Source organism: Leptospira sanjuanensis, from assembly GCF_022267375.1.
GTDB classification, from domain to species: Bacteria; Spirochaetota; Leptospiria; order Leptospirales; family Leptospiraceae; genus Leptospira; species Leptospira sanjuanensis.
On the sequence record NZ_JAIZBH010000001.1, the window covers coordinates 1,332,248 to 1,447,590 of the forward strand.

The 115,343-nt window shown below is 46.4% G+C and carries 101 protein-coding genes and 3 pseudogenes (1 of these 104 cut by a window edge); 75 read left to right on the forward strand and 29 right to left on the reverse strand.

The features are described 5' to 3' along the window. The first annotated feature begins 35 nt into the window (after positions 1–35). From LFX17_RS05960 to mdoH, 8 genes are all read left to right on the forward strand, one after another. Positions 36–272: a hypothetical protein gene (locus LFX17_RS05960; protein ID WP_238731517.1), complete on the forward strand. Its 237-nt coding sequence runs from the start codon at positions 36–38 to the stop codon at positions 270–272. Between the two features lie 348 nt (positions 273–620). After that, positions 621–1,157: a hypothetical protein gene (locus LFX17_RS05965; RefSeq protein WP_238745636.1), complete on the forward strand. Its 537-nt coding sequence runs from the start codon at positions 621–623 to the stop codon at positions 1,155–1,157. Positions 1,158–1,184: 27 nt separating this feature from the next. Then, the gene (locus LFX17_RS05970; RefSeq protein ID WP_238745638.1) at positions 1,185–1,658 is read left to right on the forward strand and encodes a hypothetical protein; all 474 of its coding nucleotides are present in this window, start codon (positions 1,185–1,187) and stop codon (positions 1,656–1,658) included. Positions 1,659–1,939: 281 nt separating this feature from the next. Further along, positions 1,940–3,247, forward strand: a complete 1,308-nt coding sequence (locus LFX17_RS05975) for a hypothetical protein (RefSeq protein ID WP_238745641.1) — start codon at positions 1,940–1,942, stop codon at positions 3,245–3,247. 388 nt (positions 3,248–3,635) lie between these two features. After that, complete coding sequence (gene gltB, locus LFX17_RS05980; protein ID WP_238747688.1) at positions 3,636–8,132, forward strand: glutamate synthase large subunit; 4,497 nt, start codon at positions 3,636–3,638, stop codon at positions 8,130–8,132. A 174-nt stretch (positions 8,133–8,306) separates the two neighbouring features. Continuing rightward, positions 8,307–9,911 carry a glucan biosynthesis protein gene (locus tag LFX17_RS05985; protein ID WP_238729442.1) on the forward strand — a complete coding sequence of 535 codons (1,605 nt, stop codon included), beginning with the start codon at positions 8,307–8,309 and terminating at the stop codon, positions 9,909–9,911. Next, complete coding sequence (locus tag LFX17_RS05990; protein ID WP_238745643.1) at positions 9,895–10,326, forward strand: hypothetical protein; 432 nt, start codon at positions 9,895–9,897, stop codon at positions 10,324–10,326. Before LFX17_RS05985 ends, LFX17_RS05990 begins: the two co-directional genes overlap by 17 nt. Further along, entirely contained in the window at positions 10,323–12,494 is a 2,172-nt protein-coding gene (mdoH, locus tag LFX17_RS05995; protein WP_238745645.1) for a glucans biosynthesis glucosyltransferase MdoH, read from the forward strand. Before LFX17_RS05990 ends, mdoH begins: the two co-directional genes overlap by 4 nt. Here mdoH and LFX17_RS06000 read toward each other — a convergent pair. The 8 genes and pseudogenes from LFX17_RS06000 to LFX17_RS06030 form a co-directional block, all read right to left on the reverse strand. Next, on the reverse strand, positions 12,491–13,030 hold the full coding sequence (locus tag LFX17_RS06000) for a DUF1564 domain-containing protein (RefSeq protein WP_238729445.1): 540 nt from the start codon (positions 13,028–13,030) through the stop codon (positions 12,491–12,493). The genes mdoH and LFX17_RS06000 overlap by 4 nt on opposite strands. Before the next feature lie 282 nt (positions 13,031–13,312). Next, on the reverse strand, positions 13,313–14,440 hold the full coding sequence (locus tag LFX17_RS06005; RefSeq protein ID WP_238729446.1) for a glycosyltransferase family protein: 1,128 nt from the start codon (positions 14,438–14,440) through the stop codon (positions 13,313–13,315). Next, positions 14,437–15,300: a TrmH family RNA methyltransferase gene (locus LFX17_RS06010; protein WP_238729447.1), complete on the reverse strand. Its 864-nt coding sequence runs from the start codon at positions 15,298–15,300 to the stop codon at positions 14,437–14,439. Before LFX17_RS06010 ends, LFX17_RS06005 begins: the two co-directional genes overlap by 4 nt. Then, positions 15,267–16,145, reverse strand: a complete 879-nt coding sequence (locus LFX17_RS06015) for a class I SAM-dependent methyltransferase (protein ID WP_238729448.1) — start codon at positions 16,143–16,145, stop codon at positions 15,267–15,269. Before LFX17_RS06015 ends, LFX17_RS06010 begins: the two co-directional genes overlap by 34 nt. Beyond that, positions 16,123–16,794, reverse strand: a pseudogene (locus LFX17_RS20970) (class I SAM-dependent methyltransferase); the annotation flags it as partial. The gene LFX17_RS06015 and the pseudogene LFX17_RS20970, both read right to left, overlap by 23 nt. Positions 16,795–17,018: 224 nt before the next feature. Continuing rightward, a pseudogene (locus LFX17_RS20975) lies at positions 17,019–17,505 on the reverse strand (SAM-dependent methyltransferase); the annotation flags it as partial. Positions 17,506–17,543: 38 nt separating this feature from the next. Further along, positions 17,544–18,833: a citrate synthase gene (locus LFX17_RS06025; protein WP_238729449.1), complete on the reverse strand. Its 1,290-nt coding sequence runs from the start codon at positions 18,831–18,833 to the stop codon at positions 17,544–17,546. A 137-nt stretch (positions 18,834–18,970) separates the two neighbouring features. Further along, the gene (locus LFX17_RS06030; RefSeq protein ID WP_238745647.1) at positions 18,971–21,220 is read right to left on the reverse strand and encodes a lytic transglycosylase domain-containing protein; all 2,250 of its coding nucleotides are present in this window, start codon (positions 21,218–21,220) and stop codon (positions 18,971–18,973) included. Between the two features lie 57 nt (positions 21,221–21,277). Here LFX17_RS06030 and LFX17_RS06035 point away from each other — a divergent pair, with 57 nt between their 5' ends. Continuing rightward, entirely contained in the window at positions 21,278–22,621 is a 1,344-nt protein-coding gene (locus tag LFX17_RS06035; RefSeq protein ID WP_238745649.1) for a tetratricopeptide repeat protein, read from the forward strand. A 72-nt stretch (positions 22,622–22,693) separates the two neighbouring features. Here LFX17_RS06035 and LFX17_RS06040 read toward each other — a convergent pair whose 3' ends face one another. Continuing rightward, entirely contained in the window at positions 22,694–23,092 is a 399-nt protein-coding gene (locus LFX17_RS06040; RefSeq protein WP_238729452.1) for a type II toxin-antitoxin system VapC family toxin, read from the reverse strand. Continuing rightward, the gene (locus LFX17_RS06045; RefSeq protein ID WP_238729453.1) at positions 23,076–23,354 is read right to left on the reverse strand and encodes a FitA-like ribbon-helix-helix domain-containing protein; all 279 of its coding nucleotides are present in this window, start codon (positions 23,352–23,354) and stop codon (positions 23,076–23,078) included. Before LFX17_RS06045 ends, LFX17_RS06040 begins: the two co-directional genes overlap by 17 nt. Positions 23,355–23,597: 243 nt before the next feature. Between LFX17_RS06045 and LFX17_RS06050 the strand changes: the two genes are divergently transcribed. The 5 genes from LFX17_RS06050 (at position 23,598) to LFX17_RS06070 (ending at position 27,069) form a co-directional block, all read left to right on the forward strand. Beyond that, positions 23,598–24,365: a hypothetical protein gene (locus LFX17_RS06050; RefSeq protein WP_135781095.1), complete on the forward strand. Its 768-nt coding sequence runs from the start codon at positions 23,598–23,600 to the stop codon at positions 24,363–24,365. Positions 24,366–24,484: 119 nt separating this feature from the next. After that, positions 24,485–24,928, forward strand: coding sequence for a bactofilin family protein (locus LFX17_RS06055; RefSeq protein ID WP_010575404.1), 444 nt, complete (start codon positions 24,485–24,487; stop codon positions 24,926–24,928). Between the two features lie 71 nt (positions 24,929–24,999). After that, positions 25,000–26,061 carry a PdxA family dehydrogenase gene (locus LFX17_RS06060; protein ID WP_238745651.1) on the forward strand — a complete coding sequence of 354 codons (1,062 nt, stop codon included), beginning with the start codon at positions 25,000–25,002 and terminating at the stop codon, positions 26,059–26,061. Between the two features lie 44 nt (positions 26,062–26,105). Further along, the gene (locus tag LFX17_RS06065; protein WP_238729455.1) at positions 26,106–26,549 is read left to right on the forward strand and encodes a hypothetical protein; all 444 of its coding nucleotides are present in this window, start codon (positions 26,106–26,108) and stop codon (positions 26,547–26,549) included. Positions 26,550–26,568: 19 nt separating this feature from the next. Further along, positions 26,569–27,069, forward strand: a complete 501-nt coding sequence (locus LFX17_RS06070) for a tetratricopeptide repeat protein (RefSeq protein WP_238729456.1) — start codon at positions 26,569–26,571, stop codon at positions 27,067–27,069. Positions 27,070–28,369: 1,300 nt separating this feature from the next. Here the strand turns inward: LFX17_RS06070 and LFX17_RS06075 are convergent. Together LFX17_RS06075 and LFX17_RS06080 are read right to left on the reverse strand one after the other, a co-directional pair. Next, positions 28,370–28,666 carry a helix-turn-helix transcriptional regulator gene (locus LFX17_RS06075; protein ID WP_238729457.1) on the reverse strand — a complete coding sequence of 99 codons (297 nt, stop codon included), beginning with the start codon at positions 28,664–28,666 and terminating at the stop codon, positions 28,370–28,372. A 411-nt stretch (positions 28,667–29,077) separates the two neighbouring features. After that, positions 29,078–30,112, reverse strand: coding sequence for an MraY family glycosyltransferase (locus tag LFX17_RS06080; RefSeq protein WP_238745652.1), 1,035 nt, complete (start codon positions 30,110–30,112; stop codon positions 29,078–29,080). 95 nt (positions 30,113–30,207) lie between these two features. On the opposite strand from LFX17_RS06080, the gene dapA reads away from it, so the two are divergent. From dapA to LFX17_RS06190, 22 genes are all read left to right on the forward strand, one after another. Next, positions 30,208–31,092, forward strand: a complete 885-nt coding sequence (dapA, locus tag LFX17_RS06085; RefSeq protein WP_238745654.1) for a 4-hydroxy-tetrahydrodipicolinate synthase — start codon at positions 30,208–30,210, stop codon at positions 31,090–31,092. A 3-nt stretch (positions 31,093–31,095) separates the two neighbouring features. Next, positions 31,096–31,905 (forward strand): 4-hydroxy-tetrahydrodipicolinate reductase, encoded by an 810-nt coding sequence (gene dapB, locus LFX17_RS06090; protein ID WP_238729460.1) that lies wholly within the window; start codon positions 31,096–31,098, stop codon positions 31,903–31,905. Between the two features lie 17 nt (positions 31,906–31,922). Then, the gene (gene cdaA, locus LFX17_RS06095; RefSeq protein WP_238731520.1) at positions 31,923–32,759 is read left to right on the forward strand and encodes a diadenylate cyclase CdaA; all 837 of its coding nucleotides are present in this window, start codon (positions 31,923–31,925) and stop codon (positions 32,757–32,759) included. A 2-nt stretch (positions 32,760–32,761) separates the two neighbouring features. After that, positions 32,762–33,814, forward strand: coding sequence for a CdaR family protein (locus LFX17_RS06100; protein WP_238747692.1), 1,053 nt, complete (start codon positions 32,762–32,764; stop codon positions 33,812–33,814). Next, positions 33,811–34,191: a holo-ACP synthase gene (gene acpS, locus LFX17_RS06105; RefSeq protein ID WP_100761604.1), complete on the forward strand. Its 381-nt coding sequence runs from the start codon at positions 33,811–33,813 to the stop codon at positions 34,189–34,191. Before LFX17_RS06100 ends, acpS begins: the two co-directional genes overlap by 4 nt. A 3-nt stretch (positions 34,192–34,194) precedes the next feature. Beyond that, complete coding sequence (locus LFX17_RS06110; protein WP_135781099.1) at positions 34,195–34,416, forward strand: tetratricopeptide repeat protein; 222 nt, start codon at positions 34,195–34,197, stop codon at positions 34,414–34,416. Between the two features lie 8 nt (positions 34,417–34,424). Next, entirely contained in the window at positions 34,425–34,802 is a 378-nt protein-coding gene (locus tag LFX17_RS06115; RefSeq protein WP_118969894.1) for a bactofilin family protein, read from the forward strand. A 22-nt stretch (positions 34,803–34,824) separates the two neighbouring features. Further along, positions 34,825–35,085: a hypothetical protein gene (locus LFX17_RS06120; RefSeq protein WP_118955297.1), complete on the forward strand. Its 261-nt coding sequence runs from the start codon at positions 34,825–34,827 to the stop codon at positions 35,083–35,085. Positions 35,086–35,088: 3 nt separating this feature from the next. Beyond that, positions 35,089–35,958, forward strand: coding sequence for a 30S ribosomal protein S2 (gene rpsB, locus LFX17_RS06125; protein WP_118955296.1), 870 nt, complete (start codon positions 35,089–35,091; stop codon positions 35,956–35,958). A 13-nt stretch (positions 35,959–35,971) separates the two neighbouring features. Then, positions 35,972–36,568 carry a translation elongation factor Ts gene (tsf, locus tag LFX17_RS06130; protein WP_118955295.1) on the forward strand — a complete coding sequence of 199 codons (597 nt, stop codon included), beginning with the start codon at positions 35,972–35,974 and terminating at the stop codon, positions 36,566–36,568. Positions 36,569–36,571: 3 nt separating this feature from the next. After that, complete coding sequence (gene pyrH, locus LFX17_RS06135) at positions 36,572–37,318, forward strand: UMP kinase (RefSeq protein WP_238745656.1); 747 nt, start codon at positions 36,572–36,574, stop codon at positions 37,316–37,318. After that, positions 37,308–37,862: a ribosome recycling factor gene (gene frr, locus LFX17_RS06140; RefSeq protein ID WP_238745658.1), complete on the forward strand. Its 555-nt coding sequence runs from the start codon at positions 37,308–37,310 to the stop codon at positions 37,860–37,862. The genes pyrH and frr overlap by 11 nt, the downstream gene beginning before the upstream one ends. A gap of 46 nt (positions 37,863–37,908) precedes the next feature. Next, a complete protein-coding gene (locus LFX17_RS06145) occupies positions 37,909–38,589 on the forward strand; it encodes an isoprenyl transferase (RefSeq protein WP_238747694.1) in 681 nt (226 codons plus the stop codon). Beyond that, a complete protein-coding gene (locus LFX17_RS06150) occupies positions 38,582–39,496 on the forward strand; it encodes a phosphatidate cytidylyltransferase (RefSeq protein ID WP_238729463.1) in 915 nt (304 codons plus the stop codon). The genes LFX17_RS06145 and LFX17_RS06150 overlap by 8 nt, the downstream gene beginning before the upstream one ends. 5 nt (positions 39,497–39,501) lie before the next feature. Next, entirely contained in the window at positions 39,502–40,671 is a 1,170-nt protein-coding gene (dxr, locus tag LFX17_RS06155; RefSeq protein WP_238729464.1) for a 1-deoxy-D-xylulose-5-phosphate reductoisomerase, read from the forward strand. After that, positions 40,665–42,392 (forward strand): site-2 protease family protein, encoded by a 1,728-nt coding sequence (locus LFX17_RS06160; protein ID WP_238745660.1) that lies wholly within the window; start codon positions 40,665–40,667, stop codon positions 42,390–42,392. Before dxr ends, LFX17_RS06160 begins: the two co-directional genes overlap by 7 nt. A gap of 5 nt (positions 42,393–42,397) precedes the next feature. Beyond that, positions 42,398–44,131, forward strand: coding sequence for a proline--tRNA ligase (locus tag LFX17_RS06165; protein WP_238745661.1), 1,734 nt, complete (start codon positions 42,398–42,400; stop codon positions 44,129–44,131). Between the two features lie 2 nt (positions 44,132–44,133). Beyond that, positions 44,134–45,336 carry a tryptophan synthase subunit beta gene (gene trpB, locus LFX17_RS06170; RefSeq protein WP_238745663.1) on the forward strand — a complete coding sequence of 401 codons (1,203 nt, stop codon included), beginning with the start codon at positions 44,134–44,136 and terminating at the stop codon, positions 45,334–45,336. Then, a complete protein-coding gene (gene trpA / locus LFX17_RS06175; protein ID WP_238745666.1) occupies positions 45,333–46,127 on the forward strand; it encodes a tryptophan synthase subunit alpha in 795 nt (264 codons plus the stop codon). The genes trpB and trpA overlap by 4 nt, the downstream gene beginning before the upstream one ends. A 78-nt stretch (positions 46,128–46,205) precedes the next feature. After that, a complete protein-coding gene (locus LFX17_RS06180) occupies positions 46,206–48,518 on the forward strand; it encodes a CHASE2 domain-containing protein (RefSeq protein WP_238729469.1) in 2,313 nt (770 codons plus the stop codon). A gap of 30 nt (positions 48,519–48,548) precedes the next feature. Beyond that, positions 48,549–50,453, forward strand: a complete 1,905-nt coding sequence (gene dxs, locus LFX17_RS06185) for a 1-deoxy-D-xylulose-5-phosphate synthase (protein ID WP_238729470.1) — start codon at positions 48,549–48,551, stop codon at positions 50,451–50,453. 35 nt (positions 50,454–50,488) lie between these two features. Continuing rightward, positions 50,489–50,965 (forward strand): tetratricopeptide repeat protein, encoded by a 477-nt coding sequence (locus tag LFX17_RS06190; RefSeq protein ID WP_238729471.1) that lies wholly within the window; start codon positions 50,489–50,491, stop codon positions 50,963–50,965. 572 nt (positions 50,966–51,537) lie between these two features. Here LFX17_RS06190 and LFX17_RS06195 read toward each other — a convergent pair. Together LFX17_RS06195 and LFX17_RS06200 are read right to left on the reverse strand one after the other, a co-directional pair. Continuing rightward, a complete protein-coding gene (locus LFX17_RS06195) occupies positions 51,538–52,077 on the reverse strand; it encodes a hypothetical protein (protein ID WP_238729472.1) in 540 nt (179 codons plus the stop codon). A gap of 8 nt (positions 52,078–52,085) precedes the next feature. After that, entirely contained in the window at positions 52,086–52,553 is a 468-nt protein-coding gene (locus LFX17_RS06200) for a hypothetical protein (protein ID WP_240009037.1), read from the reverse strand. Positions 52,554–52,718: 165 nt separating this feature from the next. On the opposite strand from LFX17_RS06200, the gene LFX17_RS06205 reads away from it, so the two are divergent. Continuing rightward, on the forward strand, positions 52,719–53,405 hold the full coding sequence (locus LFX17_RS06205) for a hypothetical protein (RefSeq protein ID WP_118955279.1): 687 nt from the start codon (positions 52,719–52,721) through the stop codon (positions 53,403–53,405). A gap of 312 nt (positions 53,406–53,717) precedes the next feature. Here the strand turns inward: LFX17_RS06205 and LFX17_RS06210 are convergent, their stop codons facing one another. Continuing rightward, positions 53,718–56,243: a cyclic nucleotide-binding domain-containing protein gene (locus LFX17_RS06210; protein ID WP_238745673.1), complete on the reverse strand. Its 2,526-nt coding sequence runs from the start codon at positions 56,241–56,243 to the stop codon at positions 53,718–53,720. Positions 56,244–56,417: 174 nt separating this feature from the next. Between LFX17_RS06210 and LFX17_RS06215 the strand changes: the two genes are divergently transcribed. Continuing rightward, complete coding sequence (locus tag LFX17_RS06215) at positions 56,418–57,590, forward strand: DUF1343 domain-containing protein (protein WP_238745675.1); 1,173 nt, start codon at positions 56,418–56,420, stop codon at positions 57,588–57,590. Positions 57,591–57,662: 72 nt separating this feature from the next. Here the strand turns inward: LFX17_RS06215 and tmpT are convergent, their stop codons facing one another. Then, positions 57,663–58,301, reverse strand: coding sequence for a thiopurine S-methyltransferase (gene tmpT / locus LFX17_RS06220; RefSeq protein WP_238745677.1), 639 nt, complete (start codon positions 58,299–58,301; stop codon positions 57,663–57,665). Positions 58,302–58,576: 275 nt separating this feature from the next. On the opposite strand from tmpT, the gene LFX17_RS06225 reads away from it, so the two are divergent. Continuing rightward, positions 58,577–58,984 carry a hypothetical protein gene (locus LFX17_RS06225; RefSeq protein ID WP_238729476.1) on the forward strand — a complete coding sequence of 136 codons (408 nt, stop codon included), beginning with the start codon at positions 58,577–58,579 and terminating at the stop codon, positions 58,982–58,984. Positions 58,985–59,506: 522 nt separating this feature from the next. Here the strand turns inward: LFX17_RS06225 and LFX17_RS06230 are convergent. From LFX17_RS06230 to LFX17_RS06240, 3 genes are read right to left on the reverse strand one after another with little or no spacing between them, the layout of a single operon-like run. Continuing rightward, entirely contained in the window at positions 59,507–60,112 is a 606-nt protein-coding gene (locus LFX17_RS06230; RefSeq protein ID WP_238729477.1) for a hypothetical protein, read from the reverse strand. A gap of 1 nt (position 60,113) precedes the next feature. Next, entirely contained in the window at positions 60,114–61,640 is a 1,527-nt protein-coding gene (locus LFX17_RS06235; RefSeq protein WP_238729478.1) for a bifunctional ADP-dependent NAD(P)H-hydrate dehydratase/NAD(P)H-hydrate epimerase, read from the reverse strand. Further along, positions 61,631–62,797 carry an LIC_12708 family protein gene (locus tag LFX17_RS06240; protein WP_238731524.1) on the reverse strand — a complete coding sequence of 389 codons (1,167 nt, stop codon included), beginning with the start codon at positions 62,795–62,797 and terminating at the stop codon, positions 61,631–61,633. The genes LFX17_RS06235 and LFX17_RS06240 overlap by 10 nt, the downstream gene beginning before the upstream one ends. Before the next feature lie 196 nt (positions 62,798–62,993). Here LFX17_RS06240 and rimP point away from each other — a divergent pair, with 196 nt between their 5' ends. From rimP to LFX17_RS06280, 8 genes are all read left to right on the forward strand, one after another. Beyond that, a complete protein-coding gene (rimP, locus tag LFX17_RS06245; RefSeq protein WP_255717762.1) occupies positions 62,994–63,482 on the forward strand; it encodes a ribosome maturation factor RimP in 489 nt (162 codons plus the stop codon). Between the two features lies 1 nt (position 63,483). Continuing rightward, complete coding sequence (gene nusA / locus LFX17_RS06250) at positions 63,484–64,878, forward strand: transcription termination factor NusA (RefSeq protein WP_238729479.1); 1,395 nt, start codon at positions 63,484–63,486, stop codon at positions 64,876–64,878. Positions 64,879–64,942: 64 nt separating this feature from the next. Further along, on the forward strand, positions 64,943–67,663 hold the full coding sequence (gene infB, locus LFX17_RS06255) for a translation initiation factor IF-2 (RefSeq protein WP_238729480.1): 2,721 nt from the start codon (positions 64,943–64,945) through the stop codon (positions 67,661–67,663). 12 nt (positions 67,664–67,675) lie between these two features. Further along, positions 67,676–68,029 (forward strand): 30S ribosome-binding factor RbfA, encoded by a 354-nt coding sequence (gene rbfA, locus LFX17_RS06260; protein WP_118955265.1) that lies wholly within the window; start codon positions 67,676–67,678, stop codon positions 68,027–68,029. Between the two features lie 34 nt (positions 68,030–68,063). Beyond that, a complete protein-coding gene (locus tag LFX17_RS06265) occupies positions 68,064–68,915 on the forward strand; it encodes a tRNA pseudouridine(55) synthase (protein ID WP_238747696.1) in 852 nt (283 codons plus the stop codon). Between the two features lie 52 nt (positions 68,916–68,967). Further along, positions 68,968–69,234: a 30S ribosomal protein S15 gene (gene rpsO / locus LFX17_RS06270; protein WP_010575366.1), complete on the forward strand. Its 267-nt coding sequence runs from the start codon at positions 68,968–68,970 to the stop codon at positions 69,232–69,234. A gap of 11 nt (positions 69,235–69,245) precedes the next feature. Further along, the gene (gene pnp, locus LFX17_RS06275) at positions 69,246–71,345 is read left to right on the forward strand and encodes a polyribonucleotide nucleotidyltransferase (protein WP_238745679.1); all 2,100 of its coding nucleotides are present in this window, start codon (positions 69,246–69,248) and stop codon (positions 71,343–71,345) included. Positions 71,346–71,366: 21 nt separating this feature from the next. Continuing rightward, on the forward strand, positions 71,367–72,650 hold the full coding sequence (locus LFX17_RS06280) for a M16 family metallopeptidase (RefSeq protein ID WP_238729482.1): 1,284 nt from the start codon (positions 71,367–71,369) through the stop codon (positions 72,648–72,650). A gap of 385 nt (positions 72,651–73,035) precedes the next feature. Here LFX17_RS06280 and LFX17_RS06285 read toward each other — a convergent pair whose 3' ends face one another. Further along, complete coding sequence (locus tag LFX17_RS06285; RefSeq protein WP_238729483.1) at positions 73,036–73,413, reverse strand: VOC family protein; 378 nt, start codon at positions 73,411–73,413, stop codon at positions 73,036–73,038. Between the two features lie 700 nt (positions 73,414–74,113). On the opposite strand from LFX17_RS06285, the gene LFX17_RS06290 reads away from it, so the two are divergent. The 5 genes from LFX17_RS06290 to LFX17_RS06310 all read left to right on the forward strand — a co-directional run bounded on the left by LFX17_RS06290 (position 74,114) and on the right by LFX17_RS06310 (position 80,423). Further along, positions 74,114–74,815 carry a hypothetical protein gene (locus tag LFX17_RS06290; protein ID WP_238745681.1) on the forward strand — a complete coding sequence of 234 codons (702 nt, stop codon included), beginning with the start codon at positions 74,114–74,116 and terminating at the stop codon, positions 74,813–74,815. 232 nt (positions 74,816–75,047) lie between these two features. Next, entirely contained in the window at positions 75,048–75,485 is a 438-nt protein-coding gene (dut, locus tag LFX17_RS06295; protein ID WP_238729485.1) for a dUTP diphosphatase, read from the forward strand. A 122-nt stretch (positions 75,486–75,607) separates the two neighbouring features. Beyond that, on the forward strand, positions 75,608–76,327 hold the full coding sequence (locus tag LFX17_RS06300) for a hypothetical protein (RefSeq protein ID WP_238745683.1): 720 nt from the start codon (positions 75,608–75,610) through the stop codon (positions 76,325–76,327). A 145-nt stretch (positions 76,328–76,472) separates the two neighbouring features. Continuing rightward, positions 76,473–77,489, forward strand: coding sequence for an LLM class flavin-dependent oxidoreductase (locus LFX17_RS06305; protein WP_238745685.1), 1,017 nt, complete (start codon positions 76,473–76,475; stop codon positions 77,487–77,489). A gap of 78 nt (positions 77,490–77,567) precedes the next feature. After that, entirely contained in the window at positions 77,568–80,423 is a 2,856-nt protein-coding gene (locus tag LFX17_RS06310; protein ID WP_238745687.1) for a DNA translocase FtsK, read from the forward strand. Positions 80,424–80,653: 230 nt separating this feature from the next. Here the strand turns inward: LFX17_RS06310 and LFX17_RS06315 are convergent, their stop codons facing one another. Continuing rightward, positions 80,654–81,190, reverse strand: coding sequence for a DUF1564 domain-containing protein (locus LFX17_RS06315; RefSeq protein ID WP_238745689.1), 537 nt, complete (start codon positions 81,188–81,190; stop codon positions 80,654–80,656). Positions 81,191–81,514: 324 nt separating this feature from the next. Here LFX17_RS06315 and LFX17_RS06320 point away from each other — a divergent pair, with 324 nt between their 5' ends. The 12 genes from LFX17_RS06320 (at position 81,515) to LFX17_RS06375 (ending at position 93,640) form a co-directional block, all read left to right on the forward strand. Then, entirely contained in the window at positions 81,515–82,225 is a 711-nt protein-coding gene (locus LFX17_RS06320; RefSeq protein ID WP_319936997.1) for a LolA family protein, read from the forward strand. Positions 82,226–82,254: 29 nt separating this feature from the next. Next, on the forward strand, positions 82,255–83,370 hold the full coding sequence (locus LFX17_RS06325) for a helix-turn-helix domain-containing protein (protein WP_238729491.1): 1,116 nt from the start codon (positions 82,255–82,257) through the stop codon (positions 83,368–83,370). Between the two features lie 6 nt (positions 83,371–83,376). Continuing rightward, the gene (gene rimO, locus LFX17_RS06330; RefSeq protein ID WP_238745691.1) at positions 83,377–84,696 is read left to right on the forward strand and encodes a 30S ribosomal protein S12 methylthiotransferase RimO; all 1,320 of its coding nucleotides are present in this window, start codon (positions 83,377–83,379) and stop codon (positions 84,694–84,696) included. Then, positions 84,693–85,439, forward strand: a complete 747-nt coding sequence (pgsA, locus tag LFX17_RS06335) for a CDP-diacylglycerol--glycerol-3-phosphate 3-phosphatidyltransferase (protein ID WP_238745693.1) — start codon at positions 84,693–84,695, stop codon at positions 85,437–85,439. The genes rimO and pgsA overlap by 4 nt, the downstream gene beginning before the upstream one ends. Continuing rightward, complete coding sequence (gene trpD, locus LFX17_RS06340) at positions 85,414–86,424, forward strand: anthranilate phosphoribosyltransferase (RefSeq protein ID WP_238729494.1); 1,011 nt, start codon at positions 85,414–85,416, stop codon at positions 86,422–86,424. The genes pgsA and trpD overlap by 26 nt, the downstream gene beginning before the upstream one ends. A 51-nt stretch (positions 86,425–86,475) precedes the next feature. After that, positions 86,476–86,799 (forward strand): preprotein translocase subunit YajC, encoded by a 324-nt coding sequence (yajC, locus tag LFX17_RS06345; RefSeq protein ID WP_174714579.1) that lies wholly within the window; start codon positions 86,476–86,478, stop codon positions 86,797–86,799. Next, positions 86,796–87,578, forward strand: coding sequence for an SRP-less Sec system protein (locus tag LFX17_RS06350; protein ID WP_238729495.1), 783 nt, complete (start codon positions 86,796–86,798; stop codon positions 87,576–87,578). The genes yajC and LFX17_RS06350 overlap by 4 nt, the downstream gene beginning before the upstream one ends. Positions 87,579–87,588: 10 nt before the next feature. Beyond that, entirely contained in the window at positions 87,589–89,517 is a 1,929-nt protein-coding gene (secD, locus tag LFX17_RS06355; RefSeq protein ID WP_238745695.1) for a protein translocase subunit SecD, read from the forward strand. 2 nt (positions 89,518–89,519) lie between these two features. Further along, positions 89,520–90,458, forward strand: coding sequence for a protein translocase subunit SecF (gene secF / locus LFX17_RS06360; protein ID WP_238745698.1), 939 nt, complete (start codon positions 89,520–89,522; stop codon positions 90,456–90,458). Beyond that, the gene (locus LFX17_RS06365) at positions 90,458–91,723 is read left to right on the forward strand and encodes a bifunctional diaminohydroxyphosphoribosylaminopyrimidine deaminase/5-amino-6-(5-phosphoribosylamino)uracil reductase RibD (RefSeq protein WP_238745700.1); all 1,266 of its coding nucleotides are present in this window, start codon (positions 90,458–90,460) and stop codon (positions 91,721–91,723) included. The genes secF and LFX17_RS06365 overlap by 1 nt, the downstream gene beginning before the upstream one ends. Further along, entirely contained in the window at positions 91,708–92,313 is a 606-nt protein-coding gene (locus LFX17_RS06370) for a riboflavin synthase (RefSeq protein WP_238745702.1), read from the forward strand. The genes LFX17_RS06365 and LFX17_RS06370 overlap by 16 nt, the downstream gene beginning before the upstream one ends. A gap of 121 nt (positions 92,314–92,434) precedes the next feature. Then, a complete protein-coding gene (locus LFX17_RS06375) occupies positions 92,435–93,640 on the forward strand; it encodes a bifunctional 3,4-dihydroxy-2-butanone-4-phosphate synthase/GTP cyclohydrolase II (protein ID WP_238729500.1) in 1,206 nt (401 codons plus the stop codon). Positions 93,641–93,709: 69 nt separating this feature from the next. Here LFX17_RS06375 and LFX17_RS06380 read toward each other — a convergent pair whose 3' ends face one another. Further along, positions 93,710–94,630 (reverse strand): DUF4349 domain-containing protein, encoded by a 921-nt coding sequence (locus LFX17_RS06380; RefSeq protein WP_238745704.1) that lies wholly within the window; start codon positions 94,628–94,630, stop codon positions 93,710–93,712. Between the two features lie 379 nt (positions 94,631–95,009). Next, positions 95,010–95,654 carry a pyridoxamine 5'-phosphate oxidase gene (pdxH, locus tag LFX17_RS06385; protein WP_238745706.1) on the reverse strand — a complete coding sequence of 215 codons (645 nt, stop codon included), beginning with the start codon at positions 95,652–95,654 and terminating at the stop codon, positions 95,010–95,012. Positions 95,655–95,878: 224 nt separating this feature from the next. Between pdxH and modB the strand changes: the two genes are divergently transcribed. The 3 genes from modB to LFX17_RS06400 are packed head-to-tail and all read left to right on the forward strand — an operon-like array spanning position 95,879 to position 98,055. Then, positions 95,879–96,559, forward strand: coding sequence for a molybdate ABC transporter permease subunit (gene modB, locus LFX17_RS06390; RefSeq protein ID WP_238745713.1), 681 nt, complete (start codon positions 95,879–95,881; stop codon positions 96,557–96,559). 24 nt (positions 96,560–96,583) lie between these two features. Next, positions 96,584–97,336, forward strand: coding sequence for a molybdate ABC transporter substrate-binding protein (gene modA, locus LFX17_RS06395; protein ID WP_238745715.1), 753 nt, complete (start codon positions 96,584–96,586; stop codon positions 97,334–97,336). Beyond that, entirely contained in the window at positions 97,336–98,055 is a 720-nt protein-coding gene (locus LFX17_RS06400) for an ATP-binding cassette domain-containing protein (RefSeq protein ID WP_238745717.1), read from the forward strand. Before modA ends, LFX17_RS06400 begins: the two co-directional genes overlap by 1 nt. Positions 98,056–98,254: 199 nt before the next feature. Here LFX17_RS06400 and LFX17_RS06405 read toward each other — a convergent pair whose 3' ends face one another. The 6 genes from LFX17_RS06405 to LFX17_RS06430 form a co-directional block, all read right to left on the reverse strand. After that, the gene (locus LFX17_RS06405; RefSeq protein ID WP_238745719.1) at positions 98,255–99,325 is read right to left on the reverse strand and encodes a sulfate/molybdate ABC transporter ATP-binding protein; all 1,071 of its coding nucleotides are present in this window, start codon (positions 99,323–99,325) and stop codon (positions 98,255–98,257) included. Between the two features lie 2 nt (positions 99,326–99,327). Further along, positions 99,328–100,167 (reverse strand): sulfate ABC transporter permease subunit CysW, encoded by an 840-nt coding sequence (gene cysW, locus LFX17_RS06410; protein WP_238729507.1) that lies wholly within the window; start codon positions 100,165–100,167, stop codon positions 99,328–99,330. Next, positions 100,164–101,018, reverse strand: a complete 855-nt coding sequence (cysT, locus tag LFX17_RS06415; RefSeq protein WP_238731527.1) for a sulfate ABC transporter permease subunit CysT — start codon at positions 101,016–101,018, stop codon at positions 100,164–100,166. Before cysT ends, cysW begins: the two co-directional genes overlap by 4 nt. A 17-nt stretch (positions 101,019–101,035) precedes the next feature. Beyond that, a complete protein-coding gene (locus tag LFX17_RS06420) occupies positions 101,036–102,046 on the reverse strand; it encodes a sulfate ABC transporter substrate-binding protein (RefSeq protein ID WP_238729508.1) in 1,011 nt (336 codons plus the stop codon). A gap of 246 nt (positions 102,047–102,292) precedes the next feature. Continuing rightward, positions 102,293–103,297, reverse strand: coding sequence for a sulfate ABC transporter substrate-binding protein (locus tag LFX17_RS06425; protein ID WP_238729509.1), 1,005 nt, complete (start codon positions 103,295–103,297; stop codon positions 102,293–102,295). Between the two features lie 27 nt (positions 103,298–103,324). Continuing rightward, positions 103,325–105,154 (reverse strand): alginate export family protein, encoded by a 1,830-nt coding sequence (locus LFX17_RS06430; protein WP_238729510.1) that lies wholly within the window; start codon positions 105,152–105,154, stop codon positions 103,325–103,327. A 300-nt stretch (positions 105,155–105,454) separates the two neighbouring features. On the opposite strand from LFX17_RS06430, the gene LFX17_RS06435 reads away from it, so the two are divergent. The 8 genes and pseudogenes from LFX17_RS06435 to LFX17_RS06465 all read left to right on the forward strand — a co-directional run. After that, positions 105,455–107,554 (forward strand): PP2C family protein-serine/threonine phosphatase, encoded by a 2,100-nt coding sequence (locus LFX17_RS06435; RefSeq protein ID WP_238745721.1) that lies wholly within the window; start codon positions 105,455–105,457, stop codon positions 107,552–107,554. Positions 107,555–107,677: 123 nt separating this feature from the next. Next, positions 107,678–107,812 carry a hypothetical protein gene (locus LFX17_RS20805; protein WP_255723529.1) on the forward strand — a complete coding sequence of 45 codons (135 nt, stop codon included), beginning with the start codon at positions 107,678–107,680 and terminating at the stop codon, positions 107,810–107,812. Positions 107,813–107,905: 93 nt separating this feature from the next. Beyond that, a complete protein-coding gene (locus LFX17_RS06440) occupies positions 107,906–110,260 on the forward strand; it encodes a hypothetical protein (protein ID WP_238745723.1) in 2,355 nt (784 codons plus the stop codon). After that, on the forward strand, positions 110,257–111,402 hold the full coding sequence (locus LFX17_RS06445; protein WP_406600481.1) for a DUF445 family protein: 1,146 nt from the start codon (positions 110,257–110,259) through the stop codon (positions 111,400–111,402). Before LFX17_RS06440 ends, LFX17_RS06445 begins: the two co-directional genes overlap by 4 nt. A gap of 202 nt (positions 111,403–111,604) precedes the next feature. Further along, positions 111,605–111,976 (forward strand): annotated as a pseudogene (locus LFX17_RS06450) (iron chaperone); the annotation flags it as partial. Next, a complete protein-coding gene (locus LFX17_RS06455; protein ID WP_406600698.1) occupies positions 111,962–112,735 on the forward strand; it encodes a DNA alkylation repair protein in 774 nt (257 codons plus the stop codon). The pseudogene LFX17_RS06450 and the gene LFX17_RS06455, both read left to right, overlap by 15 nt. Positions 112,736–112,823: 88 nt before the next feature. Continuing rightward, complete coding sequence (locus LFX17_RS06460; protein ID WP_238745725.1) at positions 112,824–113,531, forward strand: pirin family protein; 708 nt, start codon at positions 112,824–112,826, stop codon at positions 113,529–113,531. A gap of 576 nt (positions 113,532–114,107) precedes the next feature. Then, positions 114,108–115,343, forward strand: partial view of a hypothetical protein gene (locus LFX17_RS06465; RefSeq protein ID WP_238745727.1) — the 5' portion only. The gene runs 324 nt beyond the window's last position; 1,236 of the gene's 1,560 nt are visible here — the first part of the coding sequence; the start codon lies at positions 114,108–114,110; its stop codon lies off the right edge, out of view.

Below are 115,343 nucleotides of genomic sequence, written 5' to 3' on the forward strand. Positions count from 1 at the left end.
TCCGTGTTACGGTCGCGATCTACCGGGGAAATATTCTGTCTTATAAAAACGACGTTATCATTCCTTCGGAGTATTTCCGAAGAACCGAGGCGAGGGCGCACATTCAGAAAGAAGTTTCCGAACGTCTTCTACATTCGAATTTTTTTCGCTCTCCGAGGCCGGATTACGATTTGGTCCGTTATACCGAAGAGGCGACCTGCAATACGTTCCTGCGTTATCGAATTCTTTCCTTAAAATCGGGAGAGGGTTTGATTAAGGAGAGAATTCAGTAAGCCGATCGACGCGGACATTCGTGCTCAATCCTTGAATCCCTGAAGACGGACCGAAAATCGACCATTCAAACCAGTGAGACCGTTCGATGCCTGTTCGTTGATTGTTTACGCGGACTTTGATGAAAGTGCCACTGCGCCGCGATTCCTTAAAAATGACCCGCGCGCTTTTTCTTCATCAGCGGGCTCCGCAGGAACGAACGCGGACGACTTCTTTGCAATCCATCGTTAAGCGAAGTGCAGACCTTCGAAATAAATTCTTGCGCAATCGTATCCATCGAGTAACGGATTGAAATTCTTTTGCGTGCAAACGACGGAGCGACCCGTTGTTGCAGGAACACGGAGAAAACAATGACATCCTTGGGCGGAGTTCTAACGAACTGTTTCAAATTCGTATTTCGTTTCGTAAAAAAAAGCCGGTTTCAAAGTTCCGGACCGGTTTCGAGAAACGTTCTGATTCTTTTAGGTCTTCTGTCCTATTCTACAGGACTCTGGTCCGCGGAACTCAAATACGGAGAATTGTTGTTCAAGTGTAGAATGGAAAAACCCCGTTGTTCCTCTCGCGACGTTTGTGTGATCGAATTCTACGCCTACCCGAAGAACGATTCGTATCGGAATCCGTTCGTCACATTGTATCAGGGCGAGGAAAAGAACATAAAGGATCCTGAATATAACTTCGATACAAAGATCGCGCTTCCAGCTACGTACGAAAGAAAGGGGGAAAAACATCTGGTCCGCGTCGAAACCTCCGAATTTCCTCTTCGTTTCGTTTTGGAAATACAAACCGATTCCAAAAAACCGGAACTTGCGTCGATCGGACTTTTTCGAGAAAATTCCGAAGACGACCCGGTCCGTTATTATTGCCGTCAACTGAAAGCGGGATATTGATTCCTGCAAAACCCGCGAGTACTTTCAATGAATCGAATCGAAGCGGTTTACGATCGTTCTTTCTATTCCGCGGGGGATCATCTCGATATTCGGATCGACGGAGAAATTTTGACTTCGTATATAAATCGAAAATTTCCGAATCGAGATTGGATCGGTTTGGTCCCGACTCTGTTGGATTGGCTTTACGATGAGGGAGAAAGAAAAATCGTCTGGGAAAGAATTCTTCCCAAAGTCGGAGAAAGCGCCGTTGCGCCCATACTGATGTGCCCGGACGATTGCGATTTTTTTTGCACGTTGATCGTAGTGGAAATCGAAAGAACGGAGGAGTTTATTCGTTGGAAACGATTCGGTCTGGACGATTCCGATTTAACGGATTCCGATCTTTCGCGGATCGGAAATACGGTGCGTTGGTTTTCCGATTCGGAAGAATTCCTGTTTTCCGAGGAGAACTATTTCGAATTTCTGAATCGATTCGAGCTGGAATTAAAGTCTGTGGGTTAAAATCGGAACACGCCGTTCTATTCTTCCCGAATTTCCCGTTTTCCACGATACGAGCGTTTTCCACGGAATTTCCCGATCGAAAGAATGGGCATATTTTCTTTCATGGAACGATTTTGTTTCCCAGTGAATCGGTCGTCCCGGTCGTTCGAAATGTCTTGAATTCCTGAAAACGAAGGGAAAACTGGCGAAGGTTTGCCAAAGACCAAGCCTTTAGACGGTTCGTATGATTCGATTCGATCTAAGAATGGAAAAAGTCCAAGGCTCCGGAAATTTAGAATCGTATGTCAGGAAACGATAAAAAGATCATAGAGCAGAATTCCCACGGCGAATTTGAACTTACCGCCTATGGAGAATTTTTAAGTTATTTTCATACTCACATCCAGCTCTTCAACGGATTGATCTCCGGTAAAAAAATTTCCCCCACCGATCAGGAAGCGCTCAAACAAAAGATGCGTTCCTACATCGTAACCAATATTCAAAAAACGGAACAATTCTTCGATCATCTTCCCAAGTTCGCCGAATATCTCGGAATGTCGCAGAACGATCTTTCCGCGTTCATGACCAAAAACTTCATGAACACGCACGCGGGGATCAAGAATAAACTCATCGAGCAGGAAAAGTCAAACGCAGGCAAACCGAGAAGGAAAAAATACGCGCGCATCTCCGAAGAAATCGTGGAAACATTCGGCACGCTGGTTCCTCCCGGAAAACGGTTCATCGGAATGGAAGGTTACGTCGTGCTTCGCGACGATGCTACCGGTAAGGATTTGGAACCTTCGATCTCTTCTTTTGGCGAAGCTCCTAAGCCGGGAGAAGAAGGAAGCGCCGCCGTCCGTAAGCCCGCTCCGCCGCCCGTGCCATTGAAAAAACCTCCGGAGAAGTTGATTCTCACGGAACTCGTGGAACGATTCGGCTCCGATTTTTCCGGCAACGCACTCGTATTAAAACGCGAAGAATTGGAAGAAGACGAAGTCCCGAATCCGGTCGCGGTCGGCGGCAACGAAGATTTGTTAACCGAAGTGGAGGATCTTCAGTTCGGCGGATTCGACGAACCGTCGTTTGTCGAAGAGGAACCGATCGTTCCTTCCGAACCGCCCGTGATCATTCCGTTTTCCAAATATATGGAAAGCGTAAACCGTGTGCGTCAGTTTCAAAAGGAAGGACAACCCGACGCTTACAAACGCTGGGTGATGACTCTTCCTCCCGAACTCAGCGCTCTCATCCAACTTCATTCGTTTGTGTTGAAGGAAATGAAAAACGAACCCGTGGATTGGAATTCCGTGATCGCACCGATTTCTTCCCGCATTGGATTGAAGGATACGAGGGTTCGAAAGATTCTCGATTTGACTCGAACGTTCGCGGACCTGCGCGCCGGATTGGAAAGAGCCTTTGTCTCTTCCAAAAACGCGGGACCGGGAATGGAAGAACTCGTGAAAAAAGCCTGGCCTCATATCCTGAAAATTTTCGAAGAATATCCGGACACGACTTCTCTGCGTCAAAAATTGGATCAGCTTTTTCTGAGGATCCCGGACGCGAATCAGAGAAAAAAACTCGGAGATCTTTTTCTTCCAGTCGCACAAAAACTCTAACCTCGTTTACGAACGTTTTCCTGCTTAAACTTCGAGCAAAAGGCGACGAAGATAAACGACTCACTTGCCTTCGAAACAGTCTAACTCGAAGAGATCTTTTTTTAGATGAGGATGTCGTTTTGCGAAGAACGCGTTCTTGAAACCGAATGGATCGAAGCAGGAGGCCGTGTTATACTTGAACGAACGAGAGGAAGGGAAGAACGAGAATTTGATAAGCGGAAATCTGCGTTTCTTATTTCAATCCTGCCTTTTAAAAGAATGTTTTCAATTTACGCAACTCTCAATTTACTGGATAATAGCTGGGGAATTTTGCTGAAATTTCAGCCATAGGCGCGCCCGACGTCGTTGTTAACCAGGGAATTTGTATCATGAGGGATCTCGGCAAATGATGAATGATGTAAGAGAACAGTTGCAGCTTCAAAAGTATCTTGAGGAGAACGGTCTGTATGAAAGATCGTTTGAACATGATAACTGCGGAGTGGGATTTGTTGCTTCCTTTCAGGGAGAAAACAGTCACAGAATCGTCTCTATGGGACTCAAGGCGGTCGCATGCCTGACGCATAGGGGAGCGGTCGACGCAGATATGGTTACCGGAGACGGAGCCGGTATCATGATTCAAATTCCTAAGAAGCTGTTTGCAACCTACATCGAAGAAATGGGTCACCGCAGACCGGACGAGGATTCCATCGGTGTCGGAATGATCTTTCTTCCGAGAGAAGACATCGATAAACAGGACATGTGTCGCAGTCTCGTCGAGTCCGCGCTCATGGAATTCAATTTTAAACTTTATGCATGGAGATACGTTCCGGTAAATCCGGAAGTTCTCGGGCCGAAGGCGAACCAATCCAGACCTCAAATCGAACAGGTTCTGATCGGTAAACCGGAAGGAATGTCCAACGAGGACTTCGAAACGAAGTTATTCTTAATCCAGAAAAAACTGATGAGAGACGCGGATCGTCTTTCGCTCGCGGGAGATCTTTACATCTGTTCCCTTTCCTCGGAAAGAATCGTGTTCAAAGGACTCTTCAACGGAAACCAGGTTTCCCAGTTCTACGAAGACTTGAACTCGGAAGAAATGGTTTCTCCGTATTGTATCTTTCACCAAAGATATTCCACCAACACGTTCCCATCTTGGGCGCTCGCGCAGCCCTTTCGGATTCTCGCGCACAACGGAGAGATCAACACGATCGCCGGAAACAGAATCTGGATGCTCGCACGCGAAGAGGAACTCGAGTGCAAAAAATGGGGAGAATATCAAAAGGAAATCCATCCGATCATCCGTCCTCACATGAGCGACTCCGCGAGTTTGGACAACGCGATGGAAGCGATCGTCCGTTCCGGAAAGGACGTTCTTCAGGCGAAGGCGATGCTCGTTCCGAACGCGTGGTCCAAAAACCTTACGATGTCGGAAGAGTTGAAAAGCTTTTACGAATATAATAATACTTTAATAGAGCCTTGGGACGGTCCCGCGGCGCTTGCGTTTGCGGAAGGCGACTGGATCGGCGGCGCGCTCGACAGAAACGGACTTCGTCCGGCTCGTTACGCGGTCACCGAAGACGGTCTTTTGATCATGGGATCGGAAGCCGGACTCGTTCAAGTCGACGAAGAGATCGTAACCAAAAAAGGACGTCTCGGTCCCGGAGAGATGATCGGGATCAATTTAAAAGAGAAAAAGCTCTACTACAACGAGGACATCAATTCTCTCTTCGAAAAGAAATACGACTATAGAGAATGGTCCAAAGAGAACGTTTCGTATCTCAACCAGGATCTCGACGCGTCGATGCAGGAGACGATCACCTACAAAGGAGACGATCTCAGAAGAAGACAGGTTCTTTTCGCTTATTCTCCGTTTAAACAAAAGTCGGTGATCAAACCGCAGGCGCATCAGGGAAAAGAAGCGATCAGCTCCATGGGGGACGATACTCCTCTGTCGATTCTGATGCTTTCGCGCATCGGTCTTTACACCTATTTCCGTCAGAGATTCGCGCAGGTAACCAATCCTCCGATCGACTACATCCGCGAAAAGGGCGTGACCTCTCTTTACACTCGTCTTGTCAAAAAGATGAACCTGTTCGGAGACGATAAACCGCAGAACTGTCTGGTTCTTTCCCATCCGTATCTCACCAATCTGGATCTGAAACGGATCCGCGAGATGGACGGAAAACCGTATAAAATTCTTACGTTAGACGCAACCTTCGAAGCTCATATCGAAGCGGAAGCGAACACGAATCGGAACTATCTCGAAAAAGCCCTCGACGCTCTTCTCGAACAAGCGTTGCAGGCGGCGAAATCGGGAACGAACATTCTCGTTCTTTCGGACAAAAAACTTTCGAAAGAACGCGCTCCGATTCCTATGGAACTCGCGGTCGCGGCGGTTCACAACCATTTGATCCGCAATAAGACGCGCTCCGCCGTTTCGATTCTTGTGGAAACCGGTTCCGCATTCGAAATTCATAATGTGGCCGTGTTGCTCGGTTACGGAGCTTCCGGCGTAAACAGTTATCTGATCTGGGATACGTTATTCGATCTTTGGGAAAAGGGAGAATTCGACGCGGAAGACGGAACCCGTCCGGCATTCCATACGATCTGCGGAAACTACCGCTACGGTGTGGACGACGGACTTCTCAAGATCATGTCCAAAATGGGAATCTCGATTCTTTCCTCTTACGTGGGAGGACAGGTGTTCGAGGCGATCGGACTTTCGAGAACTCTCGTGTCCAAGTATTTCCCCGGAACGTATTCGCGTATTTCCGGAATCGGAATCGGCGGGATCGAACAGAACATTCTCCGAAATCACGAACAGGCATTCTACAAAGAACTCAATCCGGAAGACTTCATCTCCGAGAAGGACGATCAACCGCACCGTTGGTCTCCGAGAGTCGTTAAATTCTTAAGAAAGGCGGCGGTCGACAACGACTACGAAGCGTTCAAAGAAGCGACTAAGATTCTCAAGGAAAGCGATCCGATCAACATCCGCGATTTGTTCGACTTCGTAGCCAGAAAGCCGATCCCGATCGAAGAAGTGGAAACCGTCACCGAAATTCAAAAACGTTTTTTAACGCCTGGAATGTCTCACGGTGCGCTGTCCATCGAGGCGCATACGGATCTCGCGATCGCCATGAACCGCTTAGGCGCTAAGTCTTCTTCCGGGGAAGGCGGGGAAAATCCTTCCCGTTACGTCGTGAACGAAAAAGGGGATCTCGCGAATTCTTCCATCAAGCAGATCGCTTCCGGAAGATTCGGCGTGACTTCGGAGTATTTAAACTCCGCGACCGAAATCGAAATCAAAATCGCACAAGGTGCAAAACCGGGAGAAGGCGGTCAGCTTCCCGGTAAGAAGAACAACGAGGAGATCGCGACCAACCGTCATACGCCGATGGGGATCGATTTGATTTCTCCTCCGCCTCACCACGATATTTATTCGATCGAAGATTTATCGCAGCTCATCTACGATTTGAAGATGGCGAACCACAAGGCTCAAGTTTCCGTGAAACTCGTGTCCGAAGCGGGCGTGGGAACGATCGCGGCCGGTGTTGCAAAAGCGAACGCCGACGTGATTCTCATTTCCGGTCACGTGGGCGGAACCGGCGCGGCTCCGATCACTTCGATCAAGTATGCGGGTTCTCCCTGGGAGCTTGGTCTTTCCGAAACACATCAAGTTTTAGTAATGAACGGACTGCGCGACCGCGTCGTGTTAAGAACGGACGGAGGGATCGTATCCGGAAGGGACGTGATCATCGCGGCTTGTTTGGGTGCGGAAGAATACGGAGTGGGAACCGCTTCTCTGGTAGCTTTAGGTTGTATCATGGCGAGAAAATGCCACTTGAACAACTGTCCGACCGGAATCGCGACTCAGGACATCAAGTTCCGCGCGAAATACAAAGGATCTCCGGATCAACTCGTAAATCTTTTCACTTGTCTCGCTCTCGAAGTGAGAGAATATCTTGCGGAACTCGGATTCAGATCGATCGACGAAATCATCGGAAGAACCGATCTTCTCAAGCAGATCACACGTTACGAAAGGGATCGTTTGGATTCTCTCGATCTCAATCCGATCCTGGTTCGTCTTCCTCTTTTCTACGATCCTACGAAACAGAAAAAAGACAGATCGGTCCGCAAGGAGCCGATCGGAGAAGTATTGGACGATCGTATCATCAAGGACGCGGAAAAAGCCCTTGAAGGAAAATCTTCCATGGCTCTTTCTTATCTCGTGCGCAACACGAACCGGACCGTGGGAGCGAAGATCTCGGGTCTCATCGCGAGAAAATACGGATCGAAAGGATTGCCGGGTAAACTCGAAATCATTCTGGAAGGAACCGCAGGACAATCGTTGGGAGCTTGGCTCGTCAAAGGAGTTCAGGTCACCTTACACGGAGATGCGAACGACTACGTCGGAAAAGGACTTTGCGGCGGTGTGATTGTGATCAAAAAACATCGCAAGTCGAAACTCAAGGCGTATGAGAATACGATCATCGGAAACACATGTCTTTACGGAGCGACCTCCGGAAAACTTTTCTGTTCCGGAAGAGCAGGAGAACGTTTCGGAGTCCGTAACTCGGGAGCGGAAGCGGTGGTCGGGGGCGCAGGAGATCACTTCCTCGAATATATGACCAGCGGAACCATCGTTTGTCTCGGAAGCGTAGGCAAGAACATGGGAGCCGGTATGACCGGAGGAACCGCGTATTTCTTCCAAAAGGGATGGGACATTCAACCTCTTCTCAATAAGGAATACGTAAAGACCGTGGATCTGGAAAACGGAGACTACGAGATCATCAAGAACTTGATTTCCGAACACTCCAAGTTGACCGGTTCCGATCTCTCGGAAGGAATCTTAAAGGACTTTGAAGGAAACAAAAATTATTTCGTGAAGGTAGTTCCGAAATAATCCCTTCGAAACGACGAACGGAAACTTCCCTGAAACGGTCCTAATTGCAGTTAGGCGATTCAGGGAAGAATTTCGAATCGTTTCTCTTTGATTCAAAAGAAAGAATCTTCTCATTGAAGAATTTTCTAAGAAGCGCTCTCGAAAGAGGGCGGCTTTCGATCTGGAAAGAATACAATGTTAAGAATACACATAGCACTCGCATTTTTCGCTACGATACTTCTCTTTGCCGTCGCAAACAGACAGCAAAAGAAAGAATCGGAGATCGACTTTAAATTTCCCGAAACCGAAGAAACCGTAATCCTCGACCCGGTATCCGGGATCAAAATCCCCGTGACCAGATTCTCTTTCGAGGATTTGAAAAAGAAAGCGAGAAGCATGGCGCATGGACGTTATGTGAAACCGCAATTCGTTTCCACACAATTTTTAAAAGGACTGAGTTGGGATCAGTATAAGAACATCCGCTTTCGACCCGAATCCTCTCTTTGGAAAAAGGAAGGAAATCCGTTTCAGATCCAATTCTTTCATCCGGGACATTTATACAATACGAACGTGACCCTTCACGAAGTCCGCTCCGATTACGCGAGACAGATTCCGTACGACGAAACGTATTTCGATCTTTCCAATTTGAAGGTGCAGGGAAAAATACCGGAGAATCTAGGTTATTCCGGATTTAAGATTCATTATCCGTTGAACACCCCCGAGCACACGGACGAGTTCACCGTGTTTCAAGGCGCGAGCTATTATAGGATGGTTTCCAAGAAACAGGTCTACGGATTGTCGGCGCGCGGAATCGCCATCAATACGGGAATGCCATATCCCGAGGACTTTCCTGGTTTCACTCATTTTTGGATCGTTCATCCCGACAAAACCGATTCTACGATTTTCGTTTATGCATTGTTAGACGGCAGAACCGCGACCGGAGCCTATGAATTTCAAATTTCTCCGGGGAAGGTTTCTTCCGTACACGTGAACGCGGAGGTTATTCTTCGAACCAAAGTGGATCGATTCGGAATCGCGCCTTTGACATCGATGTATTGGTATTCCGAAACCCGCGGGATTCCGGAAGGGCAAGCCTATCCTGAGTCTCACGATTCGGACGGACTCATGATCGAAAGCGGAAAAGGGGATTGGGTTTGGAGACCTCTTGATAATCCGAAACGAGTCACGCTCAACTCGTTTCAGGATGAGAACCCGAGAGCCTTCGGTTTAATGCAGAGGGATCGAAATTTTGCGAGTTATCAAGACAACTCGATGAAGTATCATCTGAGACCATCCGCTTGGGTGGAACCGGAAGGAAATTGGGGAAAGGGAAGCATACAACTTCTGCAAATTCCCACGGTAAAGGACTCGGACGATAACATCGGGGCGTTTTGGGTGCCCGCGAATTCCCCCGCACCCTTACAACCTTACGAATTCAGCTACACCATACGCTGGTTAAACGAGGATCCTCTTCCGGAGGAACTTGCAAAAACCGTTTCCACAAGGATCGCTCCGGTTCCGGGAGAATCCGATATGCGCGTGTTTTATGTGGACTTTGCAGGCGAAAAGCTCAAAGCAATGGATGCGTTCACTTATCTGCAGGCGTCGATCGACACGGGAGATAACGCGGAATTAACGGATTATAATATTCAAAAAATTGAAGAGACCGGCGTATGGAGACTTACTTTCCGCGTGGTCCAAAAAAACAGATACAAAGCCGCGGAACTGCGCGCCGTATTGAAAAAAAATCAGGAAGACCTGAGCGAGATTTGGACGTTCACTCTTGAATCCTCGATCTGATCACGACAGTCGTTCCGGAATCCGAAAGGAAGAACTGGCTCGGGTTTATTCCAAAGTGAAACTGTACTGTCTCGCTTCCGGAATCACCGACCCGATCGAATTGCACGAAATTCTTACCCGATTTTTACGTTCGGTCGAAACGAAATCCCTTTCAAGTTCCGCAGCGAACGAGTTCGGTTGGGAGGAAGAAGCAATGAAACTCTTTCTGAAATCCGGATCGGTTCGTTCCGAAAAAAAGAACGAAGCCGGTTTACCCGCCATCGAACCGTCGAGTATGATTCCGAACCCGGTCGACTTCGGGCCATTAGGTGATTTGGCGGAACCGAAGGAAAAATTGGAACCTGTCGCGGTGATTTTTTCCGTTCTCTTCTGGGGAATCGTATATGCATCCTTACTCTACGGACTTTTAAGTTGAATTCCTCCGAAAAAGAAAAACCGGGAACGCTTGTCGATTCCAAAACGCAGAGTTATCGCCGTTTGAGTTTCGGGGGACTGTTGTTCTTTTTCGTAATCATCGGCGTCTTTTTGGAAGTTCAGTTCTTATCCTTTCAGTCGATCAGTCCGTTCGAATGGGCGACGCTGATTCTTTTCTGCCTTTTGTTTCCCGTCATATCCTTCGGGGCGGCGACCGCGTTGATCGGTTTCGTACAGAAAATCCGGGGAGGGGACCCGTTGCGGATCTCCCGAATATTAGAAAATTATACTATTCTAGAGGATGAGATTCCCCCCGTGGCCGTCGTAATGCCCATCCATTGCGAGGATGTTACGCGCATTTTCGCCGGGGTAGAACTGATGATGGACGAGATCGCCTCGAACGGACTCGCACAGAAAACGGATTTTTTCATTCTTTCCGACACTTCCGATCCGAATCTTTGGGCGCTGGAGGAAAAAGCTTTTTATCACCTAAGTCAAAAACCGGCCAACCGAGGGAGAATCTACTACCGAAAAAGAAGAGTCAACTTGAACAAGAAGTCCGGCAACATCGCCGATTTCTGCAGAAGATGGGGCAAACGATATAAATACATGATCATCCTGGACGCCGACAGTATCGTCACGGGAGAATGTATGAAAAATCTAATATACCTCATGGAAAAAATTCCGAACGCGGGAATCATACAAACCGTTCCCGAGGTGATCGGAGCCAAATCCATCTTCCAAAAACTTTCCGCGTTTGCGGCCTGGGTAGGAAATCCGGTTTTCGGAGCGGGTTCTTTTTTCTGGCAGCTTCGTTCGGGACCGTTTTGGGGACACAATGCGATCATTCGATTACAGCCGTTTATGAAATACTGCGGGTTGCCCGGACTTCCCGGTGAAAGCGCGATCGGCGGAAAAATCTTGAGTCACGATACGATCGAAGCGGCCTTGTTTCGAAAAGCCGGTTACGGGGTTTGGTTTGCTTCCGATCTGAAAGGTTCGTATGAGGAAGCTCCGCCTAACGTGCTGGAGGCGCTCAAACGGGACAATCGTTGGTGTCAGGGGAATCTTCAGCATTTTTGGTTTTTGTTCGGGGGTAAACTCCGCTTTTCCAGTCGATTGCAGATTTTACTCGGGATCTTTTCTTATTTCAGTTCTCCGCTGTGGGCATTGATGCTTTTGTCTTCTTCTTTGACGACGATCGAGGACGTGGATTTTTTTAGACTCGCATTGTTGCCCGAGGATTGGATCGCGTTTCGCGACGACCTTTATCTTCCGGTCGCCTACACGCTGCAAGGTTATACCTTGTTTGTCCTGTTTCTTCCGCGCATCGTTTCGTTTTTGGAAGTCTCTTTTTTTAGAAGAAAAGAATGGGGCGCCTCGTTTTTCTCTTGGACGTTCTCTTTTTTGACGGAGTTTCTCCATTCGGTTTTGATGGCGCCCGTTTATATGGTTCAATATACAAGATTCATTCTTCTTACATTCTTAAATCGTAAAATAGAATGGGGACCGCAAAACAGGGACGCGGCATCGGGACCCGATAACAGGTCATTGGCATATACCATTCTTCCCGCTTCGTTTTACGGTTTGGGAATCGGAATCTGGATGTTCGTGACGTATCCGATTTTATTCTTTTGGTTTTTACCTTTATTGCTCGGTTGGATTTTCGCGTATCCGTTGGCTCTCTTGACTTCCTCTACTCCAAAGATACAAAATTTGTCGTTCGGATTTTTGAACAACCCGCCGGAGCAAAGAGAACGTAAACTTCTCGAAGCTCTGGAGCGAAACAAAAACGAGTATTGGAAAACTGTGGGAGGAGAAGACCGCAGGCGCGGAATTTTTCTTTCGATCGTTGATCCTCGGCTGAACGGATTTCATCGTTCCCGATTGCGCAAACGCGCAAAAGAAACTCCCGCCCGAAAAAATTATCTGCGCTCTCTCTGCGACAAATTGAAAACGGAAGGACCGGAAACATTTAAAAATCAGGAACTGCAAAGAATTCTTTGGGACCATGATTCCGTGGCGGAACTTCACTCGTGGTTTTGGACGGCGGACGTGCGCGGGCTTTCTTCCTGGTGGAGAAAATCTCTTGCGGATTATAAACGCGATATTTTGTTAAACGAAGTCGGTTCGGATGTTTTCGACTGGACAGTTGTCGGAGAAACTTAGGAATCGTACCAATCTCGGTAGTCTAACATGAAGAATGTATCGTGCGGATAGCATTGCAGACTTCTTACAATGCTGTTTTTTAGAAGATCGAGGTCGAGGATATATCTGTAGTTTTGGTGAAACGTAGGACCTCCTTCGTTCATGATATTATCGATAGAATCCCCAACCCCGGAAGTTTCCAACCACAGAAGATAATTAAAAAGAAAACAACGAGAAACTCCGTGCACGTGGGCGAGTGTGCCGAACAAAGCCCAGCTGCCTGTGCTCAATCGGACGTTGATCTTTTTCATTTTTGCTTTTCCCGGACTCGGCTGATACAATGTCTTACCGGCCTTCTTCCCCAAACGTTTTGTCGTCGAAAGAAATTTAGAATATCTCTTTAACAAAATGGGAATTCTTTTCGGAAGGTTTCGCCTTTCTTGATCGGGATAACGAAGCAAAGTATATTCAGGGACGAGGAGCGTAACTACATTGCTTGTTTTTTCCTGAAGAGAAGATCGAATCTCATGATTCGAGTGTAATAATAAAATGCCCATACCCGAAGCGGTTTTACCGAGCGACGATAGGGAACCCTTGTCGAACCTGCTCCCTAATTTTTTCAAAAAAAAGTTTAAAAAATTTTTACATAAACAAAACAATCTACAAATTCGAAAAACGATCCAATCTAAAAGAACTGGCAAAAAATTTCCCGACAAATACTGTTTTTCCTCGTTTTGTAAATCGATGGATTCGCAGATAACCGATCGGATTGAAATTATAATAAGTCAAGATTTTGCAGATCAATCGATCCAAAGATTTGAAAGTCCGCAAACCGCAATTTAAACTAACTTCAGAAAAACGGAAACGGCGTGTTTTACGTCCTCTCTTCCGTCCCGTGCAAATAAAGGAGAAGGATTTCCATTCCAGCGTTTCGCGTCCGCGATCGCTCTTTCAAACCGGAACGAAAACAGATCTTCGTTCGAAAGAAAGGCCGAAGGAATTTCCTCCCGGAGGGATCGATGCAGATAGGGAACTTCCGGAAAATTTCCGCGATCCGTATAAAGAACGGGCGTGTTTGCATACACGGCTTCACTTAAGATTCCATAACCCGGTTTCGTGATCACATAATCGCAGGCGGCCAAAAGATCCGGATAATGCAGATCGGAAAGTTTGAGGATACCGTTTCTTTGTTTTTTGGGAATCTGCATTAAATCGAAGTCGGTGGCTCCCGAAATTACGATCTTATATTTTTCCGGGTCGAGTTTGTCCCAATCGAAATGCGTCGTTTCCACTCCGTACGCGCCGAAGGAAAACAAAAGATAGATACGGTCTTCGGAAAGTTCGAAACGTTCTTTTGCGGCTTTTTTACTCAAAAGCGGTCTGCGTCCCACCAACCCGATTTGTTTTTGTTCCGCTAAGGATTCCGCGGGGCAGGCAAAGGGAAGAAGAAGGCCGAACGTCGCATAATAATATTCTTCGTAGAGGGTGCGGGCAGTTTGCTCGAAAACGACGGATTCTTTCGCGTAGCCGCCGTAGATAAAATCCCAAGTGAAGTTTCCAACGAATAAAGAAGGAACCTTGATCTTGTCGGCGACTATAAACGGCAAAGAGGCGGAATCGGAAAGGATCAATTCGGTTTCAAAATCCAAACAGGATTCGATTTCAGAAATTTGAATATACGATTTTTTTGATTCGAATTCTTCGAGGCTAGCCTCTGTTCCGCGTATGTCGATCGAAAGGGAGTCCTTCTGCATCATTCCCACGTCGACCTGCTTTTTACGGACGTGCAGACGCTCGACGTTTTTAGAATCTTCTTCGCTTAAAGAGAGGGTCGTTAGGAATTGTTCTCGGACCGTGACGAGATCGATTTCCAAATCCGGAAAGCTGCGGAGCAGATATAAAATGATTTCCATGGATCGGCTGATATGACCGAATCCGTGTCCGCTGACGTAATAGGTGAGTTTCATTTCGTGCCGACCTGACGGATCACTTCGTACATTACGATTCCCGCGGACATTGCGAGATTGAGGGAATCCGCTTCTCCGAACATGGGAAGGGACAGGTATTCGTCGGAATTGCCTCTTGCATACGGAGAAAGTCCGTATTGTTCCGAGCCGAAAACGAGCGCGATTTTCCCTTTGAGATCCGCGTTCGTATAAAGCTTTTTCGCCTCCGGTGTTACGGCTAACGTTCTGTATTGATTCTTCTTTAGAATTTTATAAATTGCCTCCGTTTCGCCCAGATATACGTCGAGGGTGAACAAGGCTCCGGTGGACGCGCGGATCACGTTCGGATTAAATAGATCCAGCCGAGGATCGGCGACCAGAACGGTGTGAAATCCCGCTCCTTCCGCGGTGCGAAGAATCGTTCCGAGATTTCCCGGTTTTTCCACCCCTTCGATCACCAGAATCGGTTTCGAATTTTTGAATGCGTTGGTTTCTTTTTGAAATGCGTCGAGTCCTGTGTCGAAAAATTGGGCCGTCGCAACGAGTCCGTCCGGCCGATCCCGATACGAAATCTTTTCGAAAACCTTTTTAGGAACGCGTATATTTTTAGCTCCGATCGAACGGATAAGAGAATATTCGTTTTCTCCTAAAAAACATTCGGGAGAGTAAAGGACGTTTTGGAATTTCAACTTTCCGGATTTGGAAGCGCGTAGAATTTCGCGATACCCTTCGATAAAAAAAAGACCGGAAGATTCCCGATGTTTCTTTTCCTTAAGGTTGGAAATATTTTTCAGCTTCTCGTTCGAAAAGCTGGTGATCTCCAAAAACGAAATATCCTTTTCTTCGTTCAAAGCGAAAGTCTCTCCGATACATAGATACAATTCGATCCTGCGGGGTAAAGTCTTCCGCTTTCTTCCGGAATGGAAAGTTCGCCGAGATGGAACTTGCCCCGGTTGCGGATTCTTCCCTCCAAAATCCTTTGTAAGGCGAGAGGGCTGAATCCGGTGGAATGACAGGTAAGAACGATAAAGTCCGGTTTGCCTCCGCAAAGTTGCATCAAAAGATCCATCAACTCGGGAAGATCCTTTTCGATTTTGAAAACTTCTCCGCTCGCTCCTCTTCCGAAGGTGGGCGGGTCGAGGATGAAACCGCGGTAATCCTTTCCGCGTTTGATTTCTCGTTTTAAGAATTTCAATACGTCCTCGACCATCCAACGCACCTTTTTATCCGCGAGACCGGATGCGTTTGCGTTGTCGCGGGCCCAATCCACCATTCCTTTGGAGGAATCGAGGTGACACGCGGACGCCCCTCCGTCTAACACGGCCAAGGTGGAAATTCCCGAATACGCGAAGAGATTCAAGACCTCTTCCTCTTTTTTGAGTTGGGAGCATAATTTCTGGATTTTTTTCCAGTTTTCAAGCTGTTCCGCGAAGATTCCGAGATGTCCGAACGGGGTGAATTTTATCTTAATGGAATATTCTAAAATTTGAACATAGAATTCTTCTTCCACCTTTTTATTCCAGGTCCAGGCGCCTCCGCCTTTGTCGGAGCGGACGTATTCTCCGTGAACGTTTTTCCAGAGCTGCGGTTTGGTCGCGGGCCAGGCGGAAACGGGAGAAGGGCGTATGATCGTATAAGGTCCGATTTGTTCTAGTTTTCGAAAATCTCCGGAGTCGATCAGAGTGTATGTTCCTTCTAGGCTTTCAGTTTTTTTTGCAGTTTTCATAGATATGTACCTTAAAATAATTTCCTTCGGGAAAGTTCTTTCGCACCGGATGATCCTCTTCCGGTCGTAAGCTGGTGAACGTTTCGAAACTCCAGCCTTTCGTTTTGAGAATGTTTTTAGCGAGCGATTCCAGCTCCCTCGACTGAATTCTTCCCGAACAGGAACAGAGGATGATCGTCCCCGATTCTTCCAAGGACGCAAGACAGTTTGCGAAAAGATACGAATAGGATTTCAGTGCGTTCGGTTTCGACTTCCCGTCCGGTGTCAGATTCGGCGGATCGATCACGATCAGGCCGAAGGTTTGGCCGCGGAGAACTTCTTCCAAGTCCTGGAAAATATTTTTTTGAACGAACCTGTGTTTGCACGAAGTTTCGCTTCGGCGTTTGCTCAACGCTCTTTGAAACGAATCCAAAGCTTCCTTAGATCCGTCAACGGATACGACGGAAGAGGCTCCTGCAACCTCCATGCAGATCGACGTTAAACCGGTGTGCGAGAATAAATGAAGACATTGTTTGCCGCGACTCAATTCCCTTTTTTCGAGCAAATAGCGGCGCAGGTTTCTGAGATCTAAAAAAATACCGCCCTTTTGTCCGGGAAGTTCCACGGGAAACGAGACCTCTTTCAATCGGATCGTTTCGCGAATGCGGAGTTGCACGATGCGTCTTGCCTCGGCGCCGGTTTTCCAATTCTGATCTTCGTTGTTTTTAGGTCCGGCGTCCGCTTTCGTCTTTTCGATTTCCGCTTTTCCGCGCCAAATCCTCGGCTCGCGTCGTTTTACCGTTCCGGAAGAATTTGCTAATGCGACATGGGATTGGGTCGCGCTGACGGACTGGACATTGAAAACGCCGACCGTCGTTCCGGCTGAACCGATTTGATCCTCTCCCGTTTTTTCGGGAGGATCGAACACGATCCGTTCCGGTTGCGGTTCTTCTAATTTAGAATTTTTGCATAGATCGTACAGATTCCAAACGAGCCAACGGCCGTAACCCATCAGAGAGGAAGAATAAATTCTCACCACCCAAGTTTGCGCCAAACGATCCACGGTCACTCCGGGAAAAAAATCGTTTTCTCCGTGCAGAATTCGATACGCGTTCGTTTCTTTACGAACCGCCGCGCGGCGTCGAATCGCGGAGACCAAATTCTCCCGTATTTTTTCCTTTTGAAACTCGGGTAAAAACTGAATGATGCGGATCCGCACGAGTCCCGTCGCCGAATAGATTCCGGTCGCAACGGGTTCGTTGTTTGTCGAGACGAGATTCAGCCATTGTCCGTTTTTAAACGGAGAAGCCGCTGTGGAAAGATTTCCGCTGAAGATCCAGGGATGTTTTCGTTGAAGAGAGAGTTCGCTCTTCCGGTTCAGCTGATATCTGCGGAACCGGAAGTTCGTTTTGTGTGCGTTCAGGCTTTTTTCTTGGCGTCTTTGTAAGAAGTTTCGGTCGCTCCGACGTAGATCTGTCGTGGACGACCGATTTTCATATCGGTCGATTCGATCATTTCTTTCCACTGAGCGATCCAGCCAGGAAGACGCCCCATCGCAAACATCACGGTGAACATGTTCACCGGAATTCCGAGGGCGCGGTAGATGATTCCGGAGTAGAAGTCCACGTTCGGATACAACTTTCTTTCGACGAAGTAAGGATCGTGAAGAGCCGCTTCCTCGAGTTCTTTAGCGATATCTAATAAAGGATCTTGAACCCCGAGTCGTTTTAACACGCTGTCGCAGGCCTTTTTGATGATCTTTGCTCGAGGATCGAAATTCTTGTAAACCCTGTGACCGAATCCGGAAAGACGGAAGGAATCGTTTTTGTCCTTCGCTTTTTCCACGATCTTTTTCACGGGTAGTCCGCTCGCTTGAATCTCCTGCAACATTTCAAGAACTTCCTGGTTCGCTCCGCCGTGTCTCGGTCCCCAGAGGGCGCAGATTCCCGCGGAGATCGCACCGTAGAGGTTTGCAAGCGAGGAACCCACCAAACGCACCGTAGACGTGGAACAGTTTTGTTCGTGATCCGCATGAAGGATCAAAAGAAGGTTCAAGGCTTTTACGATTTCAGGATCGACTTTGTATTCTTCGCTCGGAACGGAGAACATCATGTTCATGAAGTTCGCGCAGTAGTCCAGGCTGTTCAAAGGATGGATCGTAGGTTGTCCGATCGATTTTTTATACGCGAACGCCGCGATCGTAGGGAATTTCGCGAGAAGACGGATCATGGAGATATGTCTGTGTTCCGCGTTTTCGGGATCGTACGAATCCTGATAGTATGTGGAAAGGGAACCGATCATCGAAGACATGATCGCCATCGGGTGACCGTCTTTCGGAAATCCGTTGTAAAGACGTTTGAGATCCTCGTGGATCAAAGTGTGCATCGTGAGTTCATCGTTCCAGCGTTTGAGTTCCGCATCGGAAGGAAGTTTTCCGTAGATCAAAAGGTAGGCTACTTCGGTGAATGTCGAATTTTCCGCGAGTTGTTCGATCGGAATTCCTCTGTAACGTAAGATTCCGAGTTCTCCGTCGAGAAAGGTCACCGCGCTCGTGCAGGCTCCCGTGTTTAAATATCCGTTGTCCAGGGTTACGTATCCCGTCTGCTGACGGAGTTTTGAAATGTCTACTGCCTTCTCGTTTTCGGTGCCTACGATGATCGGGAGTTCGTATTCCTTCCCGTCGATCTTCAGAATTGCTACCTCGGCCATGTTCCTCTCCTAGAGTAGTTGTTCGTTGTTTTCGCCGAATTTAAGATCCAATCGGCGGCTTGAAAAATTGCGCTTAAAATCGTTTCAGATTCCTATCCTATTCTTTCCGCCAGATAGACAATCTAAAAAATTGAATTTTAGAGGTTCTTATACTTCCTTAAATTCTGATAGTTGTAATAGTTCGAACTTACGATCCTGCAGTAGTCGCGGGGTTCCTTTACGGGAAGTTCTTCCAAGAAATGATTGAAGTCCCCGCGGTAATGATTCCGTTTCCATTTGCGGAGATTTCCCGGACCGCCGTTGTAGGCGATCGAAGCCCACTGAAGATTTCCGTTCGAAGCGACTAGATAACGCAAAAACCGCGCTCCCATCTCGATCGAAACCTCGGGATCGAACAAAGAGTAAGAATCCAGATTCATCCGTTTAGCAAGCTCTCTTCCCGTGGGTCCCATGATCTGCATCAAACCCCTCGCATTGGAAACCGAAACCGCGTTCTCTTTAAAAAAAGATTCCTGACGCATGATCGCGTAAACGATGTCCTCGTCGATTCCGACGTTTCCGGAAATCGAAGAGACCAAACCTCTGTGCGGTCTCGGATAAATTCTCGCCGCGAGTTTGGATGGAAGAAGAATCACGTCGTCGCTGAGTTTTTCTTTTTTCATGAGCGATCTTGTGTGAAAGACTGTAAGATAGGCGGTCCCGGTTTGTTCGCCGAGCGCCGCGAGAATTTCCTCTTTTTCGTTTTCACCGATTCCCTGTTGGAGTTTATATCTTTGCACCAAAGAAAGAGCGTAGGCCATCTCTCCGACTTCGAGATATTCCTTTGCGGTTTGGAGATAACGGTTTCCCCGAATCTTAGAATGTGCGTTGTCGATGCGCACGTTCAATTGAAACGCGGCTGCCTGCGTAGCAAATTCCAAATCCTTTCCTAAGATCTTTCCGGAAAGTTCGGGAATCCCCGCGGTCAAAGAAAGATATTCGAAAAGGTTGTCGCGGTTCCAAGTCGGATTGGAAGGAAGAGGGAAGGCGGAGATTTCCTCCTGAAATTCCTCCCGGATCACCCGTGTATAATACGACCCCGGAATGTGTTTGTAATACGACTTGAGCCATGAGTTGAGTTCTTCGGTTCTTCCGTTCTTTTTCAAAAAACGAAGATACCAATAGACGAGTCTTCCTTTTACGGGAAGATCGGGAATTTTCCGAAGCGCGTCCTTCCAATAAGCGTCTCCCATAAAGTTTTCGTGATTTCCAGTGAGGAGGTCGATGAGTTCGTCTTGTCGGATTAAATTCGTGGGATTTTTTTCGAGAGAGTCTATTAGATTTCTGAAATATAAATCCTTGTTTCCCTGTTTTTTATACGCTCTGGCGTAGCTGTATAAAACCTCGTCGTTCTTTTCGGCTCCTGAGTCGTTTAACAAATCCAAGGCCTTGCCCGAAAAACTTTGGTTGGTCAGCTCTCTCGACATCGCCGCGGTGAAATCCGGATTGGCTCTCGCGAGTCCCGAGTTGCGGCGAAAGAAGTTCGGAAGCGATTCCGGTTCGTAGGCGACCAGAGCGCGCGCGGTGTTTCGGAAGGCTTCTCCCTTGGAAAAGGAAACCTTTTCCAAATCCTTAGCGGAGAGAAGATGTTTTTTTCCGGAGGCGTCCAAATGCGGAAGAAACAAGGCCGCCCGTTCGGGAGTGAGAGACAGATAAAAGGAATTTCCTTTCCAGACTTGCAGATCCTCTAAGATGAATTTTTTCACCGAAGATAAAACCGCGGGGTCCTCCAAGATCGAATAGAAGATCGACTCGGCTTTTTCGGTGTTTCCCGATTTATAGAGCGATTTCGCATAACGGTACAAAATCATCGGAGAAAAAATTTCCGCCTGCTCGCGGTCGGTGAATCCTTTCGCGAAATCCAGACATTCCTGGATCATTCCCGCTTCGTAATAAATCTTGAAAATTTCGGAGATCGCGTTCTGCGAGAGAGGATCGTTTTCTCTCGGAAACTTCTTCAAAAGTCCGATCAATTCTTCCTTGCCGAGAATCTTTCGATGCGCGGCTTCTTCATAGAGTTTCCAAAGCGAAAGACGCGTGACGATCGAAATCGACGGAAGCGGAGAATTCAGGATTTCCAAAAGATCCTGTCTTCCCGGAGAAGACACCATTCTCCCTTTGAGAAGGGAAACGAGATAGGAAAACTTTTTGTCCCGGCTTCCGTCCGGATGCTCCTCGTGATAGCGGACCAAGGCGTAAACCTCGGACTCGGTTCCCGGATGACGCTCCCGAAAAATGCGGTGTATTTTTTGAAGGCTGTAGGATTTGATCAGATATTTGAGATCATCGTTTGCGTAAAGATTGCCGAAAATGAAGAGGAGTAGGCTGGTCAGGGCGAATTTTTTCATTCGTATTCTTTACTTACCTTTTCGGCCTAAGGATTCAATCGCAAAAAGGAAATTCCCATGCAAATCCTGGAAAAAGAAAAAACGAACGATTTGTGGCCCGAGATCACTCTCTCCTCGTTCGCGGAAAAAAATTTAACTCCGGAGGAAACTCCGATCGCAGAGATCGTTTTGCCCAGACGCAAAAAGAACGAAGGTCCGGTTCCGCGCAATCCCGAAATCCTAAGACTCAAATCCAAAATTTTGGAATATTTTTCCGGCGCTCTCAACAAGGTTCATTCTCCTTTTTCCAGTTTGAGAATCGACTTGCTCGGAGAATTCCGCTTTCAATCCGATGCGACTTCTCCGTTCGAGGAGGAAGGTCTTTCCGAGCGCGAAAAAAATCTGCTGAAAATTTTCTTCGAGGAACTTTTGGACAAAGCCCTGGAAGAACACCAAGCCGATCCGGAAGTTTTTCAGGTTTTGGAATCCTTTCTTTTGCACGAACAGGAATTGGACGAATATCTCGCGCTGACTCAGGTTTACGACCAGGATCTTCCGTTCGTCGTGGAGGCGAAACAGCTTCTCGCGCTCATGGGAAAAATTGAATATTCCGAATCTTTAATGGATAAGGGTTCGTCCCGTTTTCAAAAATACGGCGCGCTCTGGAAATTCGGAGGTCTTCAGGTGGAAGATCGGGAAACGATCTACGATCTCGTCGTCACGGGGGAGGAGCCCGGGCTGCTCGGACTTGCGTGGCTTCTTTTCAAACACGAAACCACCGGATTTAGAACCGTGTTCCCCATCGAACGAAGGGTGCTTTCTGTGATCGAACATCTCAGTTCCGAAGAAAAGGAATCCTTTTTTAAGGCATATTCTTCCCGTCACGGTTATCTGGAGAACTATTTCGTTTTAAAAAGAATCCGTCCCCGCGAATACAGAAAGGCATGGCTCGAGGGGGAAAAACGGAAAAACGGAAGATCGGTTCTGCTCGGTTCCCTTCAGGAAAATATCCTCGCGAGCCAGGACGAGTCCCTCGAAAAACGTTATGCGCTCTTGAAGGAAAATCATCTCGTTTACACTCTCGGTCCTTTCGAACTTCTGATTCTTTTGAACTCCACGGAATCTTCGAACGTGCAAAAAGAGATCGGAGGTTTTTCGGAACGACTTCCGGATTCTTATCTTACGCGTAGGGCGAAAGCGGCGCTTCTCTTTTTCAAAAAAGAATATGAGAATTTTCTAAACTCTTTGGAGCAATGCGGGCGTTTCCGTTTTTCTCCCGAAATGTTGTATCTGCAGGGTTTGGCCTTGATCGAGGTCGGTCGGTCCGACGAGGGGATCGGAATTTTGGACAGTCTTCTTTTGAAATTTCCGGATTCGGATTATCTGCGTTTGGTTTTGGAGCGTTACAAGAGGCAGTCTTGAGAAATGTAGGAACTCATACGGATCCGAGAAAGGTTTCGATCCGGTTTTAAAATATTAGTTTTCAATTCGGAGTTACTTCGCCCAATTTTCGATTCTTAAATCCGGAATTTTTTGAAAATGTTTTTCGTTGTTCGTAACCATCGTATAATTCAGATACAAGGCTGTTGATCCAATTAACAGATCGAAGTCATCGATTGCGGTTCCTTTTTTCCGTAAGAATGCCTTCAGCTCTCCGAACGTTTCTATGATTCCTCGAGTAAGTTCTACTACGGGAAATAATTCGCCGATCCGGTAAACCGTCGCCAGGTTTTTTTCCCTACTTTGGGATTTTTTGGCGCCATAGACCAGTTCACCGTATGTGATTACGGAAATCGATTTAGAAACGTTCTTTTTATCTAAAAAATTCCGATGAACCTTTTCATGTTCTTTCAAGCTGTAAATGATGATGTCGGTATCAATCAAATAGCTCATGAATGATTTTCTCCCGCTTGTTTTTGGATCGCGAGGAGCGCAAATCTTTGACGATTTCTTTTGCTTCCCGTTTATCAAGCCATGAGTTTGAAAGTTTCAGAAATTCTAACGTTTGTAATTCCGTTTCTAGTTGATCGCGTTGAAGATGTTTTTGTATAATCATCACCACTTCCTGGCTGATCGATCGGTGTTCCATTTCCGCCCGTCGTCTCAACGATTCGTAAAGTTTGTCGTCTATATCGCGCACTTGCAGATTGGCCATTATTGTTCTCGTTTACCGTTTTATATTTAAAACGAATTTTCATGTATTTGCAAGCATTATTCATGCTGATTTTTAATCCAGATTTGAATCGTTTTCGGAAAGAAACGGAAGAAGCGCTTACGCCCCGAACTTCCCTTGACAGATCCCGAGGGAACGGGGAAAATTGGGTCGTAACAAAACATCAGGGCGTTTCTCGAATAGGACGCAGTCCGTGATCTTAAGGAATCAAGAGAGTAATATCCAATGGCAATCAGTCACGAACAAATTCTCGAATTGCAGAAATACCAGAAGATGATCCATCAGCTGGAAAAAATATCGAGGGAGTCGAAGAACGACGAACAACGCTATCGCGTTTCGAGGGATTTGGAAAAATACAGAAACAAGATGAAGGACATTTCTCCCGAAGGAATTCCGGACAACTTGGACGTGGCCGCCGAACAGATCAAACGATACAAAGACAATCCGAACGAGGCCGGAAGAATTCTCGCAAAATATCCGGTCATGAAAATTTCTCCGAACTCCAACGATCCCGAGGTCAATCAGATCGGAACTTGGATCAACGTCATGGACCGGGAATATCTTCCGATCCTCAACGAAACACACGTCCGTTTCGACTTCTCCCATACGAACGAAAAGGACGGGGTGGTCAAATACATGGAGAACATCCGCAGAAACATCAAGGTTCTCACAGAAACCATCGAGGAATTTCATGCGGCCGAAAAACAGGAATTCCGCGAACAGCTCAGTCGTATGAAGAACAAACAGACTCGGATCTTTATTGCGGAGGCATTCGAGATGTTTCAGAAGTTCAACGAATTCCTCAACAAGGTTCTGAAAGAGGCCAAGGAAGTGGGCGGGGTCATTATGAACCTGGAAGATCCGATCCGCTTCAATCCGAGATTCGAACGGGCCACCGAGCTGGAAGGAAAGGCGATCATGGACGCTCTCAGGGAGTTTCAGGAGTTCACCGCCGAGGCTCTCGATCGCATCAACGTTCCTAATATTCGTTGATCTTTCCGGACTTCCAATTTTCAAGACAAGGTCTGAAAAATCCTTTTCCGTCTGACGGGATCTGCATATTTAGTGATTTTAACTCCCTCCGAAAAAGGACATACAGGAAAAACAGGCGCATGGCACTCGTTAAAAATTCATCCGAAGTTACGAACTCCACCATCGGAGAAAATTCCTACTTCAGCGGAAAATTCTTTATCAACGGATCTCTCAAGATCGACGGAAAATTCGAAGGTAAGTCCTTACAAGCGGAACAGCTTTATATCGGCGTTACCGGTAAGGTAAAAACCAACATCACCGCAGCCAGCGTTATCATCGAAGGAATCGTTATCGGGAACATCACCGCAAGAAACAGAGTGATGCTTCTTCCCACTTCCAAAATTCTCGGAGACATCCGCACTCCGGAGTTGATCATTCAGAACGGGGTGATCCTCGAAGGACGTTGTATGATTTCCAACGATCTCAAACACTCCGCGAAAGATCTGATCGATCTCGAATACTCGAAAGATTCTCTCAGCGTGGAAAAAATCTTCGGTAAACAATCCGGAGCCGCAAAAGAATAATCGAAACGGTTTCTTTTCGGGGAAGAATTTACAACGCTCTTCTCCGAATCGAAAAACCAGCTTCCAAAACAGTGAACCGGATCCTGATTACAGAAGGCGACCCTTGTGGAATCGGTCCGGAGATCTTCCTTCATTCCCTTTCTCTTTTAAAAAAAATCTCCAAATCCAGACCGATCGTTTATTTTCATTCGGGTAAGTTTCCGCTTCCGAAAGAATTCGTTTCGATTTCCTTGACTGAAGTTTCGGGTGGATCGGAGTCGATTTCGAAAATGTCCGTTTCGGAAACTTCTTCGTATGCGTCGGCCGATTCTATCGCCGAAGCGTCCGCGCACCGATCCGCGTCGGCCGAAATCGGAACGAAAGGATTGTTTGCGGTTTCGCACAACGTTCTTTCCAAAAAGGAAACCGCTTCCTTGAAGTTCGGAAAACCTTCGTCGTTGTCCGGCAAATCGGCGTTAGGTTCTCTTTCTCTCGCTGTCGAGTTTCAGAAAATGGGAGGAGGCGATCTCATCACTCTTCCTTTGAGCAAGGAATGGGTGATTGCGTCCGGGGCTTCGCAGTTCCGCGGTCATACCGAATTCTTAGCCGAAGAATTCAATACGAAAACGTTTATGCTCATGTCCGGTAAGGATCTGCAGGTTCTTCCTTTGACGACTCACGTTCCTTTGGTGCGTGTTCCCGAGTTCTTAAGACAAATCGATCTCGGGGCTCTTGCGGACTCGATTCTTTCCTGCGATAAGATCGACCGCAAAAAACCGATCGCGTTTTTGGGTTTAAACCCGCACGCGGGCGAAGGCGGCAAGGTTGGAAAGGAAGAAGCGGAAATTTTAGAGCCGATGATTGCGTTTTTGAAAAAGAAGGGTTTGAAGGTGGAAGGACCTTTGTCCGCAGATTCCATGTTCGGCGAATCAGCAAGAAAGAAGTTCGGTCTGCATCTGGCTTGTTATCACGATCAAGGTTTGATTCCGTTTAAAATGTGGGAAGGAAAGAAGGGGGTGAATCTTACCTTGGGCCTTCCGTTTATCCGAGTTTCTCCCGATCACGGAACCGCGTTCGACATAGCCGGGAAAGGGCTTGCAGATTCAGCCAGCTTTGTAGAATGTCTGCATCGAGTCGTCGGGAATCGTTCGTGATTTTCGTAATCATACGCCGCCGGTAAAAACAAAAACGAGGGTTTATGCCTGGACTTTTAGAACAAATCGTATTTCCGATTTTCCTGTTTTGGTTTTGCGGTCTTACTTTGGTATTGTTCCGTTCCGACTTCGAGTTCGTCTGGAAGATCATCTTCGTTTTCGTTTTTATCTTTTACTTCTTTCAATACTTTCCGGAATTAAAGGCGAGTTACGAACGGTTGACCGCGAGTTATCCCGTGGAAATTCTTTCTTGGATCTACGGAATCGGAAAAGGTTTTTATTTCTTTCTCTTCTTTCTTTGGCCCGTGGCTTTGTTTCGGATTTTTTATTCCGCATCTCCGCAGGTTAGCAAATCCCTCGCGAAAGCGCTGGTGAGTGCGACCCTGATCTACTGGAGCGGCTTTATTCTCTACAACAATTTTTCACCCGAAGCGGACGGTTTTTTAAACGGCACGTTTTTGAAATTCTTGAAGTTTTCCACGAAGTAAGTTCGGTCTAAAGTGTAGAATGAATCCACTCTACTTACAGTCCTTCGGCGAATCGGAAGAGGCGAAGAAACATTTCTTGACCGCCTACGAATATCAAACGAAAGGAAATCTCAAGCTCGCTTCCAAATATTATCGTTTGTCCATCGCTGCCAAGCCGACGGCCGAGGCTTGGACGTTTTTGGGTTGGTCTTATTCCTTGGCGGGAAGGTTGGATCGTGCCATTGAATTCTGCAAGAAGGCGATCGAAACCGATCCTACATTAGGAAATCCTTATAATGATATCGGCGTTTATCTGCTTCAGCAAAAACGCTATCAGGAAGCCCTTCCTTGGTTTGAACGGGCGAAGTCCGCTCCGCGGTACGAGGTGCCGGTGTATCCGTATTTTAACGCGGGTTCCTGTCTGGAAATTTTAGGTCATATCGAATTGGCGCGTTTGGAATACGAAAAGGCGATCGCCATTCAGCCGAATTATCCTCCTGCGAATCTGGCTCTGAAACGGATTTATATTCGATACAATTAACGAAAAATCCCGATTCTTCTTGCAGGAACATTTACCGAAGAACGGCGGATCTTTTTCGCGCTATCATTCCGTAGGAGATCCTACTCTTTAATTTCTACGATCTTCGCTTCCGATTCGCGGATGACAGGCGAGTAGTCGGTGTTTTCAAATCAAGGAAACGCAGATTTCAATCGAATCTAACGGATCCGAATTCTGAGGAAGTGCGATCGCTTCTTTCGTTTTTATAATCCAAAAACTCTTTGCCGGAGAATCGTCCGTGAATCGGGATTTCGCAGGACGATCCGGAAATCACTCCGTCCGAAAAAATACGAAGTGACGATTACGGACATTTACATTCCTCTTCAAATATGAGGAAGTTGTTCGTTCAACGGATGTTTCCAAGTGAAAAAGTATTTCTCCTCTTCTTTACCGAAGGATTCCTATGCTTTCACGATTGACCGCCGTTTTATTCATTACTCTCTTCTTTGCCGCATTGCCGGCCTGGTTCTTATCCACATTGGAAGGATGGATTTCCGTCGATTGTTCCCGAAATAGATCGACTTCATTGCATTCCGCCGCTTCGATGGAATGCGATGTTTCCGAGAAATTCGCATTTTCGTCTCGAAAGGTCTCTTATTCAACGTTGGATGTACGTTCTTCGAAAACGGTTCTAAAAGTCCGTCGCGGCAAAAGCATCGTCTATCAATTGGTTCTTGTTACGCCCGACGGCGAACGCGATGTATTGCGGTCTCCAATCGGGAAATCGGATATCGATCGGATTGCGATCGAGTTAAAAGCTGCTCTTCGATCGGGTTCGACGGAATTTCATGCCACAGTCGATCCGGAGCCTTTGTTTTGGATCGGGTGGTTTCTGCTCCTTCTGTTTTCGGGTGTCGGAGCGTTGCTGTCGTTGTTCGGAGCAAAATCCGAAAAAAAGAAACCACAATGATCGCGTTCCGGCAAATGGAATCTCGCTCGCCGGGTTTCGCGTCGGGCTTTTTCGAACAAAGTGTGGGAACTCATACAATTTGCGGACCGTCGAATCGGTCCGGCCTACGAACGATTGTAGGAACTCATACCGATTTCGAAATTGAATCGGGTCGTTTGCTTTGTGAAATACGGGGGAACTTCCACTCTACCACAATGGTTTCAGGAAACTTTCCGCAAAAACTGTGGGAACTCATACAAATTGACAGGTCATCGAAAAGATTTGCTTTTCTAACCATAGGAGGAACTCCCACAAACTTGTTTGCCACAGAACCATGTAAGAGTTCCCACAGTTTTCGCTACCCAGGGGGCTGTAGGATCTCCCCCCTATCCTTCACTTCTTCTTCCGTTTGCTGCTCGCGGCCTTTAAGGTTTTGGATCTTTTCTCGGAAAGATCCTGTTTTTCCTCGAACTGAAAGTAATAGTCGTAGGGTTTTTTGAGGATTTTGAAAATTCTCCAGAATTCAATCACATCGAGTCTGCGTTCACCGGATTCAATTTTGGAAATATAGGATTGCGGTTCTCCCAAAAGTTTCGCGATCTCGAGTTGTGTGAGATCGGCTTCTTTTCGGGCGGCGATTAAATTCTTGCAAAAGATTTTCGCCTCGGGGGAATGAAGAGACTTAAACAAAGCGGAATAATTCTACATTCTGAAACAGAATATACCAAAATGGGATATTTTTGTGTTTCCTATTCGGTTTTTGAAAAGTTTTACGGTGAGAATCACGAAAAAGGACTTGGAAGTTTATATTTTGCTAATGTCTTGCGATTTGAATGTTTATAGAATGTTTCTCAAGTTTTCAAAATGAATTGCGAGTTGTAATTCGGATTAAAGAATCGGAACCGTCTTTGAAGTTCAGATTTTTGTTTGTCGTTCAGAATTCAATTCGAATTTGAACGTGAACGGATTTACGAGAAGGAAAGATCACATAACGTATAATCGAACTCTCCCTGTTCGGAATATTCGTCTAAGCTTGTCTCATGGCACGAAGTTTGGCAAAAGAAGGGAATCCATCCCTAAAAAAGCTGCTTCGCGCTAAGTTCACGAGCGTTTTTTAGACGGCCTCACTCGATTCCAGATGACGAAATACGCAACAACGTAAACACCGAGACAAATCCAGAAAACGACGCTTCCCGGAATTCCGAATTCTCTATGAATTCCGAAAAAAAACATCGCGGGAAGATTCGCTAACGTGAACGCGATCGACACGAGTCCTTTGTGTTCCGTTCTCACTGCTACGAGCTGGTAGAGATGCCTTCTGTGCGCTTTGAGAATATTCTCCCCGTCCTTCAACCGCAAAAGAATCGTTAGGATTCCGTCTACAAAGAACACGGGCAATAAAAAGAAGGTCGACGTTAATTCGAACTGAACCCAATTCTTTTCATGGATAAAAAGCAACGGCAAAACGGCGATCGCATAACCGAGAGGCAGCGAACCTGCGTCTCCCATAAACAGATGCGCTTTGGGAAGATTGAAGATCAAAAATCCGAACAATCCGGCGCAGATCCAAAGATAAAATGCGGGCAGAAAAGAATGAAATAAAAATGAAAACGATAAGACGGCGAGTAGAAAGTGAGACACGAGATACGTGTCGAGCCCGTCCATGAAGTTGCATACGTTTACGACGAACAGCACATAGACGATCAAGACCGCCGTCGACGCACCCGGGATCCCGCTCAAATCGATTCCTAAAAATACGAAACGAACCGGAACAAAACCGAAAAAGAAAATCAAGAACGCGATTTCCAGAAACAAACGGATTCCCGCTCCGAGCGATAACAGATCGTCCGCGAGTCCGATGACGAAAAAGAACAAAAGTCCCGCAAAGAAAAAGAGAATCTTGTCTTCCGCGTTCTCGAATCCTCCGAACCAAACGAGAGCGATCGAAAAGACGCTCAGAAAGATCCAGATTCCTCCTGACTTTTTGGTCGTTCCGACGTGCATGCTTCTTTCGTTGGAGACGTCCGAAATTCCGAACGTATCGGATTGCAAATACATCCAGGAAAGAATCGCCGTGATAAAAAACAAAAGAACGGAAAGAATACCCGGATTCCAGAAATGTGAGATCGGTTCCACTGGCATTCCAGGCTAGACGGAAGGAATCTCCCTGCAATCAGAAATCGAAAACGATTTTGATTGCCAAATCCGGCCAAACTGGGGAACCTAACCTTATGTTCCAGGGCGTTTACACAGCAATCATCACACCTTTCAAAAACGGAAAAATCGACTACGACAGTTACTTCAAGCTTCTGGAAAAACAAATCAAGGCAGAGGTCAGCGGAGTTGTTCCTTGTGGGACAACGGGAGAATCTCCGACTCTTTCCCATTCCGAACACGCGGAGTTGATCCGCGAAACCGTCAAGGTCGTCAAGAATCGGATTCAAGTCGTCGCGGGAACGGGTTCCAATTCCACAAGAGAGGCGATCGAACTCACCGAGGCGGCGTGCAAGGACGGAGTCGACGGAATTCTTTCCGTAAATCCCTATTACAACAAACCGACTCAAGAAGGACTGTTTCAGCACTTCAAAGAGATCGCGGAACATTCTTCCGTGCCTGTGATGCTTTATAACATTCCGGGAAGAACGTCGGTGAATCTTCTTCCCGAAACCGTGCTTCGACTCAGCGAAGTCAAACATATCCGTTCGATGAAAGAAGCGACCGGAGATTTGGGGCAGATGTCCAAGTTGATTTCGCTCGTCGGTCATAAGATGACCGTTCTTTCCGGAGACGACAATTTGACTCTTCCTCTTTTGGCTGTAGGCGGAGTAGGCGTCGTGTCGGTGGTTTCCAATTTATTTCCAAAGGCGCTCGTACAACTCGTCAACGCGTTTCACGAAGGAAACCTTACGGAAGCCAGAAGAATTCACTACGATTTTCTGGACGTCTTTTCTCTTGCGTTTATGGAAACCAATCCGATTCCGATCAAGGCGGCGATGAGTTGGTTCGGACATTGTTCTCCCGAAATCCGTCTTCCGATGACCCCTCTTTCTCAAAATGAAACGAGCGCGAAATTTAAAAAGGCTCTTGAAGGTCTGAAAGAAAAAGGATACGAATAAGAAATGTCGGAACAAAAATTTCAGATCGCTCTGATCGGAGGATCGGGAAGAATGGGACGCGCCATCATCACGGTGCTTTCCGCTTCTTCCAAATCTTCTCTTTCTTCCGCCGTTGTCAGCGGCGGTTCCGTATTTCACGGAATGGATTCCGGTCTGCATTCCGGGGTCAAACAAAACGGAGTCGATTTTACTTCCGATGTCGACGCGGCCGTGAAAAGCGCGGACTGCGTGATCGATTTTAGTACGCATCAGACTTTGGATCTTACTCTGAAAGCGTGTCTAACGCACAAAAAACCGGTCGTCATCGGAACGACCGGCCTTACGGAACTGCAAAAAGATTCCGTCCGAGTGGCGTCCAAAGAAATCGCGATCGTATATTCACCGAACATGTCGATCGGAGTGAACTTATTGTTTAAGTTAACCGAAATTGCGGCCAAGGTGATGGGAGAAATCTCGGACATCGAAATTCAGGACATTCATCATCGTCATAAAAAGGACGCGCCGTCCGGAACGGCCGAAAAATTAAAGAGCATTCTTCTCGAGACCTTGGGAAGAACGGAAAAGAACGTGGTACACGGAAGACACGGAATTTTAAAGGAAAGAGATCCCAAGGAAATCGGAATTCATACCTTGCGCGCGGGAGAAGTGATCGGAGATCACACCGTTTATTTTTTCACTCCCGAAGAAAGAATCGAGATCACGCACAAAGCGCAGGATCGCAAAACCTTCGCGGTGGGAAGCGTTCATGCCGCGGAATTTTTAGTCGGACGCAAACCCGGTTTGTATGATATGTTTTCCGTTTTAGGACTGTAATCAAGGGGAGAATGGATTTGTTTTTCTTTAAGAACATATCTCTTTTTCCTCTCGGTAAAAATCCTCTCGTCATCGTCGTCGACGTCCTCATCGTAAGCGTTCTCATCTATCAGTTTTATACAACGATTCGAAGAACCAGAGGGATTCAGCTTCTCCTCGGAGTGGCCCTGATCTGGCTATTGGGAATCTTTGCGAGTACCTTCGAACTCGAGTTGCTCGATTGGATCATCGAGAATATCCGTCCGGCTCTTGTGTTCGCGATCATCGTGCTTCTCCAACCCGAACTTAGAAAGATCACGGCGGATCTTTCCCGGATGAAAATCTTTCAGCCCTTTCTATTAAAACAGACGACCGACTTGGAGGCGATTTCCGAAGCCGTAAAGATTATGGCGAAGAATAAAACCGGATCTCTCATCGCCATTGTCCGAGAAAACAGTTTGAAAGACATCATCGATCAATCGGTGCAGCTCGACGCGATCATCTCCACGAGTCTGCTCATCACGATCTTTAAGAAGAATTCCGCGCTTCACGACGGAGCCGTGATCATCGAACAAAACCGGATCGCGTGTGCCGGCGCATTCTTACCGATGACGCAAAATCTCGACGACGCGAGAATGGGCGCAAGACACAGGGCGGCCATCGGGATTTCGGAAGAATCGGATTCCATCGTAATCGTAACCTCCGAGGAAACCGGAGAAATTTCCGTATGTTATGACGGAGAAATGACGCACCCGGTCAAACCGATCGAGTTGAAAAATTTCGTGAACACGATTTTGCAGAAGAGTGAAACCGGATCGGAAAAACACAACACAACGTCTTCTTCTTCCGAAGAAAAAACGGGAGAACACCGCTGATGTTGAAACGGATCTTCAACAACTGGCAGGCCAAACTCGGATCGCTTCTTCTTGCGATCGTGTTTTACGTGAATTTACAAAATTCTAAAATACTCGTAAAAGAAATCCATATTCCGATCGAATATCCCAAATTAAGCGGTTCTTTAAGCGTTTCCCGTCTTTCCGACAAAACCGTTCCGGTAAAGGTGGAAGGAGTGCGCGAATATGTGAATTATTATTCTCAGTTTATGAAAGCGCATATCAACGCGGGCGAACTCAAAGCAGGGGAGAATCTCGTTTCCGTTTTTCGGATTTCCGGAGCGCCTGCGGGACTTCGCATTACCAGACTCAAGGACAAGGTCAAGGTAATCGTAGAATCCACTTCCGGGAGAACCCTTCCGATCGAAGTGAAGTTCACGGGGGATCTCCCGCCGAACTACGTCAAGACGAGCCATTTCGTTTCACCTTCGGTGGTTCACGTCAGCGGTCCTCCCGGAGTTTTGGAGGATCTCGGAAAAATCAACATTCCTCCGATATCCCTCAAGGACAAAACCGAATCCTTTACGATCAAACATAGGCTTCCCGATTTTCCGGCGGCGGTGAAAGTGCGGGACAACGTAAAAGAAGTAACGGTCCGCGTGAATATCTTTGCAAGCGCGTCTAACGCGGGAGAGACCCTTCTTCTCGGAATTCCGATCAAGTGCCAAAGTTTGGATAAGAATCTCGAAGCGGAATTCTCCGAACCCGAGGTTTCCGTAAAACTACAATCCAAAACTCCGCTCAAGAGCATTCAGGTCATCAAGGGACTTTCGGCGAGCGTGGTCTGTTCTCATAAATACGATCCTAAAACGAAAAAGATTCTCCCGGACAACAAACCCGTATTCGCAAAGATCCGTCTCAACAAGGCTCCTTCTTTGAAAGCCGTGGACATTCTCGGCGTTTTCCCGGATCGAATTTCGATTTTGTATAAGATCAAACCGGATCAAAGCAAAACGGGCGGAGAAGATCCGGACGCCACCGAAGAGGAGAATACGATCGAACCGGATTCCAATCCGGAACTGATCGAGGAAGAATGAAAATTTCCGTCGGCAACGATATCGTAGAAAATTCCCGCATCCGCGACCTTTTGGAAAAACACGGGGAACGTTTTTTAAAACGGGTATTTTCCGAATCCGAACGGGAATACTGTTCCAATCGAAAGGACCCGATTCCTCATCTAAGCGGAAGGTTTTGCGTCAAGGAAGCCTTCATCAAAGCGATCGAACCCGGAGACAAGGTCATCCTCGATATGCGTGAAATCGAACTTTTCGGAAAGGAATTCGGAAAAAAAGAATTGGTACTCCATGGAAAATCCAAAGAATTGTTTCTTACCAAAGGTTACAGCGGTTGTTCGGTTTCGATCAGTCACGCTGAGAACTATTCGACCGCTGTCGTGGTGCTTTATAAGGAGTGAACGATGATCTCGGAAACGATGAAACAGACCATTCAGTTTTACAACGAGGGTTTGAGTTTGTACAAAACCAGAAAGTTTGCGGAAGCCTTAGAAAAATTCAAAAAGGCGACCGAGTTGACTCCGGACGACGGTCCTTCCAAAAAATACATCGGCCGATGCCAGGCATTCATTACAACTCCTCCTCCCGAAGACTGGGACGGAGTTTTTGAAATGAAAACGAAATAAGAGAATCCATGTCCAAAAAACCAGCAACTAGAACCGCTCGTCCCATCACCGAATACGGAGCGATTTCCACAGTCCTCGGAAAAGAAACTTCCTTTTCCGGAATTCTGAACTTCCAAAAACCTCTCGAAATTTCGGGAGAATTTCAAGGTGAGATCGAATCCGAAGGATTTCTTCTCGTAAGCGAAGGCGCAAAGGTCCGTGCCAACATCAAAGCGGGGACCGTGATCGTGGGAGGGGAGATTACCGGAAACGTAATCGCGACTCAAAAGCTGGAAATGTTATCCACCGGAAAGGTGAATGGAAATATCAAAACTTCCAAATTACAAATCGCAGACGGAGTGATCTTTGACGGGAACTGTGAAATGATCCAGCCCAATAAAGATTGACCCACGCTTAAACCAGTAAAAAGTGGTATCTGCTAACCCGAAAAAGCCTACGGACAGGGCTGAGATAGGCAAAATCGCCCTCATTCTGCTCCTCGGTTTTTTCGCAGGAGCCGTGACGGGAGTCATTCTCGATCGCCTAACAGGCGTTTCTTTTTTCTCTTCCTACCTGCTCCGAGAAGCAATCAAATTTGAACTCTACGTAATCAAGGTCGAGATACAATTTACCCCTGCTAGTCTCATGGGACTCGTAGCGACGTTGTATTTCGTACTAAAAAAGGGGTAAACAATGTCAGTGATTTCAATGAAAAACCTTCTGGAAACCGGAGTACACTTCGGACACCAGACCCGCAAATGGAACCCGAAAATGGCGCCGTACGTTTTTACGGCAAGAAACGGGATTCACATCATCGATCTTCAAAAGACCGTTCAAAAAGCGAAAGAAGCTTACGACGCTCTGAAGAAGCTAACCGCCGACGGGAAGAAAGTTCTCTTTGTCGGAACAAAGAAGCAAGCGAGAGGCGCGATCGAGAGAGAAGCCATCCGCTCGAATATGTTCTTTATCAATAACCGCTGGCCGGGCGGACTTCTTACAAACTGGAACACCGTAAAAAGAAGTATCGCTCGTCTGAAAAAACTCGAAGGAATGGAAGCGGACAACAGCTTCGAGAAAGAAGTAAAAACTAAAAAAGAAGTTCTTACGCTGAGAAGAGAGTTGGAAAAACTCCGCAAGACTCTCGGTGGAATCAAGGACATGGCAACCATTCCCGAAATTATGTTCGTGATCGATCCTAAAAAAGAAGAGATCGCGGTCAAAGAAGCTCGCAAACTCGGTCTTACCATCTTCGCGGTGGTTGATACCAACTGCGATCCCGAGCTGATTGATTATCCGATTCCGGGTAACGACGACGCGATCCGCGCGATTTCACTCTTCCTCGAAACCATGTCCAACGCGGTGATCGAAGGAACCGGCGGAGTCGTGGAACAACCAAGATTCAGCGAAGATCTGGATTCCGAAGCTTTGGCTCTGGAATACCAAGGTGAATATGATGAAAGTGGAAAGTTCATCATGGACGAAGACGCGGACGCTAAAAAAGCCAAAGCGGCCGAAGAAGCGGCGGCGCCTTCCACTACGATCGAAGTGGATAAAAACGAGTAAGGGATTCTTAGCAATGGCAGTAACTACAGACTTAATCAGAGAACTCAGAGAGAGAACGAGCGCAGGGATGATGGACTGCAAAAAGGCTCTCGAAGAAAACAACGCGGATATCGAAAAAGCGATCACTTGGCTTCGTGAAAAAGGGATCGCCAAAGCCGCTAAAAAAGCGGGAAGAGAAACCAAAGAAGGCCGTGTCGTTTCCTACATCCACGGTAACGGAAAGATCGGAGTTCTGGTTGAACTGAACTCCGAAACCGACTTCGTTTCCAAAAACGAGGACTTCGAAGCTCTTGGAAAAGAAATCTGCATGCAGATCGCGGCAATGAATCCTTTGTATCTCAACGAAGAATCGATTCCTGCGGAAGACCTCGAAAGAGAAAAGGGAATTATGAAAGCTCAGCTCGAAGCCGAAGGCAAAAAGCCGGAGCAGATCGAAAAGATTCTTCCCGGAAAGATCAAGAAATACGTTTCGGAAGCTTGTCTCGTAAACCAGGCGTTCTTCAAAGACGATTCCAAAACGATCGACGACTTAGTAAAGGAAGCGATCTCGAAATTCGGCGAGAATATTTTGATCGCTCGTTTTGTTCGCTTTCAGGTAGGCGGACTCTAAGTTTTGGGAACGGAAGCGAAGTATAAGAGAATTCTAATTAAACTCTCCGGAGAGGCTCTCGCCGGAGAGGGAGAATTCGGGATCGATACCAACAAGGCCCATTCTCTCGCGGAAGAAATCAAAGAAGTTCACGACCTAGGAGTGGAAATCGCTCTTGTGGTCGGAGGCGGAAACATCATCCGCGGAACCAACCTCGCAAAAGCCGGAATCGACCGTGCGACCGCGGACTATATGGGAATGCTCGCCACGATCCAGAACGCTCTCGCGCTCCAAGACGCCTGCGAAAAAAAAGGACTCTACACAAGGGTTCAATCGGCGATCGAAATCAACTCCATCGCCGAAAGTTATATCCGCAGACGCGCGGTTCGACATCTCGAAAAAAGAAGAATCGTGATCTTTGCCGGCGGAACCGGAAATCCGTATTTCACAACCGATACGACCGCGAGTCTTCGCGCCGTGGAAGTAGGATGCGACGTGATTCTCAAGGCGACGAAAGTGGACGGGGTTTATACTGCTGACCCTAAAAAAGACAGCGCGGCAAAACGTTATTCTCAGATTTCCTTTATGGAATCGATCAACCGAAGACTCAAGGTGATGGATTCCACCGCACTCAGTTTGTGCATGGAAAACAACATGTCGATTATCGTTTTCGATATCTTCAAACGAGGCAACCTCAAAGACCTTATCACCGGACAAAACATCGGAACCCTGATCTCTAACTCGGAGGACATTCAAATCGATGGCAAGTGAAGAAATCATCTCAGGAATGAAGATCAAGATGGATAAAACCATCGACTTGGTAAAAAAGGATTTCGGAACCATTCGTACGGGAAGAGCGAACCCTTCTCTGGTCGAAGACATCCGCGTGGATTACTACGGAACCTTGACTCCGATCAATCAGCTCGGAAATATTTCCGTTCCCGAACCGAGGGTGCTCGTGATTTCTCCCTATGATAAGGGAATCATGAAGGACATCGAAAAGGCGATCCAAGCTTCCGGATTGGGCCTGCAACCGTCTAACGACGGTGTGGTGATCCGCATCATCATTCCCGAACTTACGGGCGAGCGACGCAAGGAACTTGCAAAAGTCGTAAAGTCCAAGTCCGAAGAAAAGAAGGTTGCGATCCGTAACATCCGCAGAGACGCGATGGAAGATCTTAAAAAACATACCGAGGGTATGTCTAAAGACGAGATTCAAACCGTTCAAGATCAGATCCAAAAAATCACCGATTCCTACATCGATAAAATTTCCGCTCTGACCGCAGAGAAGGAAAAGGAAATCACTACGATCTAACGTGGGCTTGTTCGAGTCCAATCTCCCCCAACATATCGCCGTCATCATGGACGGCAACGGCCGTTGGGCGACATCCCGAGGAAAATCCAGATCGGAAGGACATCGGGAAGGCGCGGGGGCCATCGACCGATTGATGGACGCAAGTCTCGAGTTGGGTCTGAAAAATATTTCCTTATACGCGTTCTCGACGGAGAATTGGAAACGTCCGATCACCGAAATCCGTTCGATCTTCGGGTTATTGATCGAGTTTATCGAAACCCGATTGGACACGATCCACGATAGGGGAATTCGAATTCATCATTCCGGAAGCCGTAAAAAATTAACGCGCGGGGTTTTGGACAAGATCGACTTTGCCGTCGACAAAACCAAAAAGAACAAAAAACTCACCGTCAATTTTTGTTTGAACTACGGTTCACGGGACGAGATTTTGCGGGCGGCGCAGGAGCTTTTTTTGGAGAGGAAACGGGCCAAAGTTTCGTTTGAAAAGCCTCTGAAAGAAAAAGAACTCGAAAAATTTTTATATACGTCCACCCTTCCTCCCGTAGATTTACTGATCAGAACGGCCGGAGAACAAAGACTCTCGAACTTTTTATTATGGCAGTCCGCCTACGCGGAACTGTATTTTACCGATACGCTTTGGCCCGACTTCGATAAAAAATCTCTGGTGGATTCCCTGAAATGGTACGAAACCAGAACCCGAAAATTCGGAGGACTTACGAATGGGTGAAACTTCCAAAAGACTCGCTTCGGCGGCTGTACTCGTAGTACTTTATCTTTTTATGATATTCTATGCGGGTTTTTATTATCTGCAGACGTATTTGATTCTCCTTGTGGGCGGTTATATCGGGATTAAGGAATTCTACAATCTTTCCGATCGCGGAGACGACGGCAGGCCGTTTCGCGGAACGGGAACCTTCTTTATGCTCGTCGTTATTACCCTTTATTATTTCCGTTTTATAGGATCTCAGAACAAGTTCGAAGCTCCGTTATTCTTTCTACAGCACATCAAGTATTTCATTCCTCCCTTTGATGCGGTTCCGGTCGCGTTTTTACTTCTGTTTATCATCATTTTTACTCTGCAGATCACCAGACGTCCGTTAGACGGAGCGATCTTTTCCGTGTCCTCCACTTTTCTCGGGGTGTTTTACGTTGCGGTTCCTCTCGGACATCTGATGCTCCTCCTCGGAATGGGACAGGGGATCTACTACATCATTCTCGTTTCGGTGATCACGTTTTTGACGGACGCGGGAGCTTACTTCGGGGGAAGATGGTTCGGAAGACATCCTGCGGGTCTTGCGATTTCTCCTAAAAAAACCTGGGAAGGTTATGCGACCGGAATCGTCACCGCGATCGGTTCCGTTTTTATCTTCAACGCGATTTGGGAAAATTCCACGGGCACCGCTTCCGGGATTTCCGGAGTGGAAGTATTTTTGATTTCGGTTATCATTTCTCTCGTGAGTGTGATCGGTGACTTATTAGAATCGGCTATGAAACGGGACGCAAAGATCAAGGATTCCGGGTCTTTGATTCCGGGTCACGGAGGAATGCTCGATCTTGCGGATGCCCTTTTGATCACGATTCCCGTTCTTTATTATTATCTTCAGATCAAGGGGAATCTTGGATTCCAAGTCTAAACGGTATGGCAACTTCCGTCTGTCTTCTGGGCGCGTCCGGTTCCGTCGGGGAATCGACTCTAAAAGTACTGCGCGCGTACCCGGAAGAATTCAGACTTCATTCGTTCAGCGTTCATTCCAATCTCGATAAGGCTCTCTCGATTCAAAAAGAATTCTCCCCCGATTTTATCTGCGTGAGCGACAACCGCGCGGACAAATCCGTCCTCGGAAACAAAATCGGCAAAACACAAATTCTTTACGGAGAATCCTCTCTTTCCGACATCGTGCGCGAGTCTGACGTTCGGATCGTGATCACGGCCATCGTGGGTTCGGTGGGTTTGCGTCCGACCATCGCCGCCATCACTTCCGGAAAAAGATTAGGAATCGCTAATAAAGAAACGTTAGTCACATCGGGTCCGCTCATCAATTCGCTCATTGCAAAACACAAGACCGTGGTCGTTCCCGTAGATTCCGAACACAACGCTCTCTTTCAACTTCTCGAATCGGTGAACAAAAACGCTCTGGAAAAAATCATTCTCACCGCATCGGGCGGATCGTTTCGGGATTTGCCGATCGATCAGATCGCACACGTCACAAAGGAACAAGCGCTTCATCATCCGACTTGGAGCATGGGTCCGAAGATCACGGTCGATTCCAACGGAATGATCAATAAGGGACTCGAAGTCATCGAAGCTCATTTTCTATTCGGAGTTCCTTACGAAAAGATCGGAGTCGTAATTCATCCGCAAAGCATCGCGCACGGGATCATCGAACTCAAGGACGGGGCTTCCTTTGTTTACGCTTCCTATCCGGATATGATCTTTCCGATCGCACATTCTCTCTTTCATCCGGAACCGGTCCCGAAAGTTCTTCGGTCTCATCCTGCAAAGGACTGGGGCAAACTCGAATTCCGCGAACCCGATCCGAAACGGTATCCTGGTTTGGCTCTCGCGTTCGAAGCTGGGCGCGCGGGAGGAACGGCTCCGTGTATTTTTAACGCGGCCAACGAAGCGGCCGTGGAATTGTTCCTCAAAGACGAAATCCGTTTCGTGGAAATTCCGGATTATATTTCCGCCGCGTTAGACGAAATACCGATCGATTTTCCGGACTCTCTGGAAGAATACGAAGAAGTCGATCGGATCGCGCGGGAAACCGTCAGAAATCTGAAAGCAAGGAAGGCAGTATCCGCATGTTGATCATGGTATTAGGCGCCGTATTTATGTTGGCGATCTCGATTTTTATTCACGAATTAGGCCACCTTCTTTGCGGAATGCTCGTAGGAGTGAAGGCAAGAATCTTTTCGATCGGTTACGGAAGGGGGATTTGGAAAAAGAAAGTCGGAGAAACGACCTACCAAATCACCGCGATTCCGGTCGGAGGATACGTTTTGTTCAAAGGAGACGATTACGGCGGAGAAGTGAAAGGGGAACCGGGAGAACTTCTTTCCACGCCTCCGCTCAAACGTATGATCCCCGTTCTCGGCGGACCTTTGTTCAATCTATTCCTAGGTTTTGGAATATTATTAGTTTTGAATTTTCTCGGACACAATCCTCCGGGCAACCGCATCTTTATCGATCCGGCAGATCAGGAATTTTCAGCCGCATATCAATCCGGTCTTAGAACCGGAGACAGAATTCTAAACATCGACGGAAATAAAACCGAAAAGTTCGAGGACATCGTAACGAACGTAGGATTGTCTTCCGGAAGCGCTTTGAAAATTCAGGGAGAGCGCGACGGCAAACCGATCGAGTGGAGCGTCACTCCTCGCATCGTTTACAACCCGAAACGTTCTTCCGGAATTCCGACCATCGGCGTCGAGCCCTTCGGAGAAAGAAGGGTCGTGGCTACGTTCAGCTATTCCGAACAATTCCAACACTGGCTTTCTTCCCGTCTGGATAAATCGCACGAAGCCGAAAACTACTATCAGGAACGTCTGAAAAAAGCCGTGGAAGGACGGGATATTCCCGCGGAAGTTCTCCTGGAAAAGGAGAAGGAAGAAAAAGAAAATCTTCTTCGGTCCCGCGCGCTTAGTTACTTAAACGACGGGGACGTGATTCAGAGCATCAACGGGAAAACGATTTCCACCGTGGGCGAACTGCAAAAGATTCTGGGAGAATTTCAAAATCAAAAAGTGAACATCGTAGTCGATCGGAAAACCTATCCGCTGGTAAACCCTTGGTCCACCGAAACCGTGGCCGTGGACGTTCCGGTGTTAGGCGCAAACATATTGGAACTGAAAAATCTACGGGATAAAAAATTTCCGGAACTCGGTCTCGAATCGTATCAGTTCGCAAGTTACGATCCAGAACTCGGTCAAAAACTTTTAAACTTAGCCGTGGACGGAAAAACATTTCCGAACTTCGAGGAACTTCTCGCTTACATCAAAAATAAAAACGGAGAAACCGTATCCGTGGATATGGGAAATCTCCGATTGGAAGCGGAACCGAAGATCCGTCCGATCGGTTTGCTCGGTTTTCGTCCGAACATGAAATTCAATCCGGCGCCGATGGAACGCGAACTCGGATTTTTCGAATCCTTTGCAGTCGCCGGCAAAGACGTTTACGAAAACGTGGAAACGACTCTCAAAGGAATCGGAATGTTGTTCTCCGGAATTCTTTCCGTAAAGGACAGTTTGTCCGGTCCGGTCGGGATCGTATCCTATGCCGGAATCAGCTTGGAGATAGGATGGGAAACGTATCTCGAGTTTGTCGCGAGGATCTCGATCGCTCTGATGATAATGAATTTACTTCCCATTCCGATGGCGGACGGTGGACATATCGTATTGTATGCGTATGAAGCGATCACCGGAAGACCTCTTCCGGGAAAAGTGATCGAGTCCATCTTTCGAATCGGATTCTTGTTTCTGCTCGGGCTCGGACTCTACGTCACCTTCAACGATGTAATGCGAATTTTCTAAAACGCATGAAAGCATCGAAATATATTCTACCCACAGAAAAAGAAAATCCTGCGGACGCGGTAGTCGCGTCCCATCGACTTATGATCCGCGCGGGACTCGCACGCAAGTCCTCCGCAGGTTTGTATTTTTATCTTCCTCTCGGATTAAAAATTCTTCAAAAGATCAAACAGATCGTACGCGAAGAAATGAACGCGACCGGGGCGCTCGAATTCGATCTTCCGATTTTGACTCCTTCGGAACTCTGGGAACAAAGCGGAAGATGGAATGCGATGGGAAAGGAGATGTTTCGCATCAAGGACAGACACGATCTTTCGTACGCGCTCGGACCCACACACGAAGAATCCTTCAGTTCTCTCGTTAAACCTTTATTGAAATCCTACAAGGATCTTCCGATCAACGTATATCAGATCCAAACCAAGTTCCGCGACGAGATTCGTCCTCGTTTCGGAGTGATTCGCTCGAGAGAATTCGTGATGAAGGACGCGTATTCGTTTCATATCGACGACGCTTCGCTCGACGAAACGTATCAGTCGATGCGGGTCGCTTACAGAAAAATTTTCGATCGCTGCGGACTCAAAACGATTCCGGTGCAAGCCGACTCGGGAAGTATGGGCGGTTCCGCGTCGGAAGAGTTTATGGTCGTATCTCCGATCGGAGAAGAAACTCTGCTGTTGTGCAATTCGTGCGGATACAGCTCGAACAGCGAAAAGACCCCGTTTATATTCAAAAAAGAGAATGTAGCTCCCGCGAAACTTACCGAAAAAAAAGAGATCGCTACTCCGGGCAAAAAAACGATCGCGGAAGTCAGCGCGCTTTTGGGAATCACGGAAGCCGAAACGATCAAAGCGGTCGCGCTTAAATCGGATAAGAAAAAGATTCTCGTATTTTTGCGCGGCGACTTGGAACTCAATCTTCATAAACTGCATTCTTTGCTGAGAATCGTGGATTCCGATTTGATGACCGATGCGGAAGTCCGCGAACTCGGATTCGTCCCCGGTTTTATCGCACCCGTAGCCCCCAACGATAAAGTGAAGGTGTTATACGATCGTTCTTTGCAGAAGGATTTTCCGTATGTGGTCGGTTCCAACAAAGAGGACTTTCACACGCAGGGTTTTATACTCGAAAAGGAAATCGCGGGGTTGCCCGAGTTCGCCGATGTCGCATTAGCAAGAGAAGGGGATCTTTGTCCGAACTGCGGAACTCCTCTCAAAGCCGAAAAAGGAATCGAAGTCGGACATATTTTTAAACTCGGTGAAAAATACACCAAAGCGTTCGGAATTCAAGTCCTCGATCAGAACGGAAAATCAAGAACTCTTACGATGGGTTGTTACGGAATCGGAGTCAACCGAACCATGGCGACCGTCATCGAACAGTGCAACGACGAAAAGGGAATTTTTTGGCCGATCAGCATCGCGCCGTTTGAAGTCGCGCTCGTGAGCATCACAAAGGGCGAGGAGCAATACGCAAAAGCGGAAGAATTTTATAATGTACTAAAAAACGAAAACATAGAAATTTTTTGGGACGACCGCGACGTGGGACCGGGCTTCAAACTCAAGGATTCCGAATTGATCGGATTTCCGATCCGAGTAACGATCGGTAAAAAATTCTTTGAAAACGGGGAAGTATCGATCTACAACCGCAAAGCGGACAAGGAAGAATCCTTTGCGTTTACCGGATTTGAGGATCTTGTCGCAAGGGTGGAAGCGCTTCGTCAGGAACTCTTCGCGGAATTGGAGTAGTTATGGGAAAAGAACATCATTCCCCAAAAGAGGGTTATTTCGGAGAATTCGGCGGACGTTATTCTCCCGAAATTCTGCACGACGCTCTCGTGGAACTCGAGTCTACGTATAAAAAACTGAAGAAGAACAAACACTTCAAAAAAGAGCTCGAATATTACCGTAAAAATTATATCGGACGGCCTTCTCCGCTTACGCACGCGGAACGTCTTTCCAAGGCTTGGGGTGGAGCGAGAATCTGGCTCAAACGGGAAGACCTAAACCATACCGGAGCGCATAAGATCAACAATACGATCGGTCAGGTGCTGATCGCAAAGGCGATGGGTAAAACTAGAATCATCGCGGAAACCGGAGCGGGACAACACGGGGTTGCGACCGCAACCGTGGGCGCGATGTTCCAAATGGAAACCGTCGTGTATATGGGGGACGAGGATCTTCGTCGTCAGGAACTCAACGCGATCCGTATGAGAATGATGGGAGCGAAAGTGGTCGGCGTTTCCAGCGGAACCGCAACTCTCAAGGATGCGACGAGCGAAGCGATGCGCGACTGGGCATTAAATGTTTCTAATACACATTATATCGTGGGTTCCTCGATCGGACCGCACCCGTTTCCTACGATCGTAAGAGACTTTCAATCCGTGATCGGAATCGAATCGAGAAAACAATTCAAAAAAGTAAACGGAAAACTTCCGAACGCCGTCGTAGCCTGTGTGGGCGGAGGATCCAACGCGATCGGAATGTTTTACGGATTCATCAAAGATAAAAAAGTAAAACTCTACGGGGTGGAAGCGGGCGGTTATTCTACAAAACCCGGAGAAAATTCGGCGACGATCCAATTCGGAAAAACCGGATTTTTACACGGAACCAAAACTCTCGTGATCCAAGACGAGTTCGGACAAATCGTTCCCGCACATTCGGTTTCGGCGGGACTCGATTATCCGGGAGTCGGACCAGAACACGCGCACTTTCATAAAAGCGGAAGAGTGACTTATGCAAACGTGGACGACGAAGGCGCGTTAGACGCGTTTTTAGAAGTGTGCCGCATCGAAGGAATCATTCCCGCGTTGGAAACCGCGCATGCGTTCCGTTATGCGAAAGACCTCGCTAAAACGATGGGAAAAAAAGAAGACATTCTCATTTGTCTTTCCGGAAGAGGGGACAAGGACGTCGCCGAGGTCGCAAGACTTCGCAAAGGAGAATTTGTTTGAGCACGATCTCTTCCGTATTTTCAAAAGACAAAAGCGTTTTTATTCCTTACATTTCTCTTGGCGATCCGGATTATGAATCCTGCGTCGCTTGGGCGGACGCGCTCATTCGCGGAGGCGCGGGGATTTTGGAACTCGGAATTCCGTTTACCGATCCGACCGCGGACGGTCCCGTGATTCAGAAGGCGTTCAAACGCGCACTTGCACATCCGTTCTCGATGAAAAAAATTCTCGAGATCACAGCGGAGATTCACAAACTTCATCCGCAAACTCCTCTTGTTTATCTAACGTATTTCAATCCGTTGTATGCGATGGGTTTGGAAACCTTCGCGGAGATCGCAAAGAACTCCGGCATTCAAGGACTGATCATTCCCGATCTTCCGTATGATAACCCGGAAGCGGAAGAATTCTTCACCCAACTCGAAAAAAGGAAAATCGATTTCATCCATCTCGTAACGCCTGCGACGACCGAGGAACGAATCAAATCGATGAAGTCTCTCGCGTCCGGCTTTATCTACTACGTGACTTCGTACGGTGTAACGGGCGAACGAAGTTCGATCGCAAACGGACTTCAGGAAAGAATCAAACTCGTAAAAAAGTTGGTTTCCCTTCCGGTTTGCGCGGGATTCGGAATTTCCACGGCGGTTCAGTCGAAAGAAATTTCCGAGTACGCGGACGGAGTCATCATCGGTTCCGCGGTGCAGCGAATCATCGAAGAGAACGGATCGAATCGGGACGTCTGCGTTCAGAAATTATTTTCCTACGCGTCCGAGATCCGTTCTTCGATGAGATAATTTTCCTAAGAACCCGGAAAATATTGACGAAACTCCGACGGATTGGATACTGTTCCCCGATCTCTGTCGGAGGAACGCATGAGCGAAACGAAATTTAAAATCACTCCCATCCATATCATATCCCTTGTTCTGGGAGCCTTGGGGATCGTTCTCATTTCTTTTACGGCTTTTTTTCCGAACTTCTCCCTCAATACGGAATTCTTGTTGGGAGGATTCGCTCTTCTTTTGATCAGTTCGTATCCGATCTACAAGTTCATCGAAGCCAATTCCTCCGATAAACAAAGGTCGGGAAGCGTCTGGCTCGCGACCGTCGTATCTCTCACCATGTTCTTCCTCTATCAAATATTCACTCCTCTTTCCGATTTGGAAGAATCCTCCGTATCCTGGAGATTTACTCTGCTTCGCGCGGGAGTCAACAAGAGCGAAAAAGAATCCGAAGAAGGAACGATCGAATACACTCGTTACAATCCTCCACCCGGTGCAAGACAAGACATTCAGATCATCGGGATCACCACCACTTCTTTGGAAAAACTTCAGGGAAGATGGCCTCTTCCTTGGAAATATTACGCAAACATAATAGACATTTTTAAGAACACTTCCAATCATCTGATGTTCGATATTTTCTTCGTCGACTACAAACCGGGACAAACGGAAGAGATGGCCGAAGCTCTCGCGAAAAATCCGCAGGTCATGTTTGACTACCCGATGGAAACGAGTTTGGAATCGAAAAGTTCGATTCTTAATTTGGAAAAGCGGATCGAAGTTCTTCGAAAATTCAAATTGGAAAACGTGGAAGATCCGGGCGACGCGGGAAGATCCTGGTTGAAATTTCCTCAGCCTCCGATCGAACCCGTTGCGGAAAAAGCGTCCGGATTAGGATTTGCGAATATTAAAAAAGACGAAAGCGGCCTCAACCGCCGTATGCCTCTCGTCGCAAAACTTTTGAACGCGGGTCCGCTTCGAGAAACGGAATACTATCCTTCCATCGATTTGATCATCGCTTGTAATTATCTCGGCGTGGACGTGAAACGTGACGTTCACGTGGTGATGGGAAAATACGTAAAGATCAAGAATATCCCGCAAAAAACTCTGACCAGCTTCAACCGAAAGACCCTGAAGATGGAAACGAAAGACATCATGAATCGTCCGAACGATACGCGCGAGATTACGATTCCGATCGACGAAGACGGGCAGATGCAGATCAACTTTCCGGGCGGACTCTATTCTTTCCGTGCGCATGAAATCTTCGAAGCGGCGACGGAATGGAACGAGGAGACGGCGTCTCAGTTTCAGAATACGATCTTTCTCGTAGCGATGTATTATGCGACCGGAGCCGGGGCCGCAAAAGATACGCACTTATCTCCGTTCGGCGATATGTCCGGGATCGAACATCACGCCGCGGCGATCAACACGATCTTAAACCAAGACTTCCTTTTCGAACTTCCTCTTTGGGGAGAATATCTGATTCTCATGATCGTGGGAATTCTCGTGGGAGTGATCCAGCCAAGATTGAAAACATGGCTTGCGTTCATCTTCTTTTTATCGATGGCTTTTCTGTTCTCCGTAGTGACGCTTGTCAACTTCTCGGAGCTGAACCTTGTGCATCTTTATCCAACCGTGATTCTCGAACAGCTATTCATTTTCATCGGGTTGATCGGATTTAAAATCTTAACGGAAGAAGAGAACGTAAAATATATCCGAAGCACGTTCTCCAAATTCGTATCCAAAGACGTCGTGGACGAACTTTTGAAAAATCCCGACAACTTGAACCTCGGTGGATCGAAACGGGATATTACGATTTTCTTCTCGGATATCCGCGGTTTTACGACCATGTCCGAAAAAATGGGACCGGAAGAGTTGGTTCAATTCTTGAACCAATACCTTTCCGAAATGACCGAGATCATCATTGAATTTAAGGGAACGATTGATAAATACATGGGGGATGCGATCATGGCATTCTGGGGGGCGCCCGTGCCTCTGGAAGACCACGCTTACTACGGATGTGCGGCCGGACTCGCTCAAATGAGACGACTCGCAACTCTAAAGGAAGAATGGAAGAGCTTGGATCTCCCCCAAATGGATATAGGAATCGGACTCAACTCCGGACCCGCCGTCGTAGGAAACATGGGGAGTTCCCACAGGATGGATTACACCTGTATGGGAGATACGATCAACCTCGGTTCACGATTGGAAGGAACGAATAAAGAATACGGAACCCATATCATTATCTCCGAGTACACCTACGAAAAGGTAAAGGACAGGGTCGTCGCAAGAGAACTGGACTTGATTAAAGTGAAGGGAAAAACTCAACCCGTTCGCATTTACGAATTATTGGATTTAGTGAACGAGGATGACCTCAAACTATTAAGAAAACCTTTGCAGGCGAACTAAAGACTTATAAAATTAGATTAGAAAGTTTTCATGCAACAGGAACCAACTCTGCTGGATAGAATCAACTATCCGGCCGATCTCAGAAACATACCTTTGGAAAAACTTCCCGAGGTATGCAAAGAGGTTCGAAATTACATCATCGACACTCTTTCGGGAGTGGGCGGCCATTTTGCGAGCAATCTGGGAGTCGTAGAACTCACGGTCGCACTTCACTATGTTTTCGACACCCCGAAGGATCGACTGGTTTGGGACGTCGGCCATCAAACGTATCCGCATAAAATTCTCACCGGAAGAAAGGACAAACTCAACACGGTTCGTAAATTCAACGGACTTTCCGGATTCCCGAAACGGGAAGAATCTCCGTACGATCTCTACAACACCGGTCACGCGGGGACTTCGATCTCGCAGGCGCTCGGAGAAGCTGCGGCGCGCGATCTTACCAAACAAGACTACAACGTAGTCGCCATCATAGGGGACGCGTCCATCGCGACCGGAATGGCTCTGGAAGCGATGAATCACGCGGGCCATTTGAAGAAGGACATGATCGTGATTTTGAACGATAACTTCATGTCCATCTCCAAGAACGTGGGATCGATTTCGAATTATCTCAACAACATCATTACATCCCATTTTTACAATCACTGGAAGCGGATCTTTTATACGTTTCTAAAGTGGCTGCCGATCATCGGACCCGCGACTGAAAGATTTTTCAAAAAAGTGGAAAAGGGCTTTAAGGACGTTATGACTCCGGGCGGTCTTTTCGAAGACTTAGGGTTCGGATATATCGGACCGGAGGACGGGCACGACGTGATTCGTCTCGTCAAGATGCTCGAAAAAGTGAAGAAGATGAAAGGGCCGATCCTTCTTCATTTGATTACGCAAAAAGGAAAGGGATACGATCCCGCGGAAAGAGATCCGATCAAATATCACGGGGTTACGCCGTTTCGCAAAGAAGACGGGGCGATGGACAGCGGGGATTCTTCCAAAATCGCCTATAGTAAGATCGTAGGAAAGATGTTGTCCATTCTTACCGAAAAAAATCCGAAGATCGCCGCGGTAACACCCGCGATGATCGAAGGAAGCGGACTGAAAGAATACGCCGAAAAATTTCCGGAACATCTTTTCGACGTGGGAATCGCGGAACAACATTCGGTCGCGTTTGCGGGCGCAATGACGAACGGAAATATCGTTCCATATATGTGTATTTATTCCACGTTCTTAACGAGAGGAATGGACCAACTCGTGGAAGACGTTTCTCTGATGAATCTTCCGGTTCGATTCGTGATTGACCGTGCAGGATGCGTGGGACCGGACGGAGAGACGCACCAAGGACTTTTCGATCTCAGTTATCTTTTGGGACTTCCGAACATGGATGTGTTCGTTCCGTCGAACGGTCAGGACATGATCGATTCTTTGCGATGGATGGAGACGTACGATAAGGCTCCGATCGCGATTCGATTTCCGAAGGCGAGCGTCGACATCAAAACTCTCGATTTTTACAAAGAATCTCCGATCAAGCCCGGTGCGTTCCGTGTTCTCAAAAAAGGAAGAGATATCGCGCTTTTATCGATCGGTTCCATGATTGACGAAGCGAAGAAGGCCGCCGAAATTCTCGAGTCTTCCGGTTTCGGAGTCACTCTGATCGATCTCATTTGGCTGAGACCTCTCGACGTCGAAGCGTTGAATCAAGAATTGGCGAACGTCAGACATTTCGCGATTCTCGACGAAAGTTATGTCGACGCGGGAGCTTCCGGTTATCTTCTCAATCGAATCGCGCCGGAAAATCTTTCGAAATACATCAAGACGTTCGGATTTCCGCCGGAGCCGATTCATCACGGAGAAAGAAAGGAAATTTTCCATGCGTACAAATTGGACGCGCCTCAGGTCGCCGAACACGTCGCAGAGGCTTTGAAAAAAAACTTAATCAAGCCTTGAAGGTTCCAAACCGAAAATCAAAGTAAAAACGGGTTATGGAATTGGAAAACTTTACTCCTTCGGATTTTCTAGAAGCGGCAAAATACTTTTACAAAACGGGCGACTCTGACAGAGCCGAATATCTATTCAAACTTTCGCTGGAAAACGAAGAAAACCACGAGGCCTATTTCTTTTTAGGGCTTATGGAGAATCAGAAAGGAAACCCGGAAAAAGGACTGCTGCAGTTCTACAAATCCGTGGAAGTGAATCCGAACTACGGAAACCCCTGCAACGAAATAGGAATCATTCTTTTAAGAGCCGGAAAGGAAACCGAAGCAGTGTATTGGCTGAAAAAATCATTACGTTGCGAGCTCAACGACGCGCCGCATATTTCCCTCTACAATCTTGCCACATTGTATAAGATTTGGAATCGTCCGGAAAGATCGCTTCAATATCTGCACCGCGCGATTTTGATCAAGCCCGACTTCGAGGAAGCCAGAAAACTCAAAGAGGAATTAGGTTCGGCGATTTAGAACGCGCCCCATAGGAAGCGTTCTGCTGAGTTAACGCGCCCCATAGGAAGCGTTCTGCTGAGTTAACGCGCCCCATAGGAAGCGTTCTGCTGAGTTAACGCGCCCCATAGGAAGCGTTCTGCTGAGTTAACGCGCCCCGTAGGAAGCGTTCTGCTGAGTTAACGCGCCCCGTAGGAAGCGTTCTGCTGAGTTAACGCGCCCCATAGGAAGCGTTCTGCTGAGTTAACGCGCCCCATAGGAAGCGTTCTGCTGAGTTAACGCGCCCGGAAGAACGACCTGTTGGGAGTGAGATATTCTTGTTTAGAAGTTCCGACAATCCTCCGTGATTAAAGGCGGCCCCGCCCAAAATTTGGGTGGTGGGGTGACGAACGATCCTTAGGTAGCAATGCGTTGAGTTTTGAGGGGGCGGGAAATCTCGGCAAATTTTCCTCTATCAGAAAAATCGCTTATATACAAGAAGAATTTTTCACTCGCATTTTTGTTGGAACTCCTCAAAAATGCGGGAACTACCGCGCAATTTTTGGTCCAACCTGTTTATCGAATCAAAACCCAAATCTATTTCCTTGAACATCTCAGTCGTTTTGAGACGAAGCCGACCGGAATTCCGGAGGTAACGGAACTTTCGGAGATTCTCCCGTTTCGGGAATTGCGGTTCTTTCCCCGCGAAAGCAAATCACGGTTCCGTCTTTTGTTTCCTCCAAAAAAGGACTGAGATCCGAAAGACAGTTTCGATCCGGCCGGAATTTTAGCTTTTTATGATGCGGCGTTTTCGCAAAAAGACATCCATCCTTGTCCAAGGCAAAATACAATTCCTTCAAAGTATAAGCGGCTTCGGACTCGGAAAGGAAGACTAACGTGTCTTCCGATTCTCTGCAAGCGACCAAATGGATCGGATATCCTTCCAAGTCGAGATAACCGTTCTCCGCGAATTCTCCGAAACGATTGTCGATGAAGATTCCCAGTTCGTCTTCGCGAAGATTTTGACGAAAGTAAGTAAGCACCTCTTTTTGATCGATGCGGTTTCCGCGGAAAATCCAGCGATCCTCGGAATCGACAAAAATTTCGCTGTTGAATTTTCGAGGAGAAGGGGAATGAGGACTTTGCGGTTCCATAAAATTCTTCACCTAAAATTATCCTTATAACGATACGCCACGCCTTCGATCACACCCATCTCGTTGTTGACGTAACCGATGGCGACCGTATTCCCGTCTCCGTTCCCCGATTGAACGAGGGTCGGCGGAACGTTCACGATTCCTCTGCCGGTGAAGATTACTCCGTCCATATGATTTGCGTATAATTCTTTTTTCAGCTCGGTGACCAAGTATTCCGGCACCCTTCCGTTCGCAAAGGAGCGAATGATAATTTTACCGTACGTGCGGTAAGGCTTCGGAGGGGAAGAATTTCGGATTTCGATTTCGTTCCAGGAGCTTTTATGAGAAAAACCGAATTCTTCTCGTAAAACCGTTTCCGGGATAAATTCTACGGACTCGCAAGAAAAAAGAGTGGAAAGTAGAATCAGTACCGAAAGAATCTTCGCAATCCGTAAAAAGAAGCGAAATCGGGAAGAATTTTCCGTTTCCGGACGCATGATTCCATTCAGAAAAACTGGAAATAAGGCGCAAGTGTTTTAATCTTGTTTCTCGTTTATCGAGAAGTGAGTTGTTCAAAATAAATTTAATGTTATGATAAAGCGGGATAAGGGAATCCAGTTCGAATTCGAGTCATTCGAGTCGCACCGTCCTTAATACTTTAAATGGAAGATACAGAGTTAGAGAAAAGGTCGAGGGAAAACGTATTAAAAATCGGTTATTGTTCTCTGGACGAAATCGAGGAAAAGGTCAAAGCGTTTCGAGTCATGAACCAGAACGCGGCCAAAAAAAGATACATCATCACGAGAGAGCCGATTCTGGATTCCGGTGGAAGAACGATTCTCGCGAAAGCCGCCGAGATCGACATCTCCGCCGCGAAACTTTTGAGAAGACAATTCAAAGGTTCTCAGATGTTCAAAACCTTTCAGCCCGACGAAGGGATTGTCATTATTTCCGATATGACTTCCGCCGAAGGCGTTTCCTTTACGATGGATATCGTGACTCAGATCATGAACCTCGGGGGTGGAGCCTACGAAGGATTTATCGATCGTGTGGACAGTTTTGCGGAGTTCATCAATCTTTTGAAAAAGTCCTTATTTCCGAAACTCATCATCATCGGTTATATTCCGCAAAGTCAGGTTCAATCCGAGCTGTTGAATTTCGTCCGAGTAAAACGGGTCGATAATTATCTGCGCGCGATCGAACTTTCACACAGTCTTTTCAAACCGAATCCGTATTTTCCGAAAATCAAACAGGTCGAAATCTCCCAGCACGATCCGAAGAGCTGGGGACGTTTTGTCGTGGAGATTATCCGGGAGTATACGCGTCCGTATCTTCTGGAAGAAATCTAAGTTTCGCGTTTTTTCCGTTCTATCGGAGAATGTGGGAACTCATACGTTTTTTGTGAATACGATGGAACTTCCTCCGGGCGAATGTGGGAACTCATACGTTTTTCGTGAATACGATGGAACTTTTCCGGGAGAATGTGGGAACTCATACATTTTTCGTGAATAGGATGGAACTTCCTCCGGGCGAAGTGTGGGAACTCATACGTTTTTCGTGAATACGATGGAACTTCCTCTAAGAACCAATTCTAACGACAAACAATCGTAAGAAAAAAAAGATTGAGACCCTTCTAAAAAGGAATCGAACGGTCTTCTTCTTTAAACTTTGAAGAATTCTAAATTATCCCGTAGCGGATCGGGCAGACTTCCCAATGCGTTCATATACTTCTTGTATCGGTTTTCCAATTCCGTATATTTACGATTTCTAATATTGATGAAGCGGTTGTGAATCTCCGAGAACGCAGGAGTTTTAGCGACCTTGTCCCGAATCGCTTTACTGAACGGGATATGTCTGTAAAAAATTCCTCGAACGACCTTATTGAGACGTTGAACCCCGTCGGATTCGTATTTCATCCAGAGCTGATAGTCGTTCGCAAAAATATCGCGGTCGTTTCTAAAACGTTTGAAGTCGGATGCGAGCTTTTCCTTAATCTCGATCGAAAGATCCTTGTTCTTTTTAAAAAACTGAATGTAGTCCGTGTAATCCGCGGTAATCGAAGGATTTCCGACGTTGTTCCATTCCGCTCCGAGAATCGACTTCGTAAGCTCCCAGCGGAACGCGGCGAGCGCATCCGCCACCATCGTTTTCAAATCGCCTTGCGCGAAGATCGGAAGAACGATTCTTCCGGGACTTTCTTTGGAACCGGCTCCTCTGTGAATCGAAAGATCCTGCCACATCATCACTTTGGTTCCGATGGAGGGAACGAGAATAAAATCAGGAATCACCGATTTCTGAATGAATTCTTTCGTAATTCCCAACTCATTGTTATTGTAGATTACTTCTCGGTGGAAAATGGAATAGTCAACTGCCAGAAGTTCGTGAACTACGTCTTCGAGAATCTTCTTGGAAACGTACGATTTATCAATCGCCATTTGACTGTGAAACTTGGTTAAAATAGGGAAGTGAGTCGCGGGACTACCCGAAGTGAGTCTAACGTTGGCCTCGTAAAGGGAGGCGAATTCGAATTTGAGTCTTGTGTCCGGGTTGTCGAGTTCCGGCGGTATATCCGATTCTTTTTTGATGTTGATGGTTCTGTTTTCCATCTTCACCTTTTCGAAAAAATTCTGCCCCATCTCGTCGAGAGAAGTCGGGATCTCCCGTTTATAAATTCTTTCCAGCCATTCCGTTCCCAGCCAAACCGGAATATCCGAAGCGGGAGTCATCGGATCCTTATGCGTGTACATAAAGGCGATTTGAGAATCGTCCACCATCGTCTCGTCGAAATATCCGTATTTCAACATCAGGTCGACCGGCTTCGGAACGTTTCGGTTCGAATTCATGTACTTCGTAAAACATTCCTGATACATATCCCAGTAATGTCTTCCGAGTGTTCTTCGAATCTTTCTGTTGTCCCCTTCTGGATCCAGAGGATTCTTTAAGCTCTTGACCTTGACCATCAAGGCGGAGAATTCCTTTACCTTTTCCGCTTCCAGACCGGAGAATTGAATGATAACCGAAGCGGAGTTGTCGAGTTCCTTGCGGATCGCATTCACGTCCACGCCCGCCGTAATTGCGGAGGCGACCGGTGCTTGGGTTTTCGGAGTCGTTTCCTCCAGTTTTTTTGCAAGCGCTCCCGCTTTGGATTGAAACGCTTGTGCGTTCGGAGAAAGACCTGTAACAGGAACTCCGAATAGGGCTTGATGACCGTTCTTATATTTTTCGATCTTGCCTGCAACGGCGCCTAACACGGGTACTACGAATTCCGCCGGAGCGGTTCCGTAACCGGAAGAAGTAATGTCGAGAATCAGATAAAATTTCTCAACGAGACTTTGTTCGCCTACAAAGAACAGGCGAAACGCCTCGTCCAAATCGGAAAGACATGATTTGAGAATCCCGGAAATCTGCTCCAATACGTTTGCAAGTTTCGAACAAACATAGGCGAGCATCGTTGGGTCCGCCGTAAAAAGAGCGTTCAAAATTTTCGGGTCTTGCATGACGAGCTTTCGGATGAAGTTGAATTCTCCGTCTTGGAAATCGATCTCTTCGGGATACAATCTCGTGAGTTGGGATTCGTGTTCTTCTTCCAAAAACTGAGGACTCGGTCTGTCCGGTAAAAGACCGCCGTTGTCAAAAAATAATTTCAAATTCTCCCGACAAAGACGCATCACCGGATCCACGACATCCGCGGAAACTTCGGGGATCGGAGCGCCCGGTTTGATGTCCGGAAACACGTTCGGATTGAATTGATAATAAAGAATCGAAAGGTTATCGTTCACCTTTTCGATTTCGGAAGTGATCTTGCGGATCTGATTGGATTTTTTGAAAAGTTCCGTGATTTCGCGAAGAAGAGTCCGCGCGACCATGAGCCCCAACGAGACTCGGGAACCAACGCTCTTGCCGATCGTGTCGCGGTTCATCGCGTATGTGGAAATGACGCAGGCATCTTCGGCTTGAAGATGAAACGGGTATCGACCGCTCGTAAAAAGAGCCATCGATCCAGGAGTTAAATTAGCTCCGCTCAGTTTAAAAAGTTCGAGTTTTCTTCCCCCGGGAACTTCGGTCAGATAACGAACCGTTCCACTGTGAAGCACGTTGAGAGTATTTGCGGGAGAACCTTCGGGAAACAGTAAGGTTCCTGCGGGAGCTTGGGCTTGTTGTTGTGGAACTGAGGGATCAAATGCCATAATTAGATTATCGAGGGTTAAATGAAAAAGAAACTATTTCTTATCCTTGGAGAAAACACTTTTTTTCGAACCGAATCAAAAAACCGACCTCTGAAAATCTACGAAGTTCGTATAAACGCAAACGGGAGAATTCTCCCGGGGAATCGGATCTTTTTTCGTTGCACTTGACTCCGTATGCCTTCCGAAAACCATACGGGAAGAATGAATCATAAAATCGAAAAACTGCTCCGCGTTTCCAGGATCGGAATGGTTACGAATCAAAGCGCCTTCGGACCGAAGGGGGAATATCATTTTCAAACCCTACGTAAGAGATATGATTTAAAGAAAATATTTCTTCCCGAGCACGGATTGTTTGCCGAACTTCAGGATCAGGTTTCCGGATCGAATTTGAAATACGCCCTGGACGGAGTGGAATTCATCAATCTTTACGGGGATCATGAATCGAGTCTCGTGCCCGATTCCGTTTCGCTCGAAGGTTTGGATTTGATCGTAATCGATATCCGGGACGTGGGTGCGCGTTATTATACCTTTCTGACCACTGCGTATTATTTTTTGGAAGAGATCGCGAAATGGAATTCTTCCGGAAAACAGGAAATTTCAGTCGTCGTTTTCGATTCGCCCAACCCCGCGGGAGAAAGAGTAGAAGGTTCTCCTTTGGAAAAAGAATTCGAATCCTTCGTCGGAGTCAGAACGGTATTGCATCGTCACGGATTAACGCCGGGAGAACTACTTTCGTATTATCAAAAAGAATTTTCCTTAAATGTGAAACTCAAAGTCGCAAAGAAAGGCTGGTACGCAAAAGAAGATTCCGAATTTCTTTGGATTCCCCCGTCTCCGAATATTCCGTTTCGTTCGACTTGTTACGTTTATGCGGGTCAATGTCTTTTGGAAGGAACCAATCTTTCCGAAGGAAGAGGGACCACGAGGCCGTTTGAAACGTTCGGAGCGCCTTACATCAACGAACAAAACGATAGAATCCGCAAAGCTCTGGAAGGATCACAAAATGAAAGTTGCACCTTGCGTCCGTTGAAATTCATACCGACTTTTCACAAACACAAGGATGAAGTCTGCGGCGGATTTCAGATCTTGTTGAAGAAGCCCGAAAAATTTCACAGCCTTTTCTTTTCTCTTAAGTTGATCCGCATGTTGAGGGAAGAATATCCGAACGACTTCGCATACAGAGAGGGAGCGTACGAATTTCGATCCGATCGACCCGCGATCGAATTGCTCGTCGGCGATCGCTTTTTGTTGGATTACCTTTCGGGAAAAGATTCGGATTCCGTTGTATTCGAATATTTGAGAGAACAGGAACGGGGTTGGAAACGGAAGTGTAAGGGAGTTTTGTAAGATTCTTAGCGAAAGATGAATGTATCTTATCGAAGAAAAGAGAGGATTCCCCGATTCGACGCCGACCAACAGTCATCGAGTTTGCAGTAACCAAACGTTTTCGATCGCCTGACATTTTCCTTTCAATCCTCCGATCACTTCTTTGCTTACGATCAGATTTAGATCATATTTTTCATTATAGTGTCGATTGACTTCCTCGTTGCTGATGGAAAACGGCGGTCCCTCCATCGAGTTCTGATCATACTCGTAACAAATCAACAGTTGAGGAGCAGAGTCGGTCAGGTCGAGTATATGATTTGTATAGCGATTTCGCATCTCTTCCGGCAAGGCAACGAGGGCCGCTCTATCATAGATGGCTTGTACTGAACCGAGCCATTCCTTCGATAAGAGAAAAATGTCGCCTACAAAGATGTCGATATTGTCTGCACTATAATGTTCCAGGGCGCCCATCTTTGTTATTTTCGGTATCAATCCAAGTTGGGAAAACAATTGATCGATAGCGATTTTGCTCAGTTCAATCCCCGCCACTCGATATCCTTTGGATAGAAGCCAGGAAATATCCAAGGTTTTACCGCATAAAGGCACGAATATGCGTGCGCCTTCGGGTAGAGAAAGCTTTTCAAAATGTTCAACTAACAACGGGTTCGCTTCTTTTTCGTGAAATGCGATCTCATTTTTTCCCCAACGTTGGTGCCAGAAATTTGCTTCCATAAAAACCTCTCTAGATTGATTTACTCGCGTTTTTGATTTTCATTCTTCGAGACACACTGCCTGCAAACGAGTCATTCTGAATATTGAAGGATTCCTAAAGAATGAATTACGGAATCGTGTTCATTTTGCAGAAAGACTTATTCGCAAAAGATTGAGAATCGCCGTGAAATCGAAACTAAGATGTCGATTCGTGCTTGTTATGACAACTCGATAAATTATTATTTTGAAATTCGAATTGCTCCTCGGATCGGTAATCCTGAAATTGTAAGACAATCATGAACGTAAAAAATCATTCTTTATCTTTTAGCCGATCGATTCTTATGATCGATAGCGGCGCCGCATTGATTGCCGGTCTTGTTCTTCTTTTTATTCCGATTCCATTTGCGACTTGGTATTCGCTTACAGATGAAGTTTTTCTTTTTACCGGGATCGTCAATCTTGTATATGGATTCTATTCGGGAACCTTGGTTTTAATGCTTGTCTTAAGGATTCCCTTTAAGAAATTCTTAATCGATCTTTTGATAACAGCCAATTTTTCATGGGCAATGGTCTGCATTGGAATCATCGTTTGGAATTGGTCCGTTATCAATGGATTCGGAATCGCCCATATGGGATTTGAAGGTTGTTTTGTCGTCCTCTTAGCGATGTTTGAATTTTATTTTGTACGTCCATTGGCGATTTGATGGAATGACTACCGCATTTCTTAAGCTGCAAATCCGGATTGAAGATCGTTTTGAATTTTGGGAGAAGTATTGATTTTGCTCCGAGTTCTTTGATGTTTCGATTCGGGCTTTCATACTTTTCATCTATATTCCGATACATTCCGGAATGATGTATGTGTTGAAATTCGCGATTCTGCAATCGACTTTGAGATTTTTATACAACTCTCGTATAAACGTCTAATGCCGTTTAAACTTTAAAAGAATCGGTCTATTTGTAGGAAAGACGATTCAAAAACGCGATAACACTCGTAAAGTAATACCCTGATTTATACGAATGTCGCCTAAATCAGAGATAATTCTTTCAACCAAGGCAGATCTTTACTCATCTAAAAATATACGACAGTCGCCTAAATCAGAGATAATTCTTTCAACCAAGACGGATCTTTACTCATCTAAAAATATACGAATGTCGCCTAAACGCCGCGAGGAACGACAACTTGCACATCGGAAAAAAACACTTTCAAAAAGCGGAAGGTAGCGTTCTTATAAATTCTCGATCGAGAGAATCTGTTTGTCTTCCTTATGAGAAACGGTCACTTCCAGTTTTAATCCGCTTTTGCCTCCGGTCCTTCTGAAAATTCTTTCCCAAAAATTTTCGGAGGATTTGATTTTACAATCAGGGGGAAGAGAGTCGATCGTAACGTCGCTCGCTCGAAATCGTGCAAACTCGATTTTACCCGGATGAATTGTTCTTTCCGGAACTTCCCAGATTGCGTCGATGCAATTCAATCCTTCTTTACCGCTTAAGAAAATCGTAAACTTCCATGTCGGATCTGGAAAACGGATTTCCGTCTCGGTCTCATTCTTCATAAAAAGAAAGAAGGTAGGAAAGCCGTCCTTGCCGTCGCGGCTTGATTTTATATACAAAGTCGAAGCTTCCATTCTAACTTTAGATGAGGAAGATTGAATCGTAAACGCGCTCGGGTTCATCGTTCTCGCGACCATTCCGATCACCAAAACGACCAAAACCAAATTCAAGATAAAGATTAAACGAACTCTGGAAAATCTTCCCCCGCCGGATTGTTTTCTGCTTTCTTCCAAGAATTTTCTGAATTCTTCCGGAGAACGTGAATGATACCCACCGCCCATGTCAGATTCCTCCCTTGAGTAGTTTACGGATTCCGGACGCGGTTGGAAAGCCTTTTGATTTCTTAGCGGCCTTTGTCAGCAAAGAAAACGAAAGTTGAACCGCTTCGGAAATGGAAAACCCCCTGGAACCGTAAAACGCAAGAATTCCCGCAAGAAGATCGCCCGTTCCCATCACGGCGAGTTTCGGCTCGGGTTTTTCCCAAAGCCAAACCGTCCCGTTCGATTCGATCAAAAAGGAAGAATGCCGTTTCCACAAAAGATTCACGTCGTAGTTCCGCGCATATTCTTTTGCAAGGGAAAGTCCGTGCGAAATCGATTCTATCTTGGCTCCTAAGAGTTGTTCCAACTCTCCCGTATGCGGGGTTATTAAAACGTTTTCGTGTATTCGAATATTCTTATATGCTAAAATCGCTCCCGCATCCAATACGCAGAATTTTTCCTCGGGCAATAAAAGCTTGGGACATTCTTCCGTTTTTAAGCCAGGTCCCAAAAGTAAAACCGAGGCTTTTTTTACAAAAGAATGAGAAAGAATTTCGGAAGTTTCGGGGATCGTATTCACCATCAGGGAAGGATCTTTTTTTAAAACGGCTCGCACCGTTTTTTCGGAAGGCGTCAGCAAAAGGGAGATCCCTCCGCCTAACTCGTGAAAGGCGAGCAAGGAAGAAAGCGCCGCTCCCGCCATTCCCTGCGAGCCTCCCACGATCACGGCTGATCCGTTTTTGTATTTGTGGGAATCTTCGGTTCTTTCTAAGGTTTTTTTCAGAATGGATTTCGGGATTTTTTTCCAGAGAATTTTTCCCGTGAAAGATGAATTCGTATTTGTCGCGGATTCGGAATGAGCGGGGATTGACGAATCTTTTCGCAGGTTTTGATTCGGGAAACCGATCCGATGAAACGTTCTTTTTATTCTGCTCGGCAAAAAACGGTTTCTCCATTTTTTCATTCCGATTTCGGCTAACGCGTCCGCTTCGAACGGAAGGCTTCCGTCCTCCGTAAAACCCGATACGGCGTCGACGCTTAGAACAAAAATCCGCTTTTGGCCGGAGCGTTTTACTCTTTCGATCCGGGCGACGACCTCGTCCAAAGGATGTTTTAAAGGAGAGCGGAAACCGGTCCCGAGAAGCGCGTCGATCAAAAAGATTCTTTCGTTTCCAAAGCGCGATTCCTCGGTCAAAAAATTCTCCAGAGGAAAAATTTGTCCGCCCTCGTTTAAGAATGCGTTTTTGTAGGTCGCGGATTCTTCCGACAAGTCTCCTTCTTTGAGATAAACCGCGGGAAAGATTCCTTCTTGGATCAAAAAGAAGGCAACGCCAAGTCCGTCCCCTCCGTTGTTTCCGTTTCCGCAGAGGATCAAAACGCGGTCGTGTTCGAGTATTTTCTTTCTGTATTTTTGGTATATGGAAAGGGCTGCAAAGCCCATGAAGTGAGAGCCGGAAATTCCGGACTGGAGAATCGTTTTTCGATCCAGATCTCCGCTTTCCCGATCGTCAAACAGAGATTCTGAATATTCGAAAAACTTTATTTCCATTTATGGATTTCCAGATAACCGGATTTGATCCTGGCGGAATAGATTTCGTCGTTTAGATCCATCCAGGTTTCTCTCCAGAGTCCTCTCGGCGGAAGATAGTTCAGGCGGATGTTGTTGACGTGGTTTCCTTCGTCGTCGTGAACCTGAAGGCGGATCGAACTTTCCTCTTCGGTTTCCGTTTCCCATATAAAGAAATTATTATCTTTTAATATCCAATACAGGGACTCGGAAGGATCTTGGATTTCCTTCAGAGGAGTCGCGGTTTTGGTTTCGAAGTCGTATTTGAAAATTTTGCGGGATTTGAATCTGGAATTCTTTTTATCGAACACGCTGAACGATGCGACGGCGTATTTTCCTTCCGGATGAGGGAGAATGGTTTCCAGTCTCGCTTGCGCCGTTTCCGTATCGGAAATCACTTCCGAAAAATTGGAAGCTCCGATCGATCGAAGAAGGGTTCCGTTGTCATACACGGATAGTTTCATTTCTCCTCCGGATCTGTGAAAGACGAAAAGGAGGTCGTCTTCTCCGGTTTCCATCCGTTCGATATATCCGAACGGAGTGGTTCCCGAAATTCCTTCCACGTAGATCGTGTTCAAAAGTTTTCCAGCATCCGAAAAATGTAATATTGCGGAAGGAATCGCTTCTCTGTATTCCGTGTCGAACGATCCGCTCTTTTTTAGGAAGATATCTTCGTTGGCGGGATCCACTTTGGGTTGTTCTTCCTTTCCCGTTCTGGATTGAAGATAAATCTCTTCGTCGCCGTTCACCGCGACGAGTCCGATCTTTCCGATTTTTGCGGGAATCAGTTTGTATTTGTCTCCGACTTTTTCCTTTGTCGTTCCCAAGATGAATTTGAGTTCTCCATCGGTGGAGAATACTTTCAATAAGGATTGTTCGAAGTCGGGAACATAGATCTTGCTCGAAACTACGGGCAGGGTTTGGGGGAGGTTGGTGGGAACGCCGTTCAAAACTTTGGCCTGAATGTCCGCGAGCGTGCTGCCTAACTTGATTCTTCCGTAAAGATAAGAGTTGTAATTGTCCACTTTGAAACGTGTACAACTTAGAATTGCCGCGCCTAAAAAAACGATTCCAAAGAATAGAATCGACGTCCCGCGTTTTGCGGTGTGATTTTTGGAAATTGATTTGAGATTTCTCATGAAAGCCTGATGGATCTTGGAATGTAACGATACCATTCCAACACATTGATTGGAAAACAAGCAATAATCCTTGGAATTCCCTCCGCTTGGGAATCCCCGGGTTTTTTTACTTTACACTGTAGCCAAATTTGAATAGTTTGATTAGGATATCAGGAAAAATTCATTCATTTTTGAGTTTTCTCTCTAAGGCCGGGGTTTGACAGTAAGCAGGGAAGAAATCAGCAGTATTCTGGATGGCGTCCTGCATTTGCCTGTCAAGCTGTACTCATTAAAGGTCAACCAAAGGCCTAACCACTCGTTGATCGAGATCGTCTTGGACAATCTTGAACATCCGTATGGTTCAGTCAGCCTTCTGGAATGTGAGCATGTTTCCAGAAAACTGAAAGAAGAGTTAGAACGGATCTCACCGGATCTGGATTACACTCTTAAAGTTTCCTCCGCAGGGGCGGAACGGAAACTCGACCTTCCGGGAGACCTGGATCGTTTCCGGGGAATACCGGTTCGTCTGATTTTTCTATCCGAACAATCAGAGAATCCCCAGGAAGGAATTTTTCGGATAGTGGGACGCGAAGGGGATCAGGTGATTCTGGAAAAATTCCAGAAGGGTAAAAAATCTGCGGGAAAAAAGCAGACGACCCTGAACCTCAAGGATATACTGAAAGGGAATCTCTACGTAAGTATTTGATATGGCAGTTAAGAAGACACAATCGGAAGGAAATCTGTTGGAGGCGATCCAACAATTTTGTGCGGACAAGTCCCTCGATCGGGAAGCCGTTATGGGAGTCATTCGTGATTCTCTCATAACCGCATATAAGAAAAAGTCCGGCCTCGAAGGTCTGGAAGAGTCCGAAGATTCGGAAACACCTTCGCCCGTTACCGTAGAGTTTGCGTCCGGTAAAGACAGCGTAGTCATCGCAATCGCAAAAAAAGTAGTGGAGGGCGCGGCTTCCTCCGCTCTCGAAATCAGTTTAGAAGATGCTAAAGCGATCGACGCTTCTGCGGAAGTCGGTTCGGTCGTTTCGTTCCGCGAAAAACCCGTGGAACTCTCGCGGATTATCTCCAGCCAAGCGAAGCAGATGGTTTTTCAAAGACTGAAAGACATGGAGAAGGAACTTCTCTATAACGAGTATAAGGCGAAAGAAGGCGAACTCACTCACGGTTATTTCCAGAGGTGGAAAAAAGACGCGATGAGCATCGACCTCGGTAAAGTAGAAGGAATCATGCCTCGCCGTGAACAGAATCCGGGTGAAAAGTATCACAGCGGAGACAGACTCAAAGCAATCATTCAAAGAGTGGAACTTCGTCCGAGAGAACCGATCCCAGTGATTACTCTCTCCAGAGCTTCCGCGGATTTCGTTCGTAAATTGTTCGAAATGGAAATTCCGGAAATCTACGACGGACTCGTGGAAATCGTAAACGTAGCCAGACAACCTTCCATCAGAACGAAGGTTGTAGTTCGTGCGACCCGAGGCGACATCGATCCGGTCGGCGCTTGCGTCGGTATGAAAGGGGTTCGGATCCAATCCATCGTACGGGAGCTCGGTAACGAAAGAATCGATATCGTAGAATCTTCCGACGACGCTGCAGAATTTATCGCGAACGCGATTTCTCCCGCGAAACCGGTAGAAGTGAAGGTGGACGGTTCCGGAAGAGAAGCGATGGTAGTCGTGCCCGACGATCAACTTTCTTTGGCGATCGGAATCAACGGTTCCAACGTAAAACTTGCGTCTCAGTTGGCGGGTTACAAAATCGATATTAAAACCGTGGCTCAATACAACGCGGAACTTGCTTCTCCGGAGGCGAGAGAAAGACTGGAAAGGCTTTTTTATACTCCTGCGGAAGAAGCAAAAGTTCAACCGGAACAAGAAGAAGAGGAAGAAGGATTGACTCCTCTGGAAGATCTACCCGGACTCTCGGCCCGTATTGTCGGGATCTTGAAGAGCGAAGGCATCAAGGATCTGGAAACCCTGATCGAATACAGCCAAGACGATCTGGCAAAACTGCAAGGAATCGGACATACGACCGCCGGACAGATTCTCAAGTTACTCCGAGAATCCGTGGAATGGGTGGAGGATAACTGAGAGAACCCGAACGGGTTTTTTCAGAGCCGGAGCTTCAGTGACTTCGGAAAGCCAGGGTATCATTATGGAAGACAAAAATAAGACGATCAAGGAAACGCTCCAGGGCGCAGCGGACGCGGGAAAACGCAAGAAGCTGATCATTAAAAAGAAAGGCGACGAAACTCCGTCTCCTTCCCCCTCTGCATCTCCTAAGAAAGAAGCGGCCGCCGATTCTGCTCCTGCAAAACCGGTTACCCCGCTGCCTCCAAGAGGCGATTCCGGTCAATCACCGATCGTCCGTCCCGCTCCTTCCTCTCAGAGAGACGTTAAAAGCGAAGAATCTCCGAAAAAGCCGGACCCAGGACAAGGCGGTGCCCGTCCTCCAAGAGACAGGGATCCACAAGGACAAAGTGGAGATTCTTCCTATCCGACTTCCCGTTCTCCTTTTCAAAAAGAAGATTCTAATATCATCGTATCCAGACCGACGCAAGGCGGCGGTTATCAAGGGCGTAGCGGCTCCGGTCAAGGCGGCGGTTATCAAGGAAATCGCGGTCCAGGACAAGGCGGCGGCTACCAAGGAAATCGCGGCCCGGGACAAGGCGGCGGTTACCAAGGAAATCGCGGCCCGGGTCAAGGCGGCGGTTACCAAGGAAATCGTGGTCCGGGTCAAGGCGGCGGTTACCAAGGAAATCGCGGCCCGGGTCAAGGCGGCGGTTACCAAGGAAATCGTGGTCCAGGACAAGGCGGCGGTTACCAAGGAAATCGCGGCCCGGGACAAGGCGGACCCGGAGGTGGAAATCGTTTCGGCGGCGGTCCAGGTGGCCGTACTGGTGGAGGCCCAGGTGGCCGTCCTATGCCGATTACTTCCGCGGAAGTGGAACTTTCTCAAGCACGAGGCGCGGCCGGTGCGAACAAAAAGAAAGACCACGGAAAGGAAAAAACTTCCACCGATAAGAGGGATTTTTCCGGCGCGGAAAACACGAAATTCTTTAAACAAAGATTCAAAAAGACGAAGGTCGCGGGTGTTTCCGGGATTTCCGTACCGAAAGAAATTACAGTATTAGAAAATGTGCAAGTAGGCGAACTCGCTAAGAAGATGAACCTCAAACCGGGGGACGTCATCGGAAAACTCATGAAAATGGGTATGATGGTGACGATCAACAACATCATCGACGCGGAAACGGCTGCGCTTCTCGCGGATGAATACGGCTGTAAGGTGAAAGTCGTTTCTCTTTACGAAGAGACCATCATCGAAGAAGAAAAAGACAACGAAGAAGATTATATCAATCGTCCTCCGGTCGTTACGATCATGGGACACGTCGACCACGGTAAGACGAAATTGCTCGATACGATTCGCAGAAGTTCCGTGATCGATACCGAATCCGGCGGAATCACGCAGCATATCGGTGCGTATCAGGTAAGAACCGCTCGCGGTCTCATTACCTTCTTGGATACCCCGGGTCACGAAGCGTTTACTTCGATGAGAGCGCGCGGTGCGAAAGTAACCGACATCGTGATTCTCGTAGTCGCCGCGGACGACGGAGTAATGCCTCAAACCCTGGAGGCGATCAGTCACGCGAAAGCGGCGGAAGTTCCGATCATCGTTGCCATCAACAAGATCGATCTTCCGACTGCAAATCCCGACAAGATCATGCAGGAACTTGCCAACCACGGTCTTCAATCCGAAGAGTGGGGCGGGCAGACGATGTATGCGAAGATTTCCGCTCGTGAAAACATCGGAATCGATAAACTTTTGGAAATGATTCTTCTCCAAGCGGAAGTGATGGATCTCAAATCCAATCCGAAACGGAGAGCGAAAGGAACCATCATCGAAGCGAAACTCGATCCGGGTCGCGGTTCGGTTGCAACCGTTCTGATCCAAAACGGAACGCTCCGTGTGGGAGATCCGTTCGTCGCGGGAGTATTCTCCGGTCGCGTAAGGGCGATGTACAACGACCTCGGTCAATTGATCGAAGAAGCGGGACCAGCGTTCCCGGCTCAGGTTACCGGGATCGACGGCGTTCCCGATGCGGGCGCACCGTTCGACGCGATGGCGGATGAAAAAGAAGCCAGAAATATTTCTCAACACAGAATCGAGTTCGAAAGAATCGGAAACGCGGGAGCCGCTGCCGGAACTTCTTCCAAAGTAACCCTTGAGAACATGAACGAGTTCATCAAACAAGGCGCTCTGAAAGAACTCAAGGTCATCATCAAGGCGGACGTTCGCGGTTCTGCGGAAGCGATCAAGGAATCCTTGGAAAAACTTTCCACACCGGAAGTGAAGCTGAACGTAATCCAATCCGGCGCAGGCGCCATCGTGGATATGGACGTGATGCTCGCTTCCGCTTCGAACGCGCTTATCATCGGGTTTCACGTTCGTGCGAATCCGAAGACGATCGCTTTGGCGGAAAAAGAACAGGTTCAGATCAAGTATTACAATATCATCTATCAAGTCGTGGACGAGATCAAACTCGCGATGGAAGGACTTCTCGAACCGGAAAAGATCGAAGAAGTTATCGGAGCCGCGGAGATCCGGGAAATCTTCAAGGTTTCCAAGGTCGGAAACATCGCCGGTTGTATGGTTACTTCGGGAAGAATCCAGAAGTCCGCGAATGTGCGCGTAATCAGCGACGGAGTTACGAAGTTCGACGGGAAACTGAAATCCCTCAAACGGGTCAAAGACGATGTGAACGACGTCGTATCCGGTTTCGAGTGCGGTATCCAAGTGGACGGATTCAACGACTTTAAAGTCGGAGATATCATCGAAGCTTACAACGTTACCGTGATAAAACGGAAACTTGAATAGGAAACCCGGACCGTGAATCCGATCCGAAGAAGAAAAATCGAAGCGGAAGCAGTTCGAACCGTTGCGATGATGATCCTATCGGGAAAGGTAAAAGATCCGAGAGTTCATATGGTTTCCGTTCACCGCGCGGAGATTTCCGACGACGGAAAGAACATGCGCGTTTATGTGACCGCGATCTGCACGGATAAAAAGAAATTAAAAGTGTTGTCCGGACTGAACAGCGCAGCCGGTCTGTTTCAGACGACGCTGTCCGGAAAGTTAGGACTTAGAATCACACCAAGAATGCAATTCCTCTGGGATGAGGAATATATTCAGAGTTTGGATGAATCACTCAGACTTACCAGAAAACCCACAAATCCGGACTGAATCCGGATTTTTACTGATCCACAAACCGGAAGGAATGACCTCTTCGGATCTTGTGGTCACCGCCCGTAAAAAACTCAGATTCAAAAAGATCGGTCATACCGGAACCTTGGATCGGGCCGCGAGCGGACTTATGATTCTCCCCGTCGGAAGCTGCACGAGTTTTTCCAGCGTATTCTTGGAAAAAGAAAAATCCTACGAGGCTTGGGTCAGACCGGGAGAATCCACCGACTCGGGCGACAAAGAAGGAGAAATCTTGGAATCCCTTCCGAGGGAACAAACGGAAACTTGGTTTCACGAACACCAGGATAAACTCAAACAATTATTTCTCGAAGTTCCGACCTGGGAAAGTCAGGAAGCGCCCGATGTTTCCGCGCTCAAGGTCAACGGGAGAAGAAGATCGGATCTGTTTCGCGAAGGAGTCGCGCTTGTTCCTGCGGTTCGAAAAATCAAGATCTATCAATACGAACTCGGGACATTCTCCCCTGAATCGATCGTTTTTAAGATCCGGGTTTCGGCCGGAACCTATATCCGCAAGATCGTAATGGATATTTCCGAACGTGCGGGGTTTCCGATGCGGCTCGAACGATTGGTCCGTACGAGCATCGGCAAATTAAACCTGAGCCAAGCGGATTCGTATGAGAATCTGCTGGAAGGGAAGGTCAAGATTCATCCGCCGGAATCGATCTTAGAATTCCCGACCGTCGAAATCCCCGGCACGGAAGTCCGCGGCGTTTTGAACGGACGAAAGACCAAACTCGAATGGATTCCCGGAACGGAATTTCTTCTCGTTTCACCGGAAGGAGAAATTCTCGCTTGGTGCAAAAAAGAAGAGCATGGAATTCATGAGTTAGATTATAAATATTTAAGAGTCTTTCCTAAAAATTAGCTTTAAAGCGGTGTATATCACCTGAAAAATGGTAAAAAGGTATATTCACGATATGATAGCTACTGAACAGAAAAAACAAATTATCAGTAATTTTGCCCGCAAAGCGGGAGACACCGGTTCAACCGAAGTGCAAGTCGCTCTGATTGATGCGAGAATCAAAGAACTCAACGAACATTTCAAGTCACACAAAAAGGATTTTCATTCTAAAACCGGTCTTTTAAGACTCGTAAGCAAAAGAAAGAAACTTCTGGATTATCTCAAAAGAACCGAATTAGACCGTTACAAAAAACTGATCGAAACTCTCGGACTCCGTAAGTAAGCGAGTCAAACATGGCACATACAATCTCCGGCCAATACGGCCGCGATACTATCGTTTTAGAAACAGGGAACTGGGCAAAACAGGCTCATGGAGCCGTAGTCTATCGTTCCGGGAATCTGGTTTTACTTGCTACCGTTTGCGCCGCCGACGAAGCAAAAGAGGGACAGGACTTCTTTCCTCTTACTTGCGAATATACCGAGAAACTCTATTCCGTCGGCCGCTTTCCGGGCGGTTACTTCAAAAGAGAAGCGAAACCCCCCGAGCATGAAATTCTAATTTCCAGAATCATAGACAGACCGATTCGTCCTTTGTTTCCGGAAGGATATTTTTGCGAAGTTCAGTTGCAAGTGCAGGTTCTTTCCGCGGACGGAGACGTTTCCGTTGCGGGACACGCATTGAATGCGGCGAGTGCAGCATTAGCGGTTTCTGATATTCCATTCAACGGTCCGATCGCGGGCGCAAGAATCGGAAGAATCAACGGAGAATTGATCCTCAATCCGACTACGAAAGAACTCGTAAATTCCGATTTGGATCTCGTCGTTGCCGGAACTAAAACTCACATCGTAATGATCGAGGGAGAAGCGAAGGAGCTTTCCAACGAGGAAATGCTCGCGGCGCTTCGTTTCGCACAGAAACACATCGCGGAATTCGTAGCTCTTCAGGAAGAATTCGCGAAAAAAATCGGTGTCGTTAAAAGAGAAGTCAAACTCAAAGTGCGCGACGCGGAACTTCTTGCGAAGGTGAAGGAATACGCGTTTGATAAGCTGACCGCAGCCAATCAAACTCCGGACAAAACCGCGAGAAATAAAGAAATTTCTAATGTAAATAAGGAAGTCGTAGACTTCTTCAAACAAACCGTGGAAGAGTCCGACAAGATCAAGGACATCAAAGCTTACCTTCACGAATTGGAATATGAAATCGTTCGCGAACAGGTTTTGTCGAAAGGAACTCGTTTCGACGGAAGAAAGTTGGACGAAATTCGTCAGATTTCCGTAGAAGTAAATCCTCTTCCCGGCCCTCACGGTTCTTCCGTTTTTACCAGAGGTCAAACCCAGTCTTTGGGAGTGGTCACTCTCGGAACGGGCGCCGACAACCAAAGATACGAAACACTCGAAGGACAAAAAGAAAAGTCCTTTATGCTTCACTATAACTTCCCCGCGTTTTCCGTGGGTGAGGTTCGCAGATCTTCCGGTCCGGGAAGAAGAGAAATCGGACACGGAAATCTCGCAGAACGCGCGTTAAAGCTTGTTCTTCCGAAGCCGGACGAATTTCCGTATGTGATTCGCGTCGTATCCGAAATCTTAGAATCCAACGGTTCCAGTTCGATGGCCTCCGTTTGTTCCGGTTCTCTTGCGCTGATGGCTGCGGGCGTTCCGATCAAAGGAAGCGTTTCCGGAATCGCGATGGGACTTTTCTCCGATTCTTCCGGTAAGTATGCGGTTCTTTCCGATATCGCCGGTTTGGAAGATCATTTCGGAGACATGGACTGCAAAATCGCGGGAACCAGAAAAGGAATCACAGCGTTCCAAATGGATTTGAAGGTGACAGGCGTCAGCTTCGACGTTTTGGAAAGCGTATTCGCTCAGGCGCAAAAAGGAAGATTCCATATTCTTGATATTATGGAGAAACATATCTCCACCGCATCGCCTACGTTAGCCGGAACCGCTCCTAGAATCATCGTTCGAAACATTCCTAAGGATAGAATCGGCGAATTGATCGGACCGGGCGGTAAAAACGTCCGCGGTATCAGCGAATTGACCGGAGCTGAACTTTACATCGAGGACGACGGGCGCGTAACCATTTCCGGTTCGAACCAAGAGTCCGCGGAAAAAGCCGCGAAGATGGTCGACGGATTTTTTACCGAAGTGGAAGTAGGGAAGATCTACGAAGGAAAAGTGAAACGAATCGCCGACTTCGGCGCGTTCGTCGAAATTCTTCCCGGAAAAGAAGGTCTTTGCCATATCTCCAAGATCGATTTCAAACGAGTGAATTCGGTAAAAGACATCGTCAAAGAGGGCGATATTATTCGAGTGAAGGTTCTGAACGTCGATAAGACCGGAAAGATCGATCTCTCCAGAAAAGACGCTCTCGAAGAAGAACAAGAAGCATAAGATTCTTCTAATATTCCCTTGGTGCAAGAACCTTCACAGTTAGTTCATAGAAAAGTTCTGCCCGGGGGAATCACCGTCCTCTTTCAACAAGCCCCTCACACAGTCAGCGTTTCCGCGGGCGTTTTTGTCCGGGTCGGTTCCAGACACGAATCCGCGAAGAATGCGGGTTATTGCCATTTCTTGGAGCATATGCTCTTCAAGGACACGGAAAAGAGGACCGCGAAACAGCAAGCCGAGGACATCGAAAGGGTTGGCGGTTTTACGAACGCGGCTACTTCCCGGGAATACACGTATTTTCATGTAACGGTTGCCGGTAAACATATCGGCATCGGCTTAGAACTGTTAGCCGAGATGATCTACGAACCTCTCCTCAAACAATCCGACATCGAAAACGAAGCGGGTGTCATTCTGGAAGAATTGCAGGGTTATGAGGATTCTCCCGAAGATTATATTCACGATTTTTATTATCAGAATTTTTTTCCGAAGAACTCACTCGGTCGCGACATCATCGGAACAAGAGAATCCGTAGGCGGAGTCAATCATAAGAAACTATTAGATTTTTATGATACGTATTATCATACGGAAAACATGTTTCTTTCGATTTCGGGAAATTTCGAGCCGGACGAGATCTTTTCGATCGTAGCAAAATATTTTAACAGACCCAGAAAGAAAAAGAAGGAAGGGAATTCGCTCTCTCTTCCAAAAAAACAATGGGGCTATTTTCCGAAAAAGAAAAAGCTCGAACAGGTTTATTTTATTCTCGGCGGGGATGGGTTCGCGCGGGAATTTCACAACGCTTCCAAAGCGAGCCTGTTCACTCATATCTTGGGCGGTGGGACGTCTTCCCGCTTGTTTCAAAAAGTGCGGGAAGAAAAAGGTCTTTGTTACCAGATTACCGCCTATCCTTCCTCTTACGCCGATATCGGAATCAACAGCATCGTTTGTTCCACTTCAAAGGATAAATTCATCACTTGTATGGAAACGATTTCCGACGAAATTAAGTCCATCCTGGATCGCGGAATTACGGAACAGGAGCTACGGGATGCACAGTCCAATCACGAAGGAACCCTTTCCATTAGTTACGAACAAACCGAATCTAGAATGAACACGATCGCTCTGATGGAGCTTTATTACGGTAGAAATTATTCGTATGAGGAACGGGTAAAGGAAATTTATTCGATCACCCTGGAAGATCTCAATTCGTTCGCGAAGTCCGTCTTCGGGATTCCAAAGTTGCATCTTTCTGCGTTAGGCAATCTCGGATCTAAGGAAGAAAAGGCCGTTCAACGTTTGTTTTCATTTTAACTTTTAACGACGATATTCAGATGTAAGCGCGGGGGTTTCTACGACATTCGTAGATTACGGTTCTTGGACATTTATGCGACGTTCGTAGATTTGCGCGAGATGGCTTTGGTTATTACGATGTTTCCGCGGATATTTATACGAAATTTGCAGAAATCGGATTGGATCGACGAAAAGTGCTCTGGCGAATCGATACAACATTCAAAATATGCAACGTGTTAACAAGGAATACAAAGTTCCTCATATCGATCGAATCGTAATACAGAACTCCATATTTTTCCGTTTTGCGGTAATGTATTACGATTTTATGATGTGTTGCGGAAATTAAATCGATAAAATTTCCATTCGTTGTAAAGGATTGGAAGGATGTTTCCGCTTTGTTGCTCGTTTATTCTTCGATGATCGCGAAGTAGTTTCCTTCGAAATCGGAAAAGTTGAATACTTTTTTTCCGTTTGGAAAATTCACCATTTCACCGACGTTCACTTTTTTGTCTTTTAGTCTTTGATACAGTGCATCTATTTCGTCGTCGGTCGACATGAGTATGGACGGCGTTCCGACATTCATATCCGGGTTCGCCGCCGCAACGGCTTTTTTGTTTTGAAGAACAAGTTTGGTGGAATTGGGTCTTCCGTCGGAAAGAATGATGGCGAAGGTTTCTCCGTATTCCTCTTTTCCTTCCACCCGAAAGCCTAAGTTGTTCACCCAGAAATCGGCGATTCCTTTTTGATCGTTTACGTAAAGCATGACTTGGTTGAATTTAATCATAGTAGTTTGTCTTTGTAATCGTTCCGATTCTGCTTCGCAACGAAAAAACTCGTTTTAAATTTCGGCTTTGAATCGAAAGTTTTCGCGGAATTTATGCGACCTACGCATAAATCAACTAAATTTATACGACATTCGAATAAGAACCTGTTCAAAGAAAACTCAGCGCCACTGCTCTCGATGGATCGCAGCGAGAAACTCAATGACACTGCTCTCTATGGATCGCAGCGAGAAACTCAATGACACTGCTCTCTATGGATCGCAGCGAGAAACTCAATGACACTGCTCTCTATGGATCGCAGCGAGAAACTCAATGACACTGCTCTCTATGGATCGCAGCGAGAAACTCAATGACACTGCTCTCTATGGATCGCAGCGAGAAACTCAATGACACTGCTCTCTATGGATCGCAGCGTCAGGGACAAGAACCTACCAACTTGTATTTCTATCCAAGTAGAAATAAGTTTTGGGACAAGCTGTAAATTGATTTCTGAGTGAGCGAGAGGAATGACGGGGAAACTTCCGGAGATTCGATTTTACCAAAAATCAAGAATATTCGATTTGTCATAAGTGACTTTGTTGGTGTTTGCCTCCGCGAAGCAGAAAAAAACGCGGGAATTTTGCGGATTGCAGATTTTATCCGAAATTTTATCGATATTCGGTTGTATCTTTAGAAACGAATCCTTAACGGAACGGTTGTCCAGTGACTTTGTTGCGAAAGAAAAATATTTATAGACTCGCGATTTTTTTCTCTCTGATCCCGATCGTTTCTCTTGCCGCCGACAATATTATAAAAGTAAGAATCTTATCCGCAGAGAAGGCATCCTTTTTAAAGGAGCCGGATTCCTATTCGTATACGAGAAGAGCGGTTTCAAAAGACGACATGGACGGCAATGCTCATGTGCCTTATTCGGGGGTTTTCGTTTATTTCCGTTTATTCAATCCTTTAAATTGGCGGGATCGAGCCGTCACGATCGATTCGTATGATGTCTTATTGGAAAATGTTCGACTTACCGACGCGAAGGATAGAGTCCGAACTATAGAATCTTTGCTGATTAGACACATTACGCATCGTTTCCCAAGTTGGGAAAATCAAGGAGCGTATGACGGCTACCCGAACATCAAAAAATATTCGGTGGATGTACCGGATCTAGATCGCGATCATACAAAGGTCGTTCTATGGTATTCGGATGAACCCGTTCTTTTGGCCGATTTTACAAACCGTAAACAAGATCGTTCCAGATACGTTTTGTTAGGTCATATTCATCTATATCGATTGTCCGATCATCTGGCACAAAGAATTTGGATCGATTACGGTAGATTCGGAATCTTGTTCGGTGAGAATTTTAAGAAAAAAAAACCGATTTATGAAACGAATCTTTGTCCGAGCGAAGACCATCGATGAAGATTTATAATAAATCTGTCTTTGACTTTCACAGTAAATTATACGGCGTGTGTATAAATTTATAACACATTCGGACAATAGGGCTATTTCACCGAAATCTTTCTTGTTTGTTCGATTTACGTCTTTAAAAAGATTGTGATCGAACTTCGACCTCAAATTATGGAATTCTCCCTCGCCGGGAAATTAAAACCTCGATTCAAATTCGGATCTTTCAAAAGGAAATCTTTATCGTATGAAAATCTCGGTTAAAAAGCTTAAACCAAACGCGGAACTTCCCGTTTTACAAACGAAATACGCAGCCGGATACGACGTCCATGCTTGTCTGGATGTGAATCTTGTTTTGGAACCCGGTAAGGTTTTTCTTGTGCCAACCGGTCTTTCGTTTGCAATTCCGGAGGAATATCATTTCGAGATCAGACCGAGATCCGGCTTTTCCACAAAAAATCGAATCTTGATTCCGAATTCTCCCGGAACGATCGACAGCGATTATCGCGGTGAACTGATGATTCCTCTTTTGAATTTGGGTGATTCTTCCTTTGTCGTCGAGCACGGAATGAGAATCGCGCAGCTTTTGATCCGCAGAACGTGGTATGCGGAATGGGAACTCGTGAACGAGTTTGCCGATCAGACCGCGCGAGGCGCGGGAGGTTTCGGTTCCACCGGACATTAGATCGGCGCTCTAAAAAGGACGGAATTTTCTCCGGATCGAGTGTTGTTTTGTTAAACGACTTCGATTCTTTTTTGCGGAGAACCGAGAGCAAAGTCGGATTTGAAGAGGGCCGGAGGACGGAGGTGGAAAAATCGGAAACATCCGAGAAAGTATTTGGAATTCACGAATGGATAAAAACGATTCAATATCTTTTGGCTTCCGGATTTTTTTCGGGGGTTACATGGACCTATCCGGATTCCGATAAACTCCTTCATCCGATTCTTTATTATGCGACATTTTTACTGCCCGGGATCGGTTTTTCTTTAGCTTTTTATTTCATTGTGAAACTGATACCGAAACGAAACTTTTCCTTTTTTCCATTTTGTATTCTTACGAATCTTTTATTCTTGCTTTTCGCCGTCTTATTTGCGCTTTCGGATCGCCTTATCGAGTATCATTTTTATGGAATGTTTGACTCGAATTTCACGGAACAAATCGTTCTATTCCTGAACTTTTTGCGATTCTTTCTGATTCTTGGAGTTTCCTCCTTTGCGGAGATGAAAGTTATTGAATATTCCACAAACATAAGATTACAATTTCGTTATGTATTTCTTGTCGCTTTGGTCTCCGGCCTTTCGGGTGTCGTCGTTTTTTTCGGAGCTGCGGATTGGATTCAAGATGCCTTTGATTTTTTTCGTTTAAAGGGGGAAACGAACCAAGAATTCCGCGATTGGAACGTAATTTCGATTCGATTTACTTGTTTCGTTTGGACCTTGATCCACGGATGTATCACGGTCATTTTTATTTGGGCCGGAGAGGATGAATTCGAGTCGGAATTTTTGCCGGCAAATTCGAATTCTTAAAACGGGATCCAGGATTCTTTTACGCAGACTTTTTAGACTTAGAGTCGGCTCTAAGTCGATAGGATCGTTCGTTTTTGATCGCAAGGTGTTGCCGTTTTAGTCTAACTTGTAAAAGACATCGGAGTCGTGAAGTAGGCATTCTAAGATGAAGTTGAAACTCAGCGTTCTCGATCAATCCCCCATCCGCAAAGGCGGAACCGCAAGACAGGCGATTCAGGAAACCGTGGGGCTTGCGCGACTTGCGGATCGTCTGGGATACACCCGTTATTGGGTATCAGAACATCATAATATTCAAGGTCTTGCAGGTTCCACTCCGGAAGTTTTGATCTCGCATCTCGCCGGCGAAACGCAGAGGATTCGTGTTGGCTCAGGAGGTGTGATGCTTCCGAATCATAGTTCTCTCAAGGTAGCGGAGAATTTTAGAATGCTCGAAACTCTTTTTCCCGGGAGAATCGATCTCGGTCTTGGTCGCGCCTCGGGCAGCGATCGTCTTACCGCTTCCATCTTGAATCCCGGCGCTCAATTCGTTCGAAACGATTTCGGACAACAGCTTTTGGATCTGCAATGTTTTCTGACCGATACGGCCGAGGCGGATTCGATTCAAACGAAGGTGAAGGCGATTCCGAAAGCGGAAACCGTTCCCGAACTTTGGGTTCTTACTTCCAGCGGAGAAAGCGGTTTGCTTGCGGCGAACTTCGGTCTTGCTCTTTCGTTCGCGCATTTTATCAATCCGTTCGGAGGACCGAATGCGGTACGAGCGTATAAGGAACGGTTTCAACCTTCGGATGCATTCGATTTTCCGCAAGCAAGTATCGGCATCTTCGTCCTCTGTGCGGAAACGGAACGCAAGGCGGAAGAATTGCAAGCCGTGATGGACAAACAACTTTTGAACATCGGCAAAGGAATCAGCGAAGGGGTCGTTTCGTACAAAGAGATTTCCGGTCATTCTTACTCTGAATTTGAAAAGGCAGTCATCGCGCAGAATCGGGGCAGAATGGTGGCCGGAACTCCGGACAAGGTCAAAGAAGAGATCTTGAATCTTACGGCGGATTACGGCGTGGATGAAGTGGTCGTAACTACGATTTGTTACGACTTTGAGGATCGCCTGCGTTCGTATCAATTGCTTGCGGATGTTTTTGATTTGGAACCGATTCGGTTTTGAATTCTCCCTAAATTTCCCTTCCAAAAAACCACAATTAAGTCTCTTTTCTTTTTCCGGGCTCTTTCCGATACAAATAGCATGGAATCCAAAGACCTCAAACCAGCCTGGAATCTGCAAAACGGGAAGATGATTCTTCCGTACGTATTACTCTTTGCAGGGATCATTTTGACCCTTTCCTTGGGTTCCTTTGACGCGGGCGAGCAGGGGATTCGGCACAACTTCTTCGGAAGACTCGGATTCTATCTTTCCTACGGAATGTTTTTTATGTTCGGTGCGGCTTCGTTTTTGCCCGGACTATTCGCGATCGGACTCGGGTCTCTTCGACTCGTCAAAGAAGGATTCGAACTCACGAACCGTCTTTTCTCCCTTCCGGTGTTCTTATTTTGTTTCACGGTTACGCTTCAGATCGCCGGACACGTATCCGCGATTCCGTTTGCGTCGCAGGGAGGACTGGTCGGTCAGCTTCTTTCCACCGGACTCGAATTCATCTTCGGATCGACCGGGAAAACTCTCATCCATCTCGTGTTTTATTTTTACGGCTTTATCCTTTTATTAAACGAATCGCCGCTTCATTTTTTGGGAAGAATTCTCGGCGCCGCCGGAGCGAAATACCGCGACGGTTTTCAGTCGGGTTTTGCGAAGAAAGGAGAAGGGCTCGGTGCGCTCTTTCAATCGGCGGTCGAACGATTTCAAAGAAAAGAGGAAACACCTCCTTGGTTTTCCACGCATAACGGCGGAAACCATTCTCCCGAACAACTCTATCAGCAGATGCGTTCTCACAAACAGGCTCGAAGTAAAACCGAACCTTCCGCTTTACAAAACGCACTTCATTCCACGTTCGGAAAAGAAGGAAGGTTGTCCGATCTTCTTTCCAAGGTCGACGTAAGTTCGCTGGTTACGCCCGAAACTTCGCGGGTTCGTTTTCAAAATCAGGGAGCGTTTTCGGGAACGTTCGAAGAACAGGGAAAGGTTTTCCGTTTTCAATCCGTATCGACTTCCCTTTCGGATAAGATCCGCGAGGAAAGAACGTTTCAGGAATCCTCCTCCCAATGGGAAATCATCGACTTTAGAACATCAGAATCTTCGAATATTCTTTCGCGGTCAGAACCTGCGGTATCTTTGGTTGTGCCGCCTTCGATCGAACCGAACGTGCGCGATTCCGTGAAGCCGAACGAAATACGATCGGCCGGACCTGTTGCCGAGAATTCTTTCTATGTTCAAGATTCGAATTCGGAGGAAGAATCCGATTTGGAAGAGGAAGAATTTTACGAAGATGCGGAAGGTTTTGCGGACGAGGAAGAATCCGCGGAGGATGGCGTAACGCAAGATTCGGAAGATGAGTGGGAAGAATCTTCCGAAGAGGAAGAAAACGCGTCCGAAACGGAAACGGCAAACTCGAACGAGGCTGCGCCTTCTCCCGTTACGTTTGCTCCTAAGTCGTTTGCCGTTCCCGAACGAAAGGAAACGAAGAGCGAACAAACTCTTCCGTTCCCTCCCGTGACTTTGATCCCGGAAGTAAAATCCAAACGTTCCATCTATCACGTTCCTCTGAAGAGTTTGAAAACGACCACGACAAAAATCCAAGATCCTCTCTTTAAGATCGAATCCGACAAGGTCGCTCGCAAAATCGAAGAGATCATCCGTCAATACGGCTACGAATCGCAGGTCGTTTCGATGGAACGCGGTCCGATCATCACGCGTTACGAACTTACTCCGCCTCCCGGAGTCAAACTCGGAAGAATCACTTCTCTTGCGGACGAGCTGCGTTTGTATCTTGCGGTTAAGAACATCCGTATCGTAGCTCCGATTCCGGGCAAGTCGACGATCGGGATCGAAGTTCCAAACAGCCTGCGTGAAGACGTTTACCTCGGAGATATTCTTCATCAGAATCTGAGTTTGCGTCCGAAAAAGGATCTTTCGATTTTGATAGGGAAAGATATTTCCGGCAAGTTGGTCAGCATCGATCTGAACAAACTTCCGCACTTACTCGTTGCGGGAACCACCGGTTCCGGTAAGTCGGTTTGTTTGAACTCGATGATTTCTTCCCTTGTAGTTCATCTTTCTCCGGAAGAGGTTCGTTTTATCATGATCGATCCGAAGATGGTGGAACTCACTTTATACGAAGACATTCCCCATCTTTTGATGCCGGTCATCACCGATCCGAAAAAGGCGACCCGGGCTTTGGCTTGGGCGATTCAAGAGATGGAAGCGCGTTATCATTCCGTTTCCAAACTCAAGTGTCGCGATTTCAAAACATACAACGAAAAAGTGGAACAGGGTGCGCATCGAGACGGATACAAGAAGATGCCTTACATCGTGATCTTCATCGACGAGTTGGCGGATCTTATGATGGTTTCCGGAAAGGATTTGGAAGACGCGATCACCCGTATCACTCAGAAGTCGCGAGCGGTCGGAATCCATCTCATCATGGCGACACAAAGACCTTCGGTGGACGTAATCACCGGTTTGATTAAGGCGAACTGCCCCGCGCGGATGGCGTTTCACGTCGCTCAGAAAACGGATTCTAAAATCATCCTGGATCAGAACGGAGCGGAATCTCTTCTCGGCAAAGGGGACTTTTTGTATAAGTCTCCGACCGCGGCCGACTTAGTGAGAATCCAATCCCCTTACGTTTCCGAAGAGGAAATCGAAAAGATCGTGGAAGAGGCCCGGAAATACGGAAAACCTTCTTACGTGGAATTCGATTTGGACGAGGAACCGGATTCTTCTTTGGTCGACGAAGAGGATGAGGTGCTCTTTGAACAGGCTTGGGAAATCGTTCGGACGGATCGCAAGGCCTCGGCGAGTTATCTTCAAAGAAGAATGCGGATCGGTTATAATAAAGCGGCGCGCTTGATGGAGTTGATGGAAGAGAGGGGCTATGTCAGCGCGCAAATCGGTTCGAAGGGGAGAGAAATTCTAAGGGCGGGCTGAGGGAAGGCGTTTGAAAAACCCAAGATTCCCATAGGTGTTCGGAAAAACTCAGCATTTCACTTCGTAAGGGACGTTCGATGGGGGAAGTTTCCCCCTCGCTGCAGCCGCTTTGCGTCTTTCGCTACCCCCTCTCCGGGAAACTTTTTTTTGGTTCCTGCCCGGACCCGATCCTTTTTTTGAAAAACGTAGGAACTGCTACGCTTCAATTTCGTGCTTCGGTCAAGTGGCGGTTAAGAAAACCAGTCTCGGTAATCCAAAACGTAAAAGGTGTCTTTTGGATCGCAGAGTAGCGTTCTTGAAATCGTATTTTTCAAAAGATCGAGGTGTAGAATATAACTGTAATTCTTATGAAACGTTGGACCTCCTTCGTTCATCGTTATTACGATACAATCCCCAATCTCGGCCTCTTCCAAGGACAGAAGATAATTGAAAAGAAAACACCTCGATACGCCGTGCGCTTGGGCTAAGGCTCCGAATAGGGCCCAACTGCCGGTGCTGATTCGAGCATTGATCTTTTTCATTTGATCCTTGCCCGGACTGGCTTGGTACAAGGTTCTTCCCGCTTTGTTTCCCAGACGTTCGGTCGAAGTTAGAAATTTTCCATATCTTCTCAAAAGATCCGGTATTCTTTTGGGAAGTTTTTTCCGAACCTCGACGGGATATCGAATCAAAATCTCTTCCGGAATCATGAGGCTTACTACGATCGTACTGTTTTCCTGAAGACGCGATCGGATGTGAAAATCCGAATTTAGCAATAATACTCCCATGCCAGAGGCGGTTCCAAGAGGTGGGGTTTTCGGTTTGAAATACAGAATTTTTTGTACTTAGAAAAGTGTTGGAACACCCACAAAATCCTTTTTCACAACAAAATCCGCGCCAGAGATCAAAGCGATGCGAAGCAGTCCGCAGGACCGGAGCGAAAGCGAAGTCGCGGCGAGCTCGGCCTTTCCGCTTGCGAGCGGGAAGGGGCGCCAGAATCCATGCTTCGACTGAAATCCCGCAGAACTCTGTCCCCTAAAATTTTAGAAAGTGACAAGGTTCCCGATACGTCCGAAGCTAGTAAAAAAATCCCGGGAGATCCGGTTTTTCTCATGAAAAAAACAATCATTCTTTCTTTTTGTATTTTATTCCTGGCCTTAGAATCTTCTCTTCTGGCTCAACCCGCGCACAACTGGAATTCTCCGTCCGAAGTGGTAAAACAGGTTAAAAAGAAATTCGCCGATCTGAATTCCTACAAAGCCGATTTTCAGATCCAAACGGTTTCCAATAAAAAAAGCAAAAACATGAGAGGGGTTTGCCTCTACAAAAAAGGCGGAAGAATCCGGTATCAGTTCAGCGATCCTTCCGGCGATGAAATCGTATCCGACGGAAAAACTCTTTATATTTACATCGCCCGTTTGAACGCGGTGGGAAAACAGGATCTTACATTAAATAAATCGAATAAATCCGGACCGATCTTTTCCAGTTTCACGGACGAAGGTCTTTCCAGAATTTTCAGAAAGTATCATTATAAGTTCGATTCCATCGAACAACCTCAGGTTTCCCCGAAAGACGGACGCAAATATTTCGTACTCAATCTCGAACAAAGGGAGAAGGTCGGTGGATTTGAAACCATGCTTCTTTACGTGGACGCGCAATCCTACTTCATCCAAAAAGCGGTCGCGAGCGACGGAAGAGGAAAGGAAACTACAATCGAATTTTTGAATATAGAAACCAACCCCGACCTGGAAGACGGACAATTCAACTTCCACATCAGCGGAAACGCGAAAATCGTAAACAACCCGCTTGTGTCGGAACAATAAAAATCGAAAGTCCCGGAAGGAGCGAAACTTTGAATCAGAAAAGAGTAGGGCAGATTCTCCGCGAGGCGAGAGAAGAAAAAAAGCTCAGCGTTAAAGACGTAGCGAAAGAAACAAACATCTCGGTTAAATACATCCTTGCGCTCGAGACGGAGGATTATTCTCAATTTCCGGGTGAAACGTTCACCATGGGCTTCCTGAAGAATTACGGAAGTTATCTAAAACTCGACACCGGACAACTCATCAACTTATACCGGGGAGAAAAGATCGAAGAATCCCAAGCTCCTCTCGAAGAACTCACACGTCCGACTACTTCGTATTATACGAAAATCAACGTGGATAAGAACAAGATCTTTACGATCGCGTCCGTATTGATCATTCTTATCTCCGCTTATCTCATCATCGATAGCTTTATGGGTTCCTCTTCCGGCGACGACAGCGTGGAAGAATCCGGTAAGAAACTGGACATTCCCGAAAACATCGACTTCTTATCGAGATCGATTCCGGACAACAGAAGCGAATCCTTTATTCTTACTCCCGATAAGGGCGTGAGTTTTTCCGTCAGCAATCAGCAGTGTAAACTGTTCATCGACTCCGTGGAAAAAGGCGGAGCTTTGAACACTGCTGTTCTTGCGTTCAACGTTTATCCCGATCTAACCGTATACAAATTCCGTTTGAGCGAAGGTCAGGAAAAAGTTCTAAGTTATACGATTCCTGAAATCTCAAGTCTCAGACGCAACGTAAGAATCATCGCGCAGGCCGTGACCGAAAATTCCGCGAAGGTTCTCGTAACCTTAAGCGAAGAAGAGCAAAAACCGGAAAACAACAACGCGGTCGACAATACCAAGACGCTCGGCGATGTTCCGATCCAAGTTACGTTGTTCTTCAGCAAAGCGAGTTACGCGGAATTCATCATCGACGGTCAGATGGGATTCCGAGGTCTCGTTCAAGCCGGAGAAAATAGAAGCTTAGAAGCGAAAGATCGTTTAGAATTGAAGGTAGGAGACGGTTCGGCCGTGGAGATGATTCAGAACGGAAAACCGAAAATCACACTGGGCCGTCCGGGAAAACTCGTGAAAAAGATTTTCGTAAAAACGCAAAACCCTTACGATAATACTCAATCCATTATCAGGGAGTTGGGAGAGTAGAATTCTTTGGAAAAGAAGTTCTACATCACTACGCTCGGTTGTCCAAAGAACACCGCGGACTCGATGAGCATGCACCATTCTCTTTTGGAAGAGGGCTTTACGCCGGCTTCTCTTCCGGAAGAATCGGATTTTCATTTTATCAACACCTGCACCTTTATTCAATCCGCGACGGAAGAAACGATTCAAACGATTCTTTCCGCGGCTCAGGTTAAAAAACAACATCATCAAAAACTCGTGGTAGTGGGTTGTTTTGCGGAACGTTATCCCGATAATATCAGCGCGGAAATTCCCGAAGTGGATCTGTTTTTCGGAACCGGAAGATACGCCGAAGCGGGAAAAATTCTCCGGGATAAATTTCCCGATCTTTCCCCACCGAAACTCGAATTCAACGAAGATCTATTAGAAAGATTGAAACTGTCTTCGGGGATCGAAAACTACTCGAAGCCGTATGCATATGTGAAGGTTTCGGACGGCTGCAACCGCGGTTGTTCCTTCTGCATCATCCCGTCTTTTCGCGGAAAGTTCAGAGAATCCCCCGTCGACGATATTCTCCGTGATACCGCCCGCGCGATCCGCGCGGGCGCCAAAGAAATCTGCCTCGTCTCTCAAGACACCGTATATTACGGAAGGGATTCGGAAGTTCTTTTGGATATGGTTCGCAAAGTTTCCGAAATCGATTCTTTGGAAATTTTGAGACTTCTGTATTTGTATCCGGATAAAAAAACGGAAAAGTTGATCCGCCTCATGGGTCAAACTCCGAATATCGCTCCGTATCTCGAGTCCCCTTTGCAACACGTTTCCTCTAAAATTTTAAAAAGTATGAACCGTGCCGGAGAAAGTTCTTATTTCAAAGACCTTTTTTCGCTCGCAAGAGAAGTAAAACCTGGATTGGAAATCCGCACTTCGTTTATCATCGGTTATCCGGGAGAAGACGCGGACGACGTAGATCAGATTCTCCGATTTATCGAAGAGACAAGACCGGAAAAAGTGAATCTCTTTTCTTATTCTCCTCAGGAAGGAACCAGGGGCGCCGAAACCAAACAGACGGTTTCCGAAAAAGAAAAATCCAAGCGAATCAATATGATCCGGGATGCCCATCTCGCGATTTTGGAAGAGATTCACGAGTCCAGAATCGGCAAAACCTACGACGCGATCGTGGATGCGATCGAAGACGGACAGGCGGTCGTAAGAAGACTGCAGGACGCTCCGGAAATGGACGAGGTCGTCTACGTGGACGACGCATCCCTGCTTCCCGGAACGATCGGCAAAGTGAGAATCGATTCCTTCTACGAGTATGACATGAACGGAACCTGGGTTTCCCAATGAACAAAGTTATTTTCAATATTCCTAATATTCTTACGATGCTCCGCGTTGCGGCGGTGCCTTTTTTCGTTTGGCTTCTGTTTCAGAAAGAGGTCGAATATCATATCGCGGCGCTCCTTCTTTTTATCGCGGCGTCTCTCACCGATTTGATCGACGGTTACCTTGCCAGAAAGTGGAATCAGGAAACCGAGTTCGGAAAATTTTTGGATCCGCTCGCGGATAAGATCATCGTAACGGGTTGTTTCGTTACGTTTATCTTTTTGCAGGAACAGATCGAGTTTTGGATGGTTTGTCTGATCATCGGAAGGGATATGCTCATCACTTCTTTACGTTATCTCGCGATTCGTCAGGGACAATCGATCCGCACTTCCATGCTCGGAAAGGTGAAGACCGCGTTTCAGATGGGAGCGATCGTTCTGATCCTCGTATTCTTCGTTCTCGTATCGAGCAAGAAACGGATTCTCATCAACGAGGCGTATGCATCCGGTAAGGCCTCGGGGTTGACGGTCTTCGAGATCGCAACCGGTAACGCGATCTACTTTTTTCAAAACCCGGACAAATACAAGGGACTCGGAGACGTCATCTTCGGACTCGGGGCATTTGTTCCGTATTGGGGAATGCTCGTGACGACGGCGATCACGGTGATTTCCGGACTCCGTTATCTTGTGACCAACGGCAAAGTGTTGACCCCTTCGAATCTCAAAAGGATGTTTCAGAAACGTGGAACCCAGAGCAGCCATTCTTAAACTCATAGACCGCAAACACTTAACGACTGAGGAAGCCGAAGCTTTCCTCGGTCAAGTGATGCGCGGAGAAGTATCCGAAATTCTTCTTTCCTCTTTTTTAACCGCGATGCGCGCCAATGGAGAATCCGTCGACGAGGTGTTAGGTTGCACGCTTGCTCTTCGGAAAAACGCGCTTCGTCCCAAGACCGTATTTCCGTTCGATCTTTTGGACACTTGCGGAACCGGAGGAGACGGACAGGGAACGATCAACATCAGTACTCTTTCGGCGATCACCCTCGCTTCGCTCGGGGTCAAAGTAGCAAAACACGGAAACAGATCGGTTTCTTCCCATACGGGATCGAGCGATATTTTAACCCGACTTGGATATAAAACCGAAAAGACTCAGGAAGAAGTCGAAGCACATCTCGTATCGCAGGGCTTTACCTTCTTATTTGCGCCGATGTGGCACCCGTCCATGAAATACGCGGGCCCGGTCCGCAAGGAACTCGGGTTTAGAACCGTATTCAACATGATCGGACCTTTATCCAATCCGTTCGCTCCGCAATTCCAAATCATCGGTGTCTACGAACCTGCGCTCATGGAACTCTTCATCAAGGTCTTGCAGGCTCTCGGACTGAAGAAAGCGATGGTTTGCCATTCTCGGGACGGACTGGACGAGTTCTCGATCTTTGCGGTTACGGACTATTCTTTATTGGAGAACGGGGTCATCAGCAGACATTCTTTTGATCCTTCCGTATTAAAACTGCCGACATTAAAAAAGGAAGAAGTCTACGCTTCTTCTTCCGATCACGCCGAGACTTTGGCCCGACGCGTATTGAAAGGAGAAGAAATCTCCGGTTCACACGCGGTGGCTTTGAACGCGGGAGCGGGGCTTTTTGTGATGGGAAAGGCCGGAAGCATCGAAGAGGGAACTAAGATCGCCTTGGAAGCGATTCTTTCGGGAAAAACAAAGAAGTATTTCGAAGATTTAATTTCCAAAGAGTAAACTGGAAAAATACTGGTTAGAATCCTCGAATACAGGGAATAAAAAATGACTCTGAACTCAATCATTCTATTACAATTGGCTCAGGCGGCGGGAGAAGGCGACAAGTCCCCTTTTTCCACTCTTCTCCTGATCCCGATCATGCTCGTTATCATGTATTTTCTCGTGATCCGTCCTCAAAGAAGCGAAGAAAAGAAACGCAAAGAGATGATCGACAGCCTCAAAAAAGGGGACGAGGTCGTAACGTCTTCCGGGATTCACGGTAAAGTCGTGGAAATCAAGGACAACAACGAAGTAGTCGTTCTCAACATCGCAAAGGATACGAACGTTTCCTTTACGGCAAGCACCGTTTTGAAAAAGAAACAAGCAGACAAATGAAAAAAGCCGCGGTCTTCATTTCCATCTTTTTATTTCTGGGGAATTCCATTGCGTTCGCCCAGGACGGGGAAGAAATCGACTTCCTCGAAAAAGTTGCGGAACCCAAAAAGACCGTGAGCAAAAAGTCTTCTTCGGGATCTTCTTCCGCTTCTTCCACGAAGTCTTCCAAAAAGAAGGAAAAGAAAAAATCCAAAAAGAAGAAAAAGAAATCATCCTCTTCTACTCCTTCCAATCCGGAAGGAACCAAGAAGAACGTAGAGCCGAACAACGGAGAGGAAGGATCCAATTCTTCTTCGAATTCTTCCCAAAACGGTTCGAACGGCCAGAACAATTCCTCCTCTAATTCTTCGAACAACGGTTCTCAAACTTCTTCCCGTAACTTGGAAGAACAGCAGGTTGCAAGCGCGTCTAACGTGGACACGGGCAATCTTCCGAAACCGTATTGGGTGAACGAGGAAATGAAAATCCGCCCGAACAATCTTCCGGGCTACACCGCTTCCGCGGAACCTTCGCAAAACGAACAAGGACCTTCGTTTCAGAACCGCCTTGCCGACATACTTAAGTTAGGCGAAGATAAGAAAAAGGAAGAGGAAAAGAAGAAGGTTCAAGAAGGGCAAAAGTCCGGTTCCTTTACGGGTTTTATCTCCGAGTATAAAAAACCCATCATCATCGTAGTATTCATTCTATTATTTGCTTTGTACAGACTGAAAGCCGGTAAATCGCGCGGAAGTTCCAGCCGCAGATCTCCGGTTACCATCAATAAAATGAGAAGAGACTAGGAGTTTCACCTTGAAATCTGCGACATGGATTTTCCTGCCGCTCGTTATTATTTTAGCGGCGACAATCATACTTTATCCCAACTTCGCAACGAGAGAATTGGAAATCGCCGTTCGAAAAGAATTCGCTTCGCTTCCGCCGGAACAGAAAAAAGCGATTCTTTCCAAGTTCGAAGAACGTTGGAATCACGAATACAAACAATCCGATTGGACGATTTCTCCGGCTCCGAGCGCACTGAATGAAGAATCCTATCTTTTGGTCAAAGGAAGATTCATCACTTCCGCAAAGATCAATCAGATCTCTCAGGAAAACCCCGAGCTGATTTTAGAAGCGAAGAATAAACTTCGTCCGACTCTCGTGGAAGAATGGATCGTCAAAGGACGTCCTTTGACGATCAAACTCGGTCTCGACTTGCAAGGCGGGATGAGAGTCGCGATGAAAGGGGATTTCGAAGACTACGCTTCCAAACTTCGTGAAAGCTATATTAAAGAAATTGAAACCTTAAACAAAACCGTAGCCGATCCTTCCGTGGACGAAAAGGAAAAGAAAAAGGCGAAGGATCGTCTCGAAGAGATCGAAAGTTATTTCGAGCTTTCCCCGAGCCGTAAACTTCTGGAACTCGAAAAAGCGAAACTCATCATCGACAACCGTTTGACAAGCCAGAACCTGACCGAACCGCAGGTGCGGATTCAAAAGGATCAGGATTCGATCGAAGTTTCCCTTCCGGGCGTGACCAATTCTTCCCAAATTTTGGAAATCATCCAGAACACCGAAACCGTGGAATATCGTCTGGAAGAATCGGAAAATTCCGCGGGTCCGGGTGTTACGTACGCCTCGATCATTCAACAGGAAGAAAACAAACTTCTGGAAAGCGGCAAACGAGAAGAAACCGATATCGTTAAATACCAGAACATCGTAAAACAAAAACTCGGAAAAGCGGAACAGGATAAGTTCCTTCAATCCCTGGAAGACAAGTATAAAATTCCGAAGGATAAATACAGAGTGTTCGCGTATTGGGCGAGAGGAAACAATCAGAATTCTCCGTTGCTTCCGAGAAGATTTATCGTTCTTGAAAAAGCGATCGCTCTCGACGGACGGGATATGCGCGACGCAAGACCTTCTTTCGAAAACAATTCCTTCGGTTATATCGTATCGTTTACTTTGACCAGCGCCGGTGCGGAGAAGTTTTTCGAGATCACTTCCCAAAACAAAGGAAGAAATCTCGCGATCGTTTGGGGCGACAAAGTCGTTTCCGCTCCTACGATCCGCGGTGCGATCGCGGGCGGTGTGGCTCAGATCGACGGTTCTTTTGCAAAAGAAGAAGCCGTGGATCTTGCGAACGTAATCAGCGAGGGAGCGCTTCCGATTCCTCTCCGCGTTTTGGAGATGCGATTTATCGGACCGACTCTCGGGATCGAGTCGATCGAAGTGGGGATGAAGGCCGTAATGATCGGATTCATTCTCGTAATGTTATACATGTTGTTGATCTACAGGTTGTCCGGATTGGTGGCGAACGTCGCACTCTTTGCGAACATCATCATTTTGAGCGCGCTTCTTTCCTTGATGGGATTCACTCTGACTCTTCCCGGATTTGCGGGGATCATCTTGACGGTCGGTATGGCCGTGGATGCGAACGTGATCATCTACGAACGGATCAAGGAAGAATTGCAAGCGGGTAAATCCGCTTCGGTGGCGGTCGCACAGGGTTTTGACAACGCTTTTTGGACGATCATCGACAGTAACGTGACGACCTTGATTTCGGGAATTCTGATGATTCGTCTCGGAAACGGACCGATCAAAGGATTTGCGATCACTCTCTGCTGGGGGATTGTTACTTCTCTTTTTACCTCCTTGTTCCTGAGCCGTTTGGTGATGGATCTTTTGGTCAATAAACTGGGAGTTCAAAAACTCCAGATCGGCTTTAAAAAACTGGAGTCTTAAGAATGTTTGATTTTATAAAATACAAATACGTTTCTCTCGGCGTTTCTCTCGCGCTAATCGTATTCGGTTTTACGTATACGTTTGCGGTTCACGGCGGTTTTGCAAACTCGCTCGACTTCAACGGGGGACTTAGAACCGTAATCGAATTCGATAAGAATACGGACCGCAAGAAGCTCGAAACCTACTTTTCGGAAAACAAGATCGAAGCCGTTCTTCTTTTACTCGATAAGGATAAGAATCACTATCAGATCGATATCGGGCTCGGTTCCGTGGACGCGATTCTTCAAAAATACAAACAGAAGAATTCTCTGAAACCGGAAGACAAGGTAGAAGTTTCCGGAATCGACGCGTTGATTGCGATCATCATGGCTGATTTCGGAATCGATAAAAGCAAGGTTCTCAGCGCAAACCAAGTCGGTGCGGTGGTAGGGGGGGAACTCTCCTCGACGGGAACCACGCTTCTCGGGCTAACGATGGCGATCATTCTCGCTTATATCAGTTTCCGTTTTCAATTCAAGTTTGCATTGGGAGCGATTATCGCTTTGACGCACGACTTGGTTTTGACCTTGGCGTTTATAGGATTTTTTCAAATCAAACCGAGCGTTCCGATCATCGCGGCTTTGTTGACTCTGCTCGGATATTCGATCAACGATACGATCGTAGTTTTCGATAGAATTCGGGAGAATGCGGCCGGAAATCTGAATGAAACCTTCGGACAGACGATCAACTCCGCGATCAACCAAACTCTCGGAAGAACGTTTAACACCTCTTTTGCGACTTTGATTTCCATCATTGCGATTATCATCGGAGGCGCGACCGAACTCTTCGACTTCGCATACGTTTTAACGTTCGGGATCATCATCGGAACGTATTCCTCCATCTTTATCGCCGCCCCTCTCGTAGACATTTACGATCATGTGATACGAAAGGCGAGAGGCTGATGACCTTCCTCCCGGAAAACATTCGGGAGGAAATGCGCAAGCTCTCCTTCTTATCCACGGGCGAAAGTTCTCCGAACCCGCCCGTTTCTTGTATCATCACCGACATCGAAAATAAAAAAATCTTAGCAAAAGGTCGAACCTCCCCGACCGGCGGACCCCACGCGGAACGGAACGCATATTCAGAATTTGTAAAGAACGGCTTGGCGGGAACGGCGCATAACGTTTGGGTCACGCTCGAACCCTGTACGCATCACGGAAAAACCCCTCCCTGTCTTGATCTGATTTTAGAACACAAGCCGAAGACCTTGTATTACGGCTGGAAGGACGTAAACCCACTCGTGCGAGAAACGGACGGATTGAAGAAGGTTGAACAAGCGGGAATCTACGTCGTTCAGGACGAGGGTCTCGCAGAGATCGCCTCCGAAAGTCTGTTCGGATTCGTTTCCCGGATCGAACACAAACGACCTTCCCTGATTTTAAAAACAGCCGTATCGAAAGAAGGAACTTTTGCGGCGTCGGATAAGAAGCAGATTTTTTTATCGGGGAAACTTTCTCTCCATCTAACATCCCTTTTGCGGGCAAAATGCGACGCAGTCTTGGTCGGTCCGGGAACTCTGTTTTATGATAAACCGGGTTTGGATTTTAGAATTTTGTCGAAACAATGGCAGGACTTAAGGAACGAATTGCCTGCCTCGAGCGAACGAATCAATTCCAAAAGTTCCGCAAACGGATTTGCGAACTTACTCAAAAACATTCTCCGATATGGAACGAATGCGGACGTTTTGGACGTTCACTCGGACGCGAGGACTGCGTATCAACCGTATCGAGTGTTTCTTATATTCGAAGAAAAGAATATATCGTCCGAGTGGATCGAAAAACAGAAAAACATCAACGAACAAAACGCGTCTAAGAAATGTATCTTTCTGTTAAAAGAAGGAACGATTCTTTCCGAAGAAACGAAACGCGCATTGTTCTCATTGACCGATCACGAACTCTTTACGGTTTCGGCGAATCGTCTCGCGGAGGATTGTTTCGCTATTTTTTCCTCGATAGGAATCAATTTACTTCTGGTGGAGGGTGGAAATCTGCTTTATGAAACCTTCTCCGCAAAAATGCAGGAAAACGATCTCATTCTAAAAATTCAAACTTCTCGATCGATCCAAAACGGGATTCTACCTTCGCTGCAAACGAATGCGGAAACTCTCCTTTGGAAAACGGATGTGGGAGAAGATAGCTGGGAGGCGCATCGATGTTTACGGGTTTAGTGGAAACGACCGGAAAAATTTTAGAGATCTCCGACACGCCGGACGGAAGAGGATTTCTCGTAGAAACGACTTGGGTTCAACCCGACATCAAACTAGGAGATTCGATATCGGTGAATGGATGTTGTCAAACGGTGACCGAGTTCGCGAACAGCGGAAATCGTTTTCGATTCTACTCGAGTTTTAAAACCCTCGAACTCACCAACTTCGGTCTTCTCAAAGTAGGGGAAGAAGTCAACCTCGAGAGAAGCGCTCTTCCTACGACGCGACTCGGAGGCCACTTGGTCAGCGGACACGTGGACGGTACCGGAAAAATTCTTACCAAAGAAGAAAGGGAGGGCGGCTCCGTAGTCTGTTATACGGTAAAAAACGATTCTTCCCTTTCCCGATATATTGCGCCTCGGGGGAGTATTACCGTGGACGGAATTTCTCTGACTGTCGTAGATGCGCGCGCGGGAGAATTCGATCTGGTTTTGATTCCTGAAACACTCAAGAAAACCAACGCGAAGTCGTGGAGTTCCAACACGATTCTCAACTTAGAAATCGATCTCGTGGCCCGTTACTTGGAACAGCTTTTGAAGTCTAAGGAATAGTTAAGCTTTCCAACTAATTCGTTTGGAAACTGCCTCGAAACCTGGATTTGGTTCCAAAGATTTAAGTTTCTGTAGCCAAATTATAGTCCAATAGAAGAGATGGTAAGAATAGAGCAGAACTATGATCCAGCCCATTGAGAATGCAATCGAAGAAATCAAATCCGGAAGAATGATCATTCTTGTGGATTCGGAAGACCGCGAAAACGAGGGAGATCTCGTAGTTGCGGCCGAATTTGCGGACAAGGAAAAAATCAACTTTATGGCTACGTTCGGCCGAGGGTTGATTTGTATGCCTATGGAAGCCGAGCGTCTGAAAAAACTCGGACTCAATCGAATGGTGGATGATTATTCTTTGGGCGACAAACACGGAACCGCGTTTACGGTTTCTGTCGACGCGAAACACGGAACATCGACGGGGATTTCCGCTCAAGACAGAGCGATCACCGTGCAGGCGCTTCTGGATGAAAAGACAGTGTCGGGAGATTTGATGCGTCCCGGACATTTGTTTCCTTTGCAGGCGGTTCCGGGCGGAGTTTTGAGAAGAGCGGGACATACGGAAGCCGCAGTGGACTTATCCAAACTCGCCGGCTTATATTCTGCGGGTGTGATCTGCGAAATCATGAACGACGACGGAACTATGGCTCGTCTTCCGGATCTGGAAAAGTTCGCTCAAAAACACGGACTCAATATTTATACGATCGAAGATCTGATTCGCTACAGAAGAGCGAAGGAGAATCTGATCCGTCTCGAAGTGGAATCCAAACTTCCCACTGAATACGGCGATTTTACGATTCGCGCCTATTCTACGATGATCGACGACAAGATTCACGTCGCTCTGATCAAGGGCGATATCAAAAAGGACGAAACCGTTATGGTTCGTGTTCACAGCGAATGTCTTACGGGAGATATTTTTTCGAGCAATCGCTGCGATTGCGGCCCTCAGCTTCATTCCGCTTTGGAAATGATTTCCAAAGAAGGAAAGGGCGTTCTTCTTTATATGAGACAGGAAGGAAGAGGAATCGGTCTTATCAATAAATTAAAAGCTTATAATATTCAAGATAAAGGATATGATACGGTCGAAGCGAACGAGAAACTCGGATTCGCTCCCGATCTACGCGACTACGGAATCGGCGCTCAGATCTTAAGAGATATTGGCATCGGTAAAATGAAGATTCTCACCAACAACCCGCGCAAGATCGTCGGGTTGGACGGTTACGGTTTGGAAGTTGTTGAACGCGTCCCGATCGAAATTCAACCGGGTTCGGATAACCACGGTTACTTGATGACCAAGAAGTTGAAACTCGGTCATATTCTCGGTTTGGGCTGAGACGAATCGAAATCGAAGTCTTGCCGGAACTCCGACAAGACTTTGAATAAAACGGGCGCCTTTTCCTTCTTACTTTCGGAGTTTCTTTTGAATCGCCTGATAGGCGACGCCCGCGTAATATACGGCAACCCCGCCGATGATCAAGAACGGCAACCACCAAATCAAATAATATGTAAGTTGTAGGAACGCATTCAAGAGACCGACGAACGCGTTCTTATATGCGGGAACTTCGATCTTATCGGGAGCGGTCGGAAGGCTGTAACTGACTGCGATCGTTGCCCACATTACGCGGTCCTTGATCTTCCAGGTTTCGTGTTCCGCGAGATCGAGTTCGTCTTCGCTGCTTGCGATGGATTCTTCGATCGCCTCCCAGTTCTTGGAGCTTGCTGCGATCTGACTGTTCGCGTTGTTTCTTCTGGAAAGACGGATCTTTTCACGGGTCATCTTCCGTTTTTGCCAAACCATCCCTTCCGTGTGATCGATCGTGGAGATGTCCTCCGAAAGGAGTGTTCCTAATTTATCGAGTTCTAATAAAGCTTCGTAGAGTTTCGCCGAACGAACATGAACTCGTGCGCTCATATACGGAGAAGTCGAATTCGAAGCGGAACTGCTTTCCAAGTAACCGTATTTCGAGATAAAATCCAAAAGTTCCTTTCTCGTTTGGATCAGATCGGAACATTGATACGCAAGTTGAATGTTGTATTCAAGAAGCCTTTCATTGCCGGCGGAAACTGCGGGTGCGAAAACTTTACCGAGTTGATTCTCCGCTTTATCCGAAGCGAAAAAACTCTGCGAATCGTCCGCATCGGCCGCTTCTTTCTTTTCCGCTTCGGGCATCGGCGCGGATTTTTTCATATCCGCAGAGCCGACGGATCTGCTCATCACCTCGCTCGGAGGAGCGGAGGAACTGTTTTTGGATTCTTCGCCTTTGCCACACGCTAAAGCGGATATCAACGAGAATATGAGAATGAATCGAACTATCTGTTTCAAAGCGAATCTCCCGATCGAAAACTTATTGAATTCAACACCTGGATCGACCCGTTTTTTCCTCGAAAACGTTCCGAATTCGACACGAAAGAGAAAGGAACGGCAGAGATATCGGACTGAGAAAGCCGGAGTCTCTATGGATCGCGAAGATTTCCCAACTTCGTTGTGAGCCATCGGTTTGACGCTTCGCTACCGATCGGCTAATTCGCTCTCTATGGGTCGCGAAGATTTCCCAACTTCGTTGTGAGCCATCGGTTTGACGCTCCGCTACCGATCGGCTAATTCGCTCTCTATGGGTCGCGAAGATTTCCCAACTTCGTTGTGAGCCATCGGTTTGACACTCCGCTACCGATTGGCTAATTCGCTCTCTATGGGTCGCGAATTAGGGAGCGATTCTGAATTTTCTCCAAGAAGAATCGGACTTTTTTTCAAAAACGATCCGGTCGTGCAAACGGCTGGAGCGACCTTGCCAGAATTCGATCCTTTCCGGATGGACGGCATAACCTCCCCAGTTACTGGGAAGATCGATTTCTTTCCCCTCGTATTTGGAAATAAGTTTTTGATAACGTTCCTCTAAGAATTTACGATCCGGAATTTCTTCGCTTTGCGGAGAAGTCGCCGCTCCGATTTGGGATTCTCTCGGTCTGGAATGAAAGTATTCTTCCGATTCTTCCCTTGAAACCTTGCTGACGCTACCTTCGATACGGACTTGGCGTTCGAGTTCGGACCAGAAAAATACGAGACACGCACGAGGATTCTCATCCATTTCTTTCCCCTTTCTACTCTCGTAGTTCGTGTAAAAGACGAACGAATCGTTCGTGATTCCTTTGAGCAACACCGTTCTTGCGTCAGGTCTTCCGTCCTTGGAAGCGGTTGCAAGGGTCATGGCGTTGACTTCCGCGACCTCCGATAAAACGGCTTCTTGAAACCATTTTTGAAAAAATAAAACCGGATCGTTTCCGGCGTCTTCGATGTCCAAAGAGGATAAAGTATAACTCGTTCTGATTTCCGCGATTTTAGAATTCATAAGTTCCTTTTAGAAAACACGCAGCCCTTAACAAGAAAAGAAAAATTTAAAGTTCATCGATTCGTTTTTTCCCAAGCCTCTGTCCGTAGAGGAACAAGGAAGAATGACAAGCGCTTTCTCCGTCGCAGGATAAACGTTCGGTTCGCTGAAAAGAATTCGTTTCCTGGAAGGAATCGATTCTTCTTTGGTTGACCTCGAAGACTTTCCCGAAGTAATATCCGTGCATGACCGAGTTGGAATGGGAAACGATTCGATATCCGATCGCGCTGACTTTGAGCGTGAGTTTGTTTTCGACATTGATCGCCACGATTCTCGGTGTGATCGCCGCGTATCTCCTTTCCAGGTTCCGGTTTTTCGGGAAGGAATTTTTGGACGCGGTCTTGACTCTTCCTCTCGTTTTGCCTCCAACCGTGTTAGGATATTATCTTTTGGTGTTATTCGGAAGAAACGGGGTCATCGGTTCCTTTCTTTTGGAATCGTTTCGATTCAGCGTACTGTTTCATTGGTCGGGCGCGGTGATCGCTTCCATCATCGTTTCGTTTCCTCTCGTCTATAGATCCGCACTCTCGTCTTTGGAAGATCTGGACCCGGATTACGAGGACACGGCAAAAACCTTGGGGAAGGGAAACTTCGCCATCTTTTGGGAAGTGATTCTTCCTTTATCTTGGAGAGGAATTCTTGCGGGCGCAATGCTCGCATACGCGCGCGGGATGGGAGAATTCGGAGCCACGTTGATGATAGCGGGAAACATTCCCAAACGAACGCAAACCCTTTCGCTTGCGATTTACGACGCGGTTCAATCGGGAAACGACCAGGTCGCGTTCCATCTGGTGATTCTGACTTCGATTTTGTCCGTCCTGATTTTGACGGTATCTACGCGGATCTTTCGGAAATCACATTGGTAATTTAGAATATAAGGAAATACTGATATGAAAGGAATCAAGATTCCGGCGCTTCTCGTATTTGTTTTGCAGCTTTCGCCGATATTCGGCGAAGAAAAGGTTCTTTTGGTTTCCGCCGCATCGAGTTTGACGCAAGTTTTTACTTCAATCGGAAAGGAATTCGAAAAGAAGGAAGGAATTAAAGTGTCCTTCAATTTTGCGGCTTCCGGAGTTTTGCTTCAACAGATCGAAAACGGTGCACCGGCGGACGTATTCGCTTCCGCGGATCAGGAGAATGTCGATAAAGGTCTGGTTAAGAATCTATTCGATCCCGCTACGAGAAAAAATTTCGTAAGTAATTCCCTCGTGTTGATCGCGCCGATCGATTCTAAGTTGAATCTAAAAAAGGTGAGCGATCTTAAAAACGAAACCGTCCGGAAAATTTCCTTCGGAAATCCCGCGATCGTTCCGGCGGGAAAATACGCGAAAGAAGTTTTGGAACAAGAGGGATGGGACGCGGCGCTTGAAAAAAAATGGATTCCCGGTGAAAACGTAAGACAGGTTTTGGATTACGTTTCCAGGGGAGAAGTGGACGCCGGTTTTGTTTATAGAACCGATGCGGTTCTATTTCAAGATCGAGTAAAGGTTGCGGTCGCGAATCTCAAAACGAAGCCGATTCTTTATCCGGCGATCGTCGTTGCGAAAAGTTCCAATGGGAACGAAGCGAAACGATTCGTCGAATTTTTAACGTCGAAAGAAGCCAAGAAAATCTTTCAGAAATATCGATTCGGAAAACCTTAGTGTCCCTAACCGTAAATATTCAAAAAACTTTAATCGATCGCAAAAGATCCTTTTTTTTGGACTTGGATTTCCGTTTTATCCAGGATTTCCTGTTTATTTACGGTCCTTCGGGCGCGGGTAAAACGCTGACGCTTAAGGTTCTTGCCGGTTTGATCAAACCCGATCGGGGAAGAATTCTTCTCGGAGAAACGTTGTTTTTTGATTCGGAAAAACGGATCGATCTTCCCAGCCAAGAAAGAAAGATCGGCTATCTGCCTCAGAGTTATTCTCTCTTTCCTCATCTTACGGTTCGCAAGAATTTGGAGTTTCCCTTAAAGGATCTTTTTTCGTTCGGCTTGCCTGAATCGGATCGGATTCTCGTGGATGATATATTAGAAATTTTTGAAATACAAAATATCGCCGGCAGTTATCCTAGATACCTTTCCGGAGGACAAAAACAGAGAGTTGCCTTGGCGCGCGCGCTCATCGGAAAGCCGGAACTCCTTCTACTCGACGAACCCTTTGCCGCTTTGAATCTGGAACTCAAAGAAAAGATGAAGGAAGAACTCAAAAAAATTCAAAGGTTGTTTCAAGTTCCGGTCGTAGTCGTATCACACGATCCGGAGGATTATTCCTATTTCGGAGCGGATTCTCTTTCGATCGAAAACGGGATTACCCGTCCTATGCGGAAGGAAAAGGATAAAGCGAATAAGACAAAGAATTCTTCGTTTAAAAAATAGATCGTCTTGTCCGTTTAAAAAAATCCGTGAAGTTTGTTCCGATAGACGAAACTCGAATCGAAACGTCCCAAACGATTTTCCAGACACACGAAACTCGAATCAAGAAACCGGCGGCGCTTGTTTAAACCGATGAAAGTCGAATCAAAAAGTTTCTGACGATTGTTCCGACTAACAAAAAGCGCGTTCCGATTTTCCTAAATCAGATCGTATAATCTTCCACGTAGACTTTGACTTTTTTAAACCGAATATAAACGGTTTCACCTGGAAGCAGATTCAACGCTTCAAACTCGGAAGAGTTGAGCTGTGATTCCAAAATCGTTCCCGTATCCAAACGTTTGAGATCGATCTTAACCGTTCTTCCGGTCGAGTGGATGTACTGAATCTCCGCCGGGATTGTTTGACCTTCGATCGGGCTTTTCAGAATTTCGACGTCGTACGGACGAACATAACCGACTGCGGATGCGTTTTCAATTTCGGAGTGCTCCGGGGTATCGACCTTGATTTCTCCGAGATGCGTTTGTCCGCCTTGTACCCTTCCGTGAAAGAGATTCACGTCACCCAAAAAGTGAAACACAAAGGAATTCTTAGGATGATTGTAGACTTCATCCGGCGTTCCGACTTGTTCTATCTTGCCGGCTTTCAAGATCACTACCTTGTCCGAAACTTCGAGAGCTTCTTCCTGATCGTGTGTTACGAATACGCTCGTAATATGAATTTCGTCGTGAAGACGTCGAAGCCAGTTGCGAAGTTCCTTTCTGACTTTTGCGTCCAAGGCTCCGAAGGGTTCGTCTAACAGTAAAAAACGAGGTTCGATCGCGAGGGCTCTTGCGAGTGCTATCCTTTGTCTTTGTCCGCCCGAAAGTTCGGAAGGATAACGGCCGTGAAAATTCTCGAGTTGGACGAGTTTTAAGAGGCTCATCACTTTTTCGCGGATCGCTTCCTTGTTCGGTCTTTCGGAACGTTTCCGAACTTCGAGTCCGAATGCGACGTTTTCAAAAATCGTCATGTGCCTGAAAAGAGCGTAGTGCTGAAATACGAAACCGACTCCGCGGTCCTTCGCGTTCTTTTTACCGACTTCCAGTCCTTCAAAGATGACTTGACCTTCGTCCGCGTCCTCGAGTCCCGCGATGATACGGAGCAGGGTCGTCTTTCCCGAGCCGGATGGACCGAGCAGCGCGACCAATTCTCCGGAGGGAACCTCCAAAGAAAGATTGTCGATCGCGGTAAAATTACCAAAGCGTTTTATAATATTCTTAACTTCGATTGCCATGACTATGCCTCCTCTTGAAGCGAATCTTCCTTTTTGCCGATCTTGATCTTTCTTTCCAGGATCTGTTTCGCGATCAATGTGATTAAGGATAAAAATACGAGCAGGGACGCGGCCGAAAACGCGGCTACGGAATTGTATTCGTTGTATAAGACTTCGATCTGCAGCGGAAGAGTGTTCGTCTGTCCCCGGATATGACCCGATAGAACGGAAACGGCGCCGAATTCTCCCATGGCTCTCGCGTTGCAAAGAATGATGCCGTATAATAATCCGTATTTGATTCCGGGCGCCACGATCTTGAAGAATACTTTAAGCGGTGACGCACCGAGAAGAAGTCCCGCTTCTTCCTCTTCGATTCCGGTCGATTCAAGTAAAGGTATGAGTTCTCTCGCAACGAAAGGGAGAGTGATGAAGATCGTCGCGATGACGAGTCCCGGAGTGTTGAATACGATCTTGATATCTGCTTCCTCAAGCCAAGGTCCGAACCAACCTTGTCTTCCGAATAAAAGAATAAAGATCAAACCCGAGATCACGGGCGAAACCGAAAACGGCGAGTCGATGATCGTCAAAAGCCAGCTTTTCCCGGGAAATTCAAAACGTGTGATCGAAATTGCGGATACGATTCCGAAAATCGTATTCAAAGGAACCGCGATGGATACGACCAAAAGCGTGAGTTTGAGCGCCGAGATCGTATCGGGTTCTTGGATTCCCTCCAAATACGCCGCCCATCCTTTCGAAAAGGCTTCGTGAAACACGGTGTAGATGGGAAGAAGTAGAATCAATCCGGTTAGTAAAAAAACCGTTCCGATCAGAATGCTTCGAACGAGTAAGGACTCCTGTCTCATCCATTTCTCCTTGCGGAAACCGTTTGAAGTATATTGATACCTAATAATATACTAAAGGAGATTACCAGCATAATGAACGCGATTCCCGTGGCTTCTTCGTATTGATATTGTTCGAGTTTTGTTACGATCAATAATGGGAGAATTTCCGTTTTACCCGGTAGGTTTCCCGATATAAAAACGACCGAACCGTATTCTCCGATTCCTCTCGCAAAGGCCATTGCTGCGCCGGTGATCAAAGGCGGAACGAGTTCGGGGAATATCACTCTTCTGAAAATCTGCCAGCGATTGGCTCCGAGACAATACGCGGATTCTTCGAGTTCTTTGGGGAATTCCTCCAATACGGGTTGAACCGTTCTTACGACGAAGGGAAATCCGATGAATACGAGCGCGATTACGATTCCAATCGGAGTGTAGGCGATTCTGATATCGAAAGGGACGAACAGTTTTCCGATGATTCCGTTCTGGGTGTAGATCGTAGTTAGCGCGATCCCTGCCACGGCCGTGGGTAGCGTGAACGGAAGATCGACGAGAGAATCCAAAAGCGATTTACCGGGAAAATCGTACCGGACCAACACCCAGGCAAACAAAAATCCGATCAATAGATTGATGATCGCAGCGACCGCCCCCGCTCCAAAACTCAAATAAAGCGCCGCCAAAATTCTTTCGTTCGTGAGAAGTTTCCAAAATCCTTCCCAGCCGATCCCCGAACTTTTCAGAAAGAGTGCGCCTAACGGAATGATTACGATCAAACTCAAATAGGTGACCGTAAGACCTAACGTGATTCCGAAGGTCGTTTTGCCGTAAGGTTTGGTTCTGAAGTTCAATGTTCTTCTCTTTAATCCTTTGTAGATATTCTTCCGTAAACGTCTTACTTGGAGGTGATCTGATCGAAGATCGCTCCGTCCGCGAAATGTTTTTCCTGCGCGTTCTTCCATGAACCCGCGACGTCTCTGATGGTAAACAGTTTCAAATTCTTGAATAGACTTTTATATTTGGATGCGACCTTCGCATCGGTGGGGCGGTAGTAATTCTTGGCGATCACTTCCTGCGCTTCCGGTGAATAAAGATATTTGAGATAACTCTCCGCGACTTTGAGCGTTTTGTGTTTTTCGGCGTTCTTCGTTACGACCGCAACCGAAGGCTCGGCTAAAATGCTTACCGAAGGAAATACGATTTCGACGGAACCGTTCGAGTTTTTGGCTGTTTCCTGGATGGCAAGGTGAGCTTCGTTTTCCCAAGAGATCAACACGTCTCCGATTCCTCTTTGAACGAACGTAGTCAAGGAACCTCTCGCTCCCGAATCCAATACAAGAACGTTCTTATATAGATTTTTGACGAACTCCTTCGCTTTTTCCTCGGAGCCGTATTTCGCTTTAGCAAATCCCCATGCAGCGAGATAATTCCAGCGCGCGCCGCCTCCCGTTTTCGGGTTCGGAGTAATTACTCCGATTCCGGGCTTTGTAAGATCGTCCCAATCCTTGATGTTCTTCGGATTTCCCTTTCGCACCAAAAATACGATCGTGGAAGTATAAGGAGAACTTTGATGCGGAAGAAGTTTCTCCCAATCGGTGGAAAGAAGTTTTCCTTTTTCCGCGATCGCTTCGATGTCGTGCGCAAGGGCAAGGGTTACGACGTCCGCTTCCAATCCGTCGATCACGGCTCTCGCTTGTTTGCCGCTTCCGCCGTGGGATTGATTGACGGTAAGATCTTCTCCGGTTTGTTTTTTCCATTGAGCCGCAAAGAGTTTGTTGATCTGCGTATAAAGTTCGCGAGTAGGATCGTACGACACGTTTAAGAGTTTCGTTTCGCCATACAGGGAAAATACAAAGAAAAATAGCGCGATCGATGTGAGTTGAATTCTTGAAGTGATGGTTTTCATCCCGGGCCTTCCTGCGGGTGTCTTACAACAAAGTGAACAAAAATCTAATTTATTAGATAATTTGATCCAATATTTTAAGATCTTGTTTGAAAGTAAAGAATTTTGTAGCGAATTCGGCCGCAAGTCTTGGATTCTTTTGAAAGTGTGGGAACTCTTACAACGAAACGTTCCTCAATTTTAAAATACGGAAATCGAAAGAATACCCCGCGTTGACGCGGGATATTCTCCATTCTTTGCCCGCGTTTTTTATTTTACGTAGAGTTGGTCGAAGGAGGCTCCGTCGGCAAAATGATCCTTTTGTGCCTTATGCCATCCGCCGAAATGTCCGTCCACGGTGATGAGTTCCAGTTTAGGAAACTTGTTCTCATGTCGCTTTAATACGGCGGGGTTTCTCGGCCGATAACCGTGTTTTGCGATGATCTCCTGCGCCGCTTCGGAGTAGAGGGATTTGAGATAAGCTTTGGCGGTTTCCAACGTTCCGTGTTTTTCCGCGTTCTTTTCCACGATCGCTACGGGAGGCTCCGCGAGAATGCTCAAGGATGGAATTACGACTTCAAACTTGTCCTTTCCGAATTCTTCGAGGATCAAAAAGGATTCGTTTTCCCACGCGAGAAGAACGTCCCCGATCCCGTTTTGTGCGAACGTGTTGCTGGAGCCTCTCGCGCCCGAGTCGAGAACGGGAACGTTCTTATATAAGGTTTTGATAAAGTCCTGCACCTTATTCGTGTCGTTGTTGAACTTCTTCTGTGCGAAAGCCCAAGCCGCGAGATAATTCCAACGCGCTCCTCCGCTCGTTTTCGGATTCGGAGTGATTACGCTTACCTTATTGCGAACTAGGTCGTCCCAGTCTTTGACGTTCTTCGGGTTTCCTTTCCGCACCACGAATACGATCGTAGACGTGTAAGGCGTACTGTTGTTCGGAAGACTTTTCAACCAATCTCTTGCGATCAATCCCTTCGATGCGATGATGTCTATGTCGTATGCGAGGGCCAAAGTCACGATATCCGCTTCCAATCCGTCAATCACGGATCTTGCTTGTTTACCGCTTCCGCCGTGGGACTGGTTGATTCTCACTTCGTCGCCGGTTTTTGATTTCCAGTAGTTTGCGAAAAGTTTGTTGTACTCCGCGTATAACTCCCTGGTCGGATCGTACGATACGTTCAGGAGATTTACGTCTTTTGCAAAGAGCCCTAGATTTGCCGTCATCGCGAGAAATACGATCGACGTTGTTTTAAAAATTTTTGTTTTCATACTGGTTTCCTAACTTCTAAATTTAAATTACATCGCGAACTGAACGAACAGGAAGAAGCTGTAGGACTTGTTGTCCAACGTGTATCGATCGTTTACGTTCGGAGCCCAAGGATTCACTCTCGCGTTTCTGACGGAATCTCCCGCTAATAGATAAGAGCCGCCCGTCCAGATGGATACGTAGTCTTTGAGATAGAATTGGTAGATCAGGTCGAATTCGTAGAACAGACGTTTTCCGCCGCGCTCTCCGAGTTTGTAACCGCCGAACGCGGAGCCTGTCGAGTTCTCGGTCGTCAAACCAGTGTTAGCCGTTCCGCCGGAGGAATACCAAGCGTCGTTTTCGGAAGCTTTTTGAATATCGTAAGCCACGAAGATGAATCTTCCGTAATTCGGAGAGTTATACATCAAATGGACGGATTTGGTTCTCGTGTTCGACCAGAATGTCGCGTTTACGATCCCGTTTCCGGAGTCGAAGTAGGGGAATCCCCCCGATCTTGTCGCGAACGAAGCGTCGTACGTCGCAACCTTATTGTCCGTACGATTCGGATCTCCCGATCCGATCGAGTATTGAAGACCTACACGAAAGCGATCAAAGAAAGTATAGCCGGTCTGAGCGATGAAATACTTCGCGTCGTATTCCACGTTTTCCGTATAAATTCTCTGCGATTTAGGATTTCCGTCCACTGTTTGTTTGAGGGTGTCCCAACCGGCGTTGACTCTTTGACCGTTGAATCCGTATTGCCAAGACGCTTCCAGAGTCCAGTCCCAAGCTTTGGTTTTCGGCAGGCGGTTGTTTTCCGTCCTGTTTGTTAAGCGAAATCCCACCGTGTTTAAGTCGTCCCTTTGTCTGGTTCTGTCCAAACTCGTAGTCGGGGCGGGGCCTTGTTCCCATTTCTTATCGATGTTGAAGTAGTAGAGATCCACGAGGAAGTCTTCGAACTTGATCGTGTTGTATAAACCGGAAAGATACGTATCGTTAACGGTTCCCCGTTTGACGCCGTTTGCAGTGTTGTTACCGCTACCTGCGTTGGAATCTTCCGCTATGATGGAAGTGAACGCCTCCGAGTTGAAATACTTGGAGGAGTATTTCACTCTTGCGCCGTCGAACGAGTTTCCCGTTTGACCGTCGTTTCGTCCGCCCACGTATCGGTTATCGCCGAATCCGAAGATTTGTCTCCCGAGAAAGACTTCAAAACCGTCCGCGAAATTCTTCAATTGAATAAAACCCTCTCTGAGGTCCGTGTTGTTCTTAATGCTAACGGAGTTCGTAGCCGTCGGCGCCGAACTGAGTTCCGCGCCCGCCGAGTTGGAAAGACCGAGATAACCGAGTTGGCCGTCCTTACGGGATTGCTCGCCCCCCCAAACTCGAACATCTTGAATCGTCACCTTGGCGGCGACATACTGGTTCGGATCGATGATAAACGAGACCTGAGAGTTCTGAGTCGCGAAGTTTCTATCGTCCTGAGTTCGCTTATCAAAATCGGCGTTGTGGCTGTAATCGAAACGAGGACGAACCTGAAATCCGACGCGGAAAATATCCCCCAACCAAAGTCGATCCACCTTTCTCACCGCGTCCTGGTGTTCCGGCGAAAGGAGCATGGACTTCATAAATTCACCGGGTAGTTTTCCTTTGTACGGACTTTTATACGGTTCTTCCTTTGCTAGTTCCTGTTGGATTTCGGGAATTCCCTTTCCATCGTTCGGTTGTTCTTCGTATTTCACATCCGAAGGCGGATCCAGATTTAAGACCGGTGTGGACTCGGTTCTCGATTTTTCCTTTTTGGGTTCTTGCGAGAGTAAGCCAAAGCTAAAAGTACAGATAAAAATAACTCCTGCCGTTATTCGAGTAATCGTTTGCATCACCTAAATCCTCCTTTTTAGAAATTTTTTACTAAAAGAGAGAGTCTTCTCGTTATAGTCAACAAATAATCTGCTATATTGGATATAAATCTAAAATTTAGGATAATCCTTATGCTATTTTGTCAAATATTCTGGGAAAAAAGAGGGTTTTTGAGAGGGTGGAGAACGAAGTTTGGGAGAATTTATGCCCGTACGTTCTGCAAAATTGAGGGAACAAATTCTTTTTATCAGAATCGATTCCTTCCAAAAATAGAAAAAGAATTTGAACAGTATGTGAATTTGAGAAAGGATTCTCCCTCTATGTTTGCGATCAAGACCGGATCTTTCACTGCGAGAGTGATACGTTTCACGCGAAGGCCGTTTTTATCGTTTCGATTTATTTGGACCGTTGCCGCGTTATGCGCGCTTCTTGCCTACTGCAAAAACGAAGAACCTCCGGTCGCAAGATCCGGTATTTTAAACGCTTCCTCCTGGGACTTTGCTCACAAAGGAAAACTCGTTTTACGCGGCGAGTGGATGTTTTACTGGGGCGCTTGGAAGTTCGACGCGCAGCGAAGAAAGGGCGAAACTCTTTCGAAATCCGGAGAGATCTTATATGTTCCTTCCGCATGGAACGGGGAATTCAGAAAGGGAAAGGGATTTGGAACGTATCTTCTCGACGTAAAACTTCCGGCAAAACGATTTAAGCTGGGAATGATTCTTCCTGATCAGAGTTCGTCGTATGAACTCTATCTCGACGATAAACACGTTTTAAATTCCGGAAAGATTATTCGCAACCAAGACGGAAATTTGGACGCGGTGGAGGAAGGAATTCGTCCGCTGTTCATCGAATTCCAACCCGAAAGCTCCGACCTGCAAATCGTATTACAAATCGCGAATGAAGATTTACGGCTCGGAGGATTTTGGTCTCCGATCGTAATCGGGGAAGCGGAAACGCTCCGCAGCGAATGGAATCGTTCTCTTCGATTGGATTCATTTTTGGTGGGCGGACTTTTGATCATGGCCTTTCTTCATCTTTCCTTTTTTATCGTACGAAGAAAGGAGACTCCCTCTTTGTATTTCGGATTATTTTGTTTGATCATGGGTTCGAGAAGCCTGTTTCCCGGAAATCGTTTGATCCTGGAATATACGGACGCGATCAATTACGAGAATATGATCCGAATTGAATATTTGACTTTTTATCTTTCGGTTCCGGTCTTTTTGAACTACATTCTTTCCTTATATCCGCGGGATTTGAAGCGAGTCTTTGTGGACGTGTTATGGTGGATCTCTATAGTCGCGTCTTCGATGGTTTTGTTTTTTCCGATGCGGATCTTTACGCATACGATTCCGATGTATTATCTGAACGCCTTTATCGCGGGAAGTTTGGGATTGTATACGCTCGTCAAAGCGGTTCGTAAAAAGAGGGAAGGTTCTCTCATTCTTTTGACCGGATTCATTTTCATCTATCTTGCGATGATCAACGATCTTCTTTATGTAAGTTACTTTTTGGAAACGGGATATTATTCCTCCATCGGAACGTTCGTATTTCTTGCGGCGCAATCCGTTTCTCTTTCGGTTCGGAATTCTAAAAACATGCAAAGACTTTTGGACCTTTCCAGAAATCTGGAGCGAAAAGTCGAAGAGAGAACGCAGAGACTTCGCGCGGCCTTCCGAACGATCGAAGAGGATTTGGATATGGCGGTCAAAATTCAAACGGACTTTTTGGAAGTTCCGGAGGATGTCGTATTAAAAAACGCGGGCGTTCGTCTGCATTCTTTCTATCAACCGATCGCAAAAGTGGGCGGGGACTTTTATATCGTGCGTCCGATCGCCGAAAAAAAACTGCGTATCTTTCTTGCGGACGCGATCGGTCACGGGGTTCAAGCTTCTCTGATGACGATGGTGATTCAGAGCGAATACAATTCCATCTTCGATCCGAAACTTTCTCCCGGAGAATTTCTTACGGAACTTTCCGGACGATTCAGCGCGAGAATCGGAGATGTCAGCCCTTTCTTTTCCGGTATGATTGTGGATTTGGATTTTGAAACGGATCGGATTCTCATTGCAAGCGCGGGAAATCCTTCCTGCATTTTAAGTACGAACGAAAAAACGGTTTCTCTCGATTGGATCGGACCTTATGCCGGAATGATTCCCGGATTCAAATACGAAGAATTATCCGAGGTTCTTCCTAAAGAATTTCGATTGTATCTCTTTACGGATGGATTGCCCGATCGATTCATCTTTTCGGAAGGAGAATACGAGAATTTTTCTATGCAACGATGGCTTGAACAAAGATGCGATCAATCGATCGGAAGCGTATGCAAAGAATTGTTGGACTCGGCTAATGCTTTGAGTTTACCCGAGTTTAAAAAAGACGATATAACTTTGCTCGGAATCGAAAGATCGATTTTAAGTTAAGAACGGTTTTTCGATTTATAGAAAAGGCCTATCGAAAAAAATGGCAAAGACGCGAGTTGCGATTCTTTCTTAGGATTTGGAATCGTTCGATCGCTGGATTCTAAAAGTCGCAAGGAGTCTGATATGGCTTACAAATTGGATGGAGCAAAGTTCCCGACCTTGGAAGAATTGATTGCGGCTCTTTATCCGCTATACTCCGATAAAATGTCGGAAGCGGAATTTAAAAAATACGTTCAGGAACACGCAAAGGAAGAATAAATCCGAAAGGCGTTTTCCGGGAACGGAATTTGAAAGAGGGATCGAAAAGCCCGTTTTGCTTGTCAGGAAATCGGGTTTCGTAAGAATCATCCCATGCAAATCATCCAGGGGAAATGGAAAATTCCTCACGCCGCGAGAAAGCCTCTCGTATTTTTCCTAGTCTTTTTATTTTTATCCATACAATTCCGTTTTTTATTTTCGGATCGAATTCCAGAATCCGTTTCTCTGCAAAATCAATATCTCATCGCGCAGGACTATCAGGTTCTATTTAAGAATTTTCTGTCATCCGGATACGATCGTTCTCTGCAAGGGGGAAGTCCCACCTTCTACTTTCAGTCTCCGTTCTTTTTCTTTTTGGTTTCCTTTCTTCACACCTTTTTATTGTTCTTTTTTCCGTTTAGCGTTTCGTTCAATTTAGGAATTCTGATTTCGCTCTTTTTGTTTTCATACGCGTTCTTAAAACTAGGGTTTTTATTTCTCACCGAAACGAATCTCAGCCCGGGAAACGCATTGCTTACGATGACGGGGCTTATGTTTTATTTTTTATACCCTGGCGATCGAACGGTCGGCGCGGGTATCGTAGGCGTGTTTCAGAATTCGATTTCTTCCGCGTTGGGACTCGGGTTTGCTCTATTAGGAATTTATTATCTAGAAAAATTTCGTTATACGGGAAAAGTTTCCTCGTTCTTCAAACATCTTATCACGGGAACGATCGTCTTTTATACGCACTACGAAACTTCGCTGTTTTACGCGGTTTCTCTCGGGATTTACTTTTTATTTTACAAGGACGAGTTCGAACTTCTCGAAATCCTTTTGATCTTTCTTTTGCCGTTTTTGTGCGCGTCGCCGATTCTTTGGAATTACTTCGGGTACGTTTCGTATCAGCAGAATCCGCCGATTTCCTTTCCGATCAACGGTCTTTTATCGTTGTTAGGCGAAGAATTTTCCGGTAGCATTTCAAGACCGGAAAAGTTTCCGGACGTATTCAGACAGATCTTTATCGATCAGTATTGGATTCATCTATTGTTTCCGATTTTGTTCGTGATCGGAATTCGTCTTCTGTTTATCAGAAAGTTATTGCCCCCGATTTCGAGATTTCTGATTTTCGGAACGCTTTTGTTTTACTGGATGGCGACCGATTCTTCCCTTTCCTTGATTCTACCTTGGCTTCATGTTCGGTGGTATACGGCGCTCAACGTCTCGCTCGTGTTTCTTACCTTTTCCGCGCTCGTAACGGCTCGATTCTTTTTGAAAAATCTTCCACCCGGAAAATGGAAATTATGGACCGGTCTCGCTTTATTCATATTAGGAATGATTCGGTTTATCGTTTCGATTCCCGGACCGGCCACCGGAATCGAAAACGCATCCAAAGAACATTCCGGTCTTTGGGAACAAAGGGAAGAATGGATGCGCACGTTCGAAAATACCTCGTACGGAGCGCTCATCGCGTCGGAAGAGATTGCGGGCGGGAACGTATCGCAAGAATCCAGATGGGCGAGCGTGCTAATTCGAAGGGCTTTGCGAAGGAACTTTACGCTTCAGAATCGATTTGAAAGTTCTCTTCCTTCCTCAGCGGAGGAAATCATAGGATTGTTTCCGTCGCAAGGACCGAAAACTTCGTTTAACAACGAAAACAAAAACGGGAGCGCGCAACCGATCGGAGAACGCGAAAAGTTGTCTCGTTTGTTTACGAACCTTCTTGCGGAACGGGGTGTGTCTTACGTTTTACTCAGATCGAACGCTTTGAACGAGATCGCTTCGTCCGATCCGGTCGCATTTACGCCCTTGGAAAAAAGAGGAGAATGGACATTCTGGAAATTGAATATTTCCAAACCGTTTTTGGAATTGCTTCCGTCAAAACCGATCGCGGTTTTGACGCCGGAGAATTCTCCCGAAAAAAAACGCGGATTGAAAGCGGAAGAATTGTCGGAGTCGATCTTGAACTCCGCGTTTCAATATCAAGTTTCCTTAATACCCTTGTCCGAACAGGAATTTCAATCGGATCCGAATTCGTTTTCGGCGGGATATGAAATCGCGGAGCTGAATTCTTACTTTCAAAAAAGAATCGAAGAGGACGCGGAGAACGATTTAAAACGGAAACCGGGCCTAAAAAAGGAAAAGAAGAAAGAAGTCTCCGGTTCTTCGGCTGAGATTCATCCTCTTTCTTGGAACGATTCGATTATTCATTGGAAACTTTCCGAAACGGGAGAAACGAATGCGTGTTCTCCGATCTTGATTCGTTCCGGCTTTTTCCCGCTTTGGAAATCCGATTCGGATGAAACTGTTTATCGCACTCTGGAAGGTCAGTTTTATTTTTGTTCCAAGGCGAAGGAAAATAGATTCGTATTTTATGATATTCGATCGTATTTGATCACGTTCATTCAACTGTTGCTTCCGCTTCTATTTTTCGGCGCCACGTTTTTGACGCGTAGGAAACTATCGAATTGATGTTCTTTGCCTCCGATTCTCCGAAAACCCCGTTTCGAAAAAGACAGCTTTTTTCGAATTCTTTGCTGATCGGTTTTTCGGCGGCGATTCTCTCGATTTTGTTTTTCGGAAATCCGGAAACTCCGATTTCCAAGGTCGTTCTTTCCGCTTTGGAAGGAGGTTTGATCGGTGGACTTTGCGATTGGTTTGCGGTTTGGAAAACCTACAAGGCCATCGAAGAGGACAGTTCCAGACTCGCATCGGAAATCGGCAACTGGGTTGCGGGCGATCTTCTGCATCACGAGGTGATCCGTTCGCGAATCAGAATGGTTTTGGAAGATCCGACCACCCGCGACGACGTTCACGAGGTTTTACTCGAAACCTTCGGAAACGAGGAAAAAACCCACGAGGTTTTGAACCAGCTTTTCTCCAAAGTGGAGGAAGACATCGTTCAATACGTGGTTCATTATCAGTTTTCGGGAACGGATGTCGCTTTATTAAAAGAGTTAAACCGACAAAAGGAGATTATGGACACGATCAAACTTCTGATCGGGGAGTCCATGATCAAAGTCGCCGATACGGAGGAATTCAAATCTCTTCTTCAAGAAATATTAGGAAAAATGAATTTAGTTGCCCAGGTGGTTTTGAACCTCGTGGTCGACTTTCCGAAAAAACTGAAGGAATACGGGAATCACGTAAAGCAGGGGTTGGTGATCGAATCCAAGGACGAAAAGACGATCGAGAAGCTCGTCAATTTGATGGCTGCTTCCACGGAAACGTATATTTCTTCCTGGAACGAACTCCATCTGGATCAAAGGGAAAAAGCGGTTCGATCCTTGATGGGGTTTTTAAAGGTTCAAGCGAGTCGTCTTTTAGGAACTTTGATTCAGTCTCATCTTAAGGAAATCGGTGAAATCAAAACTCTTCAAGAATACGCGCCTTTGCGATCGGTGCTGGAGTTCGTCGAGAAGAGGGTGGATGAAGGCGTTTCCGGTTATATCGGAAGGCAGATTACGACGCGTTTGCAAAGTCTCGATCCGAAAGATCTCCGAAAGAATTTGGAATGGAAGACTCGAAATGTTTTGGAAACCATTCGGATCAACGGAAGCATTCTCGGTTTTTTTCTGGGAAGTCTAACCGGAGTTTTGCGGTTCTTTTTTTGAAGGTTCGCCGATCCTCGTAGTTCCGATACGTACGAATACCGCTTCCTTCCAATCGTAAAAGTCCTTTTATCAACCCGAATTCGATTGCGGAATTCAATCCTTTGTGCTAAGAATGAAAATCCGAACGAGCGGAACTTTGTCGTAAATCGAAGCCGTTTCGTTTAACAACGACGTAAAGAAACGTGTTGGAAAAGGGGTAATGATGCAATCCGGTAAGTTACGTTATTCGAATATAGATGAATATATCGCCTTATTTCCGAAGGAAATCCGATCTCTCTTAAAAACGATGAGGACGACGATCTCCAAAGCGGCTCCAAAGGCTACGGAAAAAATCGCGTATCAGATGCCTACGTTCGCTTTGTATCGTAACTTGGTCTACTTTGCCGCATATAAAAATCACATCGGTTTTTATCCCGGTTCGATCGGAGTCAAAGTTTTTCTACCCGAGCTGACAGCATACAAAACATCCAAGGGCGCGATTCAATTTCCTTTGGATCAACCTTTACCCTTAAAGCTGATCACAAAGATCGTAAAGTATCGAGTCAAAGAAGATACGGAGTTGCAAGAGAAGAAACAAAGAACGAAAACTGGTTCGGTCGGGCCTTCGATTCGGAACGAGAAATCGGCCGGACTTACGGCAAAACAATTCATCAAAGAATTGACCGCTCTTAAAACGAAAGTCGATTTAGAAAAGAATTCCAGATTTCTGCACAATGGAAGCGAAACCAATCTTTGTCTCGGCGTGCAGATGGGGAAAATATTCGAAACCGCGAAAAAATATAAGAACATGCCGTTGGGGGAAATCGCGGTTCTTATAAAAAATCCATATTACGAAATTCGAATGGGGGCCGTGAGTATTCTGGATTTTGCGGCGAGAGACAAGAAACGCGATCAAAAATTCAGAAAGCGCCTCTTCGATTTATACATGAAAAATCACAAACATATCAACAATTGGGATCTCGTGGATCGTTCCGCGGGCCAGGTGATCGGCCGTTTTCTTTTCGACAAATCCAGAGAACCTTTGTATAGGTTGGCTCGTTCCAAAAATCCGATGGAAAGAAGAACTGCGATCGTAAGCACCTCGTATTTTATCATGAATCAGGAGCCGAACGAGACCTTTCGAATCGCGGAAATTCTCAAGGATGATCGTGATGAAACGGTCCAGAAAGCGGTAGGGAGTTGGGTCCGCGAAGCGGGAAAAAAGGACAAGCCGCGTTTGCTCGATTTTTTAAACCGACATTGTGCAACTCTGCCTAGAGTTACGCTGCGGGCTGCGGTCGAACGATTGGATCCAAAGGAAAAGGAATTCTATCTCCGTTCCAAGAAGAATTGAAATATTCGAAAAATTGAAAATAAGCTCCCGAATTCCTTCCGGAAAGCCTCTGTTCGAGTCTAAAAAGTAATAACTTACAAGGAGATTTATGGAAACGGTCTATCACGCGCAAGAAACAAGAGGAAAGGCGGATTTCGGTTGGCTCAAAAGCAGACATACGTTCAGCTTCAGTTCGTATTACGATCCGAGCCGAGTGCATTTCGGAAAACTGAGAGTTTTAAACGACGACATCGTTCTAGGCGGAAAAGGTTTTCCACCGCATCCTCACGAAAATATGGAGATCGTTTCTATTCCTCTTTCAGGAAGCCTGGAACATCAGGACAGCGAAGGAAATCATTCGGTGATTCAATCTGGAGAAGTGCAGATCATGTCCGCGGGAACGGGAATCGTTCACTCGGAGTTCAACGCTTCCGCGACCGATCCGGTCAATTTTTTGCAAATCTGGATTTTGCCGGATCAAATCGGAATTAAACCTCGTTACGAACAGAAGAAGTTCAACGTGGATGATCGCCGCGGTAAATTCCGGGAAGTCGTTTCTCCGGACAAGAATAGCGGAGCCGTTTGGATCAATCAAAACGTTACGTTTTCCCTGGCTCACGGAAATAAAGATTTAGAAATCCAGTATATTCCAAAAAATGCAAATGGGGGAGTGTATTTCTTTTTGATTTCCGGTTCGGTCGAAATCGAAGGGAAAAAGTTATCTGCGAGGGACGGATTCGGTATTCCTGCTTCCGCGAAACTCACGGTTCGATTTTTGGAAGAGTCGGAATTGCTCGCGATCGATACTCCGCTATAAATTGCTAAATCGACATGCTTCTAAAAAGTGATGGGCAAATGTCGTGTAATAATAGTGACCTCGACCATTGATTTTATTTTTTTTTTCTTTTAATTACAATTTGTTTTTGAAATGTGTTGCGATCGTATTCCCTTGGCGGTCGGGATGAAATCATTGGTCCCGATTTCTTCTGAAAGTGGAAATGATTTTACCACAAATAATTTAGACTTAAGAGACGATGATCACCAACGCCAATGCAGTAGAAAAAGCCAAAAGAAGAAAACTGAATTTATTAGAACTCTCTAACGAATTAGAAAATCTAAGCAAAGCCTGCGCGGCTTGAGAGCAGTTCTTAACATTCTATTTGCGCGAAACTTTAAAGACACTATCTGAGAATTGATCGCTAAATATACCTCTTTATCATTTCTGTCAATGGAGTTCGATAGTTTCAAAGAAAAATAAAATTTGAATTAGGAAACAATTGCAATCAATATTCGAAAGTCTGCGTAAATTGGTATAGAGTAGAAGGAAAAGATAATTAGAATTGACAGCCTATAAACTATCCTTTTTCTCATATGAAAGAAAGATAGGGTATTTATGCGTTCTATAAAAGTTTATAATAAAGCGATTTTGTTTTCGATTATAATTGCTATAGGAATTTATATTGTTTCGCGAGCAATTCTCGTTCCGATAACTCACGATGAAGCATTTACTATCCTTAAGCATGTCCCAAATAGCTATTCCGTAATTCTTGGACTTAGAATTGCTCCTGTTGAAGAATTCGCAAATAATCACTCCTTAAACACTGCGAGCATAAAATTTCTCATTTCTTATTTTCCTATGAGCGAGTTAGTTGTTCGTTTCCCAAATATACTGGCTGGATTCGTTTTCATAATTATTTTTCTTACAATTCTAATTAGACTTGAAATAAAAGATTGGACTCTCTCGGTTCTTTTTCTTTATGGAATTTCATCCCCTCTTTTATTGGAGTTCTTTGCCCTTGCGCGGGGCTATGGCTTATCGATTTCTCTCTTCTTTGCAGGTTATTTCTTCTGGCTAACAATCGATCGAGATCAAAGTTCACGTTTTTTTCTTCGACTTTCAGTAGCGGGAATATTTTTTTCGCTGGCTTTAATTGCAAATCTAAGTATTGCTTTTGCAATTTTAGGGGTTGCTCTAACTGAAATTGTTCAGTTCATTGTAGAGCTCAATAAGAATAAAAACGGAACGGAGGGCTTTAATCGTATACGGATTGTTAAATTGCTAACACGTTATGCTATTTCGATTTTTCCTGCGCTTTTCCTTTTAAACAAAGTTTACGGAAAAACTCTACCGATTGCTAAACAGCAAAATCTTTTTTACGTTCAGAATCGTGAAGGTTATTTAACCGGAACTTTGCCAAGTATTGCACGTGATTGGACTCCCATATTAACTAAGGAAAATCAAATACTTTATTCAAAAATATGTTTGTTTATTTTTTTGCCTGCTGTCTTGTTTTTTATATATCGTCTGCTTATAAGAAAAGATTTGCAGCAATACAAATATCAAAAAGATCTTCTGGTGGCAGGAACATTCTTTTTTGTTTCCGTATCGCCTTCTGTAATGGATATTTTCTTTCACACAGGATTCCCCTACGAACGAACCGCCCTTTATATTCTTCCGATATACGCACTTTTTTTATCAGTTCTTATTCGTTCTCTTGGTGAATCGGAAAATCTATTGATTCGTTTTTATCGCTATCTGCTAATTTTTTTGATGACTCTGACCATTGCCCTTTCGTTATTCACGTTTAACGTTCGAAAAACAAATTACTGGTCTTACGATTCAACTTCC

What these genes read in the sequence shown, in the direction of transcription:
- LFX17_RS05965 (WP_238745636.1), top strand. Translation starts at nt 621, where the DNA reads ATGACATCCTTGGGCGGAGTTCTAACGAACTGTTTCAAATTCGTATTT.
- tmpT (WP_238745677.1), bottom strand. Translation starts at nt 58,301, where the DNA reads ATGGAAGCAAATTTCTGGCACCAACGTTGGGGAAAAAATGAGATCGCA.
- LFX17_RS06050 (WP_135781095.1), top strand. Translation starts at nt 23,598, where the DNA reads ATGGCAATCAGTCACGAACAAATTCTCGAATTGCAGAAATACCAGAAG.
- LFX17_RS06065 (WP_238729455.1), top strand. Translation starts at nt 26,106, where the DNA reads ATGCCTGGACTTTTAGAACAAATCGTATTTCCGATTTTCCTGTTTTGG.
- LFX17_RS06145 (WP_238747694.1), top strand. Translation starts at nt 37,909, where the DNA reads ATGGACGGCAACGGCCGTTGGGCGACATCCCGAGGAAAATCCAGATCG.
- LFX17_RS06210 (WP_238745673.1), bottom strand. Translation starts at nt 56,243, where the DNA reads ATGGCATTTGATCCCTCAGTTCCACAACAACAAGCCCAAGCTCCCGCA.
- LFX17_RS06240 (WP_238731524.1), bottom strand. Translation starts at nt 62,797, where the DNA reads ATGAGAAATCTCAAATCAATTTCCAAAAATCACACCGCAAAACGCGGG.
- LFX17_RS06430 (WP_238729510.1), bottom strand. Translation starts at nt 105,154, where the DNA reads ATGCAAACGATTACTCGAATAACGGCAGGAGTTATTTTTATCTGTACT.
- LFX17_RS06070 (WP_238729456.1), top strand. Translation starts at nt 26,569, where the DNA reads ATGAATCCACTCTACTTACAGTCCTTCGGCGAATCGGAAGAGGCGAAG.
- secF (WP_238745698.1), top strand. Translation starts at nt 89,520, where the DNA reads ATGTTTGATTTTATAAAATACAAATACGTTTCTCTCGGCGTTTCTCTC.
- dapA (WP_238745654.1), top strand. Translation starts at nt 30,208, where the DNA reads ATGTTCCAGGGCGTTTACACAGCAATCATCACACCTTTCAAAAACGGA.
- cysW (WP_238729507.1), bottom strand. Translation starts at nt 100,167, where the DNA reads ATGAGACAGGAGTCCTTACTCGTTCGAAGCATTCTGATCGGAACGGTT.
- LFX17_RS06375 (WP_238729500.1), top strand. Translation starts at nt 92,435, where the DNA reads ATGATCCAGCCCATTGAGAATGCAATCGAAGAAATCAAATCCGGAAGA.
- rpsB (WP_118955296.1), top strand. Translation starts at nt 35,089, where the DNA reads ATGTCAGTGATTTCAATGAAAAACCTTCTGGAAACCGGAGTACACTTC.
- infB (WP_238729480.1), top strand. Translation starts at nt 64,943, where the DNA reads ATGGAAGACAAAAATAAGACGATCAAGGAAACGCTCCAGGGCGCAGCG.
- LFX17_RS06025 (WP_238729449.1), bottom strand. Translation starts at nt 18,833, where the DNA reads ATGGCCGAGGTAGCAATTCTGAAGATCGACGGGAAGGAATACGAACTC.
- LFX17_RS06305 (WP_238745685.1), top strand. Translation starts at nt 76,473, where the DNA reads ATGAAGTTGAAACTCAGCGTTCTCGATCAATCCCCCATCCGCAAAGGC.
- LFX17_RS06110 (WP_135781099.1), top strand. Translation starts at nt 34,195, where the DNA reads ATGATCTCGGAAACGATGAAACAGACCATTCAGTTTTACAACGAGGGT.
- LFX17_RS06365 (WP_238745700.1), top strand. Translation starts at nt 90,458, where the DNA reads ATGACCTTCCTCCCGGAAAACATTCGGGAGGAAATGCGCAAGCTCTCC.
- LFX17_RS06200 (WP_240009037.1), bottom strand. Translation starts at nt 52,553, where the DNA reads ATGCGTCCGGAAACGGAAAATTCTTCCCGATTTCGCTTCTTTTTACGG.
- LFX17_RS06225 (WP_238729476.1), top strand. Translation starts at nt 58,577, where the DNA reads ATGAACGTAAAAAATCATTCTTTATCTTTTAGCCGATCGATTCTTATG.
- LFX17_RS06115 (WP_118969894.1), top strand. Translation starts at nt 34,425, where the DNA reads ATGTCCAAAAAACCAGCAACTAGAACCGCTCGTCCCATCACCGAATAC.
- trpB (WP_238745663.1), top strand. Translation starts at nt 44,134, where the DNA reads ATGGGAAAAGAACATCATTCCCCAAAAGAGGGTTATTTCGGAGAATTC.
- LFX17_RS06055 (WP_010575404.1), top strand. Translation starts at nt 24,485, where the DNA reads ATGGCACTCGTTAAAAATTCATCCGAAGTTACGAACTCCACCATCGGA.
- LFX17_RS06460 (WP_238745725.1), top strand. Translation starts at nt 112,824, where the DNA reads ATGGAAACGGTCTATCACGCGCAAGAAACAAGAGGAAAGGCGGATTTC.
- LFX17_RS06005 (WP_238729446.1), bottom strand. Translation starts at nt 14,440, where the DNA reads ATGAAACTCACCTATTACGTCAGCGGACACGGATTCGGTCATATCAGC.
- dapB (WP_238729460.1), top strand. Translation starts at nt 31,096, where the DNA reads ATGTCGGAACAAAAATTTCAGATCGCTCTGATCGGAGGATCGGGAAGA.
- LFX17_RS06160 (WP_238745660.1), top strand. Translation starts at nt 40,665, where the DNA reads ATGTTGATCATGGTATTAGGCGCCGTATTTATGTTGGCGATCTCGATT.
- LFX17_RS06405 (WP_238745719.1), bottom strand. Translation starts at nt 99,325, where the DNA reads ATGGCAATCGAAGTTAAGAATATTATAAAACGCTTTGGTAATTTTACC.
- LFX17_RS06420 (WP_238729508.1), bottom strand. Translation starts at nt 102,046, where the DNA reads ATGAAAACCATCACTTCAAGAATTCAACTCACATCGATCGCGCTATTT.
- LFX17_RS06320 (WP_319936997.1), top strand. Translation starts at nt 81,515, where the DNA reads ATGAAAAAAACAATCATTCTTTCTTTTTGTATTTTATTCCTGGCCTTA.
- LFX17_RS06000 (WP_238729445.1), bottom strand. Translation starts at nt 13,030, where the DNA reads ATGGGCATTTTATTATTACACTCGAATCATGAGATTCGATCTTCTCTT.
- pdxH (WP_238745706.1), bottom strand. Translation starts at nt 95,654, where the DNA reads ATGAATTCTAAAATCGCGGAAATCAGAACGAGTTATACTTTATCCTCT.
- LFX17_RS06350 (WP_238729495.1), top strand. Translation starts at nt 86,796, where the DNA reads ATGAAAAAAGCCGCGGTCTTCATTTCCATCTTTTTATTTCTGGGGAAT.
- LFX17_RS06370 (WP_238745702.1), top strand. Translation starts at nt 91,708, where the DNA reads ATGTTTACGGGTTTAGTGGAAACGACCGGAAAAATTTTAGAGATCTCC.
- dxr (WP_238729464.1), top strand. Translation starts at nt 39,502, where the DNA reads ATGGCAACTTCCGTCTGTCTTCTGGGCGCGTCCGGTTCCGTCGGGGAA.
- pnp (WP_238745679.1), top strand. Translation starts at nt 69,246, where the DNA reads ATGGCACATACAATCTCCGGCCAATACGGCCGCGATACTATCGTTTTA.
- LFX17_RS06150 (WP_238729463.1), top strand. Translation starts at nt 38,582, where the DNA reads ATGGGTGAAACTTCCAAAAGACTCGCTTCGGCGGCTGTACTCGTAGTA.
- LFX17_RS06235 (WP_238729478.1), bottom strand. Translation starts at nt 61,640, where the DNA reads ATGGAAATAAAGTTTTTCGAATATTCAGAATCTCTGTTTGACGATCGG.
- LFX17_RS06045 (WP_238729453.1), bottom strand. Translation starts at nt 23,354, where the DNA reads ATGGCCAATCTGCAAGTGCGCGATATAGACGACAAACTTTACGAATCG.
- LFX17_RS06165 (WP_238745661.1), top strand. Translation starts at nt 42,398, where the DNA reads ATGAAAGCATCGAAATATATTCTACCCACAGAAAAAGAAAATCCTGCG.
- modA (WP_238745715.1), top strand. Translation starts at nt 96,584, where the DNA reads ATGAAAGGAATCAAGATTCCGGCGCTTCTCGTATTTGTTTTGCAGCTT.
- LFX17_RS06315 (WP_238745689.1), bottom strand. Translation starts at nt 81,190, where the DNA reads ATGGGAGTATTATTGCTAAATTCGGATTTTCACATCCGATCGCGTCTT.
- pgsA (WP_238745693.1), top strand. Translation starts at nt 84,693, where the DNA reads ATGAACAAAGTTATTTTCAATATTCCTAATATTCTTACGATGCTCCGC.
- LFX17_RS06310 (WP_238745687.1), top strand. Translation starts at nt 77,568, where the DNA reads ATGGAATCCAAAGACCTCAAACCAGCCTGGAATCTGCAAAACGGGAAG.
- LFX17_RS06030 (WP_238745647.1), bottom strand. Translation starts at nt 21,220, where the DNA reads ATGAAAAAATTCGCCCTGACCAGCCTACTCCTCTTCATTTTCGGCAAT.
- LFX17_RS06195 (WP_238729472.1), bottom strand. Translation starts at nt 52,077, where the DNA reads ATGGAACCGCAAAGTCCTCATTCCCCTTCTCCTCGAAAATTCAACAGC.
- acpS (WP_100761604.1), top strand. Translation starts at nt 33,811, where the DNA reads ATGAAAATTTCCGTCGGCAACGATATCGTAGAAAATTCCCGCATCCGC.
- LFX17_RS05985 (WP_238729442.1), top strand. Translation starts at nt 8,307, where the DNA reads ATGTTAAGAATACACATAGCACTCGCATTTTTCGCTACGATACTTCTC.
- LFX17_RS06285 (WP_238729483.1), bottom strand. Translation starts at nt 73,413, where the DNA reads ATGATTAAATTCAACCAAGTCATGCTTTACGTAAACGATCAAAAAGGA.
- LFX17_RS06180 (WP_238729469.1), top strand. Translation starts at nt 46,206, where the DNA reads ATGAGCGAAACGAAATTTAAAATCACTCCCATCCATATCATATCCCTT.
- nusA (WP_238729479.1), top strand. Translation starts at nt 63,484, where the DNA reads ATGGCAGTTAAGAAGACACAATCGGAAGGAAATCTGTTGGAGGCGATC.
- gltB (WP_238747688.1), top strand. Translation starts at nt 3,636, where the DNA reads ATGAATGATGTAAGAGAACAGTTGCAGCTTCAAAAGTATCTTGAGGAG.
- LFX17_RS05970 (WP_238745638.1), top strand. Translation starts at nt 1,185, where the DNA reads ATGAATCGAATCGAAGCGGTTTACGATCGTTCTTTCTATTCCGCGGGG.
- LFX17_RS20805 (WP_255723529.1), top strand. Translation starts at nt 107,678, where the DNA reads ATGGCTTACAAATTGGATGGAGCAAAGTTCCCGACCTTGGAAGAATTG.
- tsf (WP_118955295.1), top strand. Translation starts at nt 35,972, where the DNA reads ATGGCAGTAACTACAGACTTAATCAGAGAACTCAGAGAGAGAACGAGC.
- LFX17_RS06435 (WP_238745721.1), top strand. Translation starts at nt 105,455, where the DNA reads ATGTTTGCGATCAAGACCGGATCTTTCACTGCGAGAGTGATACGTTTC.
- LFX17_RS06015 (WP_238729448.1), bottom strand. Translation starts at nt 16,145, where the DNA reads ATGAAAACTGCAAAAAAAACTGAAAGCCTAGAAGGAACATACACTCTG.
- LFX17_RS06230 (WP_238729477.1), bottom strand. Translation starts at nt 60,112, where the DNA reads ATGGGCGGTGGGTATCATTCACGTTCTCCGGAAGAATTCAGAAAATTC.
- LFX17_RS06190 (WP_238729471.1), top strand. Translation starts at nt 50,489, where the DNA reads ATGGAATTGGAAAACTTTACTCCTTCGGATTTTCTAGAAGCGGCAAAA.
- LFX17_RS06040 (WP_238729452.1), bottom strand. Translation starts at nt 23,092, where the DNA reads ATGAGCTATTTGATTGATACCGACATCATCATTTACAGCTTGAAAGAA.
- LFX17_RS06425 (WP_238729509.1), bottom strand. Translation starts at nt 103,297, where the DNA reads ATGAAAACAAAAATTTTTAAAACAACGTCGATCGTATTTCTCGCGATG.
- LFX17_RS06215 (WP_238745675.1), top strand. Translation starts at nt 56,418, where the DNA reads ATGCCTTCCGAAAACCATACGGGAAGAATGAATCATAAAATCGAAAAA.
- LFX17_RS05975 (WP_238745641.1), top strand. Translation starts at nt 1,940, where the DNA reads ATGTCAGGAAACGATAAAAAGATCATAGAGCAGAATTCCCACGGCGAA.
- LFX17_RS06205 (WP_118955279.1), top strand. Translation starts at nt 52,719, where the DNA reads ATGGAAGATACAGAGTTAGAGAAAAGGTCGAGGGAAAACGTATTAAAA.
- LFX17_RS06035 (WP_238745649.1), top strand. Translation starts at nt 21,278, where the DNA reads ATGCAAATCCTGGAAAAAGAAAAAACGAACGATTTGTGGCCCGAGATC.
- modB (WP_238745713.1), top strand. Translation starts at nt 95,879, where the DNA reads ATGACCGAGTTGGAATGGGAAACGATTCGATATCCGATCGCGCTGACT.
- LFX17_RS06440 (WP_238745723.1), top strand. Translation starts at nt 107,906, where the DNA reads ATGCAAATCATCCAGGGGAAATGGAAAATTCCTCACGCCGCGAGAAAG.
- LFX17_RS06265 (WP_238747696.1), top strand. Translation starts at nt 68,064, where the DNA reads ATGACCTCTTCGGATCTTGTGGTCACCGCCCGTAAAAAACTCAGATTC.
- dxs (WP_238729470.1), top strand. Translation starts at nt 48,549, where the DNA reads ATGCAACAGGAACCAACTCTGCTGGATAGAATCAACTATCCGGCCGAT.
- frr (WP_238745658.1), top strand. Translation starts at nt 37,308, where the DNA reads ATGGCAAGTGAAGAAATCATCTCAGGAATGAAGATCAAGATGGATAAA.
- rpsO (WP_010575366.1), top strand. Translation starts at nt 68,968, where the DNA reads ATGATAGCTACTGAACAGAAAAAACAAATTATCAGTAATTTTGCCCGC.
- dut (WP_238729485.1), top strand. Translation starts at nt 75,048, where the DNA reads ATGAAAATCTCGGTTAAAAAGCTTAAACCAAACGCGGAACTTCCCGTT.